General features: G+C 60.2%; 102 protein-coding genes (1 of these 102 running past the window's edge). 34 read left to right on the top strand and 68 right to left on the bottom strand.

The window, feature by feature from the left end:
- Both htpG and ACZ5RG_RS00505 read left to right on the top strand, forming a co-directional pair.
- Positions 1-801, top strand: the 3' portion of a protein-coding gene (gene htpG / locus ACZ5RG_RS00510; RefSeq protein ID WP_464447529.1) for a molecular chaperone HtpG. Its footprint begins 1,191 nt before the window's first position; 801 of the gene's 1,992 nt are visible here — the last part of the coding sequence; its start codon lies off the left edge, out of view; its stop codon occupies positions 799-801.
- Between the two features lie 249 nt (positions 802-1,050).
- On the top strand, positions 1,051-2,295 hold the full coding sequence (locus tag ACZ5RG_RS00505) for an MFS transporter (RefSeq protein ID WP_464447528.1): 1,245 nt from the start codon (positions 1,051-1,053) through the stop codon (positions 2,293-2,295).
- 50 nt (positions 2,296-2,345) lie between these two features.
- On the opposite strand, the gene ACZ5RG_RS00500 is transcribed toward ACZ5RG_RS00505, so the two are convergent.
- The 4 genes from ACZ5RG_RS00500 to ACZ5RG_RS00485 form a co-directional block, all read right to left on the bottom strand.
- Positions 2,346-3,413 (bottom strand): ABC transporter ATP-binding protein, encoded by a 1,068-nt coding sequence (locus tag ACZ5RG_RS00500; protein WP_464447527.1) that lies wholly within the window; start codon positions 3,411-3,413, stop codon positions 2,346-2,348.
- 3 nt (positions 3,414-3,416) lie between these two features.
- The gene (locus tag ACZ5RG_RS00495) at positions 3,417-4,271 is read right to left on the bottom strand and encodes a carbohydrate ABC transporter permease (RefSeq protein ID WP_019429647.1); all 855 of its coding nucleotides are present in this window, start codon (positions 4,269-4,271) and stop codon (positions 3,417-3,419) included.
- Entirely contained in the window at positions 4,268-5,146 is an 879-nt protein-coding gene (locus tag ACZ5RG_RS00490; RefSeq protein ID WP_298600851.1) for a carbohydrate ABC transporter permease, read from the bottom strand. Before ACZ5RG_RS00490 ends, ACZ5RG_RS00495 begins: the two co-directional genes overlap by 4 nt.
- Before the next feature lie 116 nt (positions 5,147-5,262).
- Positions 5,263-6,501, bottom strand: coding sequence for an ABC transporter substrate-binding protein (locus ACZ5RG_RS00485; RefSeq protein ID WP_409418247.1), 1,239 nt, complete (start codon positions 6,499-6,501; stop codon positions 5,263-5,265).
- Positions 6,502-6,697: 196 nt separating this feature from the next.
- Between ACZ5RG_RS00485 and ACZ5RG_RS00480 the strand changes: the two genes are divergently transcribed.
- The 3 genes from ACZ5RG_RS00480 (at position 6,698) to ACZ5RG_RS00470 (ending at position 9,971) form a co-directional block, all read left to right on the top strand.
- On the top strand, positions 6,698-7,366 hold the full coding sequence (locus ACZ5RG_RS00480; protein WP_312260264.1) for a response regulator transcription factor: 669 nt from the start codon (positions 6,698-6,700) through the stop codon (positions 7,364-7,366).
- Positions 7,367-7,396: 30 nt separating this feature from the next.
- Positions 7,397-8,899, top strand: a complete 1,503-nt coding sequence (locus ACZ5RG_RS00475) for a sensor histidine kinase (protein WP_298600842.1) — start codon at positions 7,397-7,399, stop codon at positions 8,897-8,899.
- An 88-nt stretch (positions 8,900-8,987) separates the two neighbouring features.
- Positions 8,988-9,971, top strand: coding sequence for a glucokinase (locus ACZ5RG_RS00470; RefSeq protein ID WP_464447526.1), 984 nt, complete (start codon positions 8,988-8,990; stop codon positions 9,969-9,971).
- A 15-nt stretch (positions 9,972-9,986) separates the two neighbouring features.
- Here ACZ5RG_RS00470 and ACZ5RG_RS00465 read toward each other — a convergent pair whose 3' ends face one another.
- Positions 9,987-11,006, bottom strand: coding sequence for a serine/threonine protein kinase (locus ACZ5RG_RS00465; RefSeq protein WP_315236776.1), 1,020 nt, complete (start codon positions 11,004-11,006; stop codon positions 9,987-9,989).
- A gap of 54 nt (positions 11,007-11,060) precedes the next feature.
- Positions 11,061-11,909, bottom strand: a complete 849-nt coding sequence (locus ACZ5RG_RS00460) for a 3-hydroxybutyryl-CoA dehydrogenase (RefSeq protein WP_464447525.1) — start codon at positions 11,907-11,909, stop codon at positions 11,061-11,063.
- A gap of 227 nt (positions 11,910-12,136) precedes the next feature.
- Between ACZ5RG_RS00460 and ACZ5RG_RS00455 the strand changes: the two genes are divergently transcribed.
- The 3 genes from ACZ5RG_RS00455 to ACZ5RG_RS00445 are packed head-to-tail and all read left to right on the top strand — an operon-like array spanning position 12,137 to position 15,361.
- Positions 12,137-13,081, top strand: coding sequence for a chromate resistance protein ChrB domain-containing protein (locus ACZ5RG_RS00455; protein WP_464447524.1), 945 nt, complete (start codon positions 12,137-12,139; stop codon positions 13,079-13,081).
- On the top strand, positions 13,078-14,436 hold the full coding sequence (gene chrA / locus ACZ5RG_RS00450) for a chromate efflux transporter (protein WP_464447523.1): 1,359 nt from the start codon (positions 13,078-13,080) through the stop codon (positions 14,434-14,436). Before ACZ5RG_RS00455 ends, chrA begins: the two co-directional genes overlap by 4 nt.
- Positions 14,437-14,446: 10 nt before the next feature.
- Positions 14,447-15,361 carry a Fe-Mn family superoxide dismutase gene (locus tag ACZ5RG_RS00445; RefSeq protein WP_464447522.1) on the top strand — a complete coding sequence of 305 codons (915 nt, stop codon included), beginning with the start codon at positions 14,447-14,449 and terminating at the stop codon, positions 15,359-15,361.
- Positions 15,362-15,395: 34 nt separating this feature from the next.
- Here the strand turns inward: ACZ5RG_RS00445 and ACZ5RG_RS00440 are convergent, their stop codons facing one another.
- A complete protein-coding gene (locus tag ACZ5RG_RS00440; RefSeq protein ID WP_298597518.1) occupies positions 15,396-16,202 on the bottom strand; it encodes an ABC transporter permease in 807 nt (268 codons plus the stop codon).
- Between the two features lie 3 nt (positions 16,203-16,205).
- Complete coding sequence (locus ACZ5RG_RS00435; protein WP_298597520.1) at positions 16,206-17,135, bottom strand: ATP-binding cassette domain-containing protein; 930 nt, start codon at positions 17,133-17,135, stop codon at positions 16,206-16,208.
- Positions 17,136-17,227: 92 nt separating this feature from the next.
- On the opposite strand from ACZ5RG_RS00435, the gene asd reads away from it, so the two are divergent.
- Positions 17,228-18,085 (top strand): archaetidylserine decarboxylase, encoded by an 858-nt coding sequence (gene asd, locus ACZ5RG_RS00430; RefSeq protein ID WP_464447521.1) that lies wholly within the window; start codon positions 17,228-17,230, stop codon positions 18,083-18,085.
- Between the two features lie 8 nt (positions 18,086-18,093).
- On the opposite strand, the gene ACZ5RG_RS00425 is transcribed toward asd, so the two are convergent.
- The 12 genes from ACZ5RG_RS00425 to ACZ5RG_RS00370 form a co-directional block, all read right to left on the bottom strand.
- Positions 18,094-19,254, bottom strand: coding sequence for a DUF1501 domain-containing protein (locus ACZ5RG_RS00425; RefSeq protein WP_298597524.1), 1,161 nt, complete (start codon positions 19,252-19,254; stop codon positions 18,094-18,096).
- Between the two features lie 5 nt (positions 19,255-19,259).
- Complete coding sequence (locus ACZ5RG_RS00420) at positions 19,260-20,741, bottom strand: DUF1800 family protein (protein WP_464447520.1); 1,482 nt, start codon at positions 20,739-20,741, stop codon at positions 19,260-19,262.
- Positions 20,742-20,816: 75 nt separating this feature from the next.
- Positions 20,817-22,685, bottom strand: coding sequence for a potassium transporter Kup (locus ACZ5RG_RS00415; RefSeq protein WP_464447519.1), 1,869 nt, complete (start codon positions 22,683-22,685; stop codon positions 20,817-20,819).
- A gap of 112 nt (positions 22,686-22,797) precedes the next feature.
- The gene (gshA, locus tag ACZ5RG_RS00410) at positions 22,798-24,093 is read right to left on the bottom strand and encodes a glutamate--cysteine ligase (RefSeq protein WP_298597531.1); all 1,296 of its coding nucleotides are present in this window, start codon (positions 24,091-24,093) and stop codon (positions 22,798-22,800) included.
- A 125-nt stretch (positions 24,094-24,218) separates the two neighbouring features.
- Positions 24,219-25,499, bottom strand: coding sequence for a glutamate-5-semialdehyde dehydrogenase (locus ACZ5RG_RS00405; RefSeq protein ID WP_298597533.1), 1,281 nt, complete (start codon positions 25,497-25,499; stop codon positions 24,219-24,221).
- A 137-nt stretch (positions 25,500-25,636) separates the two neighbouring features.
- Positions 25,637-26,689 (bottom strand): DNA polymerase III subunit delta, encoded by a 1,053-nt coding sequence (gene holA, locus ACZ5RG_RS00400; RefSeq protein ID WP_315138480.1) that lies wholly within the window; start codon positions 26,687-26,689, stop codon positions 25,637-25,639.
- 8 nt (positions 26,690-26,697) lie between these two features.
- Entirely contained in the window at positions 26,698-27,231 is a 534-nt protein-coding gene (locus ACZ5RG_RS00395) for an LPS-assembly lipoprotein LptE (RefSeq protein ID WP_298597536.1), read from the bottom strand.
- 11 nt (positions 27,232-27,242) lie between these two features.
- On the bottom strand, positions 27,243-30,071 hold the full coding sequence (locus tag ACZ5RG_RS00390; protein ID WP_464447518.1) for a leucine--tRNA ligase: 2,829 nt from the start codon (positions 30,069-30,071) through the stop codon (positions 27,243-27,245).
- Positions 30,072-30,121: 50 nt separating this feature from the next.
- Complete coding sequence (locus ACZ5RG_RS00385; protein WP_464447517.1) at positions 30,122-30,550, bottom strand: ExbD/TolR family protein; 429 nt, start codon at positions 30,548-30,550, stop codon at positions 30,122-30,124.
- Between the two features lie 3 nt (positions 30,551-30,553).
- A complete protein-coding gene (locus ACZ5RG_RS00380) occupies positions 30,554-31,198 on the bottom strand; it encodes a MotA/TolQ/ExbB proton channel family protein (protein WP_298597542.1) in 645 nt (214 codons plus the stop codon).
- A 19-nt stretch (positions 31,199-31,217) separates the two neighbouring features.
- Entirely contained in the window at positions 31,218-32,033 is an 816-nt protein-coding gene (gene dapB, locus ACZ5RG_RS00375; RefSeq protein ID WP_298597544.1) for a 4-hydroxy-tetrahydrodipicolinate reductase, read from the bottom strand.
- A gap of 60 nt (positions 32,034-32,093) precedes the next feature.
- Positions 32,094-32,633: an outer membrane protein assembly factor BamE gene (locus tag ACZ5RG_RS00370; protein ID WP_298597546.1), complete on the bottom strand. Its 540-nt coding sequence runs from the start codon at positions 32,631-32,633 to the stop codon at positions 32,094-32,096.
- An 85-nt stretch (positions 32,634-32,718) separates the two neighbouring features.
- On the opposite strand from ACZ5RG_RS00370, the gene fur reads away from it, so the two are divergent.
- Positions 32,719-33,147 carry a ferric iron uptake transcriptional regulator gene (gene fur, locus ACZ5RG_RS00365; protein ID WP_298597548.1) on the top strand — a complete coding sequence of 143 codons (429 nt, stop codon included), beginning with the start codon at positions 32,719-32,721 and terminating at the stop codon, positions 33,145-33,147.
- A gap of 14 nt (positions 33,148-33,161) precedes the next feature.
- Here fur and hprK read toward each other — a convergent pair whose 3' ends face one another.
- The 4 genes from hprK to ACZ5RG_RS00345 all read right to left on the bottom strand — a co-directional run bounded on the left by hprK (position 33,162) and on the right by ACZ5RG_RS00345 (position 36,493).
- Positions 33,162-34,103 (bottom strand): HPr(Ser) kinase/phosphatase, encoded by a 942-nt coding sequence (gene hprK / locus ACZ5RG_RS00360; RefSeq protein ID WP_312260247.1) that lies wholly within the window; start codon positions 34,101-34,103, stop codon positions 33,162-33,164.
- Positions 34,104-34,128: 25 nt separating this feature from the next.
- Positions 34,129-34,596 carry a PTS sugar transporter subunit IIA gene (locus ACZ5RG_RS00355; RefSeq protein WP_026036596.1) on the bottom strand — a complete coding sequence of 156 codons (468 nt, stop codon included), beginning with the start codon at positions 34,594-34,596 and terminating at the stop codon, positions 34,129-34,131.
- 156 nt (positions 34,597-34,752) lie between these two features.
- Positions 34,753-35,082: a ribosome hibernation-promoting factor, HPF/YfiA family gene (gene hpf / locus ACZ5RG_RS00350; protein ID WP_019429675.1), complete on the bottom strand. Its 330-nt coding sequence runs from the start codon at positions 35,080-35,082 to the stop codon at positions 34,753-34,755.
- A gap of 190 nt (positions 35,083-35,272) precedes the next feature.
- Positions 35,273-36,493: an MFS transporter gene (locus tag ACZ5RG_RS00345; protein ID WP_464447516.1), complete on the bottom strand. Its 1,221-nt coding sequence runs from the start codon at positions 36,491-36,493 to the stop codon at positions 35,273-35,275.
- A 214-nt stretch (positions 36,494-36,707) separates the two neighbouring features.
- Here ACZ5RG_RS00345 and corA point away from each other — a divergent pair, with 214 nt between their 5' ends.
- The gene (corA, locus tag ACZ5RG_RS00340; RefSeq protein ID WP_026036597.1) at positions 36,708-37,694 is read left to right on the top strand and encodes a magnesium/cobalt transporter CorA; all 987 of its coding nucleotides are present in this window, start codon (positions 36,708-36,710) and stop codon (positions 37,692-37,694) included.
- 7 nt (positions 37,695-37,701) lie between these two features.
- Here corA and ACZ5RG_RS00335 read toward each other — a convergent pair whose 3' ends face one another.
- The 4 genes from ACZ5RG_RS00335 to ACZ5RG_RS00320 form a co-directional block, all read right to left on the bottom strand.
- Positions 37,702-38,463, bottom strand: coding sequence for a 5'-methylthioadenosine/adenosylhomocysteine nucleosidase (locus tag ACZ5RG_RS00335; protein WP_464447515.1), 762 nt, complete (start codon positions 38,461-38,463; stop codon positions 37,702-37,704).
- A gap of 99 nt (positions 38,464-38,562) precedes the next feature.
- Positions 38,563-40,245 (bottom strand): long-chain-fatty-acid--CoA ligase, encoded by a 1,683-nt coding sequence (locus tag ACZ5RG_RS00330; protein WP_464447514.1) that lies wholly within the window; start codon positions 40,243-40,245, stop codon positions 38,563-38,565.
- Between the two features lie 186 nt (positions 40,246-40,431).
- Positions 40,432-41,847, bottom strand: a complete 1,416-nt coding sequence (gene pntB, locus ACZ5RG_RS00325) for a Re/Si-specific NAD(P)(+) transhydrogenase subunit beta (RefSeq protein ID WP_464447513.1) — start codon at positions 41,845-41,847, stop codon at positions 40,432-40,434.
- Between the two features lie 57 nt (positions 41,848-41,904).
- Entirely contained in the window at positions 41,905-43,512 is a 1,608-nt protein-coding gene (locus tag ACZ5RG_RS00320) for a Re/Si-specific NAD(P)(+) transhydrogenase subunit alpha (RefSeq protein ID WP_464447512.1), read from the bottom strand.
- 217 nt (positions 43,513-43,729) lie between these two features.
- On the opposite strand from ACZ5RG_RS00320, the gene ACZ5RG_RS00315 reads away from it, so the two are divergent.
- A complete protein-coding gene (locus ACZ5RG_RS00315; protein ID WP_298597576.1) occupies positions 43,730-44,224 on the top strand; it encodes an NUDIX hydrolase in 495 nt (164 codons plus the stop codon).
- Positions 44,225-44,267: 43 nt separating this feature from the next.
- On the opposite strand, the gene ACZ5RG_RS00310 is transcribed toward ACZ5RG_RS00315, so the two are convergent.
- The gene (locus ACZ5RG_RS00310) at positions 44,268-44,933 is read right to left on the bottom strand and encodes a lytic transglycosylase domain-containing protein (RefSeq protein WP_298597579.1); all 666 of its coding nucleotides are present in this window, start codon (positions 44,931-44,933) and stop codon (positions 44,268-44,270) included.
- A 137-nt stretch (positions 44,934-45,070) separates the two neighbouring features.
- Between ACZ5RG_RS00310 and mnmA the strand changes: the two genes are divergently transcribed.
- A complete protein-coding gene (mnmA, locus tag ACZ5RG_RS00305; protein WP_298597582.1) occupies positions 45,071-46,210 on the top strand; it encodes a tRNA 2-thiouridine(34) synthase MnmA in 1,140 nt (379 codons plus the stop codon).
- 28 nt (positions 46,211-46,238) lie between these two features.
- Here the strand turns inward: mnmA and tcuB are convergent, their stop codons facing one another.
- From tcuB to ACZ5RG_RS00285, 4 genes are read right to left on the bottom strand one after another with little or no spacing between them, the layout of a single operon-like run.
- Entirely contained in the window at positions 46,239-47,405 is a 1,167-nt protein-coding gene (tcuB, locus tag ACZ5RG_RS00300) for a tricarballylate utilization 4Fe-4S protein TcuB (protein ID WP_464447511.1), read from the bottom strand.
- Complete coding sequence (tcuA, locus tag ACZ5RG_RS00295) at positions 47,392-48,834, bottom strand: FAD-dependent tricarballylate dehydrogenase TcuA (RefSeq protein ID WP_464447510.1); 1,443 nt, start codon at positions 48,832-48,834, stop codon at positions 47,392-47,394. The genes tcuB and tcuA overlap by 14 nt, the downstream gene beginning before the upstream one ends.
- 16 nt (positions 48,835-48,850) lie before the next feature.
- Entirely contained in the window at positions 48,851-50,905 is a 2,055-nt protein-coding gene (locus tag ACZ5RG_RS00290) for a 4-oxalomesaconate tautomerase (protein WP_464447509.1), read from the bottom strand.
- The gene (locus ACZ5RG_RS00285; protein ID WP_464447508.1) at positions 50,883-51,842 is read right to left on the bottom strand and encodes a Bug family tripartite tricarboxylate transporter substrate binding protein; all 960 of its coding nucleotides are present in this window, start codon (positions 51,840-51,842) and stop codon (positions 50,883-50,885) included. The genes ACZ5RG_RS00290 and ACZ5RG_RS00285 overlap by 23 nt, the downstream gene beginning before the upstream one ends.
- A 97-nt stretch (positions 51,843-51,939) precedes the next feature.
- Between ACZ5RG_RS00285 and ACZ5RG_RS00280 the strand changes: the two genes are divergently transcribed.
- On the top strand, positions 51,940-52,854 hold the full coding sequence (locus ACZ5RG_RS00280; protein ID WP_464447507.1) for a LysR family transcriptional regulator: 915 nt from the start codon (positions 51,940-51,942) through the stop codon (positions 52,852-52,854).
- Between the two features lie 78 nt (positions 52,855-52,932).
- Here the strand turns inward: ACZ5RG_RS00280 and ACZ5RG_RS00275 are convergent, their stop codons facing one another.
- The 4 genes from ACZ5RG_RS00275 to ACZ5RG_RS00260 form a co-directional block, all read right to left on the bottom strand.
- Entirely contained in the window at positions 52,933-53,688 is a 756-nt protein-coding gene (locus ACZ5RG_RS00275) for an SDR family NAD(P)-dependent oxidoreductase (protein ID WP_464447506.1), read from the bottom strand.
- Positions 53,689-53,897: 209 nt separating this feature from the next.
- Positions 53,898-55,232 (bottom strand): DUF3422 family protein, encoded by a 1,335-nt coding sequence (locus tag ACZ5RG_RS00270; RefSeq protein ID WP_464447505.1) that lies wholly within the window; start codon positions 55,230-55,232, stop codon positions 53,898-53,900.
- 113 nt (positions 55,233-55,345) lie between these two features.
- On the bottom strand, positions 55,346-55,846 hold the full coding sequence (ssb, locus tag ACZ5RG_RS00265; protein ID WP_298599774.1) for a single-stranded DNA-binding protein: 501 nt from the start codon (positions 55,844-55,846) through the stop codon (positions 55,346-55,348).
- Between the two features lie 35 nt (positions 55,847-55,881).
- Positions 55,882-57,069 carry an MFS transporter gene (locus ACZ5RG_RS00260; RefSeq protein ID WP_464448222.1) on the bottom strand — a complete coding sequence of 396 codons (1,188 nt, stop codon included), beginning with the start codon at positions 57,067-57,069 and terminating at the stop codon, positions 55,882-55,884.
- A gap of 166 nt (positions 57,070-57,235) precedes the next feature.
- Here ACZ5RG_RS00260 and uvrA point away from each other — a divergent pair, with 166 nt between their 5' ends.
- From uvrA to ACZ5RG_RS00240, 4 genes are all read left to right on the top strand, one after another.
- A complete protein-coding gene (uvrA, locus tag ACZ5RG_RS00255) occupies positions 57,236-60,175 on the top strand; it encodes an excinuclease ABC subunit UvrA (protein WP_464447504.1) in 2,940 nt (979 codons plus the stop codon).
- A 104-nt stretch (positions 60,176-60,279) separates the two neighbouring features.
- The gene (locus ACZ5RG_RS00250) at positions 60,280-60,678 is read left to right on the top strand and encodes a glutaredoxin family protein (RefSeq protein ID WP_464447503.1); all 399 of its coding nucleotides are present in this window, start codon (positions 60,280-60,282) and stop codon (positions 60,676-60,678) included.
- Positions 60,679-60,781: 103 nt separating this feature from the next.
- Positions 60,782-61,957, top strand: a complete 1,176-nt coding sequence (locus ACZ5RG_RS00245) for a serine hydrolase domain-containing protein (RefSeq protein ID WP_464447502.1) — start codon at positions 60,782-60,784, stop codon at positions 61,955-61,957.
- Between the two features lie 27 nt (positions 61,958-61,984).
- Positions 61,985-63,607 (top strand): long-chain-fatty-acid--CoA ligase, encoded by a 1,623-nt coding sequence (locus ACZ5RG_RS00240; protein ID WP_464447501.1) that lies wholly within the window; start codon positions 61,985-61,987, stop codon positions 63,605-63,607.
- A gap of 212 nt (positions 63,608-63,819) precedes the next feature.
- Here the strand turns inward: ACZ5RG_RS00240 and ACZ5RG_RS00235 are convergent, their stop codons facing one another.
- Positions 63,820-64,440, bottom strand: a complete 621-nt coding sequence (locus ACZ5RG_RS00235) for a glutathione S-transferase family protein (protein ID WP_312261067.1) — start codon at positions 64,438-64,440, stop codon at positions 63,820-63,822.
- Between the two features lie 260 nt (positions 64,441-64,700).
- On the opposite strand from ACZ5RG_RS00235, the gene ACZ5RG_RS00230 reads away from it, so the two are divergent.
- Positions 64,701-65,879 carry an acyl-CoA dehydrogenase family protein gene (locus ACZ5RG_RS00230; RefSeq protein ID WP_464447500.1) on the top strand — a complete coding sequence of 393 codons (1,179 nt, stop codon included), beginning with the start codon at positions 64,701-64,703 and terminating at the stop codon, positions 65,877-65,879.
- Positions 65,880-65,898: 19 nt separating this feature from the next.
- On the opposite strand, the gene pyrF is transcribed toward ACZ5RG_RS00230, so the two are convergent.
- Positions 65,899-66,741, bottom strand: coding sequence for an orotidine-5'-phosphate decarboxylase (gene pyrF, locus ACZ5RG_RS00225; protein ID WP_315236818.1), 843 nt, complete (start codon positions 66,739-66,741; stop codon positions 65,899-65,901).
- An 88-nt stretch (positions 66,742-66,829) separates the two neighbouring features.
- Between pyrF and ACZ5RG_RS00220 the strand changes: the two genes are divergently transcribed.
- Positions 66,830-67,714, top strand: coding sequence for a DMT family transporter (locus tag ACZ5RG_RS00220; protein ID WP_464447499.1), 885 nt, complete (start codon positions 66,830-66,832; stop codon positions 67,712-67,714).
- A gap of 90 nt (positions 67,715-67,804) precedes the next feature.
- Here ACZ5RG_RS00220 and ACZ5RG_RS00215 read toward each other — a convergent pair whose 3' ends face one another.
- Genes ACZ5RG_RS00215 through ACZ5RG_RS00200 form a run of 4 tightly spaced genes read right to left on the bottom strand, consistent with a single transcriptional unit; the run spans position 67,805 to position 70,936 of the window.
- Positions 67,805-68,665 (bottom strand): uracil-DNA glycosylase, encoded by an 861-nt coding sequence (locus ACZ5RG_RS00215; RefSeq protein ID WP_464447498.1) that lies wholly within the window; start codon positions 68,663-68,665, stop codon positions 67,805-67,807.
- 8 nt (positions 68,666-68,673) lie between these two features.
- Positions 68,674-69,183: a ribosomal protein S18-alanine N-acetyltransferase gene (gene rimI, locus ACZ5RG_RS00210; protein WP_298596927.1), complete on the bottom strand. Its 510-nt coding sequence runs from the start codon at positions 69,181-69,183 to the stop codon at positions 68,674-68,676.
- Complete coding sequence (gene tsaB / locus ACZ5RG_RS00205) at positions 69,180-69,956, bottom strand: tRNA (adenosine(37)-N6)-threonylcarbamoyltransferase complex dimerization subunit type 1 TsaB (RefSeq protein ID WP_464447497.1); 777 nt, start codon at positions 69,954-69,956, stop codon at positions 69,180-69,182. The genes rimI and tsaB overlap by 4 nt, the downstream gene beginning before the upstream one ends.
- The gene (locus ACZ5RG_RS00200) at positions 69,953-70,936 is read right to left on the bottom strand and encodes a DMT family transporter (protein ID WP_464447496.1); all 984 of its coding nucleotides are present in this window, start codon (positions 70,934-70,936) and stop codon (positions 69,953-69,955) included. The genes tsaB and ACZ5RG_RS00200 overlap by 4 nt, the downstream gene beginning before the upstream one ends.
- 53 nt (positions 70,937-70,989) lie before the next feature.
- Between ACZ5RG_RS00200 and dacB the strand changes: the two genes are divergently transcribed.
- Both dacB and ACZ5RG_RS00190 read left to right on the top strand, forming a co-directional pair.
- Complete coding sequence (gene dacB / locus ACZ5RG_RS00195) at positions 70,990-72,585, top strand: D-alanyl-D-alanine carboxypeptidase/D-alanyl-D-alanine endopeptidase (protein WP_464447495.1); 1,596 nt, start codon at positions 70,990-70,992, stop codon at positions 72,583-72,585.
- A 4-nt stretch (positions 72,586-72,589) separates the two neighbouring features.
- The gene (locus ACZ5RG_RS00190; protein ID WP_298596915.1) at positions 72,590-72,844 is read left to right on the top strand and encodes a SemiSWEET transporter; all 255 of its coding nucleotides are present in this window, start codon (positions 72,590-72,592) and stop codon (positions 72,842-72,844) included.
- Between the two features lie 8 nt (positions 72,845-72,852).
- Here the strand turns inward: ACZ5RG_RS00190 and ACZ5RG_RS00185 are convergent, their stop codons facing one another.
- From ACZ5RG_RS00185 to purE, 3 genes are read right to left on the bottom strand one after another with little or no spacing between them, the layout of a single operon-like run.
- On the bottom strand, positions 72,853-73,833 hold the full coding sequence (locus tag ACZ5RG_RS00185; protein WP_315138529.1) for an L-threonylcarbamoyladenylate synthase: 981 nt from the start codon (positions 73,831-73,833) through the stop codon (positions 72,853-72,855).
- A gap of 19 nt (positions 73,834-73,852) precedes the next feature.
- A complete protein-coding gene (locus ACZ5RG_RS00180) occupies positions 73,853-75,022 on the bottom strand; it encodes a 5-(carboxyamino)imidazole ribonucleotide synthase (protein WP_464447494.1) in 1,170 nt (389 codons plus the stop codon).
- The gene (purE, locus tag ACZ5RG_RS00175; protein WP_298602390.1) at positions 75,019-75,519 is read right to left on the bottom strand and encodes a 5-(carboxyamino)imidazole ribonucleotide mutase; all 501 of its coding nucleotides are present in this window, start codon (positions 75,517-75,519) and stop codon (positions 75,019-75,021) included. Before purE ends, ACZ5RG_RS00180 begins: the two co-directional genes overlap by 4 nt.
- 80 nt (positions 75,520-75,599) lie before the next feature.
- On the opposite strand from purE, the gene trxA reads away from it, so the two are divergent.
- Together trxA and ACZ5RG_RS00165 are read left to right on the top strand one after the other, a co-directional pair.
- Positions 75,600-76,553 (top strand): thioredoxin, encoded by a 954-nt coding sequence (trxA, locus tag ACZ5RG_RS00170; RefSeq protein ID WP_464447493.1) that lies wholly within the window; start codon positions 75,600-75,602, stop codon positions 76,551-76,553.
- 257 nt (positions 76,554-76,810) lie between these two features.
- Entirely contained in the window at positions 76,811-77,170 is a 360-nt protein-coding gene (locus ACZ5RG_RS00165) for a hypothetical protein (RefSeq protein WP_464447492.1), read from the top strand.
- Between the two features lie 73 nt (positions 77,171-77,243).
- Here ACZ5RG_RS00165 and ACZ5RG_RS00160 read toward each other — a convergent pair whose 3' ends face one another.
- The 3 genes from ACZ5RG_RS00160 to pyk all read right to left on the bottom strand — a co-directional run bounded on the left by ACZ5RG_RS00160 (position 77,244) and on the right by pyk (position 80,985).
- Complete coding sequence (locus ACZ5RG_RS00160) at positions 77,244-78,152, bottom strand: phosphoribosylaminoimidazolesuccinocarboxamide synthase (RefSeq protein ID WP_312261042.1); 909 nt, start codon at positions 78,150-78,152, stop codon at positions 77,244-77,246.
- A gap of 117 nt (positions 78,153-78,269) precedes the next feature.
- A complete protein-coding gene (fba, locus tag ACZ5RG_RS00155; RefSeq protein ID WP_312261040.1) occupies positions 78,270-79,334 on the bottom strand; it encodes a class II fructose-bisphosphate aldolase in 1,065 nt (354 codons plus the stop codon).
- A gap of 217 nt (positions 79,335-79,551) precedes the next feature.
- A complete protein-coding gene (gene pyk, locus ACZ5RG_RS00150; protein WP_298598862.1) occupies positions 79,552-80,985 on the bottom strand; it encodes a pyruvate kinase in 1,434 nt (477 codons plus the stop codon).
- A gap of 236 nt (positions 80,986-81,221) precedes the next feature.
- Here pyk and ACZ5RG_RS00145 point away from each other — a divergent pair, with 236 nt between their 5' ends.
- Positions 81,222-82,337: a fatty acid desaturase gene (locus ACZ5RG_RS00145; RefSeq protein ID WP_464447491.1), complete on the top strand. Its 1,116-nt coding sequence runs from the start codon at positions 81,222-81,224 to the stop codon at positions 82,335-82,337.
- Between the two features lie 234 nt (positions 82,338-82,571).
- Here ACZ5RG_RS00145 and ACZ5RG_RS00140 read toward each other — a convergent pair whose 3' ends face one another.
- The 6 genes from ACZ5RG_RS00140 to ACZ5RG_RS00115 all read right to left on the bottom strand — a co-directional run bounded on the left by ACZ5RG_RS00140 (position 82,572) and on the right by ACZ5RG_RS00115 (position 88,147).
- Complete coding sequence (locus ACZ5RG_RS00140) at positions 82,572-83,765, bottom strand: phosphoglycerate kinase (protein WP_312261035.1); 1,194 nt, start codon at positions 83,763-83,765, stop codon at positions 82,572-82,574.
- A gap of 110 nt (positions 83,766-83,875) precedes the next feature.
- Positions 83,876-84,223 carry an AzlD domain-containing protein gene (locus ACZ5RG_RS00135; protein ID WP_315237272.1) on the bottom strand — a complete coding sequence of 116 codons (348 nt, stop codon included), beginning with the start codon at positions 84,221-84,223 and terminating at the stop codon, positions 83,876-83,878.
- Positions 84,220-84,951: an AzlC family ABC transporter permease gene (locus ACZ5RG_RS00130; protein WP_298598874.1), complete on the bottom strand. Its 732-nt coding sequence runs from the start codon at positions 84,949-84,951 to the stop codon at positions 84,220-84,222. The genes ACZ5RG_RS00135 and ACZ5RG_RS00130 overlap by 4 nt, the downstream gene beginning before the upstream one ends.
- Positions 84,951-85,928, bottom strand: a complete 978-nt coding sequence (fmt, locus tag ACZ5RG_RS00125; RefSeq protein ID WP_464447490.1) for a methionyl-tRNA formyltransferase — start codon at positions 85,926-85,928, stop codon at positions 84,951-84,953. Before fmt ends, ACZ5RG_RS00130 begins: the two co-directional genes overlap by 1 nt.
- Before the next feature lie 7 nt (positions 85,929-85,935).
- Positions 85,936-86,442 carry a peptide deformylase gene (def, locus tag ACZ5RG_RS00120; RefSeq protein ID WP_298598879.1) on the bottom strand — a complete coding sequence of 169 codons (507 nt, stop codon included), beginning with the start codon at positions 86,440-86,442 and terminating at the stop codon, positions 85,936-85,938.
- Between the two features lie 94 nt (positions 86,443-86,536).
- Positions 86,537-88,147, bottom strand: a complete 1,611-nt coding sequence (locus tag ACZ5RG_RS00115) for a phosphoethanolamine transferase (RefSeq protein ID WP_464447489.1) — start codon at positions 88,145-88,147, stop codon at positions 86,537-86,539.
- 213 nt (positions 88,148-88,360) lie between these two features.
- Here ACZ5RG_RS00115 and ACZ5RG_RS00110 point away from each other — a divergent pair, with 213 nt between their 5' ends.
- The gene (locus tag ACZ5RG_RS00110) at positions 88,361-89,089 is read left to right on the top strand and encodes a phosphatase PAP2 family protein (protein WP_298598883.1); all 729 of its coding nucleotides are present in this window, start codon (positions 88,361-88,363) and stop codon (positions 89,087-89,089) included.
- Positions 89,090-89,193: 104 nt separating this feature from the next.
- On the top strand, positions 89,194-90,390 hold the full coding sequence (dprA, locus tag ACZ5RG_RS00105; RefSeq protein ID WP_464447488.1) for a DNA-processing protein DprA: 1,197 nt from the start codon (positions 89,194-89,196) through the stop codon (positions 90,388-90,390).
- 388 nt (positions 90,391-90,778) lie between these two features.
- On the opposite strand, the gene secF is transcribed toward dprA, so the two are convergent.
- The 3 genes from secF to yajC all read right to left on the bottom strand — a co-directional run bounded on the left by secF (position 90,779) and on the right by yajC (position 94,025).
- Positions 90,779-91,729, bottom strand: coding sequence for a protein translocase subunit SecF (secF, locus tag ACZ5RG_RS00100; RefSeq protein WP_298598885.1), 951 nt, complete (start codon positions 91,727-91,729; stop codon positions 90,779-90,781).
- 12 nt (positions 91,730-91,741) lie between these two features.
- Positions 91,742-93,622, bottom strand: a complete 1,881-nt coding sequence (gene secD / locus ACZ5RG_RS00095; protein WP_464447487.1) for a protein translocase subunit SecD — start codon at positions 93,620-93,622, stop codon at positions 91,742-91,744.
- Positions 93,623-93,692: 70 nt separating this feature from the next.
- Positions 93,693-94,025 carry a preprotein translocase subunit YajC gene (yajC, locus tag ACZ5RG_RS00090; protein ID WP_019431033.1) on the bottom strand — a complete coding sequence of 111 codons (333 nt, stop codon included), beginning with the start codon at positions 94,023-94,025 and terminating at the stop codon, positions 93,693-93,695.
- Between the two features lie 180 nt (positions 94,026-94,205).
- On the opposite strand from yajC, the gene ACZ5RG_RS00085 reads away from it, so the two are divergent.
- On the top strand, positions 94,206-95,048 hold the full coding sequence (locus tag ACZ5RG_RS00085; RefSeq protein WP_298598904.1) for an EamA family transporter: 843 nt from the start codon (positions 94,206-94,208) through the stop codon (positions 95,046-95,048).
- A 43-nt stretch (positions 95,049-95,091) separates the two neighbouring features.
- On the opposite strand, the gene ACZ5RG_RS00080 is transcribed toward ACZ5RG_RS00085, so the two are convergent.
- The 3 genes from ACZ5RG_RS00080 to phaP form a co-directional block, all read right to left on the bottom strand.
- Entirely contained in the window at positions 95,092-96,267 is a 1,176-nt protein-coding gene (locus tag ACZ5RG_RS00080) for a hypothetical protein (protein WP_464447486.1), read from the bottom strand.
- 55 nt (positions 96,268-96,322) lie between these two features.
- Positions 96,323-97,111, bottom strand: coding sequence for an enoyl-CoA hydratase/isomerase family protein (locus ACZ5RG_RS00075; protein WP_298598898.1), 789 nt, complete (start codon positions 97,109-97,111; stop codon positions 96,323-96,325).
- Positions 97,112-97,196: 85 nt separating this feature from the next.
- Positions 97,197-97,754, bottom strand: coding sequence for a TIGR01841 family phasin (gene phaP, locus ACZ5RG_RS00070; RefSeq protein ID WP_312261019.1), 558 nt, complete (start codon positions 97,752-97,754; stop codon positions 97,197-97,199).
- A 238-nt stretch (positions 97,755-97,992) separates the two neighbouring features.
- On the opposite strand from phaP, the gene ACZ5RG_RS00065 reads away from it, so the two are divergent.
- Positions 97,993-98,592: a hypothetical protein gene (locus ACZ5RG_RS00065; protein WP_464447485.1), complete on the top strand. Its 600-nt coding sequence runs from the start codon at positions 97,993-97,995 to the stop codon at positions 98,590-98,592.
- 28 nt (positions 98,593-98,620) lie between these two features.
- Here the strand turns inward: ACZ5RG_RS00065 and ACZ5RG_RS00060 are convergent, their stop codons facing one another.
- Both ACZ5RG_RS00060 and ACZ5RG_RS00055 read right to left on the bottom strand, forming a co-directional pair.
- Entirely contained in the window at positions 98,621-99,844 is a 1,224-nt protein-coding gene (locus ACZ5RG_RS00060; RefSeq protein ID WP_464447484.1) for a Fic family protein, read from the bottom strand.
- 76 nt (positions 99,845-99,920) lie between these two features.
- On the bottom strand, positions 99,921-100,532 hold the full coding sequence (locus ACZ5RG_RS00055) for a 3'-5' exonuclease (RefSeq protein WP_464447483.1): 612 nt from the start codon (positions 100,530-100,532) through the stop codon (positions 99,921-99,923).
- Between the two features lie 82 nt (positions 100,533-100,614).
- Here ACZ5RG_RS00055 and ACZ5RG_RS00050 point away from each other — a divergent pair, with 82 nt between their 5' ends.
- The 5 genes from ACZ5RG_RS00050 (at position 100,615) to ACZ5RG_RS00030 (ending at position 107,904) form a co-directional block, all read left to right on the top strand.
- On the top strand, positions 100,615-101,334 hold the full coding sequence (locus ACZ5RG_RS00050) for a metallophosphoesterase family protein (RefSeq protein WP_464447482.1): 720 nt from the start codon (positions 100,615-100,617) through the stop codon (positions 101,332-101,334).
- Between the two features lie 69 nt (positions 101,335-101,403).
- Complete coding sequence (locus tag ACZ5RG_RS00045) at positions 101,404-102,459, top strand: STAS-like domain-containing protein (protein ID WP_464447481.1); 1,056 nt, start codon at positions 101,404-101,406, stop codon at positions 102,457-102,459.
- A 250-nt stretch (positions 102,460-102,709) separates the two neighbouring features.
- Positions 102,710-103,132, top strand: coding sequence for a hypothetical protein (locus ACZ5RG_RS00040; protein ID WP_464447480.1), 423 nt, complete (start codon positions 102,710-102,712; stop codon positions 103,130-103,132).
- A 25-nt stretch (positions 103,133-103,157) separates the two neighbouring features.
- The gene (locus tag ACZ5RG_RS00035; RefSeq protein ID WP_464447479.1) at positions 103,158-103,934 is read left to right on the top strand and encodes an HNH endonuclease; all 777 of its coding nucleotides are present in this window, start codon (positions 103,158-103,160) and stop codon (positions 103,932-103,934) included.
- A 94-nt stretch (positions 103,935-104,028) separates the two neighbouring features.
- A complete protein-coding gene (locus ACZ5RG_RS00030) occupies positions 104,029-107,904 on the top strand; it encodes a DUF3427 domain-containing protein (protein WP_464447478.1) in 3,876 nt (1,291 codons plus the stop codon).
- 23 nt (positions 107,905-107,927) lie between these two features.
- Here the strand turns inward: ACZ5RG_RS00030 and ACZ5RG_RS00025 are convergent, their stop codons facing one another.
- The 5 genes from ACZ5RG_RS00025 to dnaA form a co-directional block, all read right to left on the bottom strand.
- On the bottom strand, positions 107,928-108,518 hold the full coding sequence (locus ACZ5RG_RS00025) for a mobile mystery protein B (protein WP_312261001.1): 591 nt from the start codon (positions 108,516-108,518) through the stop codon (positions 107,928-107,930).
- Positions 108,509-108,970 (bottom strand): mobile mystery protein A, encoded by a 462-nt coding sequence (locus tag ACZ5RG_RS00020; protein WP_312260999.1) that lies wholly within the window; start codon positions 108,968-108,970, stop codon positions 108,509-108,511. Before ACZ5RG_RS00020 ends, ACZ5RG_RS00025 begins: the two co-directional genes overlap by 10 nt.
- 216 nt (positions 108,971-109,186) lie before the next feature.
- Positions 109,187-111,790, bottom strand: a complete 2,604-nt coding sequence (gyrB, locus tag ACZ5RG_RS00015; RefSeq protein ID WP_315237298.1) for a DNA topoisomerase (ATP-hydrolyzing) subunit B — start codon at positions 111,788-111,790, stop codon at positions 109,187-109,189.
- Positions 111,791-111,875: 85 nt separating this feature from the next.
- Positions 111,876-112,985, bottom strand: coding sequence for a DNA polymerase III subunit beta (gene dnaN / locus ACZ5RG_RS00010; protein WP_019431075.1), 1,110 nt, complete (start codon positions 112,983-112,985; stop codon positions 111,876-111,878).
- Between the two features lie 188 nt (positions 112,986-113,173).
- The gene (dnaA, locus tag ACZ5RG_RS00005) at positions 113,174-114,574 is read right to left on the bottom strand and encodes a chromosomal replication initiator protein DnaA (RefSeq protein ID WP_312261677.1); all 1,401 of its coding nucleotides are present in this window, start codon (positions 114,572-114,574) and stop codon (positions 113,174-113,176) included.
- Positions 114,575-114,674: the final 100 nt, after the last annotated feature.

Genomic DNA, 114,674 nt, shown 5'->3' with positions numbered 1-114,674 from the left:
GAAGGGGTCTCTGATGTCTTGAGCGAGGAAGACAAAGCCAAAATCGGCCAGTATTCCAAGTTCTATGCCGAGTTCGGCGCGGTGCTGAAAGAAGGCCTGGGCGAAGACTTTGGCAACCAAGGCCGCTTGTCCAAGCTGCTGCGTTTCGCGTCCACCACCAGCGACACCGTGAGTGTGAGCTTTGCCGACTACAAAGCCCGCATGAAAGAAGGCCAAGACGCCATCTACTACATCACCGCAGACACTCTGGCCGCCGCCAAAAACAGTCCACAACTCGAAGTCTTCAAGAAAAAAGGCATCGAGGTTTTGCTGATGACCGACCGCGTGGACGAGTGGGCACTGAACTTTGTGCACGAGTTCGACAGCACCCCGCTGCAAAGCGTGGCCAAAGGCGCGTTTGACCTGGGCAAACTGCAAGACGAAGAAGAAAAGAAAGCCGCCGAAGAAGCCGCCGAAACCTTCAAGCCGGTGCTGGCCAAACTGAAAGAAGCGCTGAAAGACAAAGCCGAAGACGTGCGCGTGACCAGCCGCCTGGTGGACAGCCCCGCCTGCCTGGTGGTGACCGACGACGGCATGAGCATGCAACTGGCCCGCATGCTCAAGCAAGCCGGGCAGCAAGCCCCTGAAGTCAAGCCCGTGCTCGAAGTCAACCCCGAACACGCGCTGGTCAAAAAGCTCGACGGCTCGGTCCACTTCCACGACCTGGCCCACATCCTGTTTGACCAAGCCCTGCTGGCCGAAGGCGGCTTGCCCGCCGACCCCGCGGCCTATGTGAAACGGGTCAATGCGCTGCTGAGCTAAGCCAGCCAGCAACCCCGGACCTTTCACCTTGGTCATCCCGGACCTTTCAATCTGGGTCATCTTGGACCTTTCACTCTTGGTCATCCCGGACTTAATCCGGGATCCATGACCCCAGCAAAAGCCCCGCCAGACTTGCGTTTGGCGGGGCTTTTTTGACTTGAATGCCCGCGAAGCCTTGCGAAACACGCCACCCCACACCAGTAACCCACAAGACAAGCCAACACCACGACATCGGCTAGATTGAGCCCGATGAAAACCCTTCCCGCCGACCCGTCCCTCATCGATTCTCGCCAAGCCGCCTGGCGTTTGCTTGTCACACTGGGTTTGGTGGTGTTGGGCAACAGCAGCATGTACATCGTCTCGGTCGTGCTGCCTGTGGTGCAGACCGAGTTTGGCGTGGGCCGGGCTGATGCTTCACTGCCTTACACGCTGATGATGATCAGCCTAGGCTTGGGCGGTCTGGTGACCGGGCGCATGGCCGACCGCCATGGTTTGATGCCCGTGCTGTGGGTGGGTGCGCTGGCCGTGTTCGGCGGCTTTGTGTGGGCGGGCATGTCGGGCAGCATCTGGGCTTTTGGCCTAGCGCATGCGCTGATGGGTTTTGTGGGCAGTTCGTCCACCTTTGCACCCTTGATGGCCGACACCGCCTTGTGGTGGAACCGCCGACGCGGCATTGCCGTGGCCATTTGCGCCAGCGGCAACTACATCGCGGGCACGATCTGGCCACCACTGGTGCAACGCGGTGTTGAAACTTTAGGCTGGCGACAGACCTATATTTTGCTGGGCATTTTTTGCGGGTTGGGCATGTTTTTATTGGCCCTGCGAATGCGCCAGCGCCCACCGCTGGTGACGCTCGCACCCGCCAACACCAACGCGGCCGCCCCCGTGCTGGACCGTAACCGGCCCTTTGGCCTCAAGCCCGCGCAAGCGCAGAGCTTGCTGTGCGTGGCGGGTGTGGCGTGTTGTGTGGCCATGTCCATGCCGCAGGTGCACATCGTGGCCTATTGCACCGACCTGGGTTTTGGCGCGGCACGCGGCGCAGAAATGCTCTCGCTCATGCTGGCCAGCGGCATCGTCAGCCGCCTGGTGTTTGGCCTGATCAGCGACCGCATTGGCGGCATTCGCACCTTGCTGCTGGGCTCGTTTTTGCAAGGCGTGGCGCTGCTGATGTTTTTGCCCTTTGATGGCATGGTGCCGCTGTACCTGGTGTCGGCCATGTTCGGCTTGTTCCAGGGCGGCATCGTTCCGTCCTACGCGATCATCGTGCGCGAACACTTCGCCCCCCAAGAAGCCGGTGCCCGCGTGGGTGCCGTCATCATGGCCACCTTGCTGGGCATGGCCTTGGGCGGCTGGATGTCGGGCTGGGTGTTTGATGTGACGGGCAGTTACCACGCCGCCTTTTTAAATGGCATTGCGTGGAACTTGCTGAACCTGTGCATTGCCAGCTGGCTGTTTTGGCGGGTGCGCAAGGCTGAACGCCTCGGCACACCCTGATCAGGAGAGGGCGGTTAGCCGCGCTGGCTGACCCGCAATCCGTCAACCATTTAGCCCACCCGCACCCCACTGGCGCGGTCAAACAAATGCGACTGCTCGGCCGACCATTGCAGGTGCACCGCGTCGCCCACTGCCGCTTGCAAAACGCCGGGTACGCGGGCTGTTAGCTTGCCTGCGGCGGTGTCGACCGTGGCATAGGTTTCAGGGCCGGTCGGCTCGATCATGCTGAGCTTGCCGGGCAAGCCCGTGGCGGCAAAGCCGATGCTTTCGGGACGCAAGCCATAGACCAGCTCGGCGCTGCCGTGCGCTTGCACCGCAGAGCGTTGCGCGTCGGTGGTGGCCAGTTCCACACCCTGGGCCGTCAATGCAGCTCCAAGCCATTGCGCGTCCACCATGTTCATGGCGGGTGAACCGATGAACTCGGCCACAAAGCGGTTGGCGGGGTGGTTGTAAATCTCGTTGGGCGTGCCGAACTGTTGCACCAAACCGTCTTTCATCACGGCGATACGGTCGCCCAGCGTCATGGCTTCGACTTGGTCGTGCGTGACGTACACCGTGGTGGTTTGGGTGCGCTGGTGCAGCAGTTTGATTTCGGCGCGCATTTCCACGCGCAGCTTGGCGTCGAGGTTGGACAGCGGTTCGTCAAACAAGAACAGCTTGGGGTCACGCGCCAAAGCACGGCCCATGGCCACGCGCTGACGCTGGCCGCCCGACAGTTGGCCCGGCTTGCGATCGAGCAGGTGCCCGATTTGCAACATGGCCGACACGCGGTCGACAGCCGCTTTGCGCTCAGCCTTGGGCACCTTGCGGATCTCCAGGCCAAAGGCGATGTTTTGCGCCACCGTCATATTGGGGTAGAGCGCGTAGCTCTGGAACACCATGGCGATGTCGCGGTCCTTGCTGGGCAAGTTCGTCACATCGCGGTCACCAATGTGGATGCTGCCGCTGGTTGGGTGGTCCAGGCCAGCGATCATCGACAACAAGGTCGATTTACCGCAGCCGGACGGGCCAACCAAGATCAAAAATTCGCCGGCTTCGATTTCGAGGTCGATGCCCTTGAGGATGTGGACCGTCTCGTTGTAGGTCTTGTGGATGTTGCGAATGGCGAGTGCGCCCATGATTTACCCCTTGACTGCGCCAGCCGTCAGGCCGCGCACAAAATATTTACCAGCCACCACGTACACAAACAGGGTGGGCAATGCCGCGATCAGCGCGGCGGCCATGTCCACGTTGTATTCCTTGACGGCGCTTGAGGTGTTGGCCAAGTTGTTCAAACCAACGGTGATCGGTTTGCTGTCGGCACCCGAGAACACCACGCCGTACAAAAAGTCGTTCCAAATGTTGGTGAACTGCCAGATCAGCGTGACTACCAAAATCGGCAAAGACAGTGGCAGCACAATGCGGCGAAAGATCATCCAGAAACCCGCTCCATCCAGCTGCGCGGCCTTGATCAATTCATCCGGCAGGCCGATGTAGTAGTTGCGAAAGAACAGCGTAGTCGATGGAATGCCCGCCACGACGTGCACCAACATCAGGCCCCAGATCGAGCTGGCCACGCCCAACCAACCCAGCACTTGGCTCATGGGCAGCAGCACCACTTGCATGGGCATGAACACGCCAAACAGCATGAAGGCAAACAGGGTTTCACTGCCGCGAAATTTCCACTTGCTCAAGACATAGCCGTTGAGCGAGCCGATCAGGGTGGACAACAGCACCGCAGGCACGACCATGACCATCGAGTTCCAGAAAAAGGGCTTCAAGCCCTCGCACTGCACCCCCGTACAGGCACTGCCCCAGGCCTTGAACCACGCGTCCAGCGTGGGGGCGGTGGGCAGGCTCAGCAGGTTGCCCGCGCGCAGCTGTTCTGCGTCTTTCAACGACGTGGTCAGCATCACATACAAGGGCACCAGAAACCAGGCCGCAAACAACAGCAACATGCTCCACAGGATCAGGCGATGAAAGTTCAGGCGGTTCATCGTTTGCCTCGCAATTCAGAATAAAGGTAAGGCACCACGATGGCGGCCACGGTGGCCAGCATCACGGTGGCGCTGGCCGCGCCCACGCCAATCTGGCCGCGTGTGAATGCGGTGGCATACATGAAGGTGGCGGGCAAGTCAGTGGCATAACCAGGGCCGCCCGCAGTCAAGGCCATCACCAAGTCAAAGCTCTTGATGGCCAAGTGCGACACCACCAGCAAGGTGCTGAAAAACACCGGACCCAAGCTGGGCAAAATGATGCGCCAGTAAATGGTCGGCAAGCTCGCGCCGTCCACTTGGGCGGCTTTGATGATCGAGTCGTCAATGCCGCGCAGCGCGGCCAAAAACAGTGCCATAACAAAGCCCGCGCTTTGCCACACACCGGCAATGACGACGCAATAAATGGCCATGTCTTGCTGCACCAGCCAGTCAAAACTGAAGCTGGTGAAACCCCAGCTTCGCATCAGGTGTTCAAGCCCGAGGCCGGGGTTCAAAATCCACTTCCAGGCGGTACCGGTGACGATGAAAGAAATCGCCATCGGGTACAAATAAATGGTGCGCAAAACGCCTTCGCCGCGCACCTTTTGGTCCAGCAGGATGGCCAGCAACACGCCCAGTGCCATGGCACCGCCAATGAACAAAACGCCAAACACGGCCATATTGGTCATGGCCACTTGAAAGCGATCGCTTTCCATCAAGGCAGCGTAGTGCTGCAGGCCGACAAATTCGTAGTTGGGCAAGATCCGCGAGGCGGACATGGACAGGTAGCCGTTCCAGGCCATCAGGCCATAAATGAACAGCAGAGACACCACAAAGCTGGGTGCAATGACCAGCTTGGGTAGCCACGCAGCTTGCTGGGGGGATGATGCAGACATGGGTGATCCAATCAGAGGCCGACGCGGGCTGCAAGCTTGTGACCTGCAGCCCGGTGGCAAAAGAGACAACAAACCCCAAGGGTTTGTTATAGCCACCTTAAAGGTGGCTCAAAGACTTACTTGACCTTGGCTGCCGAAGCGATCTTGGCCTGAGCGTCTTTGCTGCTCATCTTGTCGTCGTTCCAGAACTGGCTGACGGCGTCCTGGATCGCACCCGAAGTGGCCGAACCGATGGCCATGCCGTGGGCGACCGATGGCACCAGGCCACCGTTTTTGGCCGTGGCCACGAAGTCGTTGGCGCTGAGCTTGGCGCAGTCGTCAAACTTGGCCAGGTTCATGTTCAGACGAACAGGGATAGAGCCCTTGTTCAGGTTGAACACTTCTTGGAAATCGGTCGACATGATGGCGGTCGCCAAGTCTTTTTGGGCCTGGCTGTTGGCTTCGTTTTTCAGCTTGAACATGGCAAAAGAGTCCACGTTGAAAGTGAAGGACTTGGCGGTGCCCGGTGCTGCAGCGCAGGTGAAGTCAGCGCCTGGCTTTTTGCCAGCAGCGACGAATTCGCCTTTGGCCCAGTCACCCATCAACTGCATACCAGCTTCGCCCTTGATGACCATGGCAGTGGCCAGGTTCCAGTCACGGCCAGGTGCGTTTTTGTCGGTGTAGGTCTTAACCTTCTTGAAGGTGTCGAGCACCTTGGTCATGGTCGCGCCGGTCAAAGCGGCTTGGTCCAATTGCACCAAAGCTTGTTTGTAGAAGTCAGCACCGCCAACACCCAGAGCCACGCTCTCGAAGGTGGTGAAGTCTTGCCAGTTCTGACCACCGTGGGCCACGGGAATGATGCCGGCTTTTTTCAGGGCTTCAGCGGCCACAAAGAACTCGTCCCAGTTGGTCGGCACTTTGGCGCCGGCCTTCTTGAACGCGGCGTTGCTGGCCCACAGCCAGTTCACGCGGTGCACGTTCACAGGGGCGGCAATGTAGTTGCCCTTGTATTTCATGACGTTGGCGACCACGGGAGGCAGCAGGCTGTCCCACTTCTCGGCCTTGGCCACATCGTCGATGTTGGCCAACACGCCTTCACCAGCCCACTCTTGCAAAGCAGGGCCTTTGATTTGTGCAGCGGCTGGGGCATTGCCCGAAACCACGCGCGACTTGAGCACGGTCATGGCGTTGTCACCACCGCCACCGGCCACGGCGAAGTCTTTCCAGACATGGCCTTTGGCTTGCAAAGTGGCTTTCAGGGCTGCGGCCGATTTGGCTTCGCCGCCGCTGGTCCAGTAATGCAGCACTTCGACTTCGCCAGCATGGGCGGCAAAGGCCAGCACTGCGGCGGTGGCGAGAATCGAACGTTGGAACAATTGAGCAGATTTCAAGAGAGTCTCCTTGTAAGGGCCACTGAGGACCTGAGTGGATGTGCGAGGCGGCGAAATAGCCACATGAACCTCGACGGATCGAATATTAATATTCCGTTAATTAATTAACATCAGGTTAAACCCTAAGCCCGAATTTGCCGATTTGAAGGCCAAAGACTGAACAATCCATTAAGCTTCGGGCATGAAATTGCTGCTTGCCGAAGACGATGCCATGCTCGCCGACGCCCTGACCACCCAACTGGGCGGCGCTGGTTTTGAGGTGGAACACGCCCCCAACGGGGCCGTGGCCGACTATCTGCTCCAAAAGCAGCATTTCGACATCGCCGTGCTGGACATCGGTTTGCCCATGATGGACGGCTTGGCCGTGTTGCAGCATGTCCGCCAAACCCACCCCACCTTGCCCGTGCTGCTGCTGTCGGCCCGCGATGCGCTGGACGACCGGGTGGCCGGTCTGCAAGCTGGCGCGGACGACTACGTGACAAAACCCTTTGACTTTCCCGAGCTGCTGGCCCGCCTGCAAGCCCTGCTGCGGCGCACGCAACCGGCCAGCGCCTCAGCCCCCTTTGGTCGCCTGTCGCTGGATGCCACATCACGCCGCGCAGTGGTGGGTGGCGAGCCACTGGAGCTGAGCGGCCGCGAATGGACGCTGCTGGAACTGCTGGTCAACCAGCGCGACAAAGTGGTCACCAAAGAACAGATCAACCAGGCCTGGAGCGACGAGGGCGGCGAAACCGGTGGCGGCAACTCGATCGAGGTCTACATTCACCGCTTGCGCCGCAAGCTGGAAGATGCGGGGCTGGTCATTCGCACGGTGCGCGGCCTGGGCTACTTGCTGGAAGCCCAAGCGTGACAGACCGCCCCACATGCTGAGCCATCGCGCATGACCGCCAAGGCCAATGAACCCTCGACCCATGCGGGGCAAGCGGGCGTCTCGCTGGCTCGCCAGCTGCTGCTGTGGCTGTTGCTGCCCCAACTGGTGTTGTGGATGGCGGGCGGTGTGGCCACCTACCGATTTGCAGCGGGTTACGCCAACCAGGCGATCGACGCCAGCTTGTTGCAGGCCAGCCGCTCGCTGGCACGGCAGCTCAAACCCATTGGCAACGGTTTGCTGATCGACTTTCCGCGTGCCGCGCAAGATGTGCTCGAGGCCGACCCGGCCGACAAACTGCTCTACATGGTCAGCTCGCCGCCGGGTCAGTTCATTTTGGGCAACCAGTCTTTGCCGGCCCCGGTCTTGCCCACACAGGATGCAGCGCCCGTCGAGCCCGCACTGAATACCCCTTATTTTTACGATGGCACCATGCCGATGCAGGGCCGCGCTGCGCTGAACGCGACCACGGGCCAGCCCCTGCGACTGGTGGCCTTGTACCTGCGCTTTGGCGACGAAGTCAACGCCCCACAAACCATGCTGGTGCAAGTGGCCCGCAGCAGCGCCAACCGCGAAGAATTGGCCCAACGCATTTTGGTGGACATGCTGCTGCCCATGTCCAGCCTGGTGCTGTTGATGACGCTGATCGTTTGGCTGGGCATTCGCGCAGGCTTGTCGCCCTTGGCCCGTTTGCGCCAACAGGTCGAAGGCCGCGCCCCGACCGATCTGGCCCCCTTGCAACTGGCCTCGGCCCCGCGCGAGTTGTGGTCGCTGGCCACGGCCATCAACACCTTGCTGGCCGCCGTGCAAAACACCGTGGCCACGCAAAAGCGCTTCATTGGCGATGCGGCACACCAGCTGCGCACGCCTTTGGCGGGCCTCAAAAGCCAGACCGAAATCGCCCTGCAATCGACCTCTGACCCCGAACTGCGGGCCCGCCTGCAGCGCGTGCACGACAGCGCCACCCGCAGCGCCCACCTGGTCAACCAGCTGCTGACGCTGGCACGGGCCGAGCCCGAGTCTGTGATGGCGCAAGACCGCAAACGCTTTGACCTGCAACGCCTGGCCCAAACACTGACGGCCGAGTGGGTGCCGCGTGCGCTGCGTGCCCAAATTGATTTGGGCCTGGACGACAGCGCCACGGTGCCGGTTTGGATCGAAGCCAACGAACTGCTGGTGCGCGAGTCACTGACCAACCTGATCGACAACGCGCTGCATTACGCCGGAGCCGGCAGCCAGGTCACCGTGCGGGTGATGGCCGACTGGGCCAGCGCCACGCCACAGGCCTTGTTGCAAGTCTCGGACACCGGGCCGGGCCTGTCCCCGGCCGATCGCGAACGCGTGTTCGGGCGTTTTGTGCGGGCCAGCGATGTGGGCCAAGGTTGCGGCCTGGGCCTGGCCATCGTCAAGGAAATCGTGGAGCGCCACCATGGCGAGGTGCAGCTCGATGCCGTTCAGCCCCATGGCCTTTGCGTGTCGATCCGCCTGCCGCTGTCACCGGCCCCTGCAAATTGAACCCTGTTGGTAACTCGGCCCGCCCCACAGGCACGCTCAGGCTGATACCCTCGCGTGCGTTGACTTCCTCTGCCACCGGCCTGACCCCATGAACACACCCCACGCTCAAACCCCTCGCCTGCTGGGCGACATTGGCGGCACCAATGCGCGCTTTGCGCTGGTGCACGGCGACGGCACGCCCATCACCCAAGAGATCACCTTGCCCACCGGCCAGTTTGCCGACTTGGCGGCAGCGGCGGCGGCTTATTTGCAGCAAGTGGGCCAGCCCCGTGTGCAGCAAGCGTGCATCGCCATTGCCAACCCCATCGACGGCGATGTGCTGAAGATGACCAACAACCACTGGCAGTTTTCCATCGAGGCCACGCGCCAAGCACTGGGGATGGACAGCCTCTTGATGCTCAACGACTGGGAAGCCATGGCCATGGCCGCCCCGGCCTTGCAAGGCAGCGACCTGCAACAAATCGGTTCGGGCCAGCCCGTGGCCGATGCCCCCAAAGGCCTGATCGGACCGGGCACGGGCTTGGGCGTGTCGTCGCTGGTGCGTTCGCGCAGGGGCGACTGGGTGCCCATTGCGGGCGAAGGCGGGCATGTGAGCATGTCGCCCACTTGCGAGCGCGAGGCCGACATCTTGCGCATCTTGTGGCGCAGCCACCCCCACGTTTCTGTCGAACGCGTGGTCTCGGGCATGGGCCTGGAAAATTTGTACCGCGCCATTTGTGAGCTGAACGGCACCGAGGCCGAAGCCCTGGTGGCCGCGCAAGTGACCGAACGCGCACTGGCCGCCAAAGACGTGGCATGCGAAGAAGCGCTGGAGCGCATGTGCCGTTTGCTGGGCAACGCGGCGGCCAACCTGGCCGTGACGCTGGGCGCACGCGGCGGCATCTACATTGGCGGCGGGGTGATCGGGCGCTTGGGCGACTACTTTGCGCAGTCGGGCTTCAGGGCGGCGTTTGAGGCCAAAGGCCGCTTCGAGCCCTACATGAAGCGCATCCCCACCTACGTGATCCGCGCCGAACAACCTGCGCTGATCGGCTGCGCCATGGCGCTGGGCGCGCAGCCTGCGCGGCGCTGAGCCCACACGCTCAGCTCACACGCTGAGCGGCGCTTCCTGCATTTGCTCCACCTGCTCTTGCAGCATGAGCACCTGCCCGCGCCAATAGTCGGGCGTGCCAAACCACGGAAAGTTGATCGGGAAAATCGGGTCTTCCCAACGCCGCGCCAGCCAGGCGCTGTAATGGATCAAGCGCAAAGTGCGCAGCGCCTCGATCAACTGCAACTCAGCACGGTCAAAGTCGCGCACTTGTTCATAACCGTCTAACAGCGCCGACAGCTGCTGCGTGCGCTGACGGCGGTCGCCCGACAAGAGCATCCACAAATCCTGCACCGCGGGGCCCATGCGGGCATCGTCCAAGTCCACAAAGTGCGGGCCACCTCCGGGCAGCTCGGCAGGTGTCCACAAAATATTGCCGGGGTGGCAGTCGCCATGCAGGCGCAGCAAGCGCCGATCTGACGCGCCTTGCGCAAACGCGGCTTCGATCAAGGCCAGCGCGGGCACCAGCGCATCGCGCCATTCGCGCTCGACTTCCAGCGGAATCATCTGATGGGTTTGCAGCCATTGGGCAGGCTCCAGCGCAAAGGTCTGCACATCAAGCGTGGGCCGGTGCGCAAAGGGCTTGGCCGCGCCCACGGTGTGGATGCGGGCCAAAAAGCGGCCAATCCACTCCAACACCTCGAAATCATCCAGCTCCGGCGGGCGACCACCGCGCAAAGGGCTGACCGAAAAATCAAAGCCTGCCGTTGGGTGCAAGGTCTGCCCATTCAGGGTCATCGGCGCCACCACAGGCACCTCGGCGGCCACCAGTTCGGCGGCAAAGTCGTGCTCTTCCTGAATCTGCACACGACTCCAGCGGCCAGGCCTGTAAAACTTGAGCACCACCGCCGACGCGCCTTGCACCGGCTCATCCAAATGGGCGCGGTACACGCGGTTTTCGTAAGAGCTGAGCGCCAGCAAACGGCCATCGGGCCAAAGGCCCAAATCGGTCAAAGCGTCCATCACCCGGTCCGGGGTGAGTTCAGCGTAAGGGTGCAAAGCGTTCGTGTCGGTCATGCGCCGATTGTGGCGCACGACCGAAGCCGCAGCCCGAGGCTTCGGGCCAAGGCATCAGTAGCTGTAAACGCCCTGTCCTGTCTTGCGGCCCAAACGCCCGGCAGCGACCATTTCTTTCAGCAAGGGGCAAGGGCGGTATTTGCTGTCGCCGAACTCCTTGAGGTAGACCTCCATTACGGCAAGGCAAACGTCCAGGCCAATCATGTCGGCCAGCGCCAAGGGGCCGATCGGCTGGTTGCAGCCGAGCTTCATGCCCGCATCGATGTCTTCGGGCGTGGCCAGGCCTTCGGCCAGCACAAACAGCGCTTCGTTGATCATGGGCACCAAAATGCGGTTGACCACAAAGCCGGGCGCGTTCTTGACGGTGATCGGGGTCTTGCCCAAAGCGGTGGCCAGTGCGTGCACCGCGTCGTGGGTGGCGTCGCTGGTTTGCAGGCCGCGAATGATCTCGACCAAGGCCATCATGGGCACGGGGTTGAAAAAGTGCATGCCAATGAAACGGTCGGCACGCTGGGTGGCAGCGGCCAGCTGGGTGATCGAGATCGACGAGGTGTTGGAAGCGATGATCACGTCGGCAGGCAGCATGCCATCGAGCTGCTTGAGGATTTTGACCTTGAGGTCCTGGTTCTCGGTGGCGGCCTCAATGACCAACTGGGTGGCCTTCAGGTCGTCATAAGAAGTGCTGCCCTTGATCAGGCCCAACGCCTTGGCCTTGTCGGCTTCGGTGATCTTTTCTTTTTTGACCAAGCGGTCCAGACTGCCCGATACGGTGGCAATGCCCTTGGCCACGGCCGCATCAGAAATGTCCACCATCACCACCGGAATGCCCGACACAGCACACGCCTGTGCGATGCCATTGCCCATGGTGCCTGCGCCAATGATGCCTACGGTTTGGATGCTCATGTTCTGTCCTTCAAAACGGGTAAATGGGTTTTGCAACCATCTTAACGGGGCTGTTTCACACGGGCCTGACGGCATGACTGCGTTGTGAGGCTGGATGTATGGCATCACAACAAAAAGGGCGGCGGCAGCTTGCCAAAGCGGGCGGTGGCGCGCCATGCACAAGGCAAGCGCCGCGCCACAAAAATAATAAATTAGAAACACTCATTACTTAGTGTAATAATTGCTACATGACACATTGGCTCATTTTGACAGCAACTCTCCCCACATCACCCAGTGGCCTGCGGGTTCGTATTTGGCGCAAGCTCAAATCCAGCCACTGCGCCACCTTGCGTGAGGGGGTTTACATCCTGCCTGCCTCGGCCACGACGGCGCCATCGTTTTGGGAGATGGATGAGGCCATACGCAGTGCGGGCGCTGAGTCGCACCTGTTGGAGGTGCAGGCTCGTGACGCGGCACAAGAGTCTGGATTTCGCGCACTGTTTGACCGCCATGATCTGTACGCTGAATTCGCCCAGACCTTGAAAGAGGCACGCAAAGCCTTCAAATCAGCAAGCGAGGCCGACGTGCGCAAGGCCCTCAGGACGCAGGAGGTGCAACTTCAGGCCATTCAAAGTGCCGACTTCTTTCCGGGCAAAGCCGCAGAATCTGCCGTGTCCGGCCTGCAAACCCTGCGACAAGAAACGGAACGCTTGCTGTCGCCGGGAGAACCTGCCTCCGTGACTGCGCCAATCGCGCTGCTGGACATCCATGAATACCAAGGTCGAACTTGGGCCACTCGTGCAAGGCCATGGGTGGACCGTTTGGCCACTGCTTGGTTGGTGCAACGCTTTGTCGACCAAGCGCCCACCTTCTTGTGGTTGGTAAACGCCAAGAAGTGCCCCAAGACCGCTTTGGGTTTTGACTTTGATGGTGCGGCGTTCACGCATGTGGGCGAACGTGTGACTTTTGAAGTGGTCGCAGCTTCATTTGGTCTGCACACCGACCCGGCGCTGGCACGGCTTGGGGAGTTGGTGCACTTCATCGATGCAGGCGGCATCGCGGTGGACGAAGCGCCCGGATTGGAAATGCTGGTTCGTGGTCTTCATGCACAACACGCAGATGACGATGCCCTGCTGGCCGCAGCGCTGGCGCTTTTTGACACCCTCTACGCCGCCTTTCGGAGCGCACCATGAGCACGCCAACGCCGACACTTACGGCACCCCACCCACCCACCTTCTGGGCGGCTTTCGCCTACTGGCTCAAGCTGGGCTTCGTCTCTTTTGGCGGGCCTGCGGGCCAGATTGCCATCATGCATGAGGACTTGGTTGTGCGTCAGCGCTGGATTTCTGAAAAGCGCTATCTGCACGCGATGAACTACTGCATGGTGCTGCCCGGGCCAGAAGCACAGCAGTTGGCCACCTACATCGGCTGGCTCATGCACAAGACTTGGGGCGGCATTGTGGCCGGGGGGCTTTTTGTGCTTCCTTCGCTGTTGATATTGATGGGCCTGTCCTGGGTGTACATGGTGTATGGCGATGTGCCGGCTGTGGCCGGTGTGCTCTATGGCATCAAACCGGCGGTGACGGCCATCGTGGTGTCTGCGACCTACCGCATCGGCTCGCGAGTGCTCAAGAACGGCGTGCTTTGGGGCATTGCCGTGGCTTCATTCACCGCCATTTTTGCCTTGAATCTGCCATTCCCGCTGATTGTGTTGGCCGCTGGCTTGGCTGGCCATTGGGGCGGTCGCTTTGCGCCCGAGAAATTCGCAATCGGCGGAGGCCACGGTACACGGGCTGAGCGCATGGGCGCCGCCGTCATCGATGACCACACGCCCACGCCGCCGCATGCGATCTTCACTTGGAAAAGATTTTGGCAAGTTCTAGCGGCTTTCGCAGGTCTGTGGTTGGCCGCGATGGGCGCTTTGGTCGCCCTGTATGGATGGGACGCGGCGCTCACACAAATGGCTTGGTTTTTCACCAAAGCCGCACTCCTGACTTTTGGGGGAGCTTATGCGGTGCTGCCGTATGTTCATCAGGGCGCGGTTGAGCACTACCAGTGGCTGACCGCGTCGCAGATGATGGACGGTTTGGCACTGGGCGAGACCACCCCTGGCCCGCTCATCATGGTGGTGGCATTCGTGGGATTTGTCGGCGGCTGGACTCAGACCGTGATGGGGACAGACTCGCTCTTCTTGGGGGCTGTGGTGGCAGCCTGCATCGTGACTTTCTTCACTTTCTTACCCTCGTTCTTTTTCATCTTTTTGGGGGGCCCGTTCATCGAGTCCACCCACGGCAATCTCAAATTCACAGCGCCATTGACGGCCATCACCGCCGCTGTCGTGGGTGTCATTGCCAATTTGGCGGTGTTTTTCGCCTTGCATGTCTTGTGGCCCACGGGGCTGTCTGGCCTGTTGGAGTGGCCTGCCGCACTCATTGGTATCGCGGCGGTGACGGCCTTGTTTCGCTACAAATTGGGGGTCATTCCCGTGCTCATTGCCAGTGGCCTTGCTGGGCTGGTTTGGGTTTTTCTTCGACCTTTGATTCATTGAGGAAACGACCATGGACTGCCACATTCAGAACTTGCCTTTCGACCCGACCGCCCTGCATGGCCTTTCAGAAAAATTGCTGCTCAGTCACCACCAGAACGACTATGGCGGTGCTGTCCATCGGCTCAATGCCATCCGAATGCACTTGACCACTCTGTCACCGAGCACCGCACCCGGTTACGTCTGGAATGGACTCAAGCGAGAGGAACTGATGGCCACCAACGCCATGCTGCTTCACGAGCTTTACTTTGGGTGTCTGGGTGGAAATGGCTCGGAAATGAGCCCCGCCATGGCGCTGGCGCTGAGCGCCAGTTTTGGCAGCGTGGCTTTGTGGCGCGATGAGTTTGCCGCCATGGGTCGAGCAATGGGTAGTGGCTCTGGCTGGGCGTTATTGGTCTATCAGCCCAGAGAGGGCCACTTGGTCAACCAATGGGCCGCTGACCACACGCAAGCACTGGTCGGAGGGATTCCACTGCTGGCCTTGGACATGTATGAACACGCCTACCACTTGGACTATGGCCCGGCGGCTGGCCCCTATGTGGAGGCCTTCATGGCGAATATCGCCTGGAACACGGTGTACGCGCGTTACCAGCAAGCCATCTATGGGGTCAGCGAGTCTCTAGGCGCAAACCATGCTGAGGTGGAGGGAGCCCTGCTGGTGGATGTGCGCCGTGAAGGGGTCTACAAGACTGCACTGACGCGCATTGCGGGCGCTCAGTGGAAAGACCCTTCGGACATTGAGCGCTGGGCCAAAGAACTTCCCCAAGACCGGGCCATCGTTGTTTACTGCGTCTATGGACACGAAGTGAGTCGCTCAGCCGCCATGCGCTTGCGTGCGGCAGGTCTGAATGTGCGATTTTTGCGTGGCGGCATTGACGCGTGGGAAGCGGCAGGTCAACGCATTGAACACAAGGCGACGGCCACTTGAGGGCCCTCAACAGCAAGCGCGTCGGCCGATAAATTCAACTCCGAAACCGCTTCCTGGTCAGCGCCAGTGCCACCCAAAACGACACCACCGCAAACACCGCCAGCACCAGCACATGGCGCAGCGGCTGGTCGGGCCAACGGTCCATGAAGAGGGGGCGCACCAAGTCGACCGCCACCGACAACGGCAGCCAATCGGCGATCACACGCACAAAGCCGGGCAGTTGTTCACGCGGAAAAAAGATGCCCGAGAGGAACATCATGGGCGTGAGGAACAGGGTGAAGTAATAGGTGAAGAAGTCGTAGCCTTTGGCCAGTGCGTTGAAGATCAGCGCCATGCAGCTGAAGGTGATGCCCACGCCCAACAGCACGGGCCAGGCGACCAGCAGCTTCCAGCTGTGGCTGATGCCCAAAGCGAGCATCACGCCCAAAATGGCGGTGACGGTGAACAGCGCTTTGAACGCGGCCCACAGCATTTCGGCCAGCACCACGTCATCGAGCCGTACCGGGGCGTTCATGATGCCGTCCCAGGTTTTCTGCACATGCATGCGCGAGAAGGCCGAATACAGCGCCTCAAAGGTGGCCGCGTTCATGGCGCTCATGCAGATGCTGCCGCTGGCCAAATACAGGATGTAGGGCACTTTTTCGCCCCCCAGTTCAATTTGCCCGACCAAAGAGCCCAGGCCGTAACCGAAGGCCACCAGCCACATCAGCGGTTCGGCGATGTTGCCCACCAGGCTGGGGATGGCCAGCTTTTTCCAGACCAACCAGTTGCGCAAAAATACAGGCCACCAGCGCATGGACAGTTGCGGCGCGGCCCAGATGTTGTTTTGGATCTGACTCATGGCTCAACCTTCTTCGCGGATTTGGCGTCCGGTCAATTTCAAAAACAGGTCTTCCAAATTGGAAGGACGGTGCAGCGTGCGCAGCGCAGGCCAAGCTTGCAGTGCCGCCAGCAGCGACCGGCTGTCGTGGGTGTAAAAGAACACGGTTTCACCGCTGACTTCGATGCGGCCCGCCAGCGCTTTCAGGTGGGCTTCTTGCGCCAGCGCCACCGCGCCTTGGCCAAACACCTCGACCACTTCGGGCTCCAGGTGCTCGGCGATCAGGTCGCGAGGTTTGCCTTCGGCGATCTTGCGGCCTTGGTCCAGCACCAACAGGCGTGAACACAGGCGTTCGGCCTCGTCCATGAAGTGGGTGGTGAGCAAGATGGATTTGCCTTCTTGCAGCAGCACTTGCAGGCGCTCCCACATGAGGTGCCGCGCTTGCGGGTCCAGGCCGGTGGTGGGCTCGTCCAGCATGAGCAGTTGCGGGTGGTTGATAAGGGCGCGGGCCAGGCTCAGGCGTCGCTTCATGCCGCCCGACAATTCGCCGGGTTTGGCTTTGGCCTTGTGGGTGAGTGCGGCAAACTCCAACAGCTTGGGAATGCGCTCGCGGATGGTGGCGTCGGGCAGGCCAAAGTAGCGGCCAAAGACCAGCAGGTTTTCTTCCGATGTGAAGTCGGGGTCCAGCGTGTCCATCTGCGCGACCACGCCCAGCTGCGACTTGATAGCCAGCGCGTCGCGCGGCATTTGCTGGCCACCAAAGTAGACGATGTCGCCGCCATCGGGCTGCGACAAGCCCAGGCACATGCGCAGCGTGGTGGTTTTGCCCGCACCGTTGGGGCCGATCACACCCAGGCATTCGCCGGGCTCGATGTGGAAAGACAGGTCATTGACCACGGTGGCGTCGCCGTAGCGCTTGACCAAATGATCGACCGAAAGCAAAGGGGTGTTCATGCTGGGATTGTGCCTGCTGCCCCACGGGGAAACCCGTGGCCATCGCCCGATAAAATCAGGGCCTTCTCTTGAACCACCCCGGCGGCCTCTTCATGTCCCCTTCTTTTTCTGACCGCTTGGCGGTCTTGCCGCAATACCTGATTCCCAAACAAGCCCTGACCGCTTTTGCGGGTTGGGTGGCGGGCAGCCAGTGGGGGGGCGCGACCACGCGCATCATCGACTGGTTCGTCAAGCGCTACAACGTGAACATGGCCGAAGCAGTCAACCCCGACACAGCCAGCTACAAGAGCTTCAACGAATTTTTCACCCGCCCGCTCCAAGCCAGCGCACGCCCCTTGGCGGCGGCGGCTTTTGTCAGCCCGGTTGACGGGGCCATCAGCCAGTGCGGCCCCATCGCGGGCGATCAGGTGTTTCAGGCCAAAGGCCACAGCTACAGCACGCAAGCGCTGGTGGGCGGCGACGCGGCCTTGGCGGCGCAGTTTCAAGATGGCGAATTCGCCACGCTGTACCTGAGCCCCCGCGACTACCACCGCATCCACATGCCTTGCGCGGGCCGCTTGACGCGCATGATTTATGTGCCGGGCGATTTGTTTTCGGTCAACCCGACCACGGCACGCGGCGTGCCCGGCCTGTTTGCGCGCAATGAACGGGTGGTGTGTGTGTTTGAAGGCGAGCACGGCCCCTTTGTGATGGTGCTGGTGGGCGCGACCATTGTGGGCAGCATGGCCACGGTGTGGCACGGCGTGGTCAACCCACCGCGCCCAGGCACGGTGCGCGAATGGGCTTATGAAATGGGCAACATCAGCCTGGCGCAGGGCGAAGAGATGGGCCGCTTTTTGCTAGGCTCCACCGTGGTGATGTTGTTCCCCCAAGGCGTGATGCAGTTCAACAAGGACTGGACGCCCACCCGCCCGATCGTGATGGGCGAGGCGATGGGCTTGTTGGATTAATCAGGGGGTTAAATCAGCAGCCCGTTCAATGCGGCATGGGGCTTGTGCGCAATGACCTGCTGCTGAATGGCAGCAGGGGTGACTTCAAACACCCGCTCGATCACTTTCGCATAAACCGCCGCCACGTCGATCGTTGGCGGCAGGTCGCGGCCTTCGAACAATTGGTCTTTGTGCAAGCCTCGCCAGTCGGCATAGACCTTCGAGCGACCGATCAAGCCGCCCGCCAGTACGCAGCAAGTGCCCACGCCATGGTCGGTGCCTGTGGTGCCGTTTTCAGCCACTGTTCGGCCAAACTCGGTCACGGTCACCACCAGGGCGTTGGCCCACATGGGCCCCATCGCGGCTTGAAAGTTCTGGACCAATTGATCGACCTTGAGCAGTTGGTCAGCGTGCCCGCCTTGGTCTGCACCCTGGCTGGCGTGCGTGTCAAACCCGTGTGTGAAATCAATGAGGCCCACACGGGGGCCCTGTGGTTGACTCATTTCTTGTCCGGCCAGGCGGCCCAGCTCTGGCAAAGAGCGTGCGTTGGCGAAATTCTGTCGATTCATGGCACCTTGCCGCTGGGTTGCCGCCTCGGCTCGGATGATGGCCGCATAGGGTGACATCAGTCCGTCTTTCGACCACAAAGCGGCCAGAGAGTCTGCGACGGTCGGCGTCAAGGGCGGCATCCAGTTGGGAAATTTCGTGGACGATTCTGGGTTGCCTCGGAGAATCAAAGGCATGGGTATTGAAATAGAAACGCCGCCCGCCACCCGCGCCACCTGCATCGCCCGACCCAGCCATCCTGACGCCGAGGTGTAGGGCTTTGGCATGCCAGATTGCATCACGTCCTGACCCTCGAAATGCGACCGCCCGGCATAAGCAAAGCCTGTGCTGTGAACCACCGCCAGTTGCTCTTGCCCCCACAACTGGTGCAGGTGCTTGAGCGATGGGTGCAGGCCAAACGAGCCATCCAACCGCAAACTGTTCTGGACAGCGATGGTGGGCCGAATGGCGGCGTAGTTGGCATCGCCGATAGGCGGCACAGCGGCCAATCCGTCCATGCCACCTCGCAGCAGCACGACCAGCAGCCGAGGCGCAGTGGCAGCGCCATTGGCCCACGCAGACGGGATGCCTGCAAAACTCAGTGCAGCCGCACCAGCACCTTTCAACCATTGTCTTCTTTGCATGGTGATCAACTCCAAAGCAGTGTGGGACTGGCGTGGAACAAGGTGTGTGCAGAGCGCACATCGCCCTTGGCCATGACGTTTTGAATCAAAGCGAGCTCTGGGTTGTCAGGTGCGAAATGCTTTTCGCACAATTGATTCAGGGTTTGACGGGGTTGTGCCGCCTGTTGCAACCAATCCCTGGTGACCACTGACATGAAGCGCACCCGACGGTCCAGCATTTCCTTGGAGATCCAGTCGACCGAACGAATGGGCCATCCGTTGGGTTGTGGGCAACGTGGCAATGGTTGCCCCAAGTCACCCAATACATTTGGGGTTTTGAGACCGCCACGCTCATCCAAAGGTGCTGTTCTGGGTGGGGCAATGCCCATCAAATTCCAAGTCTGTAAAAGCCATGTTTCTGGCGACAAAAATTTGCGCGTGGTCTCCAGATGCGCCCAACACATCTCGAGCACGGCATCGTGAACGGCAGGCAGATGTCCTTTGGTTTGCAAGAAAACTTGCTCAACGTGGCGAATCGCCGCAGCAGGTGGGTCGTCGTCAAGAAAGTAAACGCACAGCTTTCGGGCCAAATGCCTTGCTGTTGCTGGATGGACGGCCAAGTCAGCAATCAAATCTTCCAACTTGGCAGACGGACGAAACAAGGCCGAGTAGGTTTTACCCATCACCACTTGAGAGCCCGGTTCGTGGTAATTGAAATCAAAAAATGTACCCAGCGGCACACCGGCCTTGTGGTGCTTGTCAGGCCGCATGTCGCGCCACCCGGTCAATATCAGGGTGACCGCCTCCACATCTTTTTGGGTATAGCCGCTGTCAGGGCTCAATGTGAACAGTTCCAACAGCTCACGCCCCAGGTTTTCGTTGATGCTGTGGGTGGTCCATTTTTCGCGTGCGGCACGCGAACGGGGCCCCGTGTTGTTGTTGTTGTCCAGATAGACCAACATGCCGGGGTGGGTCGTGGCATGCCAAAGCAGGGTCTGAAAGTCCCCCGTCATTTTTTCTCGCAGACTGCGTTGGAAAGGCCCCACCAAGGTGTCGTTGTTCTGGTTGCCTGGCGCCACCATGAAGTGGTTGGACCAAAAATGCCAAAACCTTTCAAAGACAGGTGCTTCGCCATACAAGGCGGTGGTCGCGCGGGCTTGGACTTCTTTCCAGTGTTCCATCTGCCAATACGGTGTCCCGATATCGCGCTTGCGCTCGGCTTCGTACTGCTCTTTGGACATGCGCTTGGCCTTGTCAAAAGATTCGACTTCAAGTCGACGGTGCTTTTCAAACGCCTGCATCACATCGTCCATGCGCCAGAGCAATTGAACCCAAGTGGGCAGATCGGTGCGCCGTGTGCCATCCCGCTCCAGAATGTCCATCGGCGGCACACGTTTCAACTGGGCTTTTGCCCATGCCAAAGGGTCATCCGGCAGGGCTGCATCGTGCGGCAGGCCAAACGCCACACGTCGCGTGAATTGATGGGCTAAATGCAAGGACCGCTGCATGACACTCCCTTCTCGTATTCAACACGGCGGTGCTTGAGGTATCCGCATACCGCACCGCACAGGCACTGCTTGCGCTTAAATTTCGATTTTCGAGCCCAACTCGACCACCGCGTTGGTGGGCAGGTTCAAAAACTCGGCCGCTGCGCTGGCGTTGTGGTGCATCTGGGCAAAGAGTTTTTCGCGCCAGGTGGCCATACCGCCGCCGATGGTAGGAATCACGATGTCGCGTGACAGGAAATAACTGGTCATCATCGGGTCGAGCTTACAGCCCTCGCCCTCGATGGCAGCCAAGGCCGAAGGCAAATCGGGGTTGTCCTTGAAGCCGTAATTGACGATCACTTGCCAGCAGTCGTGGCCCAGCGACTCGATTTCGAGGCGATTGTCTGCTTCCATGCGCGGAATTTCGTGGCTGCGCACCGTGACAAACAGGTTTTGCGCGTGCAGCACCTTGTTGTGTTTGAGGTTGTGCAGCAGCGCGTTGGGCACCGCACCCGTTTCGGCCGTCAAAAACACGGCTGTGCCTTCCACGCGGGTGGGGGGTGCGATGAAAACCGCTTCCAGAAAATCGTTCAACTTCAGCGCATCCGAGCGCAAGGAATCGTTGAGCAAGCGGCGGCCATCGTGCCAGGTCAGCATGAGGGTGAACACGGCCGCACCGATGAGCAATGGGAACCAGCCACCGTCAAACAGCTTGAACATGTTGGACGCCCAAAAGGCCAGATCAACGACAAAGAAGAAGCCTGTTGCACCGATGCACAGCGCCAGTGGGAGCTTCCAGGCGTAACGGATCACGAAGAAGGTGAGCACCGTGGTGATCAGCATGTCGGTACACACGGCGATGCCGTAGGCCGCCGCCAGGTTGCTGGACGACTTGAACATGATCACCGCCAAAACGATGGCCACAAACAGGCCCCAGTTCACAAAGGGCATGTAGATTTGGCCGGTATCGGTTTCGCTGGTGTGCATGACCTGCAAGCGCGGCAAATACCCCAGCTGAATCACTTGTTTGGTCACGCTGAAAGCACCTGAAATCAAAGCCTGCGAGGCGATGACCGTGGCCATGGTGGCCAAGCCGACCAGCGGCACCAGAGCCCAGTCAGGGGCCATCATGTAAAACGGATTTTTCACGGCCTCGGGCTGAGACAGCAACAAGGCACCTTGACCAAAATAATTCAACACAAGACAGGGCATGACCACGCTGAACCAGGCCAGGCGGATCGGTTTTTTGCCAAAGTGGCCCATGTCGGCATACAAGGCCTCGCCGCCTGTGACGCACAAGACCACCGCACCCAAGATGATGAACGTGGTGCCCGGCTCGTGCCACATGAAGCTCAAGGCGTAATGCGGGCTGATGGCGAACAAAATTTCAGGGCGCTGAACAATGTGGGAGACCCCCAGCACCGCGATGGCGGCAAACCAGACCAAGGTGATGGGGCCAAAGAACTTGCCGATGCCTGCCGTGCCGCGCTTTTGCACCCAGAACAGCAGGAACAGGATCACCAAGGTCAGCGGAATCACTGATTTTTTGAAGGCTGGCGAGATGATCTCCAGGCCCTCCACCGCCGAGAGCACCGAGATGGCGGGGGTGATGACACCGTCGCCATAAAACAGGCAGGTGCCAAAGATGCCGACCACCAGCAAGACTTTGCGCAACTGGGGTCGGTCTTTGACCGATTGCGAGGCCAGCGCCAGCATGGCCACCAGACCGCCCTCACCATGGTTGTCTGCACGCAGCACCAACACCACATACTTGACCGACACGATGGTGGTCAGGGTCCAGAAAAAGATGGAGAGGATGCCGTAGACGTTGTCGGGCGTAAAAGGCACATGGCCGGAGCCAAAAACCTCTTTCATCGCATACAGCACACTGGTGCCGATGTCGCCATAAACCACGCCAATGGCGCCCAAAGTCAATGCGACGAGTGAAGAACGGTTGGAAGACACGGGCTGGGACCTGACTGACGTCAAATCGGGTAAGAAACAAGTGGGCTATTTTGCGCCCGATTTCAGCCCCGTGTCACCGTCCTTTTGGGGATTTTGTTGCAGTGCAGCAACTTTAGTCGTAAACCTCGGCTTCGGGGTCGGTTGCTTCCAGCTCGTAACTGGCCGCCAGCATGGCCAAGCGGCCAATCACGCCATACATATAGAAGCGGTTGGGCACGCTGGCACCAGGTTTGACACCGGGCTGAGGCAAGTGCGGGGTATCGGCGAAGGCCAAAGGCACAAAACTGGCGCCGGGGGCGTTCAGGTTCTCGTCGACCCCGCGCTCGGCGTGCACGCGGTAAAAACCACCCACCACATAGCGGTCCATCATGTAGACCACCGGCTCGGCCACCGCGTCGTTGATGCGTTCGTTGGTCAGCACGCCCTCCTGGATGATCACGTCATTCACGGTCTGGCCGTCCTTGATGACGTTCATCTTGTTGCGGGTCTTGCGGTTCAGAGCGTCCAGATCGGCCACATCGCGCACGGTCATGATGCCCATGCCGTAAGTGCCGTTGTCGGCCTTGACCACCACAAACGGCTTCTCGTTGATGCCGTATTCCTTGTATTTGCGCTTGATTTTGGTCAGCAGCGCGTCCACGTTGCTGCGCAGGCATTCCATGCCCGTGCCTTCGGCAAAGTTCACGTCGCCGCACTGGCTGAACATCGGGTTGATGAGCCAAGGATCGATGCCCAGCAGCTTGCCAAAACGCTTAGCCACCTCTTCGTAGCTCTGAAAGTGCTTGGTTTTGCGGCGCACGCTCCAGCCTGCGTGCAGCGGTGGCAGCAGGTATTGCTCGTGCAGGTCTTCCAGAATGCCCGGGGCACCCGCCGACAAGTCGTTGTTGAGCAAGATGGTGCAGGGATCGAAGTCTTTCAGGCCCAGACGGTGCTTGCTGCGCACCACCGGCTCCAGGGTCACGCTTTCGCCATTGGGCAGCTCAATGGTCGTCGTTTCCTTGATCTCGGGGTTGATCGAGCCGATGCGCACATTCAGGCCCGCCATGTGAAAGATGCGCTGCAACTGCGCCACGTTCGTCAGATAGAAGGTGTTGCGCGTGTGGTTCTCGGGAATGATCAGCAGGTTTTTGGCCTCGGGGCAGATCTTTTCGATGGCAGCCTGGGCCGCCTGTACGGCCAAAGGCAGCATTTCAGGCGTCAGGTTGTTCCAGCCGCCTGGATAAAGGTTGGTGTCCACCGGGGCCAGCTTGAAGCCCGCGTTGCGAATGTCAACCGAGGTGTAAAACGGCGGTGTGTGCTCCATCCATTCCAGACGAAACCAGCGTTCAATCGCGGGCATGGAATCAAGGATGCGCTGCTCCAGCTCATTGATGGGGCCGGTCAGGGCAGTGACAAGATGGGGAACCATGGGCGACCTTTATGGGGCTGAAATGACAAAAACAAGATAATCATATGGGGCCGGTCAGCGCGTTTGCAAGCACTGACCCGACAGAAGCCAAGGGCATGTGAACCCGGCCACCCCAGACAAGCAGATCAGGTGCGGACTTCGCCTTCACCCAACACCACATATTTGAGCGAGGTCAGACCTTCGATACCGACCGGGCCCCGGGCGTGGAATTTGTCGGTGCTGATGCCGATCTCGGCACCCAAACCAAACTCAAAACCATCCGCAAAACGGGTGCTGGCGTTGACCATGACACTGGCCGAGTCCACCTCGCGCAAGAAGCGCTGGGCGTGCATGTGGTCGCGGGTCAGAATGGCATCGGTGTGGTGGCTGCTGTAGTGGTTGATGTGGGCAATCGCTTCGTCCAGCCCCTCAACCACCTTGATGCTGATGATGGGCGCGAGGTATTCCTCGAACCAATCTTGCTCGGTGGCGTCCTTCAGCTGAGCCCCGACAACTTGACTCAGAATGGCCTTGGCCTTGGGGCAGCAGCGCATCTCGACGCCTTTGGCGGCATAAATGGCACCGATTCTGGGCAAAAACTCGGCGGCCACGCCCTGTGCGACCAGCAAGCCTTCGCTGGCATTGCAGGGGCTGTATTTGTTGGTTTTGGCGTTGTCGGCCACCTTCACCGCCATGTCGATGTCGCACGGATCGTCCACATACGTGTGGCAATTGCCGTCCAGGTGCTTGATGACGGGCACCTTGGCCTCGGCGCTGATGCGCTCAATCAGGCCCTTGCCGCCGCGCGGAATGATCACGTCCACAAACTGCGGCATGGTGATCAGTTGGCCCACGGCAGCGCGGTCGGTGGTTTGTACCAATTGCACCGCGTCGATGGGCAAACCGCTGACCGTCAGCGCCTGCTGAACCAGCTTGGCCAAGGCCTTGTTCGACTCGATGGCTTCGGAGCCACCGCGCAAGATGCAGGCGTTGCCGCTCTTGATGGACAGGCTGGCCGCCTCGATCGTCACATTGGGACGGCTTTCGAAGATCATGCCGAACACGCCAATCGGCACGCGCATCTGGCCCACACGGATGCCGCTGGGCACTTGCTTCATGCCGATGATCTCGCCGATCACGTCGGGCATGGCCGCCAACTGCTCGCAGCCTAGCGCACAAGTTTCCAGCACTTTGGGCGTGAGTTTCAGGCGGTCCACCATCGGTTCGGCCAGCCCGGCAGCGCGGGCACGCTCCAGGTCTTTGGCGTTGTCCAGTTGCAAAGCGTCGGTGTTCTCGCGCAACAAGGCAGCCAAATGGCGCAAAGCCTTGTTTTTGGTAGCAGCCGATGCCTTGGCCATCAGGGCCGAGGCTTTTTTGGCCTGCTGGCCCAATGCTTGGACGTGTGCGGCGGTGTTCAATTCAGTCATTCAAACATTTTCGCAGATGCGGATAACGGTTTTTGTCACCCCCGAGGCGATTGAGGGTCAATGCCTTCAGCCGTGATGGATACCCGGTCAAGCCGGGCTTGACAATGATAGGCCGGGCACGGCCGCGGCGGGCCGAATCAGCGGACGATGCAAAAGCGCGAGAAGCGCACGGCCAGACGCTGCAAGGCCTGCCAGCCGTCGGTGGGCCATTCAGGCACTTTCAGGCCCTTGACAATGCCGTCCACTTGGTGCGCCGCTTGCAGCAAGCCATTCAGACGGGCTTCGGTCATGCGGGGCAACACGCGTTCAAACAGGCGTTCACGCGGGCCCCACACACGCTGTTCGCGCAAGGCCATGGGCATGGGCTTGCCGCTGGCAATAGCGTCTTTCACACGTTTCAACGCGCGGATGTCTTCGGCCAAGGTGTAGTGCACCAACACAGCGGCCTCGCCTTCGGCTTGCAGACCGTCGAGCATGCGCTGCACCCGCGCCACCTGCCCCGACAACACGGCCTCTGACAACTTGAACACGTCGTAACGGGCCACGTTGACCACCGCCGACTCCACCTGTTCCTGGCTGAGTTCGCCTGGCGGGTGGAGCAGCCCGAGTTTTTGAATCTCTTGGTGTGCCGCCAGCAGGTTGCCTTCTACGCGGTCGGCAAAAAACTGCAGCGTGCGCTGACCTTCTTCGCCCGCCACCACGCGCTGACCTTGCTGTTGCAAGCGCTGCGCGATCCACTGAGGCAAGGCATTGCGGTCAACGGGATCGACCTGAATTGAAACGCCCCCATTTTCCAATGCCCCAAACCAAGCCCCTTTGCGGGTGACGGCATCCAGGCGCGGCAGCAAAAACAAGGTCAAGGTCGTGTCATTGCCTTGGGCAGATGCGGCCAGTTGCTGAATGGCCGTGCTGCCTTCCTTGCCTGGCTTGCCAGAGGGCACGCGCACTTCCACGATTTGTTTGTCGGCAAACAGACTGAGCGAGCCGCCTGCGGCCAGCACTTCGCTCCAGTCAAAATGTGCCCCCGAGACGGTGTGCACGCTGCGCTCGGTGTAGCCCTGGGCACGGGCGGTGGCGCGGATGGCATCGGCCGCCTCCTGGATCAGCAAGGCCTCGTCGCCATGCAACACATACAGGCTGCGCAAGCCCTTTTGCAGGTGTGCCGCCAACTGTGGAAGGGCCAATTGCATGTGCGCGTTCAGGCAGGTTGCGGTGTATTGCGCGGCTTGACGGCTGACAAACGGCGCATGATCTGCTGCACGATGTCGGTCTGCATGTCACGGTACAAAATGCCTTGCTCGATCTCTTTGGACAGCGCCGCAGTTTCGGTAAAGCTCAAGTCACGCTGCTGAAACAACGCCACTGGCTCGATCAGCTCCACACCTTGTGGCGTGCGCAGGCGAAAGCGCACACGCAGCCGCAATTGCAGCTCGCGCACCTGGCCTGTCGCGCTCACGCCCACGGCCACCTGCTGGCGCTCTTCGCCCAGAATGTCAAGAATCGCATCGGCCTTGAGCATCTGCTTGGGATCGGTCCATAACTCAATACGGCCCGAGCCCAGCAAATTGCGCCGAAGCTCCACACCCAAAGGCGATGTGGTCGAGAAATTGGCATACAGGGTTTTGAACGCAAAGTCCTTGGTTTGCCGCAGCTGAAACCCACAGCCCGCGAGCCACACAGGCACAGTGCCCAAGCCCAAAGCGGTCAAAAAGAGTCGGCGTGAGGAGGTCATCGGGCGCGTTCTCAGATCACCACGTTGACCAAGCGGCCAGGCACCACGATGACCTTTTTGGGTGCAGCACCTTCGGCTTGCTTGACAAACGCCTCGCTGGCCAGCGCGGCAGCTTCGATCTGCGCCTTGTCTGCCGCAGCAGGCACCAAGATGGCCCCACGCAACTTGCCATTGATTTGCAGCATCAGCTCGATCTGGTCGCGCTCAAGTGCCGACTCGTCGACGATGGGCCACGGGGCATCCAGCAATTCGCCCACAGCCTTGGCATAACCCAGCTGCTGCCAGACTTCGTCCGTGATGTGCGGGCAGGCGGGGTAAAGCATGCGCGTCAAAAGCGACACGCCTTCGCACAGGGCGGCGGTGTCACCCGCGCCGCCATCGGGCTTAAAGTCTTCCAGCGCGTTCAACAGCTTCATGCAGCCGGACACCACGGTGTTGTATTGCATGCGCTCGTAGTCGTAGCCCACTTGCTTGAGCACCAGGTGCATTTCGCGGCGCAAGGTCTTGGCCGAATCGCCCAAAGCCGCTTGGCTCAGGTCCTGGCCCGTGGCCGTGCGCAGCAGCGCGTGGTGCTTGAAAGCGAAGTTCCAGACCCGGCGCAAAAAGCGGTAGCTGCCCTCCACGGCCGAGTCGTTCCATTCCAGCGTCACCTCGGGCGGCGCGGTGAACATGGTGTACAGACGCGCCGTGTCAGCGCCGTATTTTTCGATCAGGTCTTGCGGGTCCACGCCGTTGTTTTTCGACTTGGACATGGTGCCCACGCCTTCGTAGTCGATGGCGGTGCCCACGGGCAACTTGCCATCGCCACTGTCAGCTTCGTTCTTGAGCTTTGCACCGACGACTTTGCCGGTGTCGTCGAGCACATGCTCCACGTCGTGCGGCCAGAAGTAATCTTTGCCGCCTTTGGCGGTGCGGCGCGAATAGATGTGGTTGAGCACCATGCCCTGCGTCAGCAGTTTGGTGAAGGGCTCATCGACCTTGACCAGCCCCAGATCACGCATGACCTTGGTCCAAAAGCGCGCGTACAACAGGTGCAGGATCGCATGCTCGATGCCGCCAATGTATTGGTCCATGCCGCTGCCGCCCGTGGCCTTGTGCTGGTCCCGCATCCAGTAGTCAGTGCCGTCGGCCACCATCTTTTCGGTGTTGGTCGGGTCGCAATAGCGCATGAAGTACCAAGACGAGTCCACAAAGGTGTCCATGGTGTCGGTCTCGCGGCGGGCGGGTTTGCCGCACACCGGGCAGGTCACGCCCGCATGGAAGCCTTCGTGTTTGTGCAGTGGGTTGCCCGAGCCGTCAGGGATGCAGTCTTGCGGCAAAACCACGGGCAGGTCTTTTTCGGGCACGGGCACGGCACCGTGTTCTTCACAATGGATGATCGGGATCGGCGTGCCCCAATAGCGCTGGCGGCTCACGCCCCAGTCGCGCAAACGCCAGGTGATTTTCTTCTCGCCCAGGCTCACCCCGTTGTGGGTTTTTGCAGCCAACAGCTCGGCCACTTTGTTGACGGCGGCTTTTTGGGCCAGGCCATCGAGTTCGCCGGAGTTGACACACACACCGTCTTTGGTGGCATACCACTCGGACCATGCGGTCGCATCAAACACCCGAGCTTCGGCTGGGGCAGAGACGGAGGCTGTTGGGGGCTTGGCCGCCGGTGAGGAATCGGAGCCTGCGACTGACGAACCGGGGGCCAAGCCCCCAACAGCCGGCACCAAGCCCACGACCTGTCGAATCGGCAAGTCGTATTTCAAGGCAAACGCAAAATCACGCTCGTCATGCGCAGGCACGCCCATCACGGCACCGTCGCCGTAGCTGATCAGCACGTAGTTGCCCACCCACACCTCAACCTGCGCACCGGTCAATGGGTGCGTGACGAACAGGCCGGTGGCCATGCCCTTTTTCTCTTGCGTGGCCAGCTCGGCCTCGGTGGTGCCGCCGCTCTTGCATTCGTCCAAAAACGCCGCCAAAGCGGGATTGTTCGCCGCCGCATGCAAGGCCAGCGGGTGCTCAGCGGCCACCGCGCAAAAGGTCACGCCCATGATGGTGTCGGCGCGGGTGGTGAAGACGTACATCTTGCCGCCGCCGATCAACTGGCCAGAGGCATCGCGGATGTCGTGGGGGAACGCAAAGCGCACGCCTTCGCTCTTGCCGATCCAGTTTTCCTGCATCAAGCGCACTTTGTCGGGCCAGCCGTTGAGCGTGGCCTTGTCGTTGCCGATCTGCACATGGTCCAGCAACTCTTGCGCGTACGACGTGATGTTCAGGTAGTAGCCCGGAATCTCACGCTTTTCGACCGGGGCACCGGTGCGCCAGCCTTTGCCGTCGATGACCTGCTCGTTGGCCAGCACGGTCTGGTCCACCGGGTCCCAGTTGACGACCTGGGTCTTGCGGTAAGCGATGCCTTTTTCGAGCATCTTGAGGAACAACCACTGGTTCCATTTGTAGTAAGTGGGGTCGCAGGTGGCCACTTCGCGCGACCAGTCCACCGCCAAACCCATCGCCTGCATCTGCTTTTTCATGTAAGCGATGTTTTCATGCGTCCACTTGGCCGGCGGCACGCCGTTTTTCAAGGCCGCGTTTTCGGCAGGCAAACCAAAAGCGTCCCAGCCCATGGGCATCAAGACGTTGTAGCCCTTCATGCGCAGGCTGCGCGTGAGCATGTCGTTGATGGTGTAGTTGCGCACATGGCCCATGTGCAGCTTGCCGCTGGGGTAGGGCAGCATGGAGCAGGCGTAGAACTTCTTTTTGCTGGCGTCTTCGGCGACGCGGTAGGCATCGCGGGCCGTCCAGCGGGACTGTGCTGCGGGTTCGACTTCGAGGTGGTTGTACTTGTCTTGCATAGCCTGCGATTGTAGGCTGGCGCGGCTGTTGTTCTGGGTGGATTGACCCGTCAGCGCTTGGTGGTGGACGGGGTTTGCGCCACAAAACCGATGCGCGTCAGCCCCGCTTTTTGGGCCAAGCCCATGGCCTCGACCACGCGCCCATAGGGCACCGATTGATCGGCGCGAAGTTCCAGCTCAGTTTGGGGGTTGCGCTTGGCCGCCTCAGACAGGCGCTGACGCAGGGCTTCAGGACTGATGGGTTTGTCGTTCAAAAACAAGGCGCCTTGGGCATCGACCACCAATGACACGGCTTGCGGAGCAGCCCCGGCCTCAGTGCCTTCGCTTTGGGGCAAGTCCAGCCGAATGGCGCTGGTCATCAAGGGGGCGGTGAGGATGAAAATGACCAGCAAAACCAGCATCACGTCGACCATGGGAGTGACATTGATCTCGCTCATGGGGGCGTCCGGCTTGCGCGATTCCAAGCGACCGAAGGCCATGGCTCAGTCCTGCGGATCGGCCAGCAAGCCACGCAGATCGTGGGCAAAGCCTTCGAGTTCGGCCTCGATCTGGTTCACTTTGCGGCCTAAAACGTTGTAGCCCAGCACCGCCGGTATGGCCACGGCCAAGCCCGCGGCGGTCATGATCAGGGCCTCACCCACCGGGCCGGCGACCTTGTCGATGGTCAGCTGCCCGGCTTCGGCCATGCCCGTCAAGGCATTGAAAATGCCCCACACCGTGCCCAAAAGTCCGACAAATGGCGAGATGGAACCCGCCGTGGCCAACCACACCTGGCCCCACTGCAAGCGCCGCACCACGCCATGAAGGGCATCGCGCAACACCCGCGTCAGCTGGGGGTGGCGGTCTCCGGCCGAGGCCAAGGTGCCGCCCACGGGCAGCAAGGTGGCTTCAAGCAAAGGGGTGATGCACGCGTCGCGGTCAAACTGGGCCACGCGCTGGCGGGCATCGTCAAAGGCGGGGGCTTGCCAAAACGCCGCGATGCTGCGGCGCATGTCCAGGCCGACGCGTGACAGCAAACGCCATTTCCAAACCATCACCACCCAGCTGCCCACCGACAGCACCAACAAGACCAGCGCCAGAACGCGGCTGACGAAGTCGCTGTGCAGTAAAAAGTCGTTGAGGCTCATGGCAACGGGCTAGGGGCCGTTAGCGCAGGTTCAACACGTCAAACATGTCAAACAGGCCGCGCTGCTGGGTGGCCAAATAACGCACGGCCCGCAGGCTGCCCTGGGCGTAAGTGGATCGGCTGGAGGATTTGTGGGTCACTTCGATGCGTTCGCCAATGCCGGCAAACAACACGGTGTGGTCGCCCACAATGTCGCCGCCACGGATGGTGGCAAAACCGATGCTGGATGGATCGCGCTCGCCCGTGTGACCGTAGCGCTCATAAACTGCGCAGTCTTTCAAGTCGCGCCCCATGGCCTCGGCAATGACTTCGCCCATCTTGAGGGCCGTACCCGAAGGCGCGTCCACTTTGTGGCGATGGTGGGCTTCGATGATCTCGATGTCGTAGCCGGTTGACATGGCTTGCGCCGCCATTTGCAGCAGCTTGAGCGTGACGTTGACGCCCACGCTCATATTGGGGGCCATCACAATGGCGATGTCTTTGGCAATTTCAGCGATTTCGGCTTTTTGCTCGTCCGTGAAACCGGTCGTGCCGATCACGGCTTTGACACCCAGTTCTCGGCAAACCTTCAGGTGCGCCAAGGTGCCTTCGGGGCGTGTGAAATCGATCAGGCAAGCCGCATTCTTCAAGCCAGCATGCAAGTCCGACGTGACCAGAACGCCACTGGATTTGCCCAAAGGGGCTGCGGCATCCAGGCCCAGTGCAGGGCTGGCCGCGATGTCGAGCGCACCCGCCAGGTGGCAGTCGTCCGAGGCCATGATGGCTTCGATCAGCATATGCCCCATGCGGCCAGAAGCCCCGGCAACGGTGATGGGCAAGTCGGTCAATTGAGTCATGTCGTGTTCAAAATGAAAAGTACGCACGCCATCGGGCAAAGGGCCCGAACAGGACACCCGTTAGCGGGGTGTTGGCTCCAAGGGAGGGTAATTGGCTGGCAACGGCGCTGCGCGCTCGGCACCGCCTTGTGCTTTTTGCACAGGGAACTTCTTCAGGTCTTCTTCGCTGGCCTGCAAGTTGGGCACGCTGGCGGCCTTGCGCTGAATGACCAAGCGCTCCACGAACTCGGACTCGCTGGGCAAGTCGCCCCCTTCAATGGATTGCAGCACATCGCCTTTGAAAAACACCGTGAGCTGGAAAGTCTGGGGGGGCACGCCTTGGCGGCGGATGCTGAAGGCGTAATCCCAACGGTCTGCGTGAAAAAGACTGGTCACCAAGGGTGTGCCCAGAATGTCACGAACCTGTGCACGCGCCATGCCCGGGGTGAGCGCCTGGCGCTGCTCTTTAGAAACGAAGTTGCCTTGAACCACATCAGGCACGTAAGGCTTGAACGTGTCGCCGGTGAAGCTGGTCATGCTCCCGCACCCCGCCAAAATGGCGCACACAAAGAGCATGGCCAGGCGGTTGCCTGTCAAGGGGAAAGTCAGGAAAGCTGTCATGGTTGAAGGCAGGCCGATATGATCGGGTCATTGTAGCGGCAGCTTCATGCCTGCCCCGGTTTTGCATACCCAGATACCCTTGACCATGACCCAAATCGACGAACTGAAAAACAATGGTCTGAAAGCCACCCTGCCCCGACTGAAAATTCTCGAAGTTTTTCAAAGCGGCGCACAACGCCACATGACGGCTGAAGATGTGTTTCGCCATTTGCTGCTGGAGCACACGGACATTGGTTTGGCCACGGTGTATCGGGTTTTGACCCAGTTTGAGCAAGCCGGCATTTTGAGCCGCAACCACTTCGAAAGCGGTAAAGCAGTTTATGAACTCAACGAAGGCCAACACCATGACCATGTGGTGTGTCTGGACTGCGGCCGGGTTGAAGAGTTTTATGACCCGGAAATCGAGGCCCGCCAGCAAGCCGTGGCCGAAGCCAAGGGTTTTGTGATCGCAGACCACGCTTTGAGTCTGTATGCGCACTGCACGCAAACCCCTTGCCCCCACCGTCAGCGTTGAGCTGAAACGAGGACTTACTCCATGGCTCGCCGCTGTCGATCGATGAAGTCCTGGTAGGTGTCAATGCCCCGCATGTGCAAAATGGTGTTGCGCACCGCCGCCTCCACCAACACAGCGATGTTGCGACCCGCCACCACCTGAATCACGACTTTGCGCACCGGAATGCCCAGCACATCCTGCACCAAGGGTTCTGAAGGCAAACGTTCGTAGTCACGCTCAAGCGTTTCACGGCGCACCAAGTGAACAATCAGCTTCAGGCGCATCTTGCGACGCACCGCCGTTTCACCAAAAATGGCCCGAATATCGAGCAAGCCAATGCCGCGCACTTCCAGCAGGTTTTGCAACAAGTCAGGGCACCGCGCCTCAATGGTGGTCTGGTTGATGCGGTACAAATCAACGGCATCGTCGGCGACCAAACCGTTGCCACGAGAAATCAGCTCCAAGCCCAATTCGCTCTTGCCCAGCCCGGACTCGCCTGTGATCAACACGCCCATACCCAGAATGTCCATGAACACGCCGTGCATGGTGATGCGATCGGCAAAATGCTTGGACAAATAAGCACGCAAGACGTCAATGACAAACGCCGACGACTGATCGGTCGAGAACATCGGAATCTGGGCACGTTCACACATCGACAGCAAGGCATCCGGTGCGACCTGGCCATCGGCCAACACCAGAACGGGCGGCTCGAGTGTGACAATGCGTGCGATCCTGCGAGCGCAGTCTTCTGGCGTGGCATTGCTGAGGTAAGTCACCTCACGCGGACCCAGAATTTGAACCCGATAAGGATGAATGTAGTTAAGGTAGCCCACCAGATCAGCACCGGAGCGGGCTTCACGCACGGCGACTTCGTCAAACCTGCGCTCTGAAGCGCCCAAGCCAGCAACCCACTGCCACTTCAGCTTGCTGCGGTGGTCCTCAAACAGGACATCGGCGCTGATAACGGAAGGTTTCATCGCTAAAACACCGGTTTTCGCTAACTCAGGCGGTTTGGGCCGATTGCCACTGGGCAATCAGTTGGTGCAAGTTTTCCTGGACCGTGCTGTTCTTGATGTTTTCCCTGAGAGCCGTGTCACTCAGCAACTCGGCGATCTCGGACAAGATTTCCAGATGCTTTTGGGTAGCGGCCTCAGGGACCAGCAAGAAAATCAACAAGCTGACAGCTTGTTCATCGGGTGCGTCAAAACCAATCGGTTGGGCCAACTGGAAGACGGCGGCCATGGGGGCTTTCAAGCCCTTGATGCGGCCATGCGGAATGGCCACGCCATGCCCTAAGCCCGTAGAACCCAGTCGCTCACGGGCAAACAAGCTGTCGGTCACCAAGGCGCGGGAAAGCCCGTGCAGGTTCTCAAAGAGAAGTCCGGCTTCTTCGAATGCGCGTTTCTTGCTGGTGGCTTCCACCCCGACAAGAACTTGGGCAACAGGCAATATGGATGAGAGGCGATTCATGGTCGAGGCCGGATTATGCACCTTGCGCGAGCACACGCGTCTTTGCCCCGTCCGGCGGCCTGTCAAGGGTCTTCTGGCCTGGCAATGTCGGACACAGCACGGCCATGAAAAAGGGCCACTTGAAGTGGCCCCGCTTTGTACAAAAAACAAACCCGATCACATCATGCGCTTGGGCGCACTGTGGTGGTGGTCGGTGATGCGGTCTTTGTGTTTGACCACTTGGCGGTCCAATTTGTCGACCAACTCATCAACGGCGGCATACAAATCTTCGTGAGCGCTTTCTGCAAACAGGTCATTGCCTTTGACATGGATATTGCATTCTGCCCGCTGGCGTTTTTCTTTCTCTTTCTGCTTTTCGACAGTCAGCAGCACTTTGACATCGACCACCTGATCAAAATGTCGCGTGATGCGATCGAGCTTCCCCGTGACGTACTGACGCAAGGCCGGGGTCACTTCCAGATGGTGTCCGCTGATGGTTAAATTCATAGTCGTCGCCTCCATAGATGCAGGGTAGAAAAAGCCCCACCGAAGCGGGACTCCGAAACCACCTTTCCGGGTGATTCAGCTCCACTATGCGCCGCCAAGAATTGAAAAGCAAGGCACCACAAGGTAAACCCCGATTGGCTTGGACAATTGCCTCAAAACAGACTTTTCAGTGCTATCGTTCTGGTTGAAATCAGTTCGAGGCGCTTGGTGCGCCATGCAGGCGCAAGCGTCCGGCCAGCCAGGCGCTGAGCAAACTGGCAAGCACCCCCAACAAACCCGCCACCCAGTAAAAGGTGAGGTGCCCTTGGTCATCGCGCCCGATGATCAAGCCCGCCAGCAAGGCCGCCAGGCCCATGCCCGCCGACTGCACCGCCGAATTGAGGGTCATGAAGGTGCCGCGCAAACGCGGCTCCACCGCCGATGAAATCATCGCCATGCCAGGGATCATGCGCCCGCTCATGACCGTGAAGAGCAAGGTCGAGATCACCAGCAAGCCCCACAAGGGCAATCCTTGCGAGAGCGTGGTGGCCATCAATGGCACCGCCACGGCCAAAGCCAGGCGCTGGAACACCCTAACTTTGCCCACCCGGTCCGTCAATCGCCCAAAATAACGCGCACTCAGCAAGGTGGCCAGGCCACCGCACAGGTAGATCCAGGGCACTTCAGCGGTTTGCATGCCTGCATTGGACTGCAGGTAAATGGTGATGTACGGAATGACCGTGAAACCGGCGAACATCATCAAACCCGACACGCCGAAGGCTTTGAGGTGGTTGCCCTCGGACAGCACCTGCCCAATGCCGCGCCAGACGCCCGTCCGTTCCGGGTGATGCAGGTGCGCATCGAGCCGGGGCAAGGTTTGCCAAGCGCCGAGCGCCAAGAGCCCCACCAGCAAGGCAATGCCAAAAAAGGGCGCATGCCAACTCGCGTGCGCTGCCAAAAACAAGCCCAAGGGCACCCCCGCCACGGTGGACACGGAAAACGAGGTCATCACCACGCTCATGGCCCGGCCCCGGCGCTCGAAAGGCACGACATCGGCCACGATGGTCTGGGACAATGCAGACAAAACACCGCCAAACAAGCCTGCAACCACACGCGCTGCCATCAGCCAAAAATAGTCTGGGGCCAAGCCACAGGCCAGCGTGGCCAGTCCAAACAAGGTGTACATCACGAGCAGCAGGCGTTTGCGGCTGAAACGGTCGATGTAAGTGGCCGCCATCAGCCCAGACAGGCCGGCCGATAAGGTGTAGGCCGAAACCAACAAACCAAACTGGGCATTGCTGATGCCAAACAAGGCCGTGAACTGCGGCCCCAGCGGCATCATGATCATGAAATCAAGGATGTGGGTGAACTGGATGCCGGCCAGTGTAAAAAGCAGCCAGCGTTCACGCCGAGGGGTCAAATGGGGTGTCATGGAACAATGCAATGAAGTTGCCTGAATCTAACACTCCCCCACCCAACATCCGGTGCGATAATCCGCCGATTCATTCTGGAGACACACTGTCGTGGAAACTACCCCGAGTCGGTAGCTTTCGAACGTCTTGAGCACCCTGCCCATTGTTCGAAAGCTGCAAAAACACTTCGCCGCCCCTTTGAACTTTTGGCACTTGGCCATTTTTGGATTCGCCATGCTCAACATCTTCACTCTCGCCAACGGCCGCCTCTTTCAAGAAGAGATCGAGTCGCTGGAAGAACTCTCCCGCTTTCAGCCCATCTGGGTCGACCTGGAGTCGCCCACACTGGATGAAAAGCGTTGGATCAAACAGTACTTTGGCCTGTCCATCCCGGAAGATGCGATGGACGAGGACATTGAGGAATCGGCCCGTTTCTACGAAGAAGACAACGGCGAGCTGCACATTCGCTCTGACTTTTTAATTGCCGACGAAGACGAGCCACGCACCGTGCGCTGCGCCTTTATTTTGAACCAGCACAACGCCAACCTGAAAAGCCAAGGCGTGCTGTTTTCCATCCACGACGAAGACGTGCCGGTGTTTCGCCTGTTGCGCATGCGCGCGCGACGCGCCCCGGGCCTGATCGAAGACGCCAAAGAAGTGCTGCTCAAGCTGTTTGACGCTGACGCCGAATACTCGGCCGACACGCTGGAAGGCATTTACGACAAACTCGAAATCGCAGGCAAAAAAGTGTTGTCGGGCGATGTGACCGATGCCATGGCCGGCGAAGTGCTGGGCGCGATTGCCAGGCAAGAAGATTTGAATGGCCGCATCCGCCGCAATGTGATGGACACCCGCCGCGCCGTGAGCTTCATGATGCGCTCCAAGATGCTCAACGCCGAGCAGTTTGAAGAAGCCCGCCAGATTCTGCGCGACATCGACTCGCTGGACTCGCACACGGCCTTTTTGTTCGACAAGATCAACTTCTTGATGGACGCCACGGTCGGTTTCATCAACATCAACCAGAACAAGATCATCAAGATTTTCTCGGTGGCCAGCGTGGCCTTGCTGCCGCCCACCTTGATTGCCAGCCTCTACGGGATGAACTTCCAGTACATGCCCGAGCTGTCGCAAAAGTGGGGCTACCCCTACGCACTGACCCTGATGGTGGCCAGTGCCGTGGTACCCATGTGGTATTTCCGACGTCGCGGCTGGCTCAAGTAAGCCGCCATCAATCGGGGGGCCTGTTGGTCAACCATTGCGACAAAATCGCCAGACTGTAGCGGCTGGCGACTTCGCGGATGAAACGGTTGAAGTCGGTGTGAGCGGCATCGTCAGCCCGGTCTGAGATGGTGCGCACTGCGGCAAAAGGCACTGCGTAATCGTGGCACACCTGCGCCACTGCCGCACCTTCCATTTCCACAGCCAAAGCATCGGGCAAAGCCAGACGCAGCGCTTGACTCTCGGTCGAGGTCGCAACAAATCGGTCGCCACTGATGACCAGTCCCTGGTGCACGCGGGGTGAATCCAATTGAAAATCGGCCAAAGTGCCCGCACCCAAGTGCTGCGCAGCTTTCGCCAGCACCTGTTGGCCAGCCTCCGCCAGTTGTGCCGAGAGGTTTACATCGGTCTCAAAACGGGCTCGACCATACAGCGGCACTTCATGACGGGGAAACAGCGGGGAAGCGTCCATGTCGTGCTGCACAAACCCGTTGGCCACCACCACATCGCCCACACGCACACCCGAGCCCATACCACCAGCCACACCCGTGAACACGAGGGTGTCAACCTGAAAGCGTTCGAGCAACACCGTGGCCGTTGTGGCCGCTGCCACCTTGCCAATGCGTGACAGCACGGCCACCACCGCATGCCCTTGCCAGTGGCCCACCCAAAAGTCCCGCCCGGCCACCGTAACGCGCTGCTCGTCTGGCATGCGCGCCAGCACAGCCGCCAATTCTTCGTGCATAGCGCTCATGATGCCGATCACGGCCATGGATCACCCCTTGTGCAATGCGTCAAAAAGAAAAACGGCCACAAGTGAACTGTGTGGCCGCTTGGCAGTGTGTCGGGTACAAACCCCGGAGACGGGCGATCAGGCCTTGTTGCGCAACTCGCGCCGCAAGATTTTGCCGACTGGCGTTTTGGGCAACTCGTCGCGAAACTCGACCAAACGGGGTTGCTTGTAACCGGTCATGTTCTCGCGGCAATAGGCGATGACTTGCGCATCGGTCAACGCAGGGTCTTTTCTGACCACCACCAACTTGACCGCCTCGCCGGTTTTCTCATCAGGCACACCAATGGCTGCACACTCCATCACGCCAGGACAAGCAGAAGCGACTTCTTCCACTTCATTGGGGTAGACATTGAAACCACTGACCAGAATCATGTCTTTCTTACGATCGACGATCTTGAAATAACCCCGCTCGTCCACGATGCCGACATCACCCGATTTGAAGTACCCGTCAGCGGTCATGACCTTGGCCGTTTCATCGGGACGCTGCCAATAACCCGCCATGACTTGGGGGCCCTTGATGGCGATTTCGCCGGGCATGCCGGGCGTGGTCACATCGTGGCCTTCATCGTCAAGCAGCTTCATGAAAGTGCCGGGAATCGGCACGCCAATCGTGCCCGTGAACTCGGTGCTGGTGGTCGGGTTGCAGCTGGCCGAAGGACTGGTTTCAGACAAACCGTAGCCCTCGCAAATCGGGCAGCCGGTTTTCTCGAGCCAGAGCTTGGCCACGTTGGGCGTCACGGCCATGCCACCCCCCAGCGACACCTTGAGGTTGGACCAGTTAACGGTGTTGAAATCCGGGTGATTGGCCAAGCCATTGAACAAGGTGTTCACCGCCGGAAAGCTGTGAAACGTGTGCTTGGACAACTCTTTGAGCACGGCAGGCAAATCGCGCGGATTGGGAATCAGGATGGTCTTGCCGCCCGAACGCATGGACAGCATCATGTTCACCGTGAAAGCGAAGATGTGGTACAGCGGCAAAGCGCACACTGAGGTGGATTGTTGACCCGCAGGGATGCGTTTCATCACCGGCTCATTCCAGGCATCGGATTGCAAGACATTGGCAATCAGGTTGCGGTGCAGCAAGACCGCCCCTTTGGACACACCCGTGGTGCCACCGGTATATTGCAGCACGGCAATATCGTCTGCCAACAACTCGGGCCGAAGGAACGCCATCTGCTTGCCTTGGGTCAAGGCATCGTTGAAGCGGACCGCCTGGGGCAGGTTAAATGCAGGCACCATCTTCTTAATGTTGCGCACCACATAGTTGACCAAGCTGCCCTTGAGCAAACCCAGACGGTCCCCCATAGAAGCCAACACCACATGCTGAACCGAGGTTTGAGCGATGCATTTCTCGAGCGTGGCAGCAAAATTTTCGACAATCACAATCGCTTTGGCGCCGGAGTCTTTGAGCTGGTGCTCAAGTTCACGCGGGGTGTACAACGGGTTCACGTTGACGACCACAAAACCTGCACGCAAGATGGCCGCAACGGCCACCGGATACTGCGGCACGTTGGGCATCATGATCGCAATGCGATCGCCTTTGTTGAGTCTCAAAGATTGCAGATACGCCGCCAAGGCCAAGCTTTCCCGGTCGGTCTGGGCATAGCTGATGTCCTTGCCCATGAAGCTGTAGGCCGTACGGTCTGCGTACTTGGCAAAGCCCTCCTCAAGCAAAGCCACCAAGGAGCTGTATTGGGTCGTATCAATGTCGGCTGGGACGCCTTCGGGGTAACTTTTCAGCCAAACGGGATTCAAGTTCATATCGAGTTCTCCTGAGAGTCAGTCTACCGTAGATCTGACGGCAGACTGACATGCAAGGTCTCAGGGTTTACGCGAAAAATGCACCTTGGCGCGGGTCATCCGCCCCTTCTTTCTGCCCAAGAAAAAAGGGCGGAAGAATTGATTCTTCCGCCCTCTTGACGCAAAGCGTCCGCCCTGTAGGCGACCTTATGCTTTCAATGCGACCAGCACCTCATCGAGCATTTTCTTGGCATCGCCAAACAGCATGCGGTTGTTGTCTTTGTAAAACAGCGGATTGTCCACACCCGCGTAGCCGCTGCCCATGGAACGCTTCATGACAATGCTGGCACGGGCCTTCCAGACTTCGAGCACAGGCATGCCGGCGATCGGACTGGTCGGATCATCCTGCGCGGACGGGTTAACAATGTCGTTGGCACCAATGACCATGACCACATCTGTGTCGGGGAAATCGTCGTTGATTTCATCCATCTCAAGCACGATGTCGTAGGGCACTCGGGCCTCGGCCAGCAGCACGTTCATGTGGCCGGGCATGCGACCCGCCACAGGGTGGATGCCGAAACGCACGTTGATGCCCTTGTCACGCAAGGTTTTGGTGATTTCGTTGACGGTATGCTGGGCCTGCGCCACAGCCATGCCATAACCCGGCACGATGATCACGCTATTGGCATCGCGCAGCAGCTCGGCTGTTTCGGTGGCGCTCACGGGCACCACTTCGCCCTGCGGCTCAGCGGCCGCGCCATCGGCCTTGGGCGCGGGCTTTGCCGCTCCTCCAAAACCACCAGCGATCACGCTGATGAAATTGCGGTTCATCGCGTTGCACATGATGTAAGACAGGATGGCCCCGCTGGAGCCCACCAAGGCACCCGTCACGATCAACAAGTCGTTGCTGAGCATGAAACCGGTGGCCGCTGCGGCCCAACCGGAATAGCTGTTGAGCATGGACACCACCACCGGCATATCGGCACCGCCAATGGCCATGACCATGTGGATGCCAAACAGCAGCGCGATCGCGGTCATCACGATCAGCGGCGTCATGCCGCTTTGCACATCGTGTGCGTTCACAAACTCACGACCAAACCAAATCACGACCAAGAGGCCCAACAGGTTGAGCCAGTGCCGTGCAGGCAACAGCAAGGGTTTGCCGCCGATCTTGCCATTGAGCTTGCCAAAGGCGATCAATGACCCTGAGAAGGTCACTGCGCCAATCAGGATGCCGATGTAGATTTCCACTTCGTGGATGACCTTCTCGGCGCCGGTGTACTGGATCGAGGTGTCGACGTAGCTGGCAAAACCCACCAGGCAAGCCGCAAGACCCACCAAGCTGTGCATGAGCGCCACGAGTTCGGGCATCTGGGTCATCTTGACCGTTTTGGCGGCATACAAACCGACACTGCCACCAATGAGCAGGGCACCGACGATCCACGGAATTCCCGCGGCGGCTACACGGGGGCCAAAAATGGTGGCAAGCACCGCCAGCGTCATGCCGATGATGCCGTAGAGGTTGCCGCGACGCGACGTTTCTGGGTTGGACAAGCCCCCCAGGCTGAGGATGAAGAGAATGGCGGCACCGAGGTAGGCGACCGTGGCCAGGCTAAAGGACATGAGTGACTCTTTTCTTATTCGGTCGGGGACAGCGCTGTAAATCTGTCCCCGAAGTCATTACTTTCGAAACATGGCGAGCATGCGATGGGTGACCGCAAAGCCACCAAACATGTTGATGGCCGTCAGCACAATCCCGGCAAAGGCCAACCACTGGATGAGCTGATCCGAGCGACCATTGGTGCCGGCTTCTGGCGGCAAAATTTGCACCAGTGCGCCGATCACGATGATGCTGGAGATGGCGTTGGTGACGCTCATCAGCGGCGTGTGCAGCGCGGGGGTCACGTTCCACACCACCATGTTGCCGATGAAACAGGCCAACACAAACACCGTGAAGTGACCCAAAAAGGCAGCCGGAGCGTAGGCACCGATGGCCCAAAACGCCAGTGCACCCAAACCAAATACCAAGGCGAGGGTTTTGACGGGCATCGGGCCGCTGCTGCCGTGGCCATGACCGCTTTTCTTCTCGGCCACCGCTGCCGTAGGCTTCGGCGCAGGTTTGGGGGCCACGACCAGCGGGGGGGCGGGCCAGGTGATTTCGCCATCCTTGATGACCGTCAGACCCCGAATGGCGTCATCTTGCATGTTGACGTTGATGACGCCATCTTTGGTTTTGCACAGCTCTTCGGTCAAGCGGAACAAGTTGGTGCCGTACAGCGTGGACGACTGGCGTGCCATGCGCGAGGCCAGGTCGGTGTACCCGACGATGGTCACGCCGTGTTTGACGACGGCCTTGCCGGGTTCGGTCAGTTCGCAGTTGCCGCCTTGTTCGGCGGCCATGTCGACGATGACGCTGCCAGGCTTCATGCTCATGACCATCTCTGCGGTGATCAGCTTGGGCGCAGGTTTTCCGGGAATGAGCGCCGTGGTGATGATGATGTCCACCTCGCGGGCCTGCTGCGCATACATCTCGCGCTGCGCGGCCTGAAAGCCCTCACTCATGACCTTGGCATATCCGCCGCCGCCCGAGCCTTCTTCTTCGTAATCCACTTTGACGAATTCCCCGCCCAGCGACACGACCTGGTCGGCCACTTCGGCACGGGTGTCGTTGGCGCGCACGATGGCGCCTAGGCTGGCCGCAGCACCGATCGCAGCCAAACCGGCCACCCCGGCGCCAGCGATGAACACCTTGGCGGGTGGCACTTTGCCTGCGGCCGTGATCTGGCCGTTGAAGAAACGGCCAAAGGCATTCGCTGCCTCCACCACAGCGCGGTAGCCACTGACGCCGGCCATGGAGGTCAGCGCGTCCATCTTCTGGGCTCGGCTGAGCGTGCGGGGCAGGGCGTCGATCGACAACGCCGTGACCTTTTTCGCTGCCAACTGCTGCATCAAATCGGGGTTTTGGGCGGGCCACAGAAAGCCGATGAGCGTCTGGCCTTCGTGCATCAGCGCCACCTCGTCCGACGTGGGCGCACGCACTTTGAAGACGATGTCGCTGCCGCTCCAGAGGGCTGCGGCGCTCGGCGCGATGGTCGCACCGGCCTCGATGTAAGCACCATCGGACAGGTCTGCGAGCTCGCCTGCACCCTGCTCCACCACCACGGCAAAGCCGAGTTTGACCAACTTGGTCACCGCATCGGGCACCGTAGCAACCCGTTTTTCGCCAGAAAAAATCTCTCGTGGCACGCCAATTCGCTGAGGCGTGGGGGCGTTTTCGCCTGTCTGCATGAATGTCTCCTCACTCAATTCACAAAAAATAGCCGATGCGTCAGCTTAACCCAAGTCAACATTATCAAAACCCGTACAAGCCCTGCCTCAAAGTAACTGACGGGCCCAAAAGCAAAATATCAGCAACCTCTTATATTAAACGAAACAGGCCATTTGTTTGCCGGCAAAAGTCCCGTCAAGCCCGCCCATGTCCAGCGGGCACTTCATAATCTCAGGCATGGACAAACGCTGGAAACCCAATGTCACCGTCGCCGCCATCATTGAAAAAGAAGGCCGCTACCTGTTGATCGAAGAACACACCCAAGAAGGTTTGCGCTTGAACAACCCGGCCGGTCATCTGGACGAGGGCGAATCACCCGCCGATGGCTGCGCACGCGAAACCCTGGAAGAAACGGCACACCCGTTCACACCAACGGCATTGGTTGGCATCTATTTGTCGCGTTTTCAGCGCCCGACCACTGGGGAAGACATCACTTACGTGCGCATGGCTTTTTGCGGCGACATCGGTGAATTGCAGCCCCACCTGAGCCTGGACGAAGGCATTGTCCGCACTTTGTGGATGACGCCTGAAGAAGTGCGCAACAGTGCAGCTCGTCACCGCAGCCCGCTTGTCTTGCGTTGCATCGAAGACCATCTGGCCGGGCAACGCTATCCGCTGGAGGTGATCTACACCGATCTGGCCGTCACTCAGCGCCCGGTTTTGCCAACCTGAGCGTTCAGAGGCCTGCGGATGGCTGCAAGGGCTCAGGAAACCCTCATTGAACAGGCGGTTTTTGGCCTGCGGCGACCAGGTCCAACTGCGCCTGCTCGGCAAACACTTTGGCCACATAGCCCCCATCCTCGGTCAAGCCATAGCCACCCAGATAGAACTTCAAACCCTCTTCTTGAGAGCCGTCGCGCAGCTTGATGGCGTCAGACAACACCGCCACGCCCACCCGCAAATTGGAAATGGGGTCAAACGCGGCAAGGCGCCCCCCATAAACCTCATAGCGCTTGACGTGAATATCGGTCATCACCTGCATCAAGCCCTGAGCCCCCGCCTGGCTTTGCACGTAAGGATGGAAATTGGACTCAATGGCCATCACTGCCAAAATGAAATGCGGTGCCAACTTGGTTTTTTTCGACAAGACATGAGATTCGACCACCAAAGCCGCCAAAGGCTCTGGTGCAACCTTGTATTTGCGCCCCAACCACTCGGCCACTGCGGCCTGAGAAGGGGGCAAATCCTGCAAGTTCACGGCTGTTGCCCGTTCCGCCGTGTTTTCGGGCAACCATGCAAACAAAACCCTGCGCTCCCGCAGCCAGTTGAACACTTCACCTTCGGCGCTGTGCAGCCAATGCGGGTTCAGCCACAAAGCCAATACCAGACTGACCGCAGTCAAGCCCACCATGGCCAGACCACTGTGGGTGATGATGAACATCCCATGCGCGACATCGTGCAGAAATGTTCTGAAGTGTTGGCACCAAGTGCAGGCTCGATTCATGAATTTTGACCCATTTGGCATTATAAATTCATGACCTCGGCAGGCATCGCAGGCAGTCACGGGATAATTACGGCATGTCCCAACTCCCTCGTGTGGTCGTCGGCTTGTCCGGCGGCGTCGACTCCGCTGTCACCGCCTATTTGCTCAAGCAACAAGGCTATGACGTCATTGGCATCTTCATGAAAAATTGGGAAGATGACGATGACAGCGAATATTGCTCTTCCAACATTGACTTTGTCGATGCCGCCGCCGTGGCCGATGTGCTGGGCATCGAGATTGAGCACGTCAATTTCGCGGCCGATTACAAAGACCGCGTTTTCTCTGAATTCCTGCGTGAATACCAAGCCGGGCGCACCCCCAACCCCGACATCTTGTGCAACGCCGAAATCAAGTTCAAGTCATTCTTGGACCACGCCATGCGGCTGGGGGCCGAAAAAATCGCCACCGGCCACTACGCCCGCGTGCGCCTGAACAGCGCAACAGGCCGGCACGAACTCCTCAAGGGCTTGGACGCGTCCAAAGACCAAAGCTATTTCTTGCACCGACTGAATCAAGCGCAATTGTCCAAAACATTGTTCCCTGTCGGCGAGTTGCACAAGACCGAAGTGCGCCGCATTGCCGAAGAAATTGGCCTGCCCAACGCCAAAAAGAAAGACTCCACAGGCATCTGCTTCATTGGTGAGCGACCTTTTAGAGACTTTTTGAACCGCTACATCTCCAAAGAACCAGGCCCCATCAAAGACCCTTCGGGCCGCACCATCGGGCAACATGTGGGGCTGAGTTTTTACACCCTGGGCCAACGCCAAGGCTTGGGCATTGGCGGCATCAAAGCCAAAGGCGCACAACGCGGCGGTGGCGAACACACCCCCTGGTTTGTGGCACGCAAAGACGCCGAGAAAAACACGCTGTGGGTGGTGCAAGGCCATGAGCACCCTTGGCTGCAATCACCCACACTGCAAGCGACCGACGTGAGCTGGTGCGCTGGCACCGCGCCCGAGCCTGGCCGCTATGCCGCCAAAACGCGCTACCGGCAAGCGGATGCCCCCTGCGATTTGCAAACGCTGAGCATGGCCGATGGGCAAGCCGGTTTCGAACTTCACTTCAGCGAAAACCAGTGGGCCGTCACACCCGGCCAAAGCGCCGTGGTCTATGACGGCGAGGTGTGCCTGGGCGGCGGCGTGATCCACTCCGCGCCCACCATGCCCATGGCCTGAACCCTGAAGCGCCACCTCAGGAGCTGCTTTATTCGCCGCCCAGACCCAAGCGGTTGGGCTCGCGCTTTTCGACCGCGAAACGCAACAAGGCCGCCGTGCGGAAAATGCCGTGGGCAAACTTGCCATAAGGCAAAGTCAAAAACAAGGCCATCACCGCCCCCAGGTGGACAGCCAGCAGCACGGGCATGGCGGCGGTCGCACCCCACCACCACAACAACAGGCCACTCAAACTGATCAAGGCCAGCAAGGCCATGAAGCCCAGGTCCATTGGCTTTTGTGCACGGTCACCATGGTCGGGGTGCCGCTGGATGTTCAGCCAAGCCAGCCCGCACGTACCGCACAGCAAACTCACTCCTCCCACCACCCCCAACAACTTGGGCAAACTGGACAAGGCGTAAGGGGCCGGCCAACCCAACAGGTAGTGATAAACGGTGGCCACGCTGGTGGCCGCAAAGCACAACATGAAACCGTAAAACGTGAGGTGGTGAAAACGCCGGCGGGCATGCGTCCAGGCATCGTCTTCGTTGTGGCAACCTTCGCCATGTCCGCCATCCAGGTATTTCAAACGCAATGCGGCACCGGTCGCTTCTGCGGCTGCTGGCGCACTCAATGGTGCCCCGCTGGTAGCCGGGGTCACTTCTCGCCAAAAGCGCTGCACACCGAGGCCCAAAGCCAGAACGGCAAACAGAAAAATCGGGGCGAACAAGCTGACCATCAGGTTGTGCGGGAACACGGCATAAAACCCACCCGCGACCGGCGCACCCCACAGCGTGCCTTGCTTGAGCATGGCCAGCACCAAAAACAGGCCCAAGCCCAGCGCCAGCATCAAAGAGATCGTCAGGCCATTGCGCTGGTAAAGCCGCCCCAATGCAGGAGGCCAGGCGTAGTCGACATAAGTCTGGCCACGCACCTGCGCCATGGCTTTGGGCACATTGATGGCAAATTCATGCGGCGGCGCGTACTGGCATGCATGCAGGCAGGCACCGCAGTTGTGGCAAAGGTTCGCCATGTAATGGATGTCGGCCTTGCCGAACTCCAGACGCCGCGTCATCGCAGGGAACACCGCACAAAAACCCTCGCAGTAACGGCAGCCATTGCAAATCTGCATTTGCCGCGCCACTTCGGCCTCGGGTACCGTCATCTCACCACGCGCCAGAGCGCGGGCGTCACGGGTCAGGGCTTCAAGCGTTTGCATGGCCTGCTCCTTCTTTTTGTGCTTTGACGGCCTTGGCTGCCTGCTCGCCTGCGATGCGACCAAATGCGGTGCCGATCGTCATGCCCACCCCAGCGGTGTAGCCCTTGCCCAGCACATTGCCCGCCATCATTTCGCCCGCCACAAACAGGTTGGGGCTGGGTCGGTTGTTGAAACGCACAGCGGTGGTGTCATCGGTTTTGAGGCCCAGATAAGTAAAGGTCACGCCAGGCCGCACGGCATAGGCGTAATAGGGTGCGGTATCCAGGGGCCTGGCCCAATGGGTTTTGGCGGGGCTCACGCCTTCGGTATGACAGTCGTCCAGCGCCGTGTGGTCAAAAGAGCCTTCTCGGCAGGCGCCGTTGTAGTCGTTCAGAGTCTGCATGAAAGTAGCTTCGTCCAGCCCCAGCTTGCGGGCCAGCTCGGGCAAGCTGTCCGCCTGGGTGCCTTCAAACACGGGCGGCATGAAGCGGCCCACGGCTTTGGCGTCGATGATGGAATACGACACCTGCCCCGGCTGCTGCGCCACCAATCGGCCCCAAATGGCATAGCGTTTGGGCCAGAAGTCTTCACCTTCGTCGTAAAAACGACGGGCTTCGCGGTTGACCACCACGCCCAAAGACACGCAGTCAATGCGCGTGCAAATGCCACCGTCGTAAAGTGGCGCACGGGCGTCAATCGCCACCATATGGGCTTGGGTCGGGTCACCGATGCGGTCGGCACCTTGGTCCAGCATATGCTTGAGCAGCACGCCCTGGTTGTAACGCGTGCCACGGATCAAAAACTGATCAGCCGGGTATTCACCGCGCTCGTTTTGGCCCCAGGCTTCGCGCAGCCATTCGCGGTTGGACTCAAAGCCTCCTGCAGCCAGCACACAGGCGCTGGCCTCAATGCGTTCACGCCGCACCGAACCATCGGGGCTTTTGTGCATGACCGACGCCGCCACAAAGCGGCCCGCGTCCAACTCGATCTGATCGACCTCGGCGTTGTAATCGATCTGCACACCGAGTCTCTCGGCGCTGCGGTAATAAGCGTTCATGAGGGCTTTGCCACCCCCCATGAAAAAAGCGTTGGTGCGGGCCGTGTGCAAAGCCCCCGACAGCGACGGCTGAAAGCGCACGCCGTGCTTGAACATCCAGGGCCTGCAGGTCGCCGAGTGGCGAATGACCAGACGCGCCAGATGCTCATCGGTCAGGCCCCCCGTCACTTTGAGCAGGTCTTGCCAGAACTCTTCTTCGGGGTAGGCATCTACCAGCACATCCTGCGGTGCATCGTGCATGCAACGCAGGTTGCGGGTGTGGCCCGAATTGCCGCCGCGCCATTCGCGCGGCGCCGACTCGAGCACCCGCACGCTGGCACCGGCTTCACGGGCCATCAGCGCCGCGCACAAGGCGGCATTGCCCCCGCCGATCACCAAAACATCCACGGTCATTGTTTCAAATTCCTGTTTATGACACGGCGTCAACTGTATCGGAAACATGAAATGCCGACATGACACCGGCCCATCGCTCAAGCTCCGCTGTGACATGCTGGCGTAGTTGATCAGGGCTACTGGCCTGAACCTGCGCGCCGTCTTGCAGCATCCTGCTCACGATTTCTGGATCACAGAGCACCCGATTCAGCGCCGCGTTCAAATGCGCAATGATGTGATCCGGCGTCTTTGCAGGCGCAAACAAGCCATACCACTGAGTCAAATCAAGCGCATCCAAACCCAACTCCCCGAACGTTGGCACCTCAGGCCAATCCGGTAAGCGATGCAGCCCTGCCACCGCCAATGGACGCAACTTCCCCGTCTTCAGATAGGGTAAAGCACTGAACAAGCTGGGAAACATCCATTGCGTCTGACCTCGAACAATGGAGTTGATGGCCGGCGCTGCCCCTGCATGCGTCACACCTTCCACCACCAAGCCATGGTGGTTCAGGAACATTTCAGCGGCCAAATGCGGAACCGTGCCTTCACCTGCCGAGGCATACATCATGGATTCCGGGTGCAGGCGGATGTGCTCAATCAACTCATAAACTGATGCGACCTTCAGACCGGCACTCACCACCAACATGCTCGGCGAATAGCCGATCAGTCCGACAGGACGGAAATCATTCAATGGGTCATAACGAACCTCTTGCATGACCGGATTGATGCCATGCGTAGCGATGTAGCCAAACATCAATGTGTAGCCGTCCGGCCTTGCTGCGGCGACAAATTCTGCAGCCACACTTCCGTTGGCGCCAGCACGGTTGTCCACCTGTATGGACTGCCCCAGATCCGGCCCCAATTTGCGCGTCAAAATTCTGGCCATGGTGTCATTGCCACCGCCCGCAGTGGTCGGCACGATGATGGTGATTTCTTCACTCGGATATCCCGATACGGTGGCTGCCGCCGGTTCACGTTCATCGGATGGGAAAACATAGTCCGGCAAATACAACTCACCTTGCATGATTTTCCGTACCGTGCGCACCAAAGCGGCTTTCTGTACAACGCCGTTCAGGCCCTCACCCACCAACTCAACATCCAGATCAATCTTGCCCTGAGGGTGCACCACTGACATTAAGTGCCGCCCGGCTGTCCGCAATCCTCCAGACGCCACGGTTCCAGGCAACGCAAAAGCGGTTCCCACTCCAATCGCCCCCGTCACGGCATGGGAAACATGGCACCGATGCGGCGTGAAATACCTGGACACGATGCTGCCAGCGTCATCGCCCGGGCTGACCACCACCGGCTTAGGCACAACGCTGCCAGAAACATCGCCCAACCCCATGCGCAGACCGGCCTGAAGCCGCATGGATTCGAGCTTCAAAAGCAGCCCACTGTTGGCATCCAGTTCCGCTGGGCGTTCACGCCCAGTCAAACCCAGATCCTTGGCCCGCACGATCATCAGCGGCATGGCGGCATCAATGCAAGTCACCTCGACATCATCGATCTTTTCAATGCGATTACCGGTGGGAAACAACTGCCCAGTGACCGCCCCCCGGGCATCCAAAAAATTCAGCAAAACAGGTGCGGCCGTTCCAGCCACGCCGTCAATTCGAGCAGACCCCTCGTAAGTTACCCGCCCATTAGGCGTTTGAACGGTGGCCTCTATCTTGGCGCCCGTATTGACATTGTGGATACGCACAGTCGTCGTGCCTGGCTGTGCCTCAATCAAGCCCTGCTCAATGGCAAATGGGGCCACCCCCGACAACATGTTGCCGCAATTGGGCCGTGTATCCACAGATTGATGACCGACACCTACTTGGGCAAACAAGTAGTCCAAATCACAATCAGGCAAAGATGAGCGCGATACGATCGCCACCTTGCTGTTGAGGGTGCTGTTCCCCCCCAGACCATCCAGCTGTAGCGGATCTGATGCACCAATGGCACCAATCAAAGCCTGATCACGCAAGGCCGGATCGGAGGGCAACCATTCCTTGAGAAAGAAGGGCCCACGCGATGTCCCAGCACGCATCAGAACGCAGGGAATTGTTCGATTCACAGTCTGCATTTCAGTCAGCCTGTAATTTGGCACGTTGCACCACCTGGCGCCACTTGACCAAATCCTTGCGAACCATGTCGCCCAGCTGTTCTGGTGTACTGGTTTCAACATCGGCGCCATGCCCCTCAATGCGTTTGATGATTTCTTTGTCATTCAGGACCTTGTTCAAAGCCTGATTCAGTTTGACAACGACATCTTTAGGCGTTTTAGCCGGCGCAAAAATCGCATACCACTGATCCACCTCAACGCCGTCGATGCCTTGCTCTTTCAAGGTCGGAACATCTGGGAGCAGCGCTGAGCGTTTATTTCCGGCTATGGCCAGTGCTTGCAATCGCCCTGCCTTCACAAAAGGTGCCCCCGTGAACAAACTGGGGAACATCACATGTGTCTGCCCGCCGATGGTGTCATTGACAGCTGGCGCGGAACCTTTGTAAGGCACATGGAGCAACGACGTTTGTGTCGACAATTTGAACAATTCAGCGGCGAAATGCGGCGCAGTTCCGTTGCCAGCAGAGGCGACGCTGAACTGATCCGGCTTTTCCTTCAAGACACGGACCAAGTCCTTGACATCTTTGACTTTTAACGCAGGGTTGACAACCATGAGCGTGGGCGAATACCCGACCAGTCCGACAGGCTCAAAGTCCTTCACGGGGTCATAACGCAACTTTTGCAAAGCCGGATTCATGGCGTGTGTAGCGATGTAACCGAACATGAGGGTGTTGCCATCAGGCGCAGCCTTGGCCACAAACTCTGCCGCCAATGCGCCATTTGCGCCAGCCTTGTTGTCCACAATCACAGTCCGATTGAGCAGCAGACCCAATTTTTGTCCAATGGTCCTGGCCATGGCGTCATTGCCCCCGCCTGCCGCCGTAGGAACAACGATGGTCAGTGGTTTCTCCGACTGCGCCACACTCAAATTGCAAGTCATCGCCAAGGCCAAACCTGCCACCCATGCCACATTCAACTTCATACCGAACCTTTCAATGTTTCGTGCTTGTTTTCAAAGTTTGCGAATGGTGCAGGAATTTCAACTTTTGTTGAATTGCAATTTTTAATATGATTGATGCATGACACGCATTAATTTTGATTTGCAACAACTGCAGGCATTCATTGCTGTAGCCGAGCGCGGCAGCTTTAGGGCTGCGGCAGAACACATCCACTTGTCACCGCCAGCGTTGAGTCGACGCATCGAAAAACTGGAGTCTATTATTGAGACCCGGCTATTCAATCGGACAACGCGCGAAGTAGAGCTGACCAGCGTCGGCCGCATATTTCTCGAAAGGGCGCGTGCAGCCATAGATGATTTGGAATCGGCCATTTTGGGCATCTCCGACATCGCAGCAACACGCAGTGGACGCGTCACTGTGGCCTGTGTGCCCTCCGCAGCTTTGTATTTTTTACCGCATGTCATCAGTAGCTTTTCTGTCAACTACCCGTCCATCCGGATTCGGGTGATCGACGAGTCCATGAACCAGACCTTGCAAAGCGTATTGACCGGTGAATCAGACTTTGGCATTGGTTTCATGAACACACTGATGCCGGAAATCACTTTCGAAGGCATCCATAACGATCCATTTGTCGTCGCCATGCGACGCGATCACCCGCTTGCAAGTCGAAAAAGCGTTACCTGGTCACAAATTGAAAGCGAACGTCTCATTTCCGTTGCGCGCAGCAGCGGCAATCGCCAATTGCTGGACGATGTCATGAGCAAGGTCGGCTTGATTCCAAACTATGCCTTTGAAGTCAGCCACATAGGCACACTGCTGGGCATGGTGGAAGCTGGGCTGGGCATCGCCGCAGTGCCCCGGACGGCATTGCCGACCAATCACCCCGCTGTGATTGGCCTGCCCCTGAAAAGCCCCACGATTTCGCGCAGCCTGGGCTTGCTTCGCAAACAAGGAAGCACGTTACGCCCTGCTGCGGCCATGTTTCATGACCATTTGTTCGAGGCTTTGCGCAAACGCAAAATCACCGGTCGCTAATCCGCCCATCGGCCTTGACCCTGCGCGCTGCAAGCTGACGCAACAGCTGCAATGCGCAGGTCCCGATTCCACAAGACATCAAAATTGGTATTTGCGCAGGCCCCCATCGACCGGGATCACAGCCCCGGTGATGTAGCTGGCCAAGGGTGATGCCAAAAACGTCACCAGATTGGCCATATCTTCAGGTTCGCCGTAACGGCCCACCGGGATTTCGTTGTCACACTGCCACTGGCGGTATTCAGGTGTGTAGTTGCGAAAAATCTGCTCGGAGTGGATGCGCCCGGGCGGCACACAGTTCACCGTCACACCGTGCTTGCCCACCATGCGCGACAAACCCTTGGCCCAGCTGTGCATGCCGGCCTTGGCGCAAAACGCGCCATTGGTATGTTCTGGTTCGCTCTTGCCCGTGATGTTAATGATGCGCCCCCATTGCCGCGCGATCATCTGATCAATCAGTGCATCGGCCACCTGACGTGGCCGGTGAAAGTTCAAGGTGATGGCTTCTTGCCAGGCCTCTTCGCTCACATGCAGCTCTTTGAAACTGCGCGAGCCACCGGCGTTGTTGACCAAAATATCGACACTCCCCAACCCAGCCAAGGCCGCCTGCGACAAACGGGCGGCCGCATCTTCGGCGTACAGATCGGACTCGATGATCACCGGCGCATGGCCACCGGCCGCCACAATTTCGGCGGCCAACTCTTGGAGCTTGTCCACGCGCCTGGCCGACACGGCCACCCGCACCCCTTCGGCCGCCAGGGCTTTGGCGATGCCACGGCCAATGCCCACACTGGCACCCGTCACCAAGGCCGTTTTTCCATTAAGTTGAAGGTCCATATCCCATCCTTTTGAATGCATAGCCACCCCGTGTGGCGAGTCTTTAATTTCAGCTTAGCACACCCAGAACGACATAAATTTGCCTGCGCAACCGCCGTTCGAACACTTTAATTGACGCGCAAAACACGGTTGCTCGGTGCCCAACATTTCAAAATTCTTCTGCTCCACGGAGGAGGATCATTTTGAACCGGCTCAATCGAGGCGGATTGTCATGTTCCGGAGTGGTGGATGCGTGCATGAATCCGTTGCACCGTCTTCCACACCCCCCACAGCACCAAGGGGATTGACAGGCCTGCAGCCATTTCAGGGTTCACCGGCATACCCAGCTTGTCCAGGGCCTTGGCGCCATACAGCACCAAGCTGACCACGTAATAAGAAATCGCCGCAATCGACAAACCCTCCACCGTGCTTTGCAGACGCAGTTGCAGGTCCTGCCCACGGGTGAGTTTTTCCAGCAAGACCTGGTTTTGAGTCTCGGTGGCAATATCAACACGGGTCCGCAGCAACGCACTGGTGCGCGACACCCGCTCTGACAGGGCCGACAGGCGCTGCGACGTGGCCGCCACCGTGGCCATGGCGGGCGACAAACGGCGCTGCATGAATTCACCCACCGTCTGGGTGCCGGCAATCGGTCGTTCACGCAACTCGGCAATGCGCTGGCTCACCAAAGTGTCATAAGCCCGTGTGGCCGAAAAACGGTAACCGTGTTCCGCTGTGGCCCGTTCGATGCGGGCAGCCAAAGACACCAGCACATCCAGCAAAGCCTGGTCACTGTCTTCTTTGCGTTCCAGCCGAGCCGTGATTTCGGCCAGTTGGGCTTCGGCGTCAGACAGCACGGGCGACAAGGCTTTGGCCACTGGCAAGCCCCGCAAGGCCATCAGGCGATAGGTTTCCAGCTCCAGCAAACGCTGCGAAATGCGCCCGGCACGGGCCTCGCTGGTGTCCGCCGGCGCCAGCACCAACATGCGCTCAAAGCCATCGGCCCCCAGTCTGAAATGGGTCAACACACAAGAGTGTGGCAAGCCCTCGGTGGTGTTGCCCATGCGCGAGCCCACCACTGCACCCTCGCCCAACCAAGCCTGCGCCTGGGCGACGGTGTCGGGCGCATCCACCGGGGCGGCCAGCATGCCCAAATGGATGGCGGCCACGGTCTTGCCCGGAATGGCGCGCAACCACGCCGTGCCCGTCACAACTTGCGATGCCAGCTCGGGCGAAACCGATCCCCACCCGGCGTGCGCAGGCAAGGGCTGAACGATCGAATAGCGCGTGAACTCGGTGTGGCGCTCCCATTTGACGGTGAAACCGTCGCAGCGCAGGCGTAAAAAATTGCCATTCAAGCGGTCCAGCGCCAAGTCGGCATGACCGGGCAGGTCTTTCAGGTGCTGCCACTCTTGCTCACGGCCCACCCCCTCGTTCAGCACGGCCACATACACAATCAATGCGGGCAATCGAACCCGGGCCGATGGCCGGGCATGCACTTCGTTGTGAAGTTGACGCCGCTGCTCATCGTCCAGCGGCAAATAACGGGCGTTCATTTCATTCATCAGTACATTGTGAATTAAGAAGCTCCGGACTTGTCATTTGAAAATGGCCTGAGCCCATGAAAAAAGCCCACGGCACATGTGCGGTGGGCTCGAATTTCGACATCTGCGCTGGATCAGAACGGAATATCGTCGTCCATGTCGTCAAAACTGCTGGCCGCTGGCTTGGGTGCAGCAGCTGGCCGCTGGGCTGGTGCCGCCGCAGGGCGTGCAGCCGGTGCCGACGGGCGAGGCGCATAACCGCCGCCGCCACCGCCGTCATCGGACGGACCGCCCATGCCTTGACGGCCACCCAACATTTGCATGGTTTCGCCACGGATTTCGGTGGCAAATTTTTCGACGCCGTCTTTGTCTGTGTACTTGCGGGTGCGCAAACTGCCTTCCACATAGACTTGCGAGCCCTTTTTCAGGTACTGGCCTGCAATTTCGGCCAATTTGCCGAAAAAGCTGATGCGGTGCCACTCGGTGGCCTCTTTCATCTCGCCGGTCGCTTTGTCCTTGTAGCGGTCGGTGGTCGCCACGTTGATGTTGCTCACAGCATCGCCAGAAGGCAAGTAGCGGGTTTCGGGATCGCGGCCCAGATTGCCGACGATGATGACTTTGTTGACGGATGCCATGAAAACTCCTCGATAAGACCCGGATTATGCGGCTTTTACTCAGCAAGCTGGACGGGTGCAGCCCGCCCCGGCGTCTGCATGGGCAGCGCGACCAAGCACCAGACCAACATGGCCACGGCGCAGCAGGCAAACAAGGCAGGACTGCCCCAGGTTTTCACCAACCAACCGCCCAACCAGCCACCGACAAAGAAGCCCAGCGACTGCAAAGTGTTGTAAACGCCCAATGCCGTGCCACGAACCGCAGGGGGCGCCATGCGGGAGGCCATGCTGGGTTGCGTGGCTTCCAGCACATTGAAACCACAGAAAAAAGCAAACAACAGCCAGGCCATGACCAGCACGCTGGACGTGCCGGATGACTGGACCAGCAAGCCAACTTGAACCAGCGCGATCAGGGCAATCGCAGCCAAAAACGCTTTTTTGAGATGCCCCCGCCGCTCCAGAGCAAAAACACCGCCCATCAAAACAAACGACCCCAGCACGGCGGGCAAATAAACCTGCCAATGCGCGGCCTTGGGCAAACCCGATTGCACCAGCAAAGCGGGCACCGCCACCCACATGGCCAGTTGCACTGCATGCAGCACGAAAACCCCAAAATTCAGGCGCATCAAGCCCGCATGGCGCAGCACATCCTTCAGGCTCCCCCGGGCTTGCCCCTTCATCTGGGCCGGTGCCGGGGGCGCACCCCAAACCACCACCGCAATGCCGAACAGGGCCAACACGCCGGTCAAGCCGAACAGGCCCGACAAACCCATGACGGCGACCAGCACTGGCGCCACCACCAAAGACAAGGCAAACATCAAGCCGATGCTGGCACCCACCAAGGCCATGGCTTTGGTGCGGACTTCGTCGCGGGTCAAATCAGCCAGCAAAGCCGTCACGGCGGCCGAAACAGCACCAGCGCCTTGCAAGCTGCGCCCCACCAGCAAACCTGTCAAATCGGTCGCGCCCGCAGCCCAAAAACTGCCCAAGGCAAAAATGACCAGGCCCAAAACAATCACGCGCTTGCGCCCAAAGCGGTCTGAGGCCATGCCAAAAGGCAACTGCAACAGACCTTGCGTCAAGCCATAAATGCCCATGGCCAGGCCCAGCAGGGCAGGGTCATCTCCGCCCGGGTATTTGCGCGCCTCCAGGGCAAACACGGGCAACACCAAAAACAAACCCAACATGCGCAGCGCAAAAATGCCGGCCAACGAGGCACTGGCGCGGCGCTCCATGGGTGTCATGGACACAGACGAGGAAGCAGATTGCTTTTCAGGGATTTCGGTCACGCGGAACAGCCAGGGGCAGAGAGTCAGGGAAAAGGGGTGATTGTCCCTGATTGGCCCGCCCCGGTGCCAAAAACAGCGCCGACGGGGATAATCAAAGGTTTTGCTGATCTGGCCGTCCACCGTGAACCTTGTTGACTCCCCTTACTTGCCCGACGAACCCGAACAAGCGCGGTATCTGGCGTCAGCCCTGCGGCAAACCCACATCAGTGTGCGCGGTGCCCGCACCCACAACCTGAAAAACATCGACCTCGACATCCCGCGTAACCAGCTGGTGGTGATCACCGGGCTGTCGGGCTCAGGCAAGTCCAGCCTGGCTTTTGACACGCTCTACGCCGAAGGCCAGCGCCGCTATGTCGAAAGCCTGTCGGCCTATGCACGGCAGTTTTTGCAGCTGATGGACAAACCCGATGTGGACCTGATCGAGGGCCTGTCGCCCGCCATCAGCATCGAGCAAAAAGCCACCAGCCACAACCCACGCTCCACTGTGGGCACGGTCACCGAGATCCACGATTACCTGCGCCTGTTGTATGCCCGCGCAGGCACGCCTTATTGCCCTGACCACGATCTGCCGCTGCAAGCGCAGACCGTGAGCCAGATGGTGGACGCCGTACTGGCCCTGCCCGAAGACACCAAGCTGATGATCCTCGCGCCCATTGCGCGTGAGAAAAAAGGTGAATTTGAAAAAGTCTTTGAGCAAATGCAGGCGCTGGGCTATGTGCGCTTTCGCATCAATGGCCAGACGGTGGAAGTGGAAGACCTGCCCACGCTCAAGAAAACCGAGAAACACAACATCGACGTGGTGGTGGACCGCATCAAGGTTCGGTCGGAAGAAGACGAGAAAGTCAAAGGGAGTGCCCGTGATGCCCTGCGCCAGCGCTTGGCCGAGAGCTTTGAGGCGGCGCTGCACCTGGCCGAACACCGTGCCGTGGCCCTAGAGATGGACACGGGGAGAGAACACCTGTTCAACGCCAAGTTCTCCTGCCCGGTGTGCACGTATTCCATCAGCGAGCTGGAGCCCAGGCTGTTCTCCTTCAACTCACCCATGGGCGCTTGCCCGACCTGCGACGGCATTGGCACCATGGCCTTTTTTGACCCCGAGCGGGTGGTGGCTTTCCCTTCGCTCAGTCTGGCCAGCGGGGCCATCAAGGGCTGGGACCGACGCAACGGCTTTTACTTCAGCATGCTCGAAAGCCTGGCCAAGCATTACCAGTTCGACATCGAAACCCCATTTGAAAAGCTTCCCGCCAGCGCACAACAGGTGTTGCTGAACGGCTCGGGTGACGAAGAAATCAAGTTCAGCTACGTCATGGAATCCGGTGCCTCGCAGGGCAAAAAGGTCAGCAAGAAACACCCGTTTGAGGGAATCATCCCCAACATGACGCGGCGCTACCGCGAGACCGACTCGGCCTTGGTGCGCGAAGACCTGGCCCGTTACCGCAACACCCAGCCCTGCACCAGCTGCCACGGCACCCGGCTGCGGCGCGAGGCCCGTCATGTGCGCATTGGCGAAGGTGCGCAGTCGCGCGCCATTTACGACATCAGCCACATCACTTTGGGCGAATCACAGCAGTATTTTCAGAGCCTGAAGATGCACGGGGCCAAGGCCGAGATTGCCGACAAAGTGGTGCGCGAAATCGCCTTGCGTTTGAAGTTCCTGAACGACGTGGGCCTGAACTATTTGAGCCTAGACCGCAGCGCCGAAACGCTGTCGGGCGGCGAGTCGCAGCGCATCCGACTGGCCAGCCAGATCGGCTCGGGCCTGACGGGCGTGATGTATGTGCTGGACGAGCCCAGCATCGGCCTGCATCAGCGCGACAACGACCGCCTGATCGGCACGCTGCAACACCTGCGCGACATCGGCAACAGCGTGCTGGTGGTCGAGCACGACGAAGACATGATCCGCGTGGCCGACCATGTGATTGACATGGGGCCGGGCGCTGGCGTGCACGGCGGGCGCGTGATGGCTCAAGGCACTTGCGCCGACATTTTGGCTGCGCCCGACTCGGTCACTGGCCAGTACATGTCGGGCCGTAAAAAAATCGAGATCCCCAAACGCCACAAAGCAGGCAAGGACTTCATCGAGATCGTGGGCGCATCGGGCAACAACCTGAAAAACGTGAACGTCAAATTCCCCGTGGGCTTGCTGACCTGTGTGACCGGCGTATCCGGCTCGGGCAAATCCACGCTGGTCAACGACACGCTTTACACCGCTGCGGCACACCAGATTCACCGGGCACACGATGAAGCCGCCACCCACGAAGAAATCAAAGGGCTGGAGCACTTTGACAAGGTCATCAACGTCGACCAATCGCCCATTGGCCGCACGCCGCGCAGCAACCCCGCCACCTACACCGGACTGTTCACCCACATCCGCGAACTGATGGCCGAAGTGCCTGCGGCACGCGAGCGCGGCTATGGCCCCGGGCGCTTCAGCTTCAACGTGACCGGGGGGCGCTGCGAGGCCTGCCAGGGCGACGGCGTGGTCAAAGTGGAGATGCACTTTTTGCCCGACGTGTACGTGCCTTGTGACGTGTGCCACGGCATGCGCTACAACCGCGAAACGCTGGAAGTGCAATACAAGGGTCAGAACATCGCGCAGATCCTGAACATGACGGTGGAAGTAGCACACCAGTTCTTCAGCGCCGTGCCCAACATTGCACGCAAGCTGCAAACGCTGCTGGACGTTGGCCTGACCTACATCCGTCTGGGCCAAAGCGCCACCACCTTGTCGGGCGGTGAAGCGCAACGCGTCAAGTTGGCGCTGGAGTTGTCCAAGCGCGACACCGGGCGCACGCTCTACATCCTGGACGAACCCACGACCGGCCTGCACTTTGCCGACATCGACCTGCTGCTCAAAGTGCTGCACCAGCTGCGCGATGCGGGCAACACCATCGTCATCATCGAGCACAACCTCGATGTGATCAAAACCGCCGACTGGCTGATTGACATGGGGCCAGAGGGCGGTGCGGGTGGCGGCACGGTACTGGGCGAAGGGACGCCCGAGCAGCTGGCCAAGAACAAGGCGAGCTTCACGGGCCAATATTTGGCGCGTTTGCTGTGACGGTGTCGGACTGCGCCGACCAACCTTGGCCTGTCCAAGCCTGACCCCAACCCATTTCACGCCCACCTCATCTCCACCCAATTTTTTGATTTTTTGAAGACTCTATGAAAACAGTGATCCGTGCCTTTTTTCGAACCCTGCGCATCGTGCTCGGCCCAGTCATGCTGCTCAAAGAGCGCCTGACCCAACCGGCTGGCATGCAACGCACAACCGCAGCGCAAGCCTCGGTCGACCAGCAATGCCAAAGCCTGGCGCTGTACCAGTTCGGCACCTGCCCGTTTTGCATCAAGGTGCGACAGGAAATGCGCCGCTTGTCGCTGCCCATCGAAAAGCGCGATGCGCAGCACAACAGCGCCAACCGCGAACAGCTGCTGCAGGGCAGCGGTACGGCCCAAGTGCCCTGCCTGAGCATCACCGATGCCGACGGGCAGACGCGCTGGCTCAAAGACTCGGGCGCGATCGTTACTTACCTGCGCGAGCGCTTTGCGGCTCCCGCAGCCTGAAGCAGGCAACTGAGCTCGCATTCGCAACCGCGACCCGGTTGCTTTAGGTGATACCGCATCTCGTTGGGCTGGTGTACAAAACACCCTTCTTCTGGAGCGCCCGATGACCCCCCATTCCCCTTTGCCCCACGCCAAGCCTGCCGATGTGGGCCTGTGCCCTGACCGCACACAGCGTCTGATGGACGTGTTGCGCCGCGAAGTGGAAAGCGGCAGATTGCCAGGTGCGGTCGCCATGGTGGCCCGGCGCGGCCAGATCGGCTTGTTCGAGGCCGTGGGCCAGCAAGACCCCGCCACAGGCAAGCCCATGCAGACCGACAGCATCTTCCGCATCTATTCGATGACCAAGCCGGTGGTGTCCGTGGCGGTGATGATGTTGGTCGAGCGCGGCCAGTTGTTGTTGAGTGACCCGGTCAGCCGCTGGTTGCCTGAATACGCCACACAACAAGTAGCCACGGACCATGGGCTGGAGCCGGTGCGCAATCCGGCCACGGTGCAAGACCTGCTGCGCCACACAGCCGGACTGACCTACGAATTTCTGGGCACGTCGTCGGTGCAACAGCAGTACGGGCAAGTCAAGATCGCCTCGCGCGAACGCAGCAATGCCGAGTTCTCTCAAACGCTGGCGGCGCTGCCTCTGCAGTTTCAACCCGGCAGCGTGTGGGCCTACAGCCGCGCCACCGATGTGCTGGGGCGATTGGTCGAGGTGGTCAGCGGACAAGACCTGGGCGCTTTCCTGCAAACCGAGATTTTTGGCCCATTGGGCATGGTGGACACCGGCTTTGCCGTACCGCCCGCGCAGCACCACCGCATTGCCGAGCCCTTTGCGCACGACCCCGACGGCGGCGTGCCGATGAAGGTGCTTGAACCCCGCGAAGTGCCCGCCATGGAGGGCGGCGGCGGAGGCCTGATGTCCACCGCCATGGACTACGCCCGATTTTTGCAATGCCTGCGCAACCGGGGTGAGCTCAATGGCGTGCGCTTGCTCGGCGCCCACACGGTGGACTTCATGACCGCAGACCATTTGGGCGGCATCCCAGTCGACGGCACCTTGCTGCCACCGGGCCACGGCTTTGGTCTGGGCTTTGCCGTGCGCACGCATTTGGGCCTGTCGCCCGTGCCAGGTTCTGTTGGGCTGTATTACTGGGGCGGCATTGCGGGCACCACCTTCTTTGTCGACCCGGCACTTGACATGGTCGCGATGCTGATGATCCAGGCACCCAACCAGCGGGATTACTATCGCCCCCTGTTTCGCGACATGGTGTACGCGGCCTTGCTGTAAGAAACTCAAAAACACTGGAGACAAAACATGCCCCAAACCGGCCTCATGATGAACCGCCCACTGCTCATTTCGGGCATCCTCGAACACGGCGCAGCGCAGTTTGGCGATCAAGAAATCGTCTCGCGCGAGACGCATGGCCCGTTGCACCGCTACACCTATGCCGATGCGGCCAAACGCGCCCGCCAGTTGGCCCATGCGCTGGCCCAGATGGGCCTGAAGGCGGGCAGCGCGGTCGGCTCGATTGCGTGGAACAACCACCGCCACCTGGAGGCCTATTACGCCGTCTCGGGCAGTGGCATGGTCATGCACACCTGCAACCCGCGCCTGCACCCGCAGCAGCTGATCTATGTGATCAACCACGCCGAAGACGAGGTGGTGTTGTTTGACGCCACCTTCGCGCCGCTGGTCAAAGGCATTGCCGCGCATTGCCCCCAAGTCCGTGCTTGGGTCTGCCTGGCCGATGCGGCCAACACGCCCACCATCGAAGGCGTGGCCAATGTGATGAACTACGAGGGCCTGATCACCGGTCACAGCGACCGCTTTGATTGGCCGGAGTTCGACGAAAACACCGGCGCGGCCCTGTGCTACACCTCGGGCACCACCGGCAACCCCAAAGGCGTGCTGTACACGCACCGCGCCATCGTCATGAACGCCACCACCGCGGGCTTGCCCGATGTGCTGGGCCTGTCCACACAAGAGACCATCTTGCCCGTGGTGCCCATGTTCCACATCAACGCCTGGTGCATCCCCTACGCCGCGCTGGTGGCGGGCACCAAGCTGGTCTTGCCCGGCCCCAAACTCGACGGCCCCAGTCTGTTTGAGTTGATGGACAGCGAACAAGTCACCATCAGTGCGGGCGTGCCCACCATCTGGATGGGACTGATCCAACACGTCGAGCAAAACAACTTGCGCTTTGCCCACATGAAACGCACCTGCGTGGGCGGCTCGGCCATGCCCATGGCGCTGATCGCCAAGTTCATGGACACCTATGGCGTCGAAGTGCGCCACGGCTGGGGCATGACCGAGACCACGGCTGTGGCCACCATGAGCAACCTGAGCCGCGCCGACCGCAACAAGCCCGCCGCCGAGCAGCACGCCATCGTGGCCAAACAAGGCAAAACCGTCTCGGGCATCGAGATCAAGATCGTCGATGAAAACGGCGTCACCTTGCCCCGCGATGGCACATCGCAAGGCGAGTTGATGGTACGCGGCCAGTGGATCGTGGAGCGCTACTTCAAGGCCGAGAAAACCGCGCTGGTGGACGGCTGGTTTCCCACGGGTGACATCGCCACCATCGACGCGCACGGCACCATGCAAATCCGTGACCGCACCAAAGACGTGATCAAAACCGGTGGCGAGTGGATCAGCTCGATTGACCTGGAAAACGCCGCCATCGGCCACCCCGCCGTGGCCATGGCCGCTGTCATCGGCATCAAGCACCCCAAGTGGGACGAGCGCCCGCTGCTGTTTGTCGTGCGCAAGCCGGGGCAGACGCTTGAGAAACAAGAGATCCTCGACTTCCTGGCCACCAAGGTCGCCAAGTGGTGGGTGCCCGACGATGTGGTCTTCCTCGAATCGCTGCCCGTGGGCGGCACCGGCAAGGTGCAAAAAAACGACCTGCGCAAGGAATACGGCGGCGTGTTCAGCTGAAGCGTGTCATGCCGGACTTGATCCGGCATTGAACCCCGTCATGCCGAACTTGATTGGTCTTTAACCCTGTCATGCCGGACTTGATCCGGCATCCATGGTTGAACTGGCATGGACCCCGGATCAAGTCCGGGGTGACAGATGGGAGCGAGGGGCATATGGGAGCAGGGGCATATGGGAGCGAGGGGCATATGGGAGCGGGGTGACATCCATCCCTAAACCTTGGCGCTGGGCCGCTCATCGACCCGGTTGCGCCAGGCCTGCAAGGCGCTCATGCCTTCGTCGCCGGGCACAAACTTCATCAGGCCGCGTGCGAACTCCAGTGCGCAAAACGCGGTGATGTCGGCAATGCTGAAGCGCTCGCCTGCGATCCAAGGCTGGCTTTGCAAGCGCAGGTCAAAGCTACGGGCCACGTCGCGCACCTTCTGGGCTTGCGACCGGCCAAACTCGGGGAACTGCGGCTTTTCCAAAGCGGCCAGCCCGGGATGGCTGTGGCGAATGGCATTGGCAATGCCGCCCAGCAAATACAGCTCCACCTGCCGGTCGGCCATCTCAATGAAGCCCCGCTCATCGCCGTCCACGCCCATCAGGTTCGGCTCGGGATAACGGCCCTCCAGCAGGGTGCAAATGGCGCGGGTCTCGGTGATCACGCGGCCGTCGTCCAGCTCCAAAGCAGGCACTTTGGCCAGCGGGCTCTTGGCCAAATAGTGCGGCTGACGGTGCTCACCACCGTTCAAGTCCAGGTTGACCATCTCGATGCCGGTGATGTTTTTCTCGACCAAAAACATCAGCACCCGGCGGGGGCTCGGGGCACGGTGAGCGGTGTAAAGCTTCATGGCTTGTCCTTGTGGTTTTTAAGCTGCTTGCCTTGGCGGCATAGCGACAAACAGCATCGCAGCCAGCCCATATGTTCAGCACAGACTATCACCTCACCCTTGATCAGACAGCCTCGCAGATGACAGATCTGCACTCAGCTTCGCACGCAACTCACCCGAATGCGACAGTGAGTCACAGGCCGGACAGCGCAAGCATGTTCCCGCCTTTCCAATTGGTGCATGGCCATTGGTTCCACCCTTTTTTCAGAATCACCTATTCCATGAACTTTGACATCCCCCCAGACTTGCAAGCACTGCGCGAGCGCACCCGTCAATTCATCGCCGAACAGGTGATCCCTCTGGAAAACGACCCACGCCACGGTGTGCACGGCCCGTCCGAAGCGCTGCGTCGCGAGTTGGTGGCACGCGCACGCGCTGCGGGTCTGCTCACCCCGCATGCCTCGGTCGAGATGGGCGGGCTGGGCCTGAGCCACATCGCCAAGGCCGTGGTGTTTGAAGAGGCCGGTTATTCCAATCTGGGTCCGACCGCACTCAACATTCACGCGCCCGACGAGGGCAACATCCACTTGATGGAAGAGGTGGCCACCCCAGCGCAAAAAGAGCGTTGGCTGCGCCCACAGGTGGCCGGACTCACCCGCTCATGTTTTGCCATGACCGAGCCCGACCCGGGCGCGGGGGCCGACCCGTCAATGCTGACCACCACCGCCGTGCGCGATGGTGATGACTACCTGATCAGTGGCCGCAAATGGTTCATCACCGGGGCCGAAGGGGCCGATTACGCCATCGTGATGGCCCGCATGGAAGATGGCACGGCCACCATGTTTTTGACCGACATGGACCGACCGGGCATTCGGCTCGAACGCAGCATGGACGCGATGGACAACTGCTTTACCGGTGGCCATGGCGTGCTGTGCTTTGACGATTTGCGCGTGCCGGCCAGCCATGTATTGGGCGAGGTGGGTCAGGGCTTTCGGTATGCCCAAGTGCGGCTGGCCCCGGCACGGTTGACGCACTGCATGCGCTGGTTGGGCCAGGCACGCCGGGCGCATGACATCGCGGTGGATTACGCCAGCCGCCGCAAGGCGTTTGGCAAGCCGCTGGCCGAACACGAGGGCGTGGGCTTCATGCTGGCCGACAACGACATCGACCTGCACACCGCCCGCCTGCACATCTGGCACACCGCCTGGCTGTTGGACCAGGGTCAAAAAGGCGGCTTTGAATCGAGCCGCGCCAAAGTGGCCTGCTCAGAAGCCGAGTGGCGCGTGGTGGACCGCTGCGTGCAAATTTTGGGCGGCCAAGGCGTGACAGCCGAGACACCGGTGATGCGCATCTTCATGGACATGCGCGCCTTCCGGATTTATGACGGCCCAAGCGAAGTGCACCGCTGGAGCATGGCACGCAAGATCGTGCACAAGGCGCAAAAAGCGGCAGAGGGCTGAGGCTCTTTGCCGCCAAGCTTCAAGCTTTGGCCGCTTGCAGTTGTTCCCGCGTTTGCATCGCGACCTTGCGGGCCGCCGCGGCAAAGTCTTCACCGCTCGATGCATACAGCACCGCCCGCGACGAGTTGACGATGATCGGGCCAGCGCTGGAACCGTCGGCGTTGGCACGCCAACCCGCCTTGACAGTGGCTGCTGCATCGCCGCCTTGTGCGCCCACGCCGGGGATCAACAAGGGCACCGTGGGGGCGAGTTCGCGCACACGTTCAATTTCTTTGGGGTAGGTTGCACCGACCACCAAGCCCAGCTGACCGTTCAGGTTCCAGGGGCCTTGGGCCAAACGCGCCACATGCTCGTACAACAGTGGCTGGCCTTCGACCGAAGCCAAGCGCTGGTTTTGCAGATCGTCACCACCGGGGTTAGAGGTGCGGCACAGCAAAAACGCGCCTTTGCCGTGGTACTTCAAATAAGGGGCCACCGAGTCCCAGCCCATGAAGGGCGAGAGGGTCACGGCATCGGCACCATAGCGCTCAAAGGCTTCGATGGCGTATTGCTCGGCGGTTGAGCCAATGTCACCGCGCTTGGCGTCCAAAATGATCGGCACATGGGGGGCCACGCGGCGCATGTGTTCCATCAGGCGTTCCAACTGGCCTTCGGCGCGGTGGGCTGCAAAGTAGGCGATTTGGGGCTTGAAGCTGCTGACCAGATCGGCTGTGGCGTCCACGATGGCGGCGCAAAAGTCGTAAATTTTGTTCGAGTCGCCCTTGATGCGATCCGGGAACTTGGTGGGCTCAGGGTCCAGGCCAACACAAAGCATGGAGCCGTTTTGGCGCTCGGCGGTGCGCAACATGTCGAGAAAGGTCATGCGGACATTTTAAGCGGCGACAGAGCAGGTCGGCGCAGGCGCTGGCGGCGACACCCAGACACACAGGGCCACAGCTAAGATGGCCGCCATGCACAAACTCTCATCCCGGCAATGGACTGTTTTGATCTTGCTCACTCTGGTCTGGGGCATCAACTGGCCGATCATGAAAATCGGGGTCACGGGGTTTCCGCCGCTGACCTTCCGCGCGCTGTGCATGTGGCTGGGCACGCCCGTGCTGGCTTTGGTTTTGGTGGTGCAGCGGGTGCCGTTTCGAATTGGTCGCGCGCATTGGCGCGAGTTGCTCTTGTTGGCGACCTTCAATATGTTTTTCTGGCACGGTCTGATCATCGTGGCGGTGCAGTCGCTGTCCAGCGGACGGGCGGCGATTTTGGGCTACACCATGCCGATGTTTTCGGCCGTTCTGGGGGCCTTGGTGTTTGGAGACCGTCTGGCCAAGCGCGCCTGGGGCGGCGTGGCGGCCGCGTCCATCGGCGTGGTCTTGCTGCTCTGGCACGAACTGTCCAACCTGAGCGGCAAACCCATGGGCGTGCTGCTGGCCTTGGGTGCAGCCAGCACCTGGGCCTTGGGCACACAGCTGTTGCGCCGCACAACAATGCCCGTGCCCACCTTGGCCATTTCTTTCTGGATGGCGTTTTTGACCACCGGGGTCATGACTGTGCTTGCGGTCTTGTTGGAACGCGACCAGTGGCATGCCCCGTCTGAGGCCACTTGGGGCGCCATCGCCTTCAATGCGGTGCTGGTCTTTGGTTTTGCCCAAGCCGCGTGGTTTTATCTGGCCCGCAGCCTGCCGCCCGTGGCCTCTACCCTGAGCGTGATGCTGATCCCGGTGCTGGGTGTTTTCAGCGGTGCAGTGGGCTTGGGGGAGGTCTTGCACTGGCAAGACTGGGCTGCCGTGGCTTTGATGATGTTGTCGATCGCAGCCGTGCTCTGGCCCACGCGCCAGACGAACTGAGGCTTCAACATTCGGCCACAGGGGCGACCTGCCACAACGACGGTTCAAACCTGTCTGCGCGGGAGCAAGCCCCTGCTCGCGAATGGCTGCTCAGCCTTGAACCGTCTTGAGCGCCAGCACCAGATCAGCCCAGGCTTTGGCCTTGTCAGCCGGGCTGCGCAGCAAATAAGAAGGGTGATACGTCACCACCACAGGCACCCCTTGGTAGCTGTGCAATTGCCCGCGCAGCTTGCCAATGGGCTCGGTCGTCTGCAAGACCGACTGCACGGCAAAGCGGCCCATCGCCAAAATCACCTTCGGCTGCACCAGTGAGACCTGCCGCATCAAGTAGGGGGCACAAGTGGCCAACTCTTCGGCCGTCGGGTTGCGGTTGCCCGGAGGGCGGCACTTGAGCGTGTTGGTGATGTAGACGCCACCCTCGCCCTGCGCCTTGCGGTTCAGGCCCACGGCCTTGAGCATGTTGTCGAGCAACTGGCCTGACGGACCCACAAAAGGCTCACCCTGCGCGTCTTCGTCTTCGCCTGGGGCTTCGCCGATCACCATCCAGTCGGCTTGCACATCGCCCACACCAAACACCGACTTTTTGCGATGACCGCACAAATCGCAGGCTTGGCATGCGGCGGCTGTGTCTTGCAGCGTGGTCCAGTCCATGCGGTCCACGCCATCGGCCAAGGGCTTGGCGGTCACCGCCACGGTGGTCTGCAAAGGTGCCACAGGGGCGGGGCGCGAGGCGGGTGGCGAAACGCTTGGCGGGGCAGCGTGTGGCGCGGCAACAGGCAACTCGGCTGACGCGGCAAGGGCCAAAACGGGTGCAGCTGGGGCGACAAGAGCCGCCGCCTGCGGCAAGGGCTCCGGTGCGGCCGCGGCCTGTGGCCACCACACGCGCACGCCCATTTCGGCCAGCATGGCGCGTTGGCGGTCGTCCAGGTCAAATCGGGTGGGGTCGCTCATGTTCGGGCTCACAGTTTCAAACTCATCACCACCGCATGCTCACGCTGCTGGCGGTCTGCCGGATAGTAATCCTTGCGGATGCTGACTTGCCGAAAGCCATAGCGCTCGTACACCTGCAAGGCGCGCAGGTTGCTTTGGCGCACCTCCAACCAAAGCCACTGAGCGCCCTCGTGGCGCGACATGAGCGACAAAGCGTCCAGCATCATGTGGCCCCAACCTTGGCCCTGCCGGGCGGGTGCCACGGTGATGTTGAGCAGGTGCATCTCTTCAAAGCCGCGCATGGCCAAAAAGTAACCCAGCAATTCGCCTTCGAGCCACAGGCATTGAGCGTCGAAAAGCGGGTTCAGTGAGTCGCGAAAATTGCCCCGCGACCAAGGGTGGCTGTAGGCCGTTTGCTCGATGGCCATGACGGCGTCCAGATGGTCCAAGGTCATGGGGGCCAGGGTGACCGCATTGCGCACCGCTTCGGAGGGTTGGACGCGTGCAGTGGTATCGGACTTCGTGGTCAAACCGGTCATGGCTGAACTGCCGCCTTCGCCAGCGCGGCCTGGGCTTTCAGGGCCTCGCGTTCGGCGGTGGTGTTGGCCACTTTGTCACGGATATACAGCGGCATGGCCTGATCGGCCGACACCGCCAGCCCCTGCGCCCACAAGGCCGGTGCCAAACGCAGCAAGGCCGCTGCGGTGGGCAAGGCAAGGCAAGGTTCACCAGCAGGCAGGCGCTCGCCGTAGGCGGCAAACGCATTGCCGGCCAGCAGCACCCGCGCCCCCTCGGGCATGGCCATCTTTTCAGGCGCACCGACCTGCAAAGGTGCCACCTCTTGCCAGCCCCCCTCGGTTTGACCGGGTGCCACCTGCCAGCGGTAGGCAGCGCTGTACACCTCGTCCATGCGGGCATCCAGCAGCGCCAGCACGGTCACATCGGTACCGGCATCGATCAGTCCCGTTTGTACCTGCGCCCAACGCGCCTCTTCGGCGACGGCCATCAATGTGTCCACCGGCAATACGGGCAAATCGGCACCCAAGGCGAGGCCTTGCGCCACAGCACAGGCCGTGCGCAAACCCGTGAAAGAGCCCGGCCCACGGCCAAACACAATCGCGTCCAATGAGGCGAGGGCCATGTCGGCTTCGGCCAACATGGCCAGCACCGCCGGGATCAGGCCACTGGAAGCCTGAGCGCCACCGGGCAGGGTTTGAGTCCAGACCCGATCACCTCGGGCCACGGCCAAAGACAACACATCGGTGCTGGTGTCAAAAGCCAACCAACGCCATTCTTTTGCGACAACGCTCATGGCTTGCCTCCGGCTGTGGCCACGTTGGGCAAAACGACCACCGGCTTGGCCTGGCGAACACCCAACAAAATGCCGCCGGTCACCAGCGCCAGCCCCGCCAGCAAATTCCAATGCATCGGCTCAGCCAAAAACCAGACCGCGCCCAAGGCCGACAAACCCGGCACCAAGGCCGTGATCATGGTCGAGCGCACAGGGCCAAAGTGGCGCACCATTTGCGTGAAGGTGATGCCTGATATGACCACCGAGCCCACCCCCTGAAAAACGGCTTGGAACAGGATCTCGGTCCACGGCACCTGCATCAAATGGGTGGGCAAAACACCGGTGCCGATCAAGAGCAGATACACCGGCACAAAACTCACAAAAGCAAAGGCGGTGATGGCCATGGTGGCGCGCACCGCGTCCAGGCCATGGCGACGCACGGTCACGCTGTAACCCGCCCAGCAACAAGCCGCCGTCATGAAGAGCAAATCGCCTTTCCAGACCTCGCCGCCTTCAAACGCTTTGAGCAAACTCGCGCCCCCCACCAGCACATCGCCCAACACAATGAATGCCAAACCCATCGCGCGGGCCGACGAGACTTTTTCGCGCAACACCAGCCAGGCCAGCAAGGTGGTCCACAAGGGCAAGCTGCCGGGCATCAGCACCGAAGCGTGCGTTGCGGGTGCAAAAAAGAAACCGTTGTAGGCCAGCACGGCATACAGCATGCCGCCCAAAAAACCCGCCTGCACCGTGGGTGTCAAGGGCAAGGGCGACAAGCCGCAAAGCGAGCCCACCTTTTGACCCGCTTGCCGGGCTGGGCGCATGAGCCACCAAGCCCAGGGCAGCAAGATGGCGCTGGCCCCCAAAACGCGCGCCAACGCGATGTCCAAAGGCAGCAAGCCCCGAGACGCCGACGCACGCGCAATAACGATGAAGCCCGTCCAGATGAGCACCGTGATGACCGCCGAGGCCAAGCCCACGGTTTTTGAAGAAAATCGCATGGCCCGAATGATACGGCCCCGCCGTGCCAGGCTCTGGCCATTAGACTCACTGAATGAGCTTGTCACGCGCAACGCGCCTCCTTTTTCCTGTGTGGTCGATGGCCGTGTGCGCTGCGTTGACGTTGGCCTTGACCAGCACACTGCCGACACCCGCCAGCGCACAAACCGCGCCCACAACACACAAACAAGACCCCTTGGCGCAGGCCCACCCCAACGCGCTGCCCCCTGCCGTGCTGAAAACCCTGCGCCAAGCGCAAGTGCCCGCCTCGGCCTTGAGTGTGCTGATCGCCCCTTTGCCTGCCTCGGACACACCGGGCAAGCGGGCCGATGCCCAGCCCCCGCGCCTGTCGCATCGCCCACAAGCTGCCAGCAACCCGGCCTCGGTCATGAAACTGTTCACCACCTATGCGGGCTTGAGCTTGCTGGGTCCAGACCACGTCTGGCGCAACCGTGTTTATGCCGATGGCCCGGTGCGTGACGGCGTGCTGCAAGGCAACTTGGTGGTGCGCGGCAGCGGCGATCCCAAATTGGTGCTGGAGCGCCTGCAAGATCTGTTGGGCCAAGTGCTCGCCGCAGGCGTGCGCGAGGTGCGCGGTGACATCGTGCTCGACCGCAGCGTGTTTGATGTGCGCGAACGCAGCGAGCCCTTTGACGACGAACCACTGCGCCCTTACAACGTGTCTCCAGACGGGCTTCTGCTCAACTTCAAAGCGGTGGTTTACAAGTTCACACCCGACGCGGCCAACGGGCCAGTGCAGGTGCGCTTCGAGCCGCCATTGGCGGGCATGGACGCGCCCACACAAGTGACCGCCAGCACCGCGCCTTGCAACGATTGGCGCAGCCAGCTCAAAGCCGACTTCAGCCAGCCTTTGCAAGTGCGTTTTACGGGCAGCTACCCCGCACGCTGTGGTGAACGCGAATGGCCCGTGGCCTATTCGGACCCCGAACAATATGCGCCCCGCGTCATGCAAGCGATGTGGCTGGCCGCAGGCGGGCGTCTGAGTGGTCAGGTGCGCTACGGGCTGCGTCCTGCATCGGCACGCTTGCTGGTGGACGCCCCCTCGTTGACCTTGGCCGAAGTCATTCAGGACATCAACAAGTTTTCCAACAACGTGATGGCGCAGCAGTTGTTTTTGACGCTGTCCAGCGAATTGGGCGCACCCGGTCGCTTTGAAGCCTCGCGTTTGCGCATGTCCCGTTGGTGGCGCGAGGGCTTCAGCGGATTCGACGAGCCCGCGCTGGACAACGGCTCGGGCCTGTCGCGCACCGAGCGCAGCAGCGCGGCGTCTTTGACGGCTTTGCTGCAAGCGGCCCACAGTGGCCCGCACGCCCAGGCTTTTGCCCAATCGCTCTCACTGGCCGGGGTCGATGGCACCACCGCCCGACTGAAAGAGCGCAACCCGCAGTCCCCCGTGATCGGCAAGGCCTGGCTCAAAACCGGCTCGCTGCGCGACGTGGTATCGGTTGCGGGTTATGTGCAAGGCCAAAGCGGCCAGCGCTACACCGTTGTCGCCATCGTCAACCACCCCAACGCCAACCAAGCCCGCCCCGCCATCGACCAGTTGCTGGAATGGGCGGTACGTGACCAGAACAACTTTGAAAATGCGCGAACAGCCGTTCGACCCAGCACCAAAGGCCAACGACAATAAGCCCATGACCTTGATTGACTGGATCGGCTCCTTCGCCGCATTGATCACCACCGCCAGCTTCATTCCGCAAGCTTGGCAAACCTTCCGCACACGCGATGTGAGCGGCATTTCGCTGGGCATGTACAGCCTGTTCACCGTGGGCGTGGCGCTGTGGCTGGTCTATGGCATTTTGTTGATGGCTTGGCCCATCATCATCGCCAACACCATCACCACCAGCTTGGCGCTGATGATTTTGGTGATGAAGCTGCGCTACCGCTGAAACCCTTTTCAGGCCGCAGCGCGTTGCAAGCGATCACGCACACCTTCCCATTCGGGGGTGTCGGGCGGCAGTTGCACCCAGATTTGCTGCACGCCACGGGCATCCAGATCGCGCAACACGCTGAACAGCGCGTGTGCAGCCTGATCGGCGGCTTGTGGCTGGGCGCGCCACACCACACCGGCTCCGGCATCAGGGCGCACAGCCGACCACACCCCCAGATTGTTGGCATGCGGCCCCAGGGCCTGCAGCTTGGCCGCGATGTCATGCGCTGACATCAAGCGCACTTTGGCGCGAGGCGCGTAGTGTGATTCGAGCGTGCCCGAGGCGCGGGGCGCGGCTTGAGCCACAGCGTCTTTGTCACGCAGGGCGCGGGCGCAGGCCGCCTCGATTTGGGGCCGGGTGATGTGTCCGGGACGCAGCAACACCGGCTCACCACGCGTGCAGTCGATGATGGTGGACTCAATGCCCACATCGCATTCGCCGCCGTCCAAAATCAACAAGTCAGGCCCCAGCTCAGACTGCACATGCGCCGCCGTGGTTGGGCTGACGCGGCCAAAGCGGTTGGCACTGGGGGCCGAAACGCCTTGCACGCCGAGCGCCAAGCCCGCCTTGAGCAGCGCCTGGGCCACCGGGTGCGATGGGCAGCGCAAACCGATCGAATCTTGCCCCCCGGCGGAAGCCGTGGCCACACCGGGCTGGCGCGGCAGAATCAAGGTCAGGGGACCGGGCCAAAAAGCCTGGATCAGGCTCTGCGCAAAATCCGGCACCTGCGCGGCAAACACAGGCACTTGGTCAGCGCTGGCCACATGCACGATGAGTGGGTGGTCGGCGGGGCGACCTTTGGCCACAAAGATGCGGGCCACGGCGGCGTCGTCGGTGGCGTTGGCCGCCAAGCCGTACACGGTTTCGGTGGGCAAGCCGACCAGCTGGCCGCCTTGCAAGGCTTGCGCCGCGCGGGCAATGGCCGCGTCGTTGGCACTCAGGATCATGGTCGCCTTGCTGCTGAAGTCAGAACGCTTCAATGCCCAGCAGCGCCGCCGCTTGCAAGGCGGTGGCCCGCACGGCCTCGGGCGTGGCCCCTGTGATGTTCAGGTGCCCCATCTTGCGACCGGGCCGGGCTGACAACTTGCCGTACAGGTGCAAATGCGTGCCGGGCAAAGCCAGCACACGCTCCCAAGCAGGGCTGGCACCTTGGGGCCACAGGTCGCCCAGCAGGTTGAGCATGATGGCGGGCGAATGCTGGCGCGGTGGGGTCAGCGGCAAACCGGCCAAGGTGCGCACTTGCAGCTCAAACTGCGACTGGTCGCACGCGTTCATGGTGTAGTGGCCGCTGTTGTGCGGACGCGGCGCCATTTCGTTGACAACCAGCTGGCCGCCTTTGAGGATGAAGAACTCCACGCACAGCACGCCCACGTAGTGGATGCCTTCGGCAATCGCGCGTGTCGCGGCCACGGCTTGTGCAGCCAACTCGGCAGGCACGGCGCCTTCGTACACGCTGGTCACTGCCAAGATGCCTTCGCGGTGCAGATTCAGCTGCACCGGAAAGTTGACGATCTGGCCATCGACCCCACGCGCCACGATGACCGAGCACTCGGCCTGCAAAGGCAGCATTTTTTCGAGCACGCAGGGCACGTTCTTGAGCTGGTCCCAGCCCGCCGCCAGCTCTGCGCGTGTTTTGACGCGGATCTGGCCTTTGCCGTCGTAGCCCATGCGGGCGGTCTTCAAAATGCCGGGCAACAGCTCATCGCCCACGGCCGCCAGTTGTGCGGGCGTGGCAATGACCGCGTGCGGGGCCACCGGCACACCGCAACGCACAAAGTGGGCTTTTTCTGCCGCGCGGTCTTGCGCGATGGCCACGGCGTCGGCGCTGGGTGCCACAGGGCGTTGAGCGCCTAGGGTCATGAGGGCGGGCGCGGGTACGTTTTCAAATTCGGTGGTGATGGCCGCGCAGCACTGCACCAACTGCGCCAGACCCTGCTCGTCCACATAGTCGGTCTGCACATGGTGGTGGCTGACTAAGCCCGCTGGGCTGGCCGGGTCGGGGTCGAGCACGGCGGTGAAATAACCCATGGCTTGCGCCGCGTGCACAAACATGCGGCCCAACTGGCCACCACCCATCACGCCCAGCGTGGCGGGCTGGCCATTGACCGTGGCCCCCGGCAAGATGGCCCGGCTCATGCGCTGCCCACAGGTGGCAAGGTCATGGCGCGTGCCGCTTCGGTCTGCGCGGCGCGGAAGGCTTCGAGCTTTTGGCGCAGCGCCGCGTCGTGGTTGGCCAGCATGGCGACGGCAAACAGGGCGGCGTTGGCCGCACCCGCCGCACCGATCGCAAAGGTGGCCACCGGCACGCCCTTGGGCATTTGCACAATGCTGTGCAGCGAATCCACGCCCGACAAAGCCTTGGTCTGCACGGGCACACCCAGCACAGGCACCACGGTTTTGGCCGCGATCATGCCGGGCAAATGGGCGGCACCGCCCGCGCCCGCGATGATGGCCTGCAGGCCCCGTTCGGCGGCGCTCTGTGCATAGGCGAACATGTCGTCCGGCATTCTGTGGGCCGAAACCACACGGGCATCGTGAGGGATGCCAAACTGTTGGAGAATCTGGACTGCGTGCTGCATGGTGTCCCAGTCGGAGCTGGAACCCATAACGACGCCGATGAGCGCTTGAGTCATTGGGTGCTTTTCGTGATCAATGTCGAATTTTAAGGTTTCACCCAAACGGGTCCGAAACACAACCCGGAACACTGCCTGCCATGATGGACGTCACGATACAAAATTTTGAAGCCGAGGTCATCGAAGCCTCCATGACCACGCCCGTGCTGGTGGACTTTTGGGCTCCGTGGTGCGGCCCCTGCAAATCGCTCGGCCCCGTCCTCGAAAAGGTAGAAGCCGCCTACGAAGGCCGCTTCAAACTGGTCAAGATCAACTCCGACGAAGAACAACAACTGGCCCAGGCCTTTGGCATCAAAAGCATCCCGACTTGCGTCTTGCTGATGAATGGCCAACCGGTCGATGGTTTCATGGGCGCTTTGCCCGAAGGCCAAGTTAAGCAATTTCTGGACAAACACCTGCCCGCAGCCGAAGCACTGCAGGCCCAAGCTGCCACCGAAGAAGCACAAGAGCCTGAGCAAGCGGGCGACGCGCCCAGCGCCCGCACCACCTTGGAGCAAGCCCTGGCCACTGACCCCGGCAACGACGATGCCCGCTTTGACTTGGTCAAACTGCTGATCGGACTGGGTGAGCTGGCCGAAGCCGCTGCCTTGCTGGCCCCGACCATGAGTCGCATCCCGGTGCCCTTGCGCTTTGAGGCGCAAACCCAGTGGCTCAACGCCTTGGAATTCGTGACCAACGACCCACGCGGCCAATGGGAACTGGCGAAGTTCGACGAACTCATCGGCCAAAACAAGCGCGACTTTGAAACCCGCTTTGCCAAAAGCCGCCTGCTGATCGCCGTGGGCCAGTGGGAAGCGGCCATGGACGAGTTGCTGGAAATCATCATGCGCGACAAAAAGTGGGACGGCGAAGCGCCGCGTAAAACCTTTGTTGCCCTGCTGGAGCTGATGACCCCACCCAAATCCAAGGCACAAGACGCCACGGGCAAATCGGCAGGGGGCATCGAGCTGATGGGCAAAGCCGCCCTGCAAGAAGACCCGCTGCTGGCCATGATCTCCAGCTACCGGCGCAAGCTGAGCATGATGCTCAACTGACGATCCGCGTTTTCGCGCCACAAAGGCTCGGACAAGCTGCACGCTGTGCAGGCTTTCCGGGCCTTTTTCATCGCCGTCGACTGTGACGCATGACTCAAAACGTCAATGCGAATTGACTTAAATGGCATTTTCAATCGCCATGTAATACCTGGCGTTACAGACACTTACGGATTTGCAAGGCCATCAACCCATGCCAAAGACAGTCCAAGGAGCTACGCACCTAGAATCCAGAACACCACTTTGTGATTCATTTTCATATGCCACGCACTCAACCCTTGATCACCCCTGAAGAGCTGCAATGCCTGCTGGGTTCTGCGCCTGCGCGTGGTGCGGGTTGGGGTGCCCGCCTCTGGCTGCATGTGCTGCATGTGGGTGCAGCGCTTTGGTTGGTCAAAGGCATTTTTCTGTATGGCGTGCTCATGAGCCCAGAAACCGCCAGCTTGGTGGGCAGCAGCCGCTACTTTTGGCTGCGCGGCAGCCTGGAGCTGGTGTGCCTGTCGGCCTTCTGGGGGGCCGCACTGCACCCACGCGGCCGTTCTGTCGCCTTCGCCAGCATGCTGGTGGCCAGCACCACTTTGCTCATGGACGCCATGACCCTGCTGGCCTTGGCTGGCTGATTTCGCATTCCCCCATGTCAAAGGCGCTGCCATGCAGCGCCTTTTCTCTGGGTTTCAGAATGCCTGAGTTGGTTCAGGCCATCAGCTTGTTCATGGCTTCTTCGTATTTGGCGGCCGTTTTCTCAATCACCTCACGCGGCAAACGGGGTGCAGGTGGGGTTTTGTCCCAAGGCTTGCCATTGACCTGCGCCGTTTCCAGCCAGTCGCGCAAAAACTGCTTGTCGTAGCTGGGGGGGTTGGCCCCTTCCACATAGCTTTCGGCAGGCCAGTAACGCGAAGAGTCGGGTGTCAGCACCTCGTCCATCAAGACCAGCGTGCCGTCGGCGTCCAGACCAAATTCGAATTTGGTATCGGCAATGATGATGCCTTTGGTCGCCGCGATGTCGCGGGCCGCCTTGTACAACTGGATGCTGATGTCGCGGATACGGCCTGCCAAATCGGCGCCAATCATGTCCACCGTTTGCTCGAAGGTGATGTTTTCATCGTGCTCGCCCACGGCGGCTTTGGCAGCAGGGGTGTAAATCGGTTCGGGCAAGAGGCTGGCATTTTTCAGGCCTGCAGGCAACTTCACGCCGCACACCGCCTGGTTGTCCTGATATTCCTTCCAACCGCTGCCGGCCAGGTAGCCGCGTACCACCGCTTCGACCGGAATGGGCTTGAGGCGCTTGACCAGCATGGAGCGGCCTTGCACCTGCGACACCTCATCGGCCGACACCACGCTCTCAGGGGCATCGCCCGTCAGGTGGATGGGGCAAATGTTCAAGCCCTTGGGGCCAAGCTGGTCAAACCAAAACAGCGCCATTTGCGTCAACAGCACGCCTTTGCCGGGAATCGGCTCGCCCATGATCACGTCGAACGCGCTGATGCGGTCAGACGCCACCATCAGAATGCGGTCGTCGCCCACGGCATAGTTGTCGCGCACCTTGCCACGGGCCAGCAGGGGCAAGGAAGTCAGGGCCGAGGTGTGGAGGGCAGAGGTCATGGCAAAAACAGTCAAGCAACAACAAAAAAGAAAAAGGCCCGTTGAACAGGCAACGGGCCATTCGGGTCAATTATCGCAGGACCGGCAGCACACTATTGGTACTGCAGGGCACACGCATCAACGGACCACTTGGGCCAGTTCGCCCTTGGCGTAGCGGGCAGCGACCACTTGCAGGGTCTCGCCCTTGATCTTGGGGGCCTGGCCTTCGCAGCCGAACTCCAAGTAACGCTGCTTGCACAACTGTTTGGCCGCTTCGCGGGCGGGCTTGAGCCATTCGCGGGCGTCAAATTTCTCAGGGTTTTCAAACAAAAACTTGCGGCAAGCGGCCGTCATGGCCAAGCGGATGTCGGTGTCGATGTTGATTTTGCGCACACCAAACTTGATGGCTTCCTGGATTTCCTCGACCGGCACGCCGTAGGTTTGCTTCATCTGACCACCGTACTGGTTGATCATGGCCAGCAACTCTTGCGGCACGCTGGACGAGCCATGCATCACCAGATGGGTGTTGGGGATGCGGGCGTGGATTTCTTTGACCCGCGAGATGGCCAGAATGTCGCCCGTGGGCTTGCGGCTGAACTTGTAAGCCCCGTGGCTGGTGCCAATGGCAATGGCCAAAGCATCCAGGCCTGTGGCCTTGACGAACTGCGCGGCTTCTTCGGGGTCGGTCAGCATCTGGCTGTGGTCCAGTTTGCCCACCGCGCCAATGCCGTCTTCTTCACCGGCCTCGCCGGTTTCGAGGTTGCCCAGACAGCCCAGCTCGCCCTCGACCGACACGCCCAGCTTGTGGGCCATTTCGACCACGCGGCGGGTCACATCAACGTTGTACGCAAAATCGGCTGGGGTTTTGCCGTCTTCGAGCAAGGAACCGTCCATCATCACCGAAGAAAAACCGAGGTTCATGGCGCCTTGGCAAACCGCCGGGCTTTGGGCGTGGTCCTGGTGCATGACCAGTGGAATGTGCGGCCACTGCTCGGTCGCGGCTTGAATCAAATGTTTGATGAAAGGCTCACCCGCGTATTTGCGAGCGCCCGCGCTGGCCTGCAGGATGACCGGCGCACCGACCTCGTCGGCAGCGGTCATGACGGCCTGGACTTGCTCTAGGTTGTTGACGTTGAAAGCTGGAATGCCGTAGCCGTTGACGGCTGCGTGGTCCAGCAGCTCGCGCATTGAAACGAGTGCCATGGTGGTGATGTCCCGGGAAGTTGAAAATTCAGGCGAGCTGGGATGTACCCGGCTTGTAACTGGACATGATTTTATAGGTTTCGATCTGACACAGGCCTGAACCACTCGCCCGCCAGCAGACCATCGGCTGGCGAGTCCAGGGTCTGCGCGAACCGCCCGAAGGGCCGCCCGCTTGGCGGGCGTGCCCCTCAAGAGGGGCCGTTTGAGGCCCTCGCTGTCAGGCGACTTTGCAGATTTTGAGCATGTTGGTGCCACCGGGCGAGCCCATGGGCTCACCGCAGGTGATGGCGTACACATCGCCCGAACCCACAATGCCCCGGCTTTTCAGGTGCGTTTCGGCTTCGGCCAGGGCCGTGTCACGGTCGGCGCTGGTGTCCATCAACAAAGGCCGCACGTTGCGAAACAAGGCCATCTTGCGCTGCGAGGTCAATTTGGTGGTCAGGGCGTAGATCGGGATGTGCACCCGGTGACGGCTCATCCACAGTGCGGTAGAACCCGATTCGGTCATGGCCACGATGGCTTTGGCACCCAAGTGGTGGGCTGTGAACAAGGCCCCCATGGCGATCGACTGGTCAATGCGGCTGAAAGACTGGCCCCGGAAATCGGCGTCCAGCAACACGTCCTCAGCGCCTTCGGCAGCCAAACAAATCTTGGCCATTTCTTCCACGGTTTCCAGCGGGTATTTGCCCGCTGCGGTCTCGGCGCTCAGCATCACGGCGTCGGTGCCGTCCAGCACGGCGTTGGCCACATCGGACACCTCGGCGCGGGTGGGCACCGGGTTGGTGATCATGCTTTCCATCATCTGGGTGGCGGTGATAACGACCTTGTCGTGCACCTTGGCCAGCTTGATCATGCGTTTTTGCAGTGCAGGCACGGCGGCGTTGCCCACCTCGACGGCCAAATCACCCCGGGCGACCATGATGCCGTCGCTGGCCTTGAGGATCGCTTCGAGGTGGGGAATGGCTTCGGCACGTTCGATCTTGGCGATCAAACCGGGCTTGTGGCCGTATTCGGCCCCCGCCACGTTGCACAGCTGGCGGGCCATTTCCATGTCGGTGGCGTTTTTGGGAAAGCTCACCGCCACATAGTCGGCACGCAGGCTCATGGCGGTCTTGATGTCGTCCATGTCCTTGGCAGTCAGGGCTGGTGCCGTCAGGCCGCCACCTTGTTTGTTGATGCCCTTGTTGTTGGACAGCTCGCCACCGAGCTTGACGGTGGTGTGCACCTGCTCGCCCTTGACGGCGTTGACCGTCAGCACGATCAGGCCGTCGTTGAGCAAGAGCACATCGCCCGCTTTCACGTCACGGGGCAGTTCCTTGTAGTCCAGGCCAACACCTTGCAAGTCACCGGGTTCGGTGCGCGAGGCGTCCAGCACAAAAGGCTCGCCCGGCTCCAGCATCACTTTGCCTTCGGCAAACTTGCCCACGCGGATCTTGGGGCCTTGCAGGTCGGCCATGATGGCCACTTCGCGACCAGCACGCTGAGATGCTGCACGCACCAGAATGGCGCGGTCCACATGGTCTTGTGCCTTGCCGTGGCTGAAGTTCAGGCGCACCACGTTGACCCCGGCGCGGATCATGGCTTCGAGCAGGGCAGGATCGCTGGAAGCAGGGCCTAAGGTGGCAACAATTTTGGTGGCACGACGTGTCATTCGAGAGATCTCCATGTAATTTGGTTTCAATTTTCACACGAAATCGGTTACATCACGGGTTCTTTTGGCTGCGCTACCCTGGACGCCGGGCAGCAAGGGTGAGGCGACGCCCCCGCCCAGAGGTCCAGGGATATATGCCGATTCCCCCCCTCTGAGGCCCCTCAATTGATCCTTGTCAGCCCAACAAGATGTCAGGGCGACTAAACTTATGCCCAAGCTACCTACACAGAATCGTCATGACCGCATTGCACACACCGACTACTGACCAGCCCATTTCTTTGGACCAGCCTCTGCCGCACCGCAAAACTTTGCGCGAATGGCTGATCCCCTTGTCTGAGCGCAGCACCGTCCGGGCCTTTGTGCTGTTGATCCTGGACTACGCCCTGTTTTTCAGCCTGATCACAGGCACCATCGCCCTGGATGCCGTCTGGGCCAAAGTGATTTGCGCGCTGGCCGCCGGCTTCGTGATCGGCCGTTTGTTCATCATCGGCCACGACGCTTGCCACCAGAGCCTGACGCCCCGCCGCGAACTCAACAAGGTGCTGGGCCGCATCGCGTTTTTGCCCTCGCTCACGCCCTACAGCCTGTGGGACACCGGCCACAACGTGGTGCACCACGGCTACACCAATCTGAAGGGCGTGGACTTTGTCTGGACACCCCTGACAGCGACAGAGTTTGAGGCCCTCAGCCCCATGCAACGCCTGCTGCAGCGCGCCTACCGCAGCGGCTGGGCTCCTGGTTTGTATTACATGATCGAGATCTGGTGGAAGCGCGAGTTCTTTCCAAATAAGAGCCACATGCCTACACGCCGTCCGATTTTCTTCAAGGACAGCTTGCTGGTCACCCTGTTTGCCGCCTTCTGGATCGCCACCCTCGCGGCGGCGGCCGTCTACACCGGCCAATCGGTTTGGCTGTCGGTTTTGCTGGGTTTTGCCGTGCCGTTCTTCTTTTGGAACACCATGATCGGTTTTGTGGTGTATGTGCACCACACGCACGTCAAAGTGTCTTGGCACGACAACAAAGCCGCCTGGACCAAGGCCGCGCCCTTTGTGTCCACCACCGTGCACCTGACCTTCCCGTTCAACATCGGCGCACTGATGCACCACATCATGGAGCACACCGCACACCATGTGGACATGAGCATCCCGCTGTACCGTTTGAAGCAAGCGCAGGCCAAGCTCGAAGAGATGTTGCCTGGCCGCATCATCGTGCAGCGCTTCTCTTGGAAGTGGTACTTCGAGACCGCTAAGAACTGCAAGATGTACGACTTCACACGCGAGTGCTGGACCGACTTCAAGGGCAACATGACCAGCCCGGTACGGGGCAACCTGCCCGCCACAGCGCAAGCCTGAACGATCATTCGTTTGAAACCACAAAAAACCCCGCCATGCGGGGTTTTTTGTTGGGCGCAAGCAGCTCATGTCCAGCTTGGTCAGGGGCACCTGGTCTTGTCATGCCAGCGAACGCGGGTATCCATGGCCACCAAAGGCATGGACCCCCGATCAAGTCGGGGGTGACAAAAAGATCCATGGACCCACTTGGAGATCCATGGACCCACTTGGCTCCTGGCTGTCCCGACGGCAACTTCAACCCGCAGCGCGCTTGGCCAGAATCTCGAACGCGGGCAAGGTCTTGCCTTCGAGGATTTCGAGGAACGCGCCGCCACCTGTCGAGATGTAACCCACCTGCTTTTCAATGCCGTATTTGGCAATCGCGGCCAGGGTGTCACCACCGCCTGCAATGCTGAAAGCACTCGACTCGGCAATCGCTTGCGCGATGACCTTGGTGCCGTTTTCAAAGGCGGCGAACTCGAACACGCCCACCGGGCCATTCCAGACAATGGTGCCCGCCTGCTTGAGCTGAGCGGCCAATTTGGCGGCTGTCTCGGGGCCGATGTCCAGAATCAGGTCGTCGTCTTCCACTTCGGTGGCTTTTTTCACCGTGGCCACTGCGTCAGCCGCAAAGGTCTTGGCCGTGACCACATCGGTCGGGATCGGCACTTCGGCACCACGGGCTTTCATGGCGTCGATCACCGCCTTGGCCTCGTCCACCAAGTCGGCTTCGGCCAGGCTTTTGCCAATGTTCAGGCCTGCGGCCAGCATGAAGGTGTTGGCAATGCCGCCGCCCACGATCAGTTGGTCCACGTTTTGCGACAGGCTTTTGAGGATGGTCAGCTTGGTGCTGACTTTGCTGCCCGCCACGATGGCCGCCAGCGGGCGCTTCGGGTTGGCCAGGGCTTTGCCGATGGCGTCGATCTCGGCGGCCAGCAGGGGGCCAGCGCAAGCGATGGGGGCGAACTGGGCAATGCCGTAGGTGGTGCCTTCGGCGCGGTGGGCGGTGCCAAAAGCGTCGTTCACGTAGATGTCGCACAGCGCGGCCATCTTGCGGGCCAGTTCTTCGTTGTTCTTTTTCTCGCCCTTGTTGACGCGGCAGTTCTCGAGCAGCACAACCTGGCCAGGGGCCACGGTCACGCCATCGACCCAGTTGGCCACCAGCGGCACATCACGGCCGAGCAACTCACCCAGACGCTTGGCCACCGGGGCCAACGAGTCTTCGGGCTTGAACTCGCCTTCGGTGGGGCGACCCAAGTGGCTGGTCACCATGACGGCCGCGCCAGCGGCCAGCGCCATCTGGATGCAGGGCACGCTGGCCCGCACACGGGTGTCTTCGGTGATGCTGCCATCGTCGGCTTGCGGCACGTTCAGGTCGGCACGGATGAAAACGCGTTGGCCTGCGGCTTGGCCGTTGGCACACAGATCAGAAAAGCGGATGACGTTCATGATGGGGCTCGGTTGAGAAAGTGACTTTTTGTGATTTTAAAAGCGGGCATGAACAGCGGCTGACACCTTGGCCGGTACGAACCCCGAACAACGCCGGGATGGCCCATGAATCACCAGCCTAGGCCAAGATGCAAAGGCAGGTACACGGCCATGCCCGCGATGATGGTGAACAGCACATCGCGCCGCCAGAAAAAGACAGCCGTACCGACCACGGCCGAAAACAAGCGCGCGTCTTGCCAGGTGGTGATCAGCACGCCTTGCACGGTGACGATTTCGGGCACCACCACCGCCGACAAAGCGGCAATGGGTGCGTATTGCAAGCCGCGCTGTGCCCAGTGGGGCAACTGCCAGCTCTTGCTAGAGATGAAAAAGAAACTGCGCGTGAGCACCGTCACCAGTGTCAGCCCGACGATGACCGCCAAAGTCCAAAGATCGGTGCCACCCCATTGCAGGCTCATGCGGGAGCTCCCGGGCTAGGCCGAATTTTTTCGACCGTCAGGCACAAAACCACGGCCACGGCAATCGCCACCACGATGTTGAGCTTGAGTGGCAAGCTGTAGGCCACCACCGCCGCCACACCCGCCACCGCAGCCGACAACATGCGCATGCGCGAACTGGCCAAGGAACACTGGATGCCCAGCAGGCACAAAATGCCCGCAAAGCCCAAGCCCCAGCTGGGCGGGATCAGGTTGGCCAATGCGATGCCCACAAAACTCGCCACGATCCAAGACAACCAGTTGAGGAAATCGTTGCCCGCCAAGTAAGCCTCTTGCTCGTGCCGCTCTTGCGCGGTCTGGCCCGGTTGCGCGTATTTGCGGGTGAACAGCACGTAACTGATGTCGGCCGTCAGGTAGGCGTGGAACATGCGCTGCCAACGCGGCAGGTGGATGAGGAAAGGCCGCAGGTGCAGGCTGAACACGACAAAGCGCAAATTGACGCAAAACCCCGTGGCCAAAATCACCCAGGCGGGCGCACCCGCCACGATGAGCGGAATCGATGCCAGCTGCGAGCTGCCCGCAAAGACCAACAGCGTCATGGCGCTGGCTTCGAACACACTCATGCCCGACTTGACCATGGCCACGCCGGTCATCAGGCCCCAAGCGGCAATGCCCGGCGACTGCGGCGACACCTCGCGCATGCCCACCACAAAGGCGGGGTGACGGTACAGGCGCGAAAGGAAAAACATCAGGCCACCACCAGGCGCTGACCGGTCTGCAAGGGGCAACCGCGCAAGAAGTCGGCGGCACTCAATCGCTTGCCGCCTGGGCGCTGCAACTGCGTCAGGCACAGCTGGCCTTGCCCGCAGGCCACTCGCACGCCGCTGGCATCGGCCTGCACCACCGTACCGGGCTCGGCCAAGGTCTGCAATGGCTCGGCCACAGCCTGCCAGAGCTTGAGGGTTTCTGTGCCGGATGCCGTCGTCAAAGGCGCTGTCATGCCCGGGAAGGGATCGAACGCGCGGATGCGCCTGGCCAACACCTCGGCACTCAAGGCCCAATCCAGAGCCGCTTCGGCTTTTTCGATCTTGTGCGCGTAGGTCACGCCCTCCAGCGCTTGGGTTTCGTGCGTCAAGGCATCGAGCGAGGCCACCGCCTGCACGATGGCCTCGCCGCCCAAAGCAGCCAGGCGGTCGTGCAGCACGGCGGTGGTGTCGGTCGGCAAGATGGCCTCGGGGCGCACCAGCAGCATGTCGCCCGTGTCCAGTCCCGCGTCCATCTGCATGATGGTGATGCCGGTTTGCGTGTCACCAGCCTCAATGGCGCGGTGTATGGGCGCAGCACCGCGCCAGCGTGGCAGCAGCGAAGCGTGGATGTTGAGGCAGCCACGGGGTGGCAAGTCCAAGGTCCACTGCGGCAAGATCAAGCCATAAGCGGCCACGACCATGGCCTCGGCCTGCTTGTCGACTTTGGCGGCCAGCAAGGCCTCGCGGGCGGCGGCGGCGTCTTCGGGGTATTTGCCATCCAGGCGCAAGCTGCGGGGCTGGGCCACGGGCACCGCGTGGTCCAAAGCCCATTGTTTAACGGGCGAAGGCTGGAGTTTCATGCCGCGCCCAGCAGGGCGGTCGGGTTGGGTCAGCACCAGCACGATCTCGTGCCCTGCGGCGTGCAAGGCGGCCATGGCCACTTGGGCAAATTCGGGCGTGCCCGCAAAAATCAAACGCATGCCGTGCTCAGCGCTCGGCTTTTTGGGCTTTGACCAGTTTGGTCTTGATGCGGCCTTGCTTGAGCGGCGACAGGTATTCGACAAACACTTTGCCCAGCAGGTGGTCCAGCTCGTGCTGAATGCAAATGGCCAGCATGCCCTCGGCCTCCAGGCTTTGCGACTTGCCGTGGCGGTCCAGCGCCGTGACCTTGACCGCGGTGGCGCGTTCCACGCCGTCGTAAATGCCCGGCACCGACAAGCAACCTTCTTCGCCTTTGACGCGCTCGTCGCTCATCCAGGTGATTTCGGGGTTGATCAGCACCAAGGGCTGATTGCGCTCTTCAGACACATCGATCACCACCAAACGCTCATGCACGTCGATCTGCGTCGCCGCCAGGCCAATGCCGCTGGCGTCGTACATGGTGGCCAGCATGTCGTCGATCAGGGCGCGAATGCGGTCATCGACCGTTTGCACGGGCTGGGCCACCTTGTGCAGGCGGGCATCGGGGTAGCAAAGAATGGGAAGCAGGGCCATGGGGTGCTCAAAACGGAGAGGAAATCAGGGCCGTATTGTCCCCAATTTCCAAAGCATCTGCCAAAGTCGGCCATCTCAGTGGCTGCGTGCAAGCTCAGCGGGTGACTGCACAGGTCGAAAAGATGTCCAACTCCGGCTTGGCCAGACTGGTTTTAACTTGGGTCAAGCCCAACACCGAGTGAAACAGGTTGTCGTGCGACAAGGCCTTGCCGCTTTGCGCCTGCAAGCACGACATGCTCCAGCCACGTTGACGCTGCATGGGCTTGGACAGCCACACCACCATGGGCACATGGGTTTGCTCTTTCGGGGCCATGCTGTAGGGCATGCCATGCAGATAAAGCCCTTTTTCGCCCAAAGACTCGCCATGGTCAGACATGTACATCAAGGCGGTGGGGCGTGATTGGGCTTGCAGCCAGTGCACGGTCTTGGCGATGAAATGGTCGGCGTAAAGAATCGAGTTGTCGTAGGCATTGACGATCTGCTCGGGTGGGCAGTTTTGCAAAGCGTGGCTGCTGCACTCGGGCTTGAACTGTTTGATCGCGTCTGGCGAGCGCTTGTAATACGCCGGGCCGTGGCTGCCCATCTGGTGCATCACCACCACCGTGCCTTTGGCCCGCTTGAGCGGGTCCAGCGCGGCCAGCTGTTTGGGCAACTCGTGCAGCATCACCTCGTCCAAACATTCACCGTCTTTGCAAAACTCGGCCACCTTCAGCGCTGTGGTGGACACCGTCGGCACGCGTTCACACACGCCTTTGCAACCGGACTGGTTGTCCAGCCAAAGCACCGCCAAACCGGCCCGCTGCAAGACATCGAGCACACTCTCAAAACGCTGGTTGCTGCCCTCATAAGCCGCCTTGCCCAAATGCGAGAACATGCACGGCACCGAAGCTTGCGTGCTGGTGCCACAGGATTTCACATCCGAGAAATACGTCAGGTCACCCTGCGCCTGCAATTGGCGCAACTGTGGCGTGGTATCGCGGGCATAACCACTCAAGCCAAAGTTGGCGGCTCGGGCCGTCTCGCCCAAGACAAACACCACCAAGGGCGCTTGGTCTGGCGTCGAAACGGGGGCCACCAGTTGGGCGTCTTCACCAATCGTCTGCAATGGCTGGCTGGCCTGAGCCGCTTGCCCCACAAACAGCCGGGCGATGGCGTACACGCTGTTAAAAGGGTTGATCATGTAGCGCAAATGCTTGTGGTTGCGCGTCAGTGAGGCGATGTCCTGGAAGGACATCCAGAACAAGCCCAAGGCCACCAGCAAGGCCAGCAAGGACACGCCCAATTGCCGCAAGATCAGCGGCTTGGCGTTCACGGCACGAACAGGCTGACGCCACAACCAGATGGCGGGAACCACCACCCCGACCACCAAGGCCGCCAGCATGGTCCACGACAACAGGTCGCGCACCTCGCGCACATCGGTTTGCACCACGTTGGCCAACATACTGGGGTCGATGACCACCCCATAAGTGAGCATGAAATAACTGCTGGAAGTCGCCGTCAGCAACATCACCATGGCCGCAGGCTTGAGCCAGCGTGGCCAGACCCACAGGCACAAAAACCAGCCGACCAAGCCCACCAAAATCAGCCACAGGCTGGTCATGGTGGTCAGCGCACGAAAACCCTGTGTTTCAGGCAGCTTCCAGATGGCCATCCAGAACGGGAAATTGCCCACGGTGCACAACCAGACGGTCAAGACCGCCAGCAAGGTCGTGGGGTGCCAGGCAGAACGCGCAGAAATAAGCTTTATGGGGGCCGTCACAAGATAGATCCAAGATACAAATGGGCTCGATTCTAGACACGGCCTATGAAGTTGCGCTGAAGCGCCTGGCATTGTCATGACAAAACCCGGCTGTCTGGCCCCACACAGTGCAAAGCCCATTACATTCTGGGCTCCAGCTTTTCTCGCGCTTCAAGACACATGACCCCAGCAACCGCTTACGCCACCCCGGGCGACCTCAGCCCTTCCAGGCGCCTGGGACAGTTCACCTGGGTCACTTTGATGTGCTTGTTGGCTTGGGATTTTTCCGGCCTAGACAGGACGGTGATGCACTGGATTGCCGACGGCAGCGGCTTTGGCCTGCGCGACAACTGGTGGATGGAAGAAATTTTGCACACCCGGGCCAAACAACTGGCCATCTGGGTCTACCTCGGCCTTCTGGTCATGGTCTGGTGGCCGCAAGGCGCGATGCGCCAGTTGACCCGCTTGCAACGCAGCGAAATCATGACGGGCATCACGCTGGGGCTCATCACCATCAGCACCCTCAAGCGCTTCAGCCTGACCAGTTGTCCATGGGATTTGCAAGATTTTGGCGGTGCAGCAAGCTATGTATCGCACTGGCATTGGGGCGTGCTGGATGGTGGCGCAGGCCATTGTTTCCCTGGCGGACACGCTTCATCGGCCCTTGCCTTTGTCGGCTTGGCTTTGCCGTGGCTCGGTTCAGGGTTAGCGGCTCAACGCGCACTGGGGCGACGCATCCTGGTCGGCGTGCTTGTGACCGGCCTGGTTTTAGGCCTCACACAAACCTTGCGTGGCGCGCACTACCCCAGCCACACCTTCTGGACAGGCTTCATCTGCTGGGCGGTGGCTGTGGCCAACCACTTGTTGTTTGGCTGGCTGGCTCACCAACGGCAAAGCCGCCACCCTTAAGCCCGCGACCACGCTAGCGCCCTCAGCTAGAACCCTAGGCAGCACACCGGGTTTGGCCCACAATGCCTGCACAGACAGCCAACAAGGCTGCGCAGGGAGACATGATGGTGAACACCCCCCAAGCATTGGGCTCTTGGCTGCGCCTTGCGCTCACGCCCGGCATCGGGCCTGACGCCGCCAGGCGCTTGCTGGCCGCATTTGGCGAACCCGATGCGATCTTTGGTCAAGCCGAGTCAGGCTTGCGCCAAGTTGTATCGGCACTGCAAGCCAAGGCGCTGCGTGAAACGCCCCTGGGCTGGCCCGAACTGACCGACGAAACCTGGCGCTGGCTCCAAGCCACCCCAGAAGCAGGCATTGGCCGGGCCGTGGTCACGCTCGGCGATGCCGACTACCCCGGCGCTTTGCTGGACATCCCCGATCCACCGATGATGCTGTACGCCATGGGCCAGACCCACGCCCTGTCGAAGCTGCAAGCGACGCGCACGGTGGCCATGGTCGGCAGCCGCAACCCGACGCCCCAAGGCCTGATCAATGCCCGCGAATTTGCCCGCAGCCTGGCCGGCAGCGGACTGACCGTCATCTCCGGCATGGCGCTGGGTGTGGATGGCGCGGCACATGAAGGTGCGCTGTTGGGTGCGCATGAGGTGAGCGCACTGGACGGCCACCTGCCCACCATCGCCGTGGTCGGCACTGGGCTGGACCGGGTTTATCCGCGCCAGCACCGCGACCTGGCGCACCAGATTGCCCAAAGGGGGCTGATCCTCAGCGAATACCCTCTGGGCACACCCCCACTGGCCCCTAATTTTCCGCGCCGCAACCGGCTGATTTCGGGCTTGGCGCAAGCCACACTGGTGGTTGAGGCGGCCTTGCAATCGGGCTCACTCATCACCGCCAAGCAAGCACTCGAGCAAGGCCGCGATGTGATGGCCATCCCGGGCTCCATTCACTCGGCCCAATCCAAAGGCTGTCATTGGCTCATCAAGCAAGGGGCCAAACTGGTGGAGTCCGCACAAGACGTACTGGAAGAACTGCACCTGCCCGACCCGATGCGGGCAGTACCCTTGGCACTGGACAGCGCTGCGGACGGCGCTGTGGACGGCGAAACGCGGGGCACATATTCCGACGAATCCGACGATGCGCTGCTCCGCGCTTTGGGCCACGACCCGGTGAGTCTGGACGCCCTGCAAGCCCGCTGCGGCTGGAGCACCGCACAGCTGCAAGCGCAATTGCTGGAGCTGGAACTGCTGGGACAAGTGGGGCGCTTGCCGGGTGGGCTGTTTCAGCGGGTAGGGGCGGGATAGGCTGACTGGCTTCGTCACTCCCGACTTATGACGTTGTCACCCGCGACTTATTGACGCCGTCACCCGCGACGACGTTGTCACCCCTGACTTGCGACGTTGTCACCCGCGACGATGTTGTCACCCCTGACTTGTGACGTTGTCACCCGCGACTTGTGACGTTGTCACCCCCGACTTGATCGGGGGTCCATGCCTTCGTTGCAGATAGATACCCGGTCAGGCCGGGCATGACAGCATTGATGACAGCTGCGGCAACAACACTGCGGGGAATGACAGCTGCGCCAACAACACTGCAGGGCATAACGACATTGAGGCCAGGTGCGGCACAAGGCTGTAGGGTGTGAAGACATTTACGCCGGGCATGCCGGCAATCAAGCCCGGCTTGGGAGGGTCAGACCACTGCGCCCGAATTTTCGTCGCCGGGGTCGTTGTCTTTCTTGAGCGGCTTGATCAGGTCTTCGCGCTGAATGCCCAGCCACATGGCAATGGCGGCCGCCACAAACACCGACGAGTAAATGCCGAACAGAATGCCGATGGTCAAGGCCATGGCGAAGTAGTGCAGCGTCTCGCCACCGAACAGCAGCATCGACAGCACCATGATCTGGGTCGAACCATGGGTGATGATGGTGCGGCTGATGGTCGATGTGATCGCGTTGTCGATGATCTCGACGGTGTTCATCTTGCGGTAACGGCGGAAGTTCTCGCGGATCCGGTCAAAAATCACCACCGATTCGTTGACCGAGTAACCCAGCACCGCCAGCACCGCCGCCAACACCGCCAGTGAAAACTCCCACTGGAAGAAGGCAAAAAAGCCCAAGATGATGATCACGTCGTGCAAGTTGGCGATGATGGCCGAGACCGCGAACTTCCACTCGAAGCGGATGGCCAAGTAAATCATGATGCCCAGCACCACAAAGCCCAGCGCCTTCAAGCCGTCTTCGGCCAGCTCGTCGCCCACTTGGGGACCCACAAACTCGGTGCGGCGCAGCGTGACATCGGGGCTATCAGCCTTCAAGGCCGCCAACACCTTGTCGCTTTGCTGTGCCGAGCTCACGCCTTTTTGCGCGGGCAAACGGATCATCACATCGCGTGCCGAACCAAAGTTTTGCACCTGCACTTCAGAAAATCCCAGCGTGCTCACCGTGCCGCGCACCTTTTGCAAGTCTGCGGGCTGGCTGTAACTGACTTCCATCAGCGTGCCACCCGTGAACTCCACCGACAGGTGCAGGCCACGGCTGAACAAAAAGAACACCGCCAGCGCAAAAGTGACGAAGGAGATCGCGTTGAACACCAACGCGTTCTTCATGAACGGGATGTCTTTTTTGATTTTGAATAATTCCATGGTCCTGTCCCCTTAATCGGCCTTCACCGCAGTGCCAGCGTCAGGCCGCCACACGGTGCCAATCGACACCGATTTGAGTTTCTTTTTGCCGCCGTACCAGAGGTTGACCAGGCCGCGCGAAAAGAACACGGCCGAGAACATGCTGGTCAAAATGCCGATGCAGTGCACCACCGCAAAGCCGCGCACCGGGCCAGAACCAAAGGCCAACAAGGCCACGCCCGCGATCAAGGTGGTGATGTTGGAGTCAAAAATCGTGGCCCAAGCGCGGTCGTAACCGGCATGAATGGCCGCTTGCGGGCTGACCCCGTTGCGCAGCTCTTCACGCACACGCTCGTTGATCAACACGTTCGAGTCGATCGCCATGCCCAAAGCCAGCGCCATCGCGGCCATGCCGGGCAAGGTCAAGGTCGCTTGCAGCATCGACAAAATGGCCACCAAGAACAGCAAGTTCACGCCCAGCGCAATGCCCGAGAACAGGCCGAACATGGCGTAATAAACCACCATGAAAGCCACGATCACCAAGAAACCCCAGGTCACGCTGTTGAAACCTTTGGCGATGTTTTCGGCACCCAGGCTGGGGCCAATGGTGCGCTCTTCAATGATCTCCATCGGCGCAGCCAAAGAACCTGCACGCAAAAGCAGCGCCGTGTCGTTGGCTTCGGCGGTGGTCATGCGGCCAGAAATCTGCACACGGCCGCCACCGATTTCGGCGCGAATCACCGGTGCCGTCACCACTTCGCCCTTGCCCTTTTCGAACAAGATGATGGCCATGCGCTTGCCCACGTTGTCGCGCGTCACGTCCTTGAAGATGCGTGCGCCCTTGGCGTCCAGCGTCAGGTTGACGACCGGCTCTTGGGTCTGTCCATCAAAACCCGGTTGCGCATCGGTCAGGTTGTCACCGGTGAGCACCACTTGTTTTTTGACGATCAAGGGGCGACCATCGCGCTCCAAGTAGCGTTCAGCGCCAAACGGCACGATGCCGCCCGCTTGCTCTGCACCACGCGCTTCGGTGCTCTCGTCCACCATGCGCACTTCGAGCGTGGCGGTGCGGCCCAAAATGTCTTTGGCCTTGGCCGTGTCCTGCACACCGGGCAACTGCACCACGATGCGGTCCAGACCTTGCTGCTGAATCACCGGCTCGGCCACGCCCAGCTCGTTGATCCGGTTGTGCAGCGTGGTGATGTTTTGCTTCAAAGCCTGCTCTTGCACCTTGCGGGCCGCTTCGGGCTTGATGCTGGCGGTCAGGCGGAACTCGCTGCCGTCTGCCGCGTCTTGCGTCTGCAAATCCGGAAATTGGGCCGACAACACGCGCTTGGCGGCTTCAAGCTGTTGCGCATCGCGCAGACGGACTTCGATGGTTTGGCCATTGCGACTGATACCGCCATGGCGCACGTCTTTTTCGCGCAGCAGGCTGCGCAGGTCACCCGTGATGGCCTCCACCTTTTGCGTCAACGCGGCCTGCATGTCGACCTGCAACATGAAGTGCACGCCCCCGCGCAAGTCCAAGCCCAAATACATGGGCGAAGCGTGCAAGGCCGTCAACCAGGCGGGTGAGCGCGACACCAAATTCAAAGCCACCACAAACTGGGGATCGGCCCCGTCAGGGATCAAGGCCTTTTGAATCGCGTCTTTGGCCTTGAGTTGCTGGTCGGTGTTCTCGAAGCGGGCCCGGATCGAGCCACCCTCCAGACTCACTGTTTGGGGGATGACCGAAGCGGCCTTCAGGGCGTCTTCGACCTTTTGCAGAGCCTGGGTGTCAACCTTGATGGTCGCTTTGGCCGACGAGACCTGCACCGCAGGGGCTTCACCAAAAAAGTTGGGCAGGGTGTAGACCACCCCCAGCAACATGGCGATCACGATGATCGCGTATTTCCAGACCGGGTAACGGTTCATAGTGACTCGCGTGCAGGATGAAAAATCGGGGCCGGCAACGGCCAAAGCCCCATGGATGAGCCCGGGTAAATTACTTCAGGGTGCCTTTAGGCAAGACCTGAACCACCGCGCTGCGCTGCATTTGCACTTCGACGCCAGCCGTCAATTCCACACCAATGTAGGCGTCACCGATCTTGCTGACTTTGCCCAGCAAACCACCAGCGGTCACGATTTCGTCGCCTTTAGCCAAGGCATCGATCATGCTGCGGTGCTCTTTTTGCTTTTTCATTTGGGGGCGGATCATGACGAAATACAAGACCGCAAACATCAACAGCAAAGGCAACATGCTCATCAAAGTGGACTGCATGTCGCCACCAGCGGCAGCGGCTGGAGCGGTTTGGGCAAAAGCGGAAGAAATGAACATGGAAGCTCCACAAAAAGGCAAATTCGGGTTTGATCGGGTGACGCGTGCGCGCCCCGCGGACGAAGCCGCCATTGTATGCGGCGCTATGATGCCGCCCAAAAGCCTTTTGACACGACGGAATGCCCTCGCAAACCGCGCCCCACGGAAAGAAACACCCCCTTGAATTCGCGTTTGTGGGCCATGCTGGCCTTGATGGGCAGCTTGGTGTCTTTGTCGGTTGGCACCTCGTTTGCCAAAAGCCTGTTTCCCGCCTTAGGGGCCGAGGGCACCACGGCTTATCGCCTCGTGTTTGCCATGCTGATGCTGATGGCCGTGTTCCGACCCTGGCGTCGCCGCTGGGTCTGGGCCGACGCCCTGCCGCTGGGCCTGTATGGCGTCACTTTGGGTGTCATGAACTTGCTGTTTTACAGCGCCATCAAGACCATTCCGTTTGGGGTGGCGATTGCCATCGAGTTCACCGGCCCCCTGGCCGTTGCCGTCTGGACCTCGCAAAAGGCCAGCGACTGGCTGTGGGTGGCGCTGGCGGCGCTGGGTTTGGGACTGTTGCTGCCTTTGCCCGGCGCCCAAGCGGCCACAGCACTTGACCCGCAGGGCATGGGGCTGGCGTTGGCAGCAGGCATTTGTTGGGCGCTTTACATCGTCTTTGGCCAGCGTGTAGCCATGCGCTACGGCGGCATGGCCACGCCGCTGGGCATGTTGGCCGCCGCGCTGGTGGTGGCCCCCATTGGGGTGCTCCACGCAGGCAGCGCCTTGTTCGATCCGCAGTGGCTGATGGCAGGCCTGGCCGTGGCGCTGCTGTCGAGCGCCATTCCTTATGCGCTGGAAATGTTTGCGCTGAACCACCTGCCCAAAAACACCTTCAGCATCTTGCTCAGCCTAGAGCCCGCCGTGGGCGCACTGGCCGGTTGGCTGGTGCTGTCCGAGCGCTTGACGCTGTTCCAGGGTTTGGCCATCGCGATGGTGATGGCCGCCTCGATGGGCACGGCATGGTCAGCAGGGCGCTCGGCCTCAACATCCAATTAACAGGCATTCGCAAGCGGGGGCTCGCTCCTGCACGCGGCGCACCTTATTTGGGCTTGGGCTCTTCGGGCTTCACGTCGCTGGCAGCCGCATCCTTCGGCTTGACCTGTTCAGGCTTGGCTTCGGGCTTGGCGTCTGATTTGACATCCCCCTTGGCGTCCCCCTTCCCGTCAGGCTTGGCGTCTGATTTGGCGTCGGCCTTTGGGTCACTCTTGAGCTTTTCCAGCTGCTTGAGCATCCAGCTGCGTTTTTCCAGGCGCTCTTGCTCGCGCCGTTCCAGTTCTTGCAAACGCCGGGCGTGGTCAGCCTCGGCCTTGGCTTTGCGTTCACGGGCTTGAGCCGCAATGGCCTCTATCGCCATTTGCTCTTCACGCTCTCGCGCTTCGATGGCCGCCTTCACTTTGGCTTGTTCTTCGGCCAACTGCTGGTCTTTCAGGGCTTGCTCTTGCTTTTGACGGGCCACTTTGGCACCCGCAGTTTCTCTCACGCCCGTGCCCCAAGGCTGCTTGTCCAGCTGCCTGCGAATGGCCGCCTCAGCACTGATGGGCCGGGTTTTGCCGTTTTCGGTCACGCTGTAAAAACCCTCGCACCGGGTCTTCACACCGGATTGCACACAAGCAAAGCTCTTGGGGTTTTGCTCGCCCCATGCTTTTTTCTGTGCCAAAAAGGCATCGCATTGGCCCATCGCACGCTGGATTTTCCAATCCTCGGGGCTCGACTCTTGGCTGTTCATGTCGAACCACTCGATGCGCACACGGTCCAACTGCAAAGCCGTTCGCACGCATTCGGCTTTGGCCTGCCCCATGGCGGCTAAACCACTGAGCCACGCGGCACGCAAAGCCACGTTGTCATTCACGACTTGAAACTGGGTGCGGCCCAGCGTGGGGCAGGCGTTGACCACCTCGTCGTTGACCCGCTTGGATTTGCCGCGCCAAGTGACAACGACCGATTCGGCGTCTTGCGGCGTGATGTCGATGCGGGCCTCGAAGTAAGGGGCACGCACTTCGCGCTCCAAACTGGCTTGACCCTGGATCGAAATTTCCAGATTGCACACTTGCTCGGCGTTTTGCACACGCGCAGCTACGACCACGGTGTTGGCTTGCTCTGCCAACAACTGGTATTGCCCAGCCTTGACCGGCACAGCCAAGGCCAGCCCCCCCAAAAGGGCGGCCACAAAGCCCCCGAGCTTCAGGGCGCGTTCACAGATTGAATTTGATTGCATGACAGATAAGAATCGGCTCGAGCCGCCTGTTCTTGAGCGCCCCATGACGGCCCCATCACCGCCCCACAAAAACCGGCTTGCGACGCTCGGCAAACGCAGCACGCCCCTCGGCAAAGTCGGCGCTGCGGCTGGTCATGTGCTCGCGCTCGCGCAAACGGGCGGTGTCGGCCTGGCCGGTTTCGATCTCGCGCAGCGACTTTTTGGTTTCCTGAACGGCCAGCGGGGCCAGGGCCAAAATGTCCTGCACCAGCGCCAGCAAAGTGGTGCGCCATTCTTCTGGCGTCGCCAGAGCTTCAAACAGGCCCATGGCATCCAGCTGGCTGGCAGTGAAAGGCCGCGCCGTCAAAAACGCGCGTCTGGCCCCCGCCAGCCCAAACCGACTCACATAACGCTGCAAACCGCTGGGGTAGTAATGCAGGCCCAGCGCCGTGGCGGGCATGCGCCACTCGATGCCCTGCAGACCGATGCGCAGATCACACGCCAGCACCACATCGGTGGCACCGCCATACACACTGCCGTTCAGGGCGCAAATGGTGACGGGGCGCAGCGCAGCCAACGCATCGGGAATTTCTTCAAAGAACGACGACCCATGACCGGGCTCGTCAAAACCGCCAATGTCATAACCCGCGCAAAACACCGGCTTGGGCTGACCCGCCGTGTTGGCGGTCAGCACCAGCACACGCACATCAGGCTGGTGGTTGACGCTTTCAAAATGCGCCAACAAAGCCTTGAGGTCACCGTTTTCCAGACGATTGCGCTGGGCTGGACGGTTCAAGGTGATGGTGGCCACGCCGCCTTCGATGTGCAAAACAGGGGCAGAGGCTTGGGCCAAGGCAGATGACATGGGTGAATTCCAAAACAAAAAGGGTGCCCGAAGACACCCTGATTGTAGAAAGCGAGCGGCGAGCGCCCACTTATTGAGCAGAAGCTCAGGCTTTGACTTTGGCCTTGGACATGGCGGCTTTGACCGAAGCTTCGGCTTGGGCTGTGGCGGCCTTGAGGTTGGTCTCGGCTGTGTCAGCGGCTTGCTTTGCCACTTTTTTCAGGCTCTCAGCAGCAGTCTGGCTGGCTTCGAAAGCAGTCTTGAAGACGGCAACAGCAGCGTCAGAACCGGCTGGGGCGTTTTTCAGGCTGGTCTCGACCAAGCTTTTGACCGCTTTTTCGGATTCGGCCATTTTGCTTTCGACAGCTTTGGTGAACTCGGCACCTGTGCTGTTGGCGATGTCAGACAGGTGACGGCCATAAGACACCGACTTTTCGAAAGCAGGCTGCACCAAAGCGGCTTGCACGGCCATCATGTCTTGAGGTGTTTTGGCACCCATCAAAGCTTGCATGTTGGACAGTGTTTCGCCCACAGCGGCTTTGCCAGCGGCCATGTTCAGCTCAACCAGACGCTCGAAACCAGCGAAAGCGGTTTGCGACAGGTCGGCAGCAGAAGTCAGGTTGGCTTGCTGGGCGGCGGCGAATTGTTCGGCATTGAAGTTCATGGTGTGTTCCTTGGAAAGGTTTGTTGCAATGCAGCAATTTGAACAGTTCACCGTGACCAACACAAGGGAAAACCCTCTCTTTAGAGTCCCCTCTCCAATTGGCCCCCAAATGGCCATGTGTGTGCAACAGCGCCCAGACAAAGCGGGCAGCAGGTGTTTCAAGCCCCGCTTGGCGACGCGGCACCCGACCTCACTACACTTGGCACAACGGCCATCCCGGCCAAGACACTTTGCATGTATGGAATTTCTCAGTCTGCTGTTCTTATTGGCCACGGCCATCCACTGGCTCAACACCCAAGGCCAGCGCAAACGCACCGCCCTGCTGGCCGAGCAATTGCGCCCGTACCAAATTGAAAAGCACATGGAGCAACTCACGGGTGCTTACATGCGGGCACTGGGCGAAGCGGAGCCCGAGCGTCAGTTGCAGATTTTGCAACTGCAAGAAGCCGCCGAGCAGCAACTGGCCACCGAGTTCCAGAATTTGGCCCTCGAATTTGCCAAGCTACCGGCGCCTGTGACACGGGGCCTCAAGCTGGCGCTGCCCTTCCTTGACCAACTCTCGCCTAAGGCCTGCTTTGACATGCGCCGCATGCTGACGGTGCACGCCCAAGGCATTGAGCGCACCGTGACCAACCGTCAAGGCCTGGCCCCCAAAGCGCGCGCCTTCCGCATGATGGGCGAGATGTTCCTGATGCAGCACAGCTGCCACTGGTTTTGCAAATCCAAAACCATCGCCTCGGCCCGCATGTTGACGCAACACCAAACCCGCCATGAGCAAGCGCTGGATGCGGTCAGCCCCGAAACGCGCGAAGCGTATCTGGATGTGGTTCAGGCCTGACGCACGCCGCCATGCGACGGCATGGGCATCAAGCTTGCGCCTCGGCCTCTGGCCACAAACTCGGAAAATAAAAGCGCAGCGCGTGTTGGGGCACACCTAAACGCAGCTTGCCATGGGGCGAGTCACTTTCCAGCAAGCCCCTTTTCAGCAGGGCTGACACCTGCGCCGTGGCCAAGCGATCGCCCAATCCCAACATGGCCTTGAAGTCGGCCCTGTCCAGCTCAGCTTGCGAAGCAAACGAGTAATGCAGCGCCCTCAAAGCTTCGGAGCGCACGCCTTGCTTGACCACGTTTTCTTCGTAGGCCAGGCATGCCGCCATGCGGTCCTTCATGCCATCGAGTGAAAGCAAACCGGCCATGAAGTCGACTTGATCAGTGCACACCCCCAACACGTAATCAATCCAGCGAATCAAGCCTGACTCGCTCAGGTTGCCCCGGCCATCCAGATCGCCGGCACGGGGTTCATCGGCTGCGGCCAAGTTGGCGTCATACGCCTCATGCGTACGCGCAAAGCCCCGCAACGGCGACCACAAACCGTGGGTCAGCCCCATCTGCCCCAAAACCAGATGGCTGTGCAGCCGCACCACACGTCCATTGCCATCTGCAAAAGGATGAATCCAGGCCAGCCGCTGGTGCGCCGCGGCCATGGCCACCAACTGAAGCTCGCCGCGGCGCAGCCCCGAATACCCAGAAGACCACCGCGCCAAAAAAGCAGGCAAAGCCGCCGCAGCGGGTGCGACATGACGCCCCACACTCACCTCGCACTCACGAAGGACACCCGGCTGCAAGGTTTGAAAGCCAGCAGACGAATCGATCTGGCGATCGGCTTCGGGCAAACGGGCAAACAAATCCTGATGGATATTGCACACAGCCTGCACCGACCAGACTTGGGCGGTGTTCCATACGGGCCACTGCGCCTCCAGTTGTGCCTCGGTGGCCATGTGGGCCAACGCCATGCGTTGGCGACGGGCCTTGTCAGCATCCTGCGCGTAGTCGTTGCGCAGGGCTTGTTCGATCTCCAGCGGCAAGGTGTGCTGCCCCTCGATCTTGTTGGAGTAGTACGAGTTCATGGCCCGCAACGATGAGCGCAGCCCCGGCAGTGCCCCACGCGGGCACCAGCCCGACAAACGGTCTGCCTTGCGGATCAGGTCATGCGCACGCTCCAGCAATGGGCCCATTCGGTGCTCAGCAGGCAACAAGGGCTCCATCTGTGCGGGATGGTCATAAAGCTGGAATTTTTGCGACTTTGACATAACACGTAAGTCTATGTCATATATGAATATTTAACAAAGCATGAAATAATTTTTGCGACTTTGAATGCGGCTTTCATTAAGCCCCCGCCCGCTGCTTCAAATAACTGCCGACCATGTGGCGACTGGTGCGCTGAAGGCCCATCAGCAAAGCGTGGTCTGTTTGGGTGCAGCCATAGCGGGTTTTCAGGTCATGCTGCATCTGCGCCAGCAAATGGGCGGCCATTTCGGCATCGGCCAGTGCCCGGTGGGCACGACCCGACGCGGGCAAATGGTGCAGCGCCGCCAGCGTGCCCAGCTTGTGGTTGAGCGCTTGCGGGTACAGGCGGCGCGACAGCAGCAAAGTGCAGGCAAAGGCGTGTGAACCGTCTTGACCGCAACGGGCCAGCTCGGCCTGCCAAAACTTTTTGTCAAACGCCGCGTTGTGCGCCACCATGGGCCGCCCGCCCACAAAGCGGGCCGCCTCGCGCATCACCTGCTCGGCCGGGGGCGCGGCCTGCACCATCTCGTTGGTGATGCCCGTGAGCTGGGTAATGAAACTGTTGACCCGCACCCCGGCGTTCATCAGGCTCTGATAGCGGTCCACCACCTGCCCGCCTTCGAGCATGACGATGGCCACCTCGGTGGCGCGGTCACCCATATTGGGCGAGATGCCCGTGGTTTCGAAGTCGATGATGGCGATGGGGGTCATGGGTGGCGCAGCGGCAAGCATTCAAGGGAACGGTTCAAGCTTATCCGAAGGCCTTGCCAGCAGCGCCGCAAAGGCCTGCACAATGCGAAAGAAACTTCTTTCACGCGCCCCCATGCACCCTGGCCCCATCCTTTTCTGCGGCGACCCGCACGGCCAATGGCAGCACATCATCGATGCCGCCTTGCAAACCCAAGCCCGCGCCGTCATCTTGCTGGGCGACCTAGAGCCAGCACGGCCGCTGCACATCGAACTGGAAGCCATTTGGGAGCGCGTCTGGTTCATCCACGGCAACCACGACACCGACCATGCAAGCCACTTTGCCAACGTCTGGCACCCTGAGCTGGCCGAACGGAGCCTGCATGGCCGCGTGGTCACGCTGCCATGCGGCACGCGGGTGGCCGGGCTGGGCGGTGTGTTTCGCGGTGCGGTGTGGTACCCCAAAGACGCACAAGCGCCCAGGTTTCACAACCGCCAAGCGCACGCCCGCATCACCCCACACCAAGACCGCTGGCAAAACGGCGTGCAGCTGAAACACTGGTCCAGCATCTACCCCGACGAAGTCGAACAACTGGCCAGCCAACAAGCCGACATCCTCATCACCCACGAAGCGCCGGGCTACCACGAACACGGATTCAAAGAGCTGGACACACTGGCCCGCCGCATGGGCGTGCGCATGACGGTGCACGGCCACCAGCACGACTGCATTGACAGCAGCGCCCACTGGGCAGCGCAAGGCTTTCAGAGTTATGGGGTGGGGCTGCGGGGGATGATGGCGGTGGGGGGTGAATTGACCGTCAACTGACATCAACAGTACAATAAATTGGTTAAATATATACAATGCAAAGATCAAAATTTGCATTCAGCGATACAAATGCTCGACCCTAACGATGCAATCATCCTCGCTTGTGCCGCCCAAGGCGGGGCCATGGCCAGTGTGGCGACCGAGCAAACCGGCCTGACGCGGGTGGCCGTGTCGCGTCGCATCAAGAAGCTGGCCGACAGTGGCTATTTGCAGCGGCACGGCACAGGCACGCGGCAAACCTACAGCCTGGGCAACAAGCGCTTTTGGCTGGGCCTGCAGCAGCGCGAAAGCATTTTGCAGCGCGGCGGCGAAATGGCCGTTTGGGAGCAGCGCCTTGCGCCCCTGCTGACCGACCTCAAGCCCAACGTCAAAAGCCTGGTGAACACCGCATTCACCGAAATGCTCAACAACGCGCTGGACCACTCCAACGGTTTGCAGGTGCTCATGGGCATGCACATGCAAGACGGACAGTTGGAAATGTTGGTGGCCGATGACGGCGAAGGGATCTTTTACAAAATCGCCGGATCGGCACACCTTTTTGATGAGCGCTTGGCCATTTTGGAGTTGGCCAAAGGCAAGTTCACCACGGCTGCCCAAGGCCATTCGGGCATGGGCATTTTTGTGTCGTCCCGCATGATGGACGGCTTCGTCATCGAATCGTGTGGCCTGCGTTTTGACCCCAACGAGGCCAGCACCCCCTTGGCCCGTTTTGACTGGATCGACGTGAACGCCGCTCTGAAGCCGTCACAGGTGCAAACCGTGGTGCGCATGTCGCTGGCGGTGGACAGCACCCGCACCTGCAACGATGTGTATTTCAAATACTTTGAAGCCAGCAACGTGGGCGAGGCAGAACCCGGTGAAGCCTTTCACACCACAGAAATCCCGGTGCGTCTGGCCCAACTGAGCAGCGAGCTGGTCTCGCGCTCGCAAGCCAAATGGGTCATGAACCGCGCCACACAGTTCAAGACCGTGGTGCTTGACTTTGAAGGCGTGGCCCACGTCGGCCAAGCCTTTGTGGATGAAGTTTTTCGCGTCTTTGCCACCGCACACCCCCATGTTCGGCTCAAGACCATGGGCATGACACCCGAGGTGGCCAAGCTCGTGAGCTTGTTTGGAGGGGCCTGATTCCACAGGCCTCGTGCCCGTGGCTCAATCGATTGACGCCATCCCGCACCGAAGCCAGATCTTGTTGCCCCACCTGCCGCGTGGAAATCATCAGGACAACAGAGTCGATCACGCCTTTGCGCAGGTCGCGTCTGGGAGGAAGCATGGGCAGGTATTTGGACGCATGCTGGCACGTCAACCCAGGCAAAGCCCTGGTGCACAAACGCGTCGCCAATTTTTATGCTGAACGCCTTCTTCCACTGGAGGCAGCATGCACACCGCACCCGACCCAAGCACCACACCCATTTATGGCGTTCGCCCCAGCAAGCCCGGCTTGTATCTGGGCTTGTTTCATGGCCGCGACACGCCCAATGAAGCCATGAACGACTGGGGCTTTGATAGCCCGACCATTGGGCCGCTCAGGTACTTTCACACCACCTATGCCTGTTCGGTGAATATGGAATTTGTCTGCCCCACAGATGCCCAACTGCTCACAGGCACCCACGACACGCTCATGGACTTGGCCATCAATGGCGACCTGCTGTGCTTTGACGGCAAGCTGTACGGCGACTGGACGGTGTATTGGGTCTCGCCCGAAGAGTGCTTCAGGCCACCCGACACCTTTCGCCAAAACAACAGGCCCAATGATTTGCGCAGGCAAGCAAAACCGGTCCCGTGGGACGAGGACAGCTAACATCCGCGATCAGGGAGAACAACACATGCCACGATCCACCGACTGGACGCGCAACGAAACATTGGCGGCGTTTCACATTTACCTGCAGCTGCCATTTGGGCAGCTGCACCGCAACCAACCGCGCATCGTGCAGTTGTCGCAGTGGATCGGGCGCACCGCCGACGCAATAGCCATGAAGCTGGGAAACTTGGCCAGCCTCGACCCTCAAATTGTGGCCAGTGGTCGGCGTGGCATGGGCCATGCGTCTAAGCTTGACGAGAAAATTTGGGATGAATTTTTGGCGACGAATGACACTGTGGTCGCCGAAGCGGCCATGTCCTTTGGCCACTATGCAGAACAAAACGGCCTGCCACCGTTTGTGGACGTGCTGGACGAAGTGCCCGAGATTGCAGAAGGCAAAACCACCACGGCCATCGTGCAGGTACGCGTCAACCAAGCCCGGTTTCGCCGCGCCATCTTGGCCAGCTACAACGCCACCTGCTGCATGAGCGGCCTGCGCGTGCCCAAGCTGCTGGTGGCCAGCCACATCGTGCCGTGGAGCATGGACACCCAAAACCGCCTGAACCCCAGCAACGGCCTGTGCCTATCAGCCCTGCACGACCGGGCCTATGACCAAGGGCTGATCACGGTGTTACCGGACTTCACCATCGGCGTGGGCGAAGCACTGCGTCACGCCGAGTTGGATCCGTTTGCACAAAGCAGCTTGGCGCAATGCCAAGGCCAAGCCATCCGCCTGCCCGAACGCTTTCGGCCTGCGCCTGCGTTTTTGGAAGCGCATGCGCGGAGGTTTGGGTTTTTGTGAGGAAGCGTGAAACCGAGTAATTTGAAGACTTTTACTCAAAAAAGAAACGACAATCAGTTTCAATACTTATTTCGCCTGTCTGCTTGCACACCCCATGACCGAAAAGAACGAGCCAACGTCCATCGTTGACTATTACAACGACCGCGCCGAGCAATTTTTCAGCTCCACTTTGCGGGTGGACATGGGTCCAATTTACAAGCGTTTTCTTGACGGTCTTGCCCCAGGCGCAAGCATCTTGGATGCGGGTTGCGGTTCGGGGCGTGATGCGCGTGCATTTGCTGACCGTGGCTTCATCGTCAGTGCTTTTGATGCGTCTGTTGAACTGGCCAAGCGGGCCAGTGAGCACTGTGGCTTTGCGGTGGATGTTCGGCGCTTTGAAGATGTGGATGAGGTCGCCCAATACGATGCGATCTGGTGCTGCGCCAGTTTGCTGCATGTGCCGCTTTGGAACATGCCGGGGGTGTTGTCAAAACTGTGGGCAGCGCTGAAAGCTGGTGGCCGCATTTATGTGAGCTACAAGCTTGGCAGCGGCGAGCGTGAACACGACGGTCGACGGTTTACAGATGCCGACGAAGACGCCGTGCGTGCTTGGTTGGGGGCCATGCCCGAGCTGCTGCGCATGGAGTTTTGGCAAACCCAAGACCAGCGGCCCGACCGAACTGAAAGCTGGACCAATGCTTTGGCCCACCGTTCGACTGGGCCAGACAAGCGACTGGTCACGGGCGGCGACGACCATTTTTTGCCGCACCTGTCAGCCGCTTTTGCGCGGTCCAATCAGGCTGATTTGGCGGTGTCCTTTGTCAAGACCTCGGGGCTGCGTTTGCTACTGCCCGATTTGCAAGGCATGGCCCAAGCAGGTGACACCCATCGCGTTCGGGTGTTGACCAGCGACTATTTGGACATCACCGACCCAGAGGCTTTGCGCTTGCTGCTCTTGCTGCAAGAAAGCGGTGCCGAGGTGCGCGTGTACGCCACGCAAAATCAAGACAGCTTCCACCTCAAAGCCTATGTGTTCGCCCGCTTCGAAGCCGGGCAGTTGGAGTCTGGCACCGCCTTCATTGGGTCCAGCAACATCAGCAGCAAAGCCCTGCGCGATGGGCTGGAGTGGAACTACCGCGTGGTGTTTCCGCAAGATACCGGTTATCTGGAAGCACGCGAACGGTTTGAAGAACTTTTTGCGCATCCCAAAACCATGGCCTTGTCCGACAGTTGGATCGAGGCCTATGAGCAGCGGCGCTTGCCGCCCACGCGCTCGGTGGCGCCCGGCAGCCACGAACAAGAAGCGCCACCACTGCCCAACGACATTCAGCAAGAAGCCCTGACCGCACTGGCCTACACCCGCGAAAACGGTTATCGGCGCGGCCTAGTGGTTTTGGCAACGGGTCTTGGCAAGACATGGCTGGCCGCTTTTGATGCGGTGCGCATGGGGGCACGGCGCATTTTGTTTGTGGCGCATCGCGAAGAAATTTTGAGCCAAGCGGCGGCCACCTTCATCCGCATCTTGCCCGGCAAGCGTGTGGGTTATTACACCGGGCGCAGCCGCGATGGCGATGTGGACGTGCTGTGTGCATCGGTGCAAACGCTGGGCAAGGCGGCGCACCTGGAGCGCTTTGCACCGCAGCACTTTGATTACATCGTGGTGGACGAATTCCACCACGCCGCTGCGGCCACTTACAAACGCTTGCTGGCGCACTTTGCGCCCTCGTTTTTGTTGGGCTTAACGGCCACACCCGACCGCACAGACCAGTCGGACATCTTGACTTTGTGTGACGACAACCTGGTCTTCGGCTGCAACCTGTTTGCGGGAATCACCAGCGGCTTGTTGGCCCCGTTTCATTACTACGGCGTTCACGACGAATCGGTCGATTACAAGGAAGTGCCTTGGCGCAATGGACGCTTTGATCCTGAAGAACTTTCGAACAAATTGGCCACCTTGGCGCGTGCGCGTCATGCCCTAGCGCAGTGGCGTGCCAAGGCCCAGCAGCGCACGCTGGCGTTTTGTGTGTCCACCCGACATGCCGATTTCATGGCCGAGCATTTCACGCGTGCTGGCGTGTCGGCCGCTGCGGTGTATTCGGGCTCTGTGCTGGGGCGTGCACAGGCGCTCGAAAAACTGGAAGACGGCAGTTTGCAAGTTTTGTTCTCGGTGGACTTGTTCAATGAGGGCGTGGACTTGCCCAGCATTGACACGGTGCTGATGCTCCGGCCCACCGAATCCAAGATTTTGTTTTTGCAGCAGTTGGGGCGCGGCCTGCGGCGGCACGAAGGCAAGCAGCAGTTGGTGGTGCTGGACTTCATTGGCAATCACCAAGCCTTTTTGGGCAAACCGCAAGCCTTGTTTGGTGTGGGCGCCACGTACAAAGCCTTGGCGGAATTTGGGCGCAAGGCAGAAAAGAACGCACTGGAGTTGCCAAACGGTTGTTACGTCAATTACGACCTGTCGATCATCGAGTTTCTGAAATCGCTCGATGGCGCTGGAACGCAAAAAGATTACGAGGCGCTTCGGGCTGTGCTGGGCCGCAGGCCCACCCTCACTGAGTTTTACCACTCGGGCAGCAGCATGCAGGACATGCGTCGGCGCGAAGGCCATTGGTTTGCATTGGTCCAAAGCATGGGTGATTTGTCTGCAGACGAAGCCGCCGTTGCCGAGCTATTCCAAATGGTCTTGCGCGAAGTCGAAACCACGGCCATGACCAAAAGCTTCAAGGCTGTCACGCTAGAGGCGTGGCTGGAACTGGGTGGCCTGCGACAGCCTGTTGCGCTGGGCGCATTGGCAGCCCATTCGCGTGCGGTACTCGACCGCCGTCGTCCTTTGTTGTCTGACCTCGATGCGAAGATGCTGACCACCCCGGGCACCGATGCCGCATGGGCGCGGTATTGGCTGGACAACCCCATCAAAGCCTGGACGGGCGGCAACCTCAAAAACCCGGCATCGGTGCCGTTCGAGGTGCGTGATGGCTGCTTTGGGTTCAAACAAGCCGTTGCGGATTCTGACGCGGCAACACTTGCAGACATGCTGCAAGAACTGGTCGATTACAGGCTGGCCGCTTACGAGGTGCGCAGGGTTGCTGTGGAGCCCGCCAGCAATGTGATTCCCTTCCCCGTCAAGCGGCGCGAGACGGTGGAGTTGCCGTATTTCCCCAACCTCAAAATTGCGTGCGGCCATTTCAAAACCGGACGGGCTGACGCCGAAGAGCACCGGGCCTTGCCCCTAGCCTATGGCACTTTGGACCCCAGTCGCCACTTCATTGCCCGCGCATCGGGCAACTCGATGAACGGTGGCAAAAACCCGGTGTTGGACGGTGACTATTTGCTGCTGGAGTTGATCACGCCCAGTCGTGCAGGCTCGATCACGGGCAACGTCGTGGCCATCGAGCGGCAAGACGACAGCGGCGACAACCAGTACCTGCTACGGGTGGTCACCAAGGGCCGCGATGGCCAATACATTCTGAAAGCCAACAACCCGGACTACGAAGACCTGACGGCCACCGACGACATGCGCACGCTCGCTCGCCTGCGCAACATCATCGATCCACTGGATCTGGCGCTCGGTGAGTCTTTCATGCGCGAAGACATTCCGGCGCTGTTTGGCGAGGCCTACAACCCCGGTAATTGGCATGCCAGCCATGTGGTGCTGGCCCAGAAAAAGGCGCACATCTTGCTAGTCACGCTCAACAAACAAGGCCGGGCTGACGAGCACAAGTACATGGACCACTGGATCGATGACACGCACTTTCACTGGCAAAGCCAGAACGCCACCGACCCGACCCGCAAACGCGGCGACGAAATCATCCGTCACGCCGCTTTAGGCATCGACATCCACCTCTTTGTGCGCGACGCCAAGCTGGCCGCTGGCAAGGCGGCTCCCTTCACGTATCACGGCTGCGTGCGCTACCAGTCGCACCAGGGCAGCAGGCCCATGAGCATCGTGTTTGGGCTTGATGCGGCGCGGGGTAATTTGCAGGGCTAGATTTGCAGGCACGGCTCACAGGCTCAACTTCGGACAAACGCAAGCAGAAGCTGGTAGTCACCTTGGTCTGCAGCTCGCAGGGCTGCCAGGTACCGTGCCCGAACATCGTTGGCGGCAACCAGACTGCCGCCGCTTCCCCATGTGAACGCAGTTTGGCCAAGGCTTCTCAGCAATGCGTCGGCCATCATGCGTGAATGTCGTCCATTGCCATTGGGGAAGGGGTGAATCCAGACCAGATCGCGGTGAAAGCGTGCTGCGATTTCGTCAGGGGGAAACGTGGCGTTATCGACCCACCAACGCGTGTTGTCGAACAGGTTCTTGAGCCGCACCGCGACCTGCGTCCAATCGCAGCCTATGTTCTTGTCCGATTTGCGAAACGTGCCCGCCCACGCCCACGTCTTCCCGAACATCTGCTCGTGCAGCTCTCGGCAGAACCCTTCGCTCAGCACTTGCGGTGCTTTGACCCGCTTGAGCCAGCGCACGGCGCGCAGGATGTTTTCCTGCTCCCAGTCGTTCAGGTCGCCCTTGGTGGCCAGGTACTCCGGAATGAGCCCGGCTTTCTCGTCGGGGTCCAGGGGTGTCTGGCCGTCCTGTTCGTCGAGGTCTATCGCCATAGGTCTGACCAACGGCCGCGAAGCAATTCTTCGGTCCTGCGTTCCACCTGTTTGCGAAGCCGTTCTGCGCCGGGGCGCTGGTCTTCAAGACCCATGGTGTGGGCCACGCTTGCAACCTCTTCCATCGCGATGGTGCGAGCGCGTTCCTGAACCACGTCCGTGAGCGGGCGTCTTGGAACCAGTGCGTAGACCAGTTCGCAATCCAGTCCATCAGCAAGTTTGCGCAGTTGTCCGAGCGAGATTCGGTCATCCGCTTCGGATTGTTCGGACTTGTGCAGCGTTGCCCCCGAGACGCCCAGCCGCTCAGCCTGCTGGCGTTCCGTTCGACCCAGGGCTTCTCGGATGAGCTTCAGCCATCCCCGAGACGGTGGCTGCCGCTTCACCAAGTCCGCGTAGCCTGAAAGGGTGGACTGCACTTGTTCGAGTCGAAGCTGGTTCAGTTCAGAAGACATTGCTAGCCTATAGGCTGGTTAATTTGATTTTAATGATAGCCTAATTAGAAGCAAGTTTCAATTAATTGCTTCCTTAAAGAGAATCAGTCAAAGTCATTTTGCTGCACTTTTAGCAAGCATACAAGGCCACGTTGGGCGCACCAAAGCAAAGGGCCCATAAGTTTTTCAACTTATGGGCCCCTTTTTCTCAGCTTATGGGTACGGCTACAAGATCGATCAAATATCAATGTTCCCCGCCCGCAGCGCATTGCTCTCGATGAAGTGGCGGCGTGGTTCGACCTCGTCGCCCATGAGCATGGTGAACACGCGGTCGGCTTCGATGGCGTCGTCGATCTGCACGCGCAGCAGGCGGCGCACGGTCGGGTCCATGGTGGTTTCCCACAGTTGGGCGGGGTTCATTTCGCCCAAGCCCTTGTAACGCTGGCGGCTGGTGGTGCGTTCGGCTTCGCTGATGAGCCAATGCATGGCCTGGCGGAAGTCGCCCACTTTTTCTTCTTTCTGGCGCTCGCCTTCACCGCGGCTGGCTTTGGCACCTTCGCTCAACAAGCCACGGAAAGTTTCGGCCGCTTCGGCCAGTGCGCCATAGTCGGCGCCGTGCACAAAGTCTTGCGTGATGATGCTGCTCTTGATGTTGCCGTGGTGACGGCGGCTGATGCGCAGAATGGGCTTGTCGGTGCGCACGTCGAACTCGGCGGCCACTTCGGCCGGAATGCCTGTGGTGTTGAGTTCACGCAGTTTGGCTTGCAGCGCGGGGGCGCAGGCTGCGGCTTGGTCCAGCGTGTCCAGATTCAACGATACGCCGTCGGCCATGGCACGCAGGGCTTCGGCGTCCATGAAGTTGGACAGGCGGGCAATGACGTGTTCAGCCACTTGGTGTTTACGGGCCAGCGCTTCGAGTGTTTCACCCGTCAGCACTTGCGGCGCAGCGCCACCGGTTGTGATGCTGGCGTCTTTGAGCGCGATGCGCAGCAAGAAGCCGTCAAGCGCCGGGCCGTCTTTGAGGTACAGCTCTTCTTTGCCGGCCTTGACTTTGTAAAGCGGTGGCTGGGCAATGTAGATGTGGCCACGTTCGACCAGGTCGGGCATTTGGCGATAGAAGAAGGTCAGCAACAAGGTGCGGATGTGCGCGCCGTCCACGTCGGCATCGGTCATGATGATGATGCGGTGGTAGCGCAGTTTGTCGACGTTGAAGTCGTCGGTGCCGCTCTTGCCGGATTCGGCGCTGGCCTTGCCAATGCCGGTGCCCAAGGCGGTGATGAGCGTGATGATTTCGTTGCTGGTCAGCAATTTTTCGTAACGGGCTTTTTCGACGTTCAGGATCTTGCCGCGCAGGGGCAGGATGGCCTGGAATTTACGGTCGCGACCTTGCTTGGCCGAGCCTCCGGCGGAGTCGCCCTCGACGATGTAGATTTCGCACAGGGCCGGGTCTTTTTCTTGGCAGTCGGCCAGTTTGCCGGGCAAACCCATGCCGTCCAGCACGCCTTTGCGGCGCGTCATTTCGCGGGCTTTGCGGGCGGCTTCACGGGCGCGGGCAGCTTCGACAATTTTGCCGCAGATGATCTTGGCGTCGTTCGGGCGCTCTTCCAGATAGTCATTCAGCGCCTTGGCCACGATGTCTTCCACCGGGGCACGCACTTCGCTGGACACCAGCTTGTCTTTGGTCTGGCTAGAGAATTTGGGCTCGGGCACTTTGACGCTCAAAACACAGCACAGGCCTTCGCGCATGTCGTCGCCGCTGACTTCGACTTTTTGCTTTTTGGCGATCTCGTTTTTCTCGATGTACTTGCTGATGACACGGGTCATCGCAGCACGCAGGCCGGTCAGGTGGGTGCCACCGTCACGCTGCGGGATGTTGTTGGTGAAGCAGAGCACCGATTCGTTGTAGCCGTCGTTCCATTGCATGGCCACTTCGACACCGATGCTGGTGCCAGGAATGCCGCCGTAGCTGTCGGCCGGGCGTTCGCCGTTGGCATGGAAGGCGTTGGGGTGCAACACTTTTTTGTTGGCATTGATGAAGTCAACAAATCCCTTGACGCCACCAGCACCCGAAAAGTCGTCTTCTTTGCCGCTGCGCTCGTCTTTCAGGCGAATGCGCACGCCGTTGTTGAGGAAGGACAGTTCACGCAAACGCTTGGCCAGAATTTCGTAATGGAAATCGGTGTTTTGCGTGAAGATCTCGGTGTCGGGCAAGAAGTGAACTTCGGTGCCGCGCTTGTCGGTGGCGCCGGTCACACGCATGGGCGAGACTTCAACGCCGCTGACGGTTTCGAGCAAGCGGTTTTGCACAAAGCCTTTGGCAAAGTCGATCTGGTGGACTTTGCCCTCGCGACGCACGGTCAGGCGCAGCCATTTGCTCAAGGCGTTCACGCACGACACACCCACGCCGTGCAAACCGCCCGAGACCTTGTAGCTGTTCTGGTTGAACTTGCCGCCTGCGTGCAGCTCGGTCAGTGCGATCTCTGACGCACTGCGCTTGGGCTCGTGCTTGTCGTCCATCTTCACGCCCGTAGGGATGCCGCGGCCGTTGTCGGTCACGCTGATGGAGTTGTCCGAGTGGATGGTGACGACGATGTCATCGCAATGACCCGCCAGCGCTTCGTCGATCGAGTTGTCCACGACCTCGAACACCAAGTGGTGCAAACCGGTGCCATCGGACGTGTCGCCGATGTACATGCCGGGGCGTTTGCGCACCGCTTCCAGACCTTCCAGAATCTGGATGGAGCCTTCGCCGTAGCCTTCGGATGCACCCGCCTGATGGGCGTCGATCTTGGGTTGAGCGGTGGTGAACGCTTCTTCGCTGGGGTTGATTTCGTCGGTCATGTGAATTTTTCTCTGTCGCTTGAATGGCCGAAACCCGCGAGAGGTCGCGGGTTTCGATAAGGTCTATCGCCTGCTGGCTCGGGCCTCAAATGCGCATCGGCATCACCACGTATTTGAAGTTGTCGTTTTCGGGGATCGTGATCAGCGCCGAGCTGTTGGCATCGGCCAGATCGATGCGGACCATGTCTTGGCCCATGTTGCTGAGCACGTCGATGATGTAGGTGACGTTGAAGCCAATTTCGATGCTGTCGCCACCGTAGTCGATGTCGAGTTCGTCCACGGCTTCTTCTTGTTCAGCGTTGGTCGAGGCCACGCGCAGGCTGCCGGGATCAAGGTTCAGGCGCACGCCCTTGAATTTGTCGCTGGTCAGTATGGCGGTGCGCTGCAGGCAAGACAACAGGGCTTGACGGCCCAGCGTCAGGTTGTTGCTGTGGCCTTTGGGGATCACGCGGTTGTAGTCGGGGAACTTGCCCTCGACCAGCTTGGTCACGAACTCCATGCCGTCAAAACTGAACTTGGCTTGGTTGTTGGCAAACTGCATGTCGATCGCACCATCGGTGTCGGACAGCAAACGCTGCAACTCGAGCACGGTCTTGCGCGGCAAGATGACTTCTTGTTTGGTGGGCACTTCCACGTCGAGCGTGGCGGCTGTGAAGGCCAGGCGGTGGCCATCGGTGGCGACCAAGCTCAGGCGATTGCCTTCGGCCACAAACAAGATGCCGTTGAGGTAATAACGGATGTCGTGCACAGCCATGGCAAATGAAACTTGCCCCAGCAATTGCTTGAGGGTTTTTTGCGGCACGCTGAACACGGGGCCAAAGCTGGCGGCTTCTTGCACCAGCGGAAAGTCTTCTGCGGGCAAGGTCTGCAAGGTGAACTTGGATTTGCCGCCTTTCAGGATCAATTTGGCTTGCGAAGACTCCAGGCTCACGGTCTGGTCTGCAGGCATGGTGCGCAGGATGTCGATGAGTTTGCGGGCCCCCACGGTGGTGGTGAAGTCGCCCGGGTCGCCTTCCATCTCGGCCGTGGTGCGAATCTGGATTTCCAGATCGCTGGTGGTCAGCTGCACAGCGTGGCCCGTTTTGCGGATCAGCACGTTGGCCAACACGGGCAGTGTGTGACGGCGCTCGACAATGCCGGACACGGATTGCAGGACCGACAACAATTTGTCTTGGGTGGCCTTCAGGACGATCATGGGTGTCTACCTTTGGTGGTTCTTTTGAGGCGTCAGCCCGCGATGGGCAGATGGATGCAAACAGAGTACATTTTCGCCGTTTTTTAGCTGTTTTTCCGGCCGCAGACCCGTGATTGGGCATTCTTTTGCAGGGAATCGGGCTTGGACTTTGCAGGGGCGAGCTCCTGCTGAAAAAACACGGGCGCTCATCAGCCCTTCAGGGTCTGTTCCAGCACATGCAGTTGCTGGTTGAGTTCGGTCAGCTGCAGACGCTCGGCGTTGATTTTGCGCACGGCGTGCAGAACGGTGGTGTGGTCACGCCCGCCAAACAGCTCGCCGATCTCGGGCAGGCTTTTTTGGGTCATTTCCTTGGCCAAGTACATGGCGATCTGGCGCGGCCGGGCAATGCTGGCGGGCCGCTTTTTGCTGTACATGTCGGCGACCTTGATCTTGTAATAGTCGGCTACCGTTTTCTGGATATTTTCGACGCTGATCTGGCGGTTTTGAATGGACAGCAGATCGCGCAAGGCATCTCGGGCCAGCTGGATGGAGATTTCTTTCTGGTTGAAACGCGAATACGCCAGAATTTTGCGCAAAGCACCTTCGAGCTCGCGCACGTTGGAACGCACGTTTTTGGCCACGAAAAATGCCACTTCTTCGGGCATTTCGCTGCCCTCACTGATGGCCTTGTTGATCAGAATGGCCACTCGCATCTCGAGTTCGGGCGGCTCCATGGCCACCGTCAGACCAGAATCAAAGCGCGACACCAAGCGCTCGTGAATGTCGGCCAGCCCCTTGGGGTAGGTGTCGCTGGTCATCACGATGTGGGACTTTTTGGCCAGCAAGGCCTCGAACGCGTTGAAGAATTCTTCTTGGGTGCGGTCTTTGTTGGCAAAAAACTGAACATCGTCGATCAGCAGCAAATCGAGCGAGTGATAGTGGTGCTTGAACTCGTCAAAAGTCTTGCGCTGATAGGCTTTAACCACATCCGACACAAACTGTTCTGCGTGGATGTAGAGAACCTTGGATTCAGGACGGTCCGCCAACAACTTGTTGCCGATGGCGTGCATCAAGTGGGTCTTGCCCAGACCCACGCCGCCGTAGATGAAAAGCGGGTTGTACAAGTGCCCGGGCGAACCCGACACATGCATGGCCGCCGCACGCGCCATCCGGTTGGCCGTGCCCTCGACAAGGGTGTCAAAAGTCAGGGCGGTGTTGAGCCGACTGCGGAAGGTGTTGGTGGCGGGCTCTTCGGGCAAGTCGATCGGCTCGGGGCCATTTTCCATGGACGATGGCGTGGACTGACGCACAGACCTTATGCCGCCATCACGAGGAGTAAGCACTAACTCGATTTGAACTGGGTGCCCTTGCAGGCTTTCCAGCATGGCGGCCAGACGGCCTGCGTATTGGGCACGGATCCAGTCGAGCTTGAAGCGGTTGGCCACAAACAAAGTGAGGCGTTGCTGGTCGTCCGAGATCTGTGCTGTCAGGGGTTTGATCCAGGTGTTGAACTGCTGCTCGGGCAGCTCGCGGGACAGCTCGTCCACGCAAGCCTGCCACAAAGCCTGACCGGCATCCATCGAAAATTCTGGGGTGAGTCCCTCGGACATGTTGTATTTATTTTTTGTGGACAGTTGAGAGAAAAAACGGTAGCGGAATCCGGCTTATCAAGAGCTTATCCACATGCCAGTTCGCATTCGAAGCGGGATC

This window comes from Limnohabitans sp. TEGF005, assembly GCF_055394835.1.
The sequence above is the reverse complement of the archived record's forward strand: the minus strand, read 5'-3'. Positions and strand labels throughout refer to the sequence as shown.

Coding starts and splice junctions, on each gene's coding strand:
- ACZ5RG_RS00055 (WP_464447483.1), bottom strand. CDS start 100,532: ATGACCCCCATCGCCATCATCGACTTCGAAACCACGGGCATCTCGCCC.
- ACZ5RG_RS00035 (WP_464447479.1), top strand. CDS start 103,158: ATGCCACGATCCACCGACTGGACGCGCAACGAAACATTGGCGGCGTTT.
- ACZ5RG_RS00405 (WP_298597533.1), bottom strand. CDS start 25,499: ATGACTGAATTGAACACCGCCGCACACGTCCAAGCATTGGGCCAGCAG.
- hpf (WP_019429675.1), bottom strand. CDS start 35,082: ATGAATTTAACCATCAGCGGACACCATCTGGAAGTGACCCCGGCCTTG.
- pyrF (WP_315236818.1), bottom strand. CDS start 66,741: ATGACCTTTCTCGACATGTTGCGCACCGCCGAGCGCCAAAACGGCTCC.
- ACZ5RG_RS00385 (WP_464447517.1), bottom strand. CDS start 30,550: ATGGCCTTCGGTCGCTTGGAATCGCGCAAGCCGGACGCCCCCATGAGC.
- ACZ5RG_RS00335 (WP_464447515.1), bottom strand. CDS start 38,463: ATGGCCGTGATCGGCATCATGAGCGCTATGCACGAAGAATTGGCGGCT.
- hprK (WP_312260247.1), bottom strand. CDS start 34,103: ATGAAACCTTCCGTTATCAGCGCCGATGTCCTGTTTGAGGACCACCGC.
- ACZ5RG_RS00390 (WP_464447518.1), bottom strand. CDS start 30,071: ATGCAAGACAAGTACAACCACCTCGAAGTCGAACCCGCAGCACAGTCC.
- ACZ5RG_RS00075 (WP_298598898.1), bottom strand. CDS start 97,111: ATGTCATCTGCCTTGGCCCAAGCCTCTGCCCCTGTTTTGCACATCGAA.
- ACZ5RG_RS00030 (WP_464447478.1), top strand. CDS start 104,029: ATGACCGAAAAGAACGAGCCAACGTCCATCGTTGACTATTACAACGAC.
- gshA (WP_298597531.1), bottom strand. CDS start 24,093: ATGGTTCCCCATCTTGTCACTGCCCTGACCGGCCCCATCAATGAGCTG.
- ACZ5RG_RS00190 (WP_298596915.1), top strand. CDS start 72,590: ATGACCTTGATTGACTGGATCGGCTCCTTCGCCGCATTGATCACCACC.
- secD (WP_464447487.1), bottom strand. CDS start 93,622: ATGAACCGTTACCCGGTCTGGAAATACGCGATCATCGTGATCGCCATG.
- ACZ5RG_RS00245 (WP_464447502.1), top strand. CDS start 60,782: ATGACCCCCCATTCCCCTTTGCCCCACGCCAAGCCTGCCGATGTGGGC.
- gyrB (WP_315237298.1), bottom strand. CDS start 111,790: ATGACCGACGAAATCAACCCCAGCGAAGAAGCGTTCACCACCGCTCAA.
- ACZ5RG_RS00050 (WP_464447482.1), top strand. CDS start 100,615: ATGCGAAAGAAACTTCTTTCACGCGCCCCCATGCACCCTGGCCCCATC.
- corA (WP_026036597.1), top strand. CDS start 36,708: ATGCTCAACATCTTCACTCTCGCCAACGGCCGCCTCTTTCAAGAAGAG.
- ACZ5RG_RS00140 (WP_312261035.1), bottom strand. CDS start 83,765: ATGAACGTCATCCGCTTTTCTGATCTGTGTGCCAACGGCCAAGCCGCA.
- dprA (WP_464447488.1), top strand. CDS start 89,194: ATGGTGAACACCCCCCAAGCATTGGGCTCTTGGCTGCGCCTTGCGCTC.
- ACZ5RG_RS00370 (WP_298597546.1), bottom strand. CDS start 32,633: ATGACAGCTTTCCTGACTTTCCCCTTGACAGGCAACCGCCTGGCCATG.
- ACZ5RG_RS00490 (WP_298600851.1), bottom strand. CDS start 5,146: ATGTCTGCATCATCCCCCCAGCAAGCTGCGTGGCTACCCAAGCTGGTC.
- ACZ5RG_RS00445 (WP_464447522.1), top strand. CDS start 14,447: ATGGACTGCCACATTCAGAACTTGCCTTTCGACCCGACCGCCCTGCAT.
- ssb (WP_298599774.1), bottom strand. CDS start 55,846: ATGGCATCCGTCAACAAAGTCATCATCGTCGGCAATCTGGGCCGCGAT.
- ACZ5RG_RS00020 (WP_312260999.1), bottom strand. CDS start 108,970: ATGTCTTCTGAACTGAACCAGCTTCGACTCGAACAAGTGCAGTCCACC.
- ACZ5RG_RS00200 (WP_464447496.1), bottom strand. CDS start 70,936: ATGCGATTTTCTTCAAAAACCGTGGGCTTGGCCTCGGCGGTCATCACG.
- ACZ5RG_RS00230 (WP_464447500.1), top strand. CDS start 64,701: ATGAACTTTGACATCCCCCCAGACTTGCAAGCACTGCGCGAGCGCACC.
- ACZ5RG_RS00330 (WP_464447514.1), bottom strand. CDS start 40,245: ATGAACTTGAATCCCGTTTGGCTGAAAAGTTACCCCGAAGGCGTCCCA.
- dapB (WP_298597544.1), bottom strand. CDS start 32,033: ATGACTCAATTGACCGACTTGCCCATCACCGTTGCCGGGGCTTCTGGC.
- ACZ5RG_RS00220 (WP_464447499.1), top strand. CDS start 66,830: ATGCACAAACTCTCATCCCGGCAATGGACTGTTTTGATCTTGCTCACT.
- fmt (WP_464447490.1), bottom strand. CDS start 85,928: ATGCGTTTGATTTTTGCGGGCACGCCCGAATTTGCCCAAGTGGCCATG.
- ACZ5RG_RS00060 (WP_464447484.1), bottom strand. CDS start 99,844: ATGTCAAAGTCGCAAAAATTCCAGCTTTATGACCATCCCGCACAGATG.
- phaP (WP_312261019.1), bottom strand. CDS start 97,754: ATGAACTTCAATGCCGAACAATTCGCCGCCGCCCAGCAAGCCAACCTG.
- asd (WP_464447521.1), top strand. CDS start 17,228: ATGTCCCCTTCTTTTTCTGACCGCTTGGCGGTCTTGCCGCAATACCTG.
- ACZ5RG_RS00285 (WP_464447508.1), bottom strand. CDS start 51,842: ATGAAGTTGAATGTGGCATGGGTGGCAGGTTTGGCCTTGGCGATGACT.
- ACZ5RG_RS00465 (WP_315236776.1), bottom strand. CDS start 11,006: ATGACCGACACGAACGCTTTGCACCCTTACGCTGAACTCACCCCGGAC.
- pyk (WP_298598862.1), bottom strand. CDS start 80,985: ATGACACGTCGTGCCACCAAAATTGTTGCCACCTTAGGCCCTGCTTCC.
- dnaN (WP_019431075.1), bottom strand. CDS start 112,985: ATGATCGTCCTGAAGGCCACCCAAGACAAATTGTTGTCGGTCCTGCAA.
- ACZ5RG_RS00395 (WP_298597536.1), bottom strand. CDS start 27,231: ATGACCTCCTCACGCCGACTCTTTTTGACCGCTTTGGGCTTGGGCACT.
- ACZ5RG_RS00435 (WP_298597520.1), bottom strand. CDS start 17,135: ATGAACACCCCTTTGCTTTCGGTCGATCATTTGGTCAAGCGCTACGGC.
- ACZ5RG_RS00215 (WP_464447498.1), bottom strand. CDS start 68,665: ATGAGCGACCCCACCCGATTTGACCTGGACGACCGCCAACGCGCCATG.
- dnaA (WP_312261677.1), bottom strand. CDS start 114,574: ATGTCCGAGGGACTCACCCCAGAATTTTCGATGGATGCCGGTCAGGCT.
- ACZ5RG_RS00045 (WP_464447481.1), top strand. CDS start 101,404: ATGCTCGACCCTAACGATGCAATCATCCTCGCTTGTGCCGCCCAAGGC.
- ACZ5RG_RS00040 (WP_464447480.1), top strand. CDS start 102,710: ATGCACACCGCACCCGACCCAAGCACCACACCCATTTATGGCGTTCGC.
- ACZ5RG_RS00275 (WP_464447506.1), bottom strand. CDS start 53,688: ATGGACCTTCAACTTAATGGAAAAACGGCCTTGGTGACGGGTGCCAGT.
- ACZ5RG_RS00500 (WP_464447527.1), bottom strand. CDS start 3,413: ATGGGCGCACTCGCCATTCGCAACATCCACAAGACCTACAACGAGACG.
- ACZ5RG_RS00315 (WP_298597576.1), top strand. CDS start 43,730: ATGGACAAACGCTGGAAACCCAATGTCACCGTCGCCGCCATCATTGAA.
- ACZ5RG_RS00110 (WP_298598883.1), top strand. CDS start 88,361: ATGACCCCAGCAACCGCTTACGCCACCCCGGGCGACCTCAGCCCTTCC.
- holA (WP_315138480.1), bottom strand. CDS start 26,689: ATGCAATTGGCCCTTCCACAGTTGGCGGCACACCTGCAAAAGGGCTTG.
- ACZ5RG_RS00085 (WP_298598904.1), top strand. CDS start 94,206: ATGCTGGCCTTGATGGGCAGCTTGGTGTCTTTGTCGGTTGGCACCTCG.
- dacB (WP_464447495.1), top strand. CDS start 70,990: ATGAGCTTGTCACGCGCAACGCGCCTCCTTTTTCCTGTGTGGTCGATG.
- ACZ5RG_RS00455 (WP_464447524.1), top strand. CDS start 12,137: ATGACACATTGGCTCATTTTGACAGCAACTCTCCCCACATCACCCAGT.
- ACZ5RG_RS00260 (WP_464448222.1), bottom strand. CDS start 57,069: ATGACACCCATGGAGCGCCGCGCCAGTGCCTCGTTGGCCGGCATTTTT.
- ACZ5RG_RS00420 (WP_464447520.1), bottom strand. CDS start 20,741: ATGCAGCGGTCCTTGCATTTAGCCCATCAATTCACGCGACGTGTGGCG.
- ACZ5RG_RS00460 (WP_464447525.1), bottom strand. CDS start 11,909: ATGAGCATCCAAACCGTAGGCATCATTGGCGCAGGCACCATGGGCAAT.
- ACZ5RG_RS00180 (WP_464447494.1), bottom strand. CDS start 75,022: ATGAGCCGGGCCATCTTGCCGGGGGCCACGGTCAATGGCCAGCCCGCC.
- ACZ5RG_RS00495 (WP_019429647.1), bottom strand. CDS start 4,271: ATGAACCGCCTGAACTTTCATCGCCTGATCCTGTGGAGCATGTTGCTG.
- ACZ5RG_RS00310 (WP_298597579.1), bottom strand. CDS start 44,933: ATGTTCATCATCACCCACAGTGGTCTGGCCATGGTGGGCTTGACTGCG.
- ACZ5RG_RS00080 (WP_464447486.1), bottom strand. CDS start 96,267: ATGCAATCAAATTCAATCTGTGAACGCGCCCTGAAGCTCGGGGGCTTT.
- ACZ5RG_RS00025 (WP_312261001.1), bottom strand. CDS start 108,518: ATGGCGATAGACCTCGACGAACAGGACGGCCAGACACCCCTGGACCCC.
- purE (WP_298602390.1), bottom strand. CDS start 75,519: ATGACTCAAGCGCTCATCGGCGTCGTTATGGGTTCCAGCTCCGACTGG.
- ACZ5RG_RS00130 (WP_298598874.1), bottom strand. CDS start 84,951: ATGTTTTTCCTTTCGCGCCTGTACCGTCACCCCGCCTTTGTGGTGGGC.
- ACZ5RG_RS00380 (WP_298597542.1), bottom strand. CDS start 31,198: ATGAGCCTCAACGACTTTTTACTGCACAGCGACTTCGTCAGCCGCGTT.
- ACZ5RG_RS00425 (WP_298597524.1), bottom strand. CDS start 19,254: ATGCAAAGAAGACAATGGTTGAAAGGTGCTGGTGCGGCTGCACTGAGT.
- ACZ5RG_RS00240 (WP_464447501.1), top strand. CDS start 61,985: ATGCCCCAAACCGGCCTCATGATGAACCGCCCACTGCTCATTTCGGGC.
- mnmA (WP_298597582.1), top strand. CDS start 45,071: ATGTCCCAACTCCCTCGTGTGGTCGTCGGCTTGTCCGGCGGCGTCGAC.
- ACZ5RG_RS00480 (WP_312260264.1), top strand. CDS start 6,698: ATGAAATTGCTGCTTGCCGAAGACGATGCCATGCTCGCCGACGCCCTG.
- pntB (WP_464447513.1), bottom strand. CDS start 41,847: ATGTCCTTTAGCCTGGCCACGGTCGCCTACCTCGGTGCCGCCATTCTC.
- fba (WP_312261040.1), bottom strand. CDS start 79,334: ATGGCACTCGTTTCAATGCGCGAGCTGCTGGACCACGCAGCCGTCAAC.
- ACZ5RG_RS00235 (WP_312261067.1), bottom strand. CDS start 64,440: ATGAAGCTTTACACCGCTCACCGTGCCCCGAGCCCCCGCCGGGTGCTG.
- ACZ5RG_RS00160 (WP_312261042.1), bottom strand. CDS start 78,152: ATGACCTCTGCCCTCCACACCTCGGCCCTGACTTCCTTGCCCCTGCTG.
- ACZ5RG_RS00280 (WP_464447507.1), top strand. CDS start 51,940: ATGACACGCATTAATTTTGATTTGCAACAACTGCAGGCATTCATTGCT.
- ACZ5RG_RS00505 (WP_464447528.1), top strand. CDS start 1,051: ATGAAAACCCTTCCCGCCGACCCGTCCCTCATCGATTCTCGCCAAGCC.
- ACZ5RG_RS00185 (WP_315138529.1), bottom strand. CDS start 73,833: ATGATCCTGAGTGCCAACGACGCGGCCATTGCCCGCGCGGCGCAAGCC.
- ACZ5RG_RS00250 (WP_464447503.1), top strand. CDS start 60,280: ATGAAAACAGTGATCCGTGCCTTTTTTCGAACCCTGCGCATCGTGCTC.
- ACZ5RG_RS00320 (WP_464447512.1), bottom strand. CDS start 43,512: ATGCAGACAGGCGAAAACGCCCCCACGCCTCAGCGAATTGGCGTGCCA.
- ACZ5RG_RS00270 (WP_464447505.1), bottom strand. CDS start 55,232: ATGAATGAAATGAACGCCCGTTATTTGCCGCTGGACGATGAGCAGCGG.
- def (WP_298598879.1), bottom strand. CDS start 86,442: ATGGCCCTGCTTCCCATTCTTTGCTACCCCGATGCCCGCCTGCACAAG.
- tsaB (WP_464447497.1), bottom strand. CDS start 69,956: ATGAGCGTTGTCGCAAAAGAATGGCGTTGGTTGGCTTTTGACACCAGC.
- ACZ5RG_RS00475 (WP_298600842.1), top strand. CDS start 7,397: ATGACCGCCAAGGCCAATGAACCCTCGACCCATGCGGGGCAAGCGGGC.
- ACZ5RG_RS00065 (WP_464447485.1), top strand. CDS start 97,993: ATGGAATTTCTCAGTCTGCTGTTCTTATTGGCCACGGCCATCCACTGG.
- ACZ5RG_RS00345 (WP_464447516.1), bottom strand. CDS start 36,493: ATGACACCCCATTTGACCCCTCGGCGTGAACGCTGGCTGCTTTTTACA.
- yajC (WP_019431033.1), bottom strand. CDS start 94,025: ATGTTCATTTCTTCCGCTTTTGCCCAAACCGCTCCAGCCGCTGCCGCT.
- ACZ5RG_RS00135 (WP_315237272.1), bottom strand. CDS start 84,223: ATGAGCCTGCAATGGGGTGGCACCGATCTTTGGACTTTGGCGGTCATC.
- tcuA (WP_464447510.1), bottom strand. CDS start 48,834: ATGACCGTGGATGTTTTGGTGATCGGCGGGGGCAATGCCGCCTTGTGC.
- trxA (WP_464447493.1), top strand. CDS start 75,600: ATGATGGACGTCACGATACAAAATTTTGAAGCCGAGGTCATCGAAGCC.
- ACZ5RG_RS00470 (WP_464447526.1), top strand. CDS start 8,988: ATGAACACACCCCACGCTCAAACCCCTCGCCTGCTGGGCGACATTGGC.
- ACZ5RG_RS00440 (WP_298597518.1), bottom strand. CDS start 16,202: ATGAGTCAGATCCAAAACAACATCTGGGCCGCGCCGCAACTGTCCATG.
- ACZ5RG_RS00355 (WP_026036596.1), bottom strand. CDS start 34,596: ATGAATCGCCTCTCATCCATATTGCCTGTTGCCCAAGTTCTTGTCGGG.
- ACZ5RG_RS00145 (WP_464447491.1), top strand. CDS start 81,222: ATGACCGCATTGCACACACCGACTACTGACCAGCCCATTTCTTTGGAC.
- chrA (WP_464447523.1), top strand. CDS start 13,078: ATGAGCACGCCAACGCCGACACTTACGGCACCCCACCCACCCACCTTC.
- rimI (WP_298596927.1), bottom strand. CDS start 69,183: ATGACCGGTTTGACCACGAAGTCCGATACCACTGCACGCGTCCAACCC.
- tcuB (WP_464447511.1), bottom strand. CDS start 47,405: ATGCAAACGCTTGAAGCCCTGACCCGTGACGCCCGCGCTCTGGCGCGT.
- ACZ5RG_RS00165 (WP_464447492.1), top strand. CDS start 76,811: ATGCCACGCACTCAACCCTTGATCACCCCTGAAGAGCTGCAATGCCTG.
- fur (WP_298597548.1), top strand. CDS start 32,719: ATGACCCAAATCGACGAACTGAAAAACAATGGTCTGAAAGCCACCCTG.
- secF (WP_298598885.1), bottom strand. CDS start 91,729: ATGGAATTATTCAAAATCAAAAAAGACATCCCGTTCATGAAGAACGCG.